At 28.1% G+C, this 115,343-nt stretch carries 121 protein-coding genes, 2 tRNA genes, 1 other RNA gene and 2 pseudogenes (1 of these 126 running past the window's edge); 91 read left to right on the top strand and 35 right to left on the bottom strand.

What is annotated here, in order from left to right; all coding sequences use genetic code 11:
• From N4A48_RS06740 to N4A48_RS06720, 5 genes are all read left to right on the top strand, one after another.
• A protein-coding gene (locus tag N4A48_RS06740; RefSeq protein WP_293665090.1) for a leucine-rich repeat protein crosses the window boundary here: on the top strand, positions 1 to 3,330 show its 3' portion. The gene continues 276 nt to the left of window position 1, outside the view; only the last 3,330 of its 3,606 coding nucleotides appear in the window; its start codon lies beyond the left edge, outside the window; it ends in the stop codon at positions 3,328 to 3,330.
• A 146-nt stretch (positions 3,331 to 3,476) separates the two neighbouring features.
• Positions 3,477 to 4,520, top strand: a complete 1,044-nt coding sequence (gene ytvI / locus N4A48_RS06735; RefSeq protein ID WP_293665089.1) for a sporulation integral membrane protein YtvI — start codon at positions 3,477 to 3,479, stop codon at positions 4,518 to 4,520.
• A 77-nt stretch (positions 4,521 to 4,597) separates the two neighbouring features.
• On the top strand, positions 4,598 to 5,827 hold the full coding sequence (pepT, locus tag N4A48_RS06730) for a peptidase T (RefSeq protein ID WP_293665088.1): 1,230 nt from the start codon (positions 4,598 to 4,600) through the stop codon (positions 5,825 to 5,827).
• A gap of 121 nt (positions 5,828 to 5,948) precedes the next feature.
• Positions 5,949 to 6,275: a DUF1294 domain-containing protein gene (locus tag N4A48_RS06725; RefSeq protein ID WP_293665087.1), complete on the top strand. Its 327-nt coding sequence runs from the start codon at positions 5,949 to 5,951 to the stop codon at positions 6,273 to 6,275.
• 15 nt (positions 6,276 to 6,290) lie between these two features.
• Complete coding sequence (locus N4A48_RS06720; protein ID WP_293665086.1) at positions 6,291 to 6,647, top strand: hypothetical protein; 357 nt, start codon at positions 6,291 to 6,293, stop codon at positions 6,645 to 6,647.
• A 67-nt stretch (positions 6,648 to 6,714) separates the two neighbouring features.
• Here N4A48_RS06720 and yfcE read toward each other — a convergent pair whose 3' ends face one another.
• Positions 6,715 to 7,260, bottom strand: coding sequence for a phosphodiesterase (gene yfcE / locus N4A48_RS06715; RefSeq protein WP_293665085.1), 546 nt, complete (start codon positions 7,258 to 7,260; stop codon positions 6,715 to 6,717).
• A 19-nt stretch (positions 7,261 to 7,279) separates the two neighbouring features.
• Positions 7,280 to 8,080: an NAD(+)/NADH kinase gene (locus N4A48_RS06710; protein WP_293665084.1), complete on the bottom strand. Its 801-nt coding sequence runs from the start codon at positions 8,078 to 8,080 to the stop codon at positions 7,280 to 7,282.
• 125 nt (positions 8,081 to 8,205) lie between these two features.
• Between N4A48_RS06710 and N4A48_RS06705 the strand changes: the two genes are divergently transcribed.
• Positions 8,206 to 9,117, top strand: a complete 912-nt coding sequence (locus N4A48_RS06705) for an RluA family pseudouridine synthase (protein ID WP_293665083.1) — start codon at positions 8,206 to 8,208, stop codon at positions 9,115 to 9,117.
• Entirely contained in the window at positions 9,117 to 10,130 is a 1,014-nt protein-coding gene (locus N4A48_RS06700; RefSeq protein ID WP_293665082.1) for a nucleoid-associated protein, read from the top strand. The genes N4A48_RS06705 and N4A48_RS06700 overlap by 1 nt, the downstream gene beginning before the upstream one ends.
• Positions 10,131 to 10,624: 494 nt before the next feature.
• On the opposite strand, the gene N4A48_RS06695 is transcribed toward N4A48_RS06700, so the two are convergent.
• Positions 10,625 to 11,080: a hypothetical protein gene (locus tag N4A48_RS06695; RefSeq protein ID WP_293665081.1), complete on the bottom strand. Its 456-nt coding sequence runs from the start codon at positions 11,078 to 11,080 to the stop codon at positions 10,625 to 10,627.
• A gap of 393 nt (positions 11,081 to 11,473) precedes the next feature.
• Here N4A48_RS06695 and N4A48_RS06690 point away from each other — a divergent pair, with 393 nt between their 5' ends.
• On the top strand, positions 11,474 to 11,659 hold the full coding sequence (locus N4A48_RS06690) for a hypothetical protein (protein WP_293665080.1): 186 nt from the start codon (positions 11,474 to 11,476) through the stop codon (positions 11,657 to 11,659).
• A 219-nt stretch (positions 11,660 to 11,878) separates the two neighbouring features.
• Here the strand turns inward: N4A48_RS06690 and acpP are convergent, their stop codons facing one another.
• A complete protein-coding gene (acpP, locus tag N4A48_RS06685) occupies positions 11,879 to 12,106 on the bottom strand; it encodes an acyl carrier protein (protein ID WP_293665079.1) in 228 nt (75 codons plus the stop codon).
• 164 nt (positions 12,107 to 12,270) lie between these two features.
• Between acpP and N4A48_RS06680 the strand changes: the two genes are divergently transcribed.
• The 10 genes from N4A48_RS06680 to N4A48_RS06635 all read left to right on the top strand — a co-directional run bounded on the left by N4A48_RS06680 (position 12,271) and on the right by N4A48_RS06635 (position 20,756).
• A complete protein-coding gene (locus N4A48_RS06680) occupies positions 12,271 to 12,705 on the top strand; it encodes a hypothetical protein (RefSeq protein ID WP_293665078.1) in 435 nt (144 codons plus the stop codon).
• Positions 12,706 to 12,756: 51 nt separating this feature from the next.
• A complete protein-coding gene (locus N4A48_RS06675) occupies positions 12,757 to 12,966 on the top strand; it encodes a chorion class high-cysteine HCB protein 13 (protein ID WP_293665077.1) in 210 nt (69 codons plus the stop codon).
• Positions 12,967 to 13,107: 141 nt separating this feature from the next.
• A complete protein-coding gene (locus N4A48_RS06670) occupies positions 13,108 to 13,269 on the top strand; it encodes a hypothetical protein (protein ID WP_293665076.1) in 162 nt (53 codons plus the stop codon).
• 53 nt (positions 13,270 to 13,322) lie between these two features.
• Positions 13,323 to 13,484, top strand: a complete 162-nt coding sequence (locus N4A48_RS06665; protein ID WP_293665075.1) for a hypothetical protein — start codon at positions 13,323 to 13,325, stop codon at positions 13,482 to 13,484.
• A gap of 89 nt (positions 13,485 to 13,573) precedes the next feature.
• Complete coding sequence (locus N4A48_RS06660) at positions 13,574 to 13,735, top strand: hypothetical protein (protein ID WP_293665074.1); 162 nt, start codon at positions 13,574 to 13,576, stop codon at positions 13,733 to 13,735.
• Between the two features lie 108 nt (positions 13,736 to 13,843).
• The gene (locus tag N4A48_RS06655; protein ID WP_293665073.1) at positions 13,844 to 14,845 is read left to right on the top strand and encodes a LacI family DNA-binding transcriptional regulator; all 1,002 of its coding nucleotides are present in this window, start codon (positions 13,844 to 13,846) and stop codon (positions 14,843 to 14,845) included.
• 111 nt (positions 14,846 to 14,956) lie between these two features.
• The gene (locus N4A48_RS06650) at positions 14,957 to 15,877 is read left to right on the top strand and encodes a cache domain-containing protein (protein WP_293665072.1); all 921 of its coding nucleotides are present in this window, start codon (positions 14,957 to 14,959) and stop codon (positions 15,875 to 15,877) included.
• 215 nt (positions 15,878 to 16,092) lie between these two features.
• Entirely contained in the window at positions 16,093 to 17,619 is a 1,527-nt protein-coding gene (hutH, locus tag N4A48_RS06645) for a histidine ammonia-lyase (RefSeq protein ID WP_293665070.1), read from the top strand.
• A 120-nt stretch (positions 17,620 to 17,739) separates the two neighbouring features.
• Positions 17,740 to 19,656: an AAA family ATPase gene (locus N4A48_RS06640; protein ID WP_293665069.1), complete on the top strand. Its 1,917-nt coding sequence runs from the start codon at positions 17,740 to 17,742 to the stop codon at positions 19,654 to 19,656.
• A gap of 149 nt (positions 19,657 to 19,805) precedes the next feature.
• On the top strand, positions 19,806 to 20,756 hold the full coding sequence (locus tag N4A48_RS06635; protein WP_293665068.1) for a DnaB-like helicase C-terminal domain-containing protein: 951 nt from the start codon (positions 19,806 to 19,808) through the stop codon (positions 20,754 to 20,756).
• A gap of 19 nt (positions 20,757 to 20,775) precedes the next feature.
• Here N4A48_RS06635 and cotE read toward each other — a convergent pair whose 3' ends face one another.
• Complete coding sequence (cotE, locus tag N4A48_RS06630) at positions 20,776 to 21,342, bottom strand: outer spore coat protein CotE (RefSeq protein WP_293665067.1); 567 nt, start codon at positions 21,340 to 21,342, stop codon at positions 20,776 to 20,778.
• A gap of 143 nt (positions 21,343 to 21,485) precedes the next feature.
• Here cotE and N4A48_RS06625 point away from each other — a divergent pair, with 143 nt between their 5' ends.
• The 7 genes from N4A48_RS06625 (at position 21,486) to N4A48_RS06595 (ending at position 27,940) form a co-directional block, all read left to right on the top strand.
• Positions 21,486 to 22,427 carry an NAD-dependent epimerase/dehydratase family protein gene (locus N4A48_RS06625; protein ID WP_293665066.1) on the top strand — a complete coding sequence of 314 codons (942 nt, stop codon included), beginning with the start codon at positions 21,486 to 21,488 and terminating at the stop codon, positions 22,425 to 22,427.
• A gap of 70 nt (positions 22,428 to 22,497) precedes the next feature.
• On the top strand, positions 22,498 to 22,746 hold the full coding sequence (locus N4A48_RS06620) for a transcription initiation factor IIE (RefSeq protein WP_293665065.1): 249 nt from the start codon (positions 22,498 to 22,500) through the stop codon (positions 22,744 to 22,746).
• Positions 22,747 to 22,832: 86 nt separating this feature from the next.
• On the top strand, positions 22,833 to 23,864 hold the full coding sequence (locus N4A48_RS06615) for a CotS family spore coat protein (protein ID WP_293665064.1): 1,032 nt from the start codon (positions 22,833 to 22,835) through the stop codon (positions 23,862 to 23,864).
• A gap of 11 nt (positions 23,865 to 23,875) precedes the next feature.
• On the top strand, positions 23,876 to 24,868 hold the full coding sequence (locus tag N4A48_RS06610; protein WP_293665063.1) for a CotS family spore coat protein: 993 nt from the start codon (positions 23,876 to 23,878) through the stop codon (positions 24,866 to 24,868).
• Between the two features lie 13 nt (positions 24,869 to 24,881).
• Positions 24,882 to 26,042 (top strand): glycosyltransferase family 4 protein, encoded by a 1,161-nt coding sequence (locus N4A48_RS06605; protein WP_293665062.1) that lies wholly within the window; start codon positions 24,882 to 24,884, stop codon positions 26,040 to 26,042.
• A gap of 222 nt (positions 26,043 to 26,264) precedes the next feature.
• On the top strand, positions 26,265 to 27,122 hold the full coding sequence (locus N4A48_RS06600; protein ID WP_293665060.1) for a SatD family protein: 858 nt from the start codon (positions 26,265 to 26,267) through the stop codon (positions 27,120 to 27,122).
• Positions 27,122 to 27,940, top strand: coding sequence for a DUF3307 domain-containing protein (locus N4A48_RS06595; RefSeq protein WP_293665059.1), 819 nt, complete (start codon positions 27,122 to 27,124; stop codon positions 27,938 to 27,940). Before N4A48_RS06600 ends, N4A48_RS06595 begins: the two co-directional genes overlap by 1 nt.
• Before the next feature lie 58 nt (positions 27,941 to 27,998).
• On the opposite strand, the gene N4A48_RS06590 is transcribed toward N4A48_RS06595, so the two are convergent.
• Positions 27,999 to 28,388: a SatD family protein gene (locus N4A48_RS06590; protein WP_293665058.1), complete on the bottom strand. Its 390-nt coding sequence runs from the start codon at positions 28,386 to 28,388 to the stop codon at positions 27,999 to 28,001.
• 912 nt (positions 28,389 to 29,300) lie between these two features.
• Between N4A48_RS06590 and N4A48_RS06580 the strand changes: the two are divergent.
• Together N4A48_RS06580 and N4A48_RS06575 are read left to right on the top strand one after the other, a co-directional pair.
• A pseudogene (locus N4A48_RS06580) lies at positions 29,301 to 29,642 on the top strand (transposase); the annotation flags it as partial.
• A 112-nt stretch (positions 29,643 to 29,754) separates the two neighbouring features.
• Positions 29,755 to 30,264, top strand: coding sequence for a hypothetical protein (locus N4A48_RS06575; protein WP_293665057.1), 510 nt, complete (start codon positions 29,755 to 29,757; stop codon positions 30,262 to 30,264).
• Between the two features lie 295 nt (positions 30,265 to 30,559).
• Here N4A48_RS06575 and N4A48_RS06570 read toward each other — a convergent pair whose 3' ends face one another.
• The gene (locus N4A48_RS06570; protein WP_293665056.1) at positions 30,560 to 31,861 is read right to left on the bottom strand and encodes a UDP-glucose dehydrogenase family protein; all 1,302 of its coding nucleotides are present in this window, start codon (positions 31,859 to 31,861) and stop codon (positions 30,560 to 30,562) included.
• A 180-nt stretch (positions 31,862 to 32,041) separates the two neighbouring features.
• Between N4A48_RS06570 and N4A48_RS06565 the strand changes: the two genes are divergently transcribed.
• Genes N4A48_RS06565 through N4A48_RS06550 form a run of 4 tightly spaced genes read left to right on the top strand, consistent with a single transcriptional unit; the run spans position 32,042 to position 36,910 of the window.
• Positions 32,042 to 34,066 carry a urocanate hydratase gene (locus N4A48_RS06565; protein ID WP_293665055.1) on the top strand — a complete coding sequence of 675 codons (2,025 nt, stop codon included), beginning with the start codon at positions 32,042 to 32,044 and terminating at the stop codon, positions 34,064 to 34,066.
• A 24-nt stretch (positions 34,067 to 34,090) separates the two neighbouring features.
• On the top strand, positions 34,091 to 34,987 hold the full coding sequence (ftcD, locus tag N4A48_RS06560) for a glutamate formimidoyltransferase (protein WP_293665054.1): 897 nt from the start codon (positions 34,091 to 34,093) through the stop codon (positions 34,985 to 34,987).
• 8 nt (positions 34,988 to 34,995) lie between these two features.
• Positions 34,996 to 36,252, top strand: a complete 1,257-nt coding sequence (gene hutI, locus N4A48_RS06555) for an imidazolonepropionase (RefSeq protein WP_293665053.1) — start codon at positions 34,996 to 34,998, stop codon at positions 36,250 to 36,252.
• A 16-nt stretch (positions 36,253 to 36,268) separates the two neighbouring features.
• Positions 36,269 to 36,910: a cyclodeaminase/cyclohydrolase family protein gene (locus N4A48_RS06550; protein WP_293665051.1), complete on the top strand. Its 642-nt coding sequence runs from the start codon at positions 36,269 to 36,271 to the stop codon at positions 36,908 to 36,910.
• A gap of 40 nt (positions 36,911 to 36,950) precedes the next feature.
• Here N4A48_RS06550 and N4A48_RS06545 read toward each other — a convergent pair whose 3' ends face one another.
• The gene (locus N4A48_RS06545) at positions 36,951 to 37,190 is read right to left on the bottom strand and encodes a hypothetical protein (protein WP_293665050.1); all 240 of its coding nucleotides are present in this window, start codon (positions 37,188 to 37,190) and stop codon (positions 36,951 to 36,953) included.
• A gap of 121 nt (positions 37,191 to 37,311) precedes the next feature.
• On the opposite strand from N4A48_RS06545, the gene N4A48_RS06540 reads away from it, so the two are divergent.
• The 3 genes from N4A48_RS06540 to N4A48_RS06530 all read left to right on the top strand — a co-directional run bounded on the left by N4A48_RS06540 (position 37,312) and on the right by N4A48_RS06530 (position 39,518).
• On the top strand, positions 37,312 to 37,800 hold the full coding sequence (locus tag N4A48_RS06540) for a hypothetical protein (protein ID WP_293665049.1): 489 nt from the start codon (positions 37,312 to 37,314) through the stop codon (positions 37,798 to 37,800).
• Between the two features lie 98 nt (positions 37,801 to 37,898).
• A non-coding RNA gene (gene ssrS, locus N4A48_RS06535) (6S RNA) lies at positions 37,899 to 38,080 on the top strand.
• Positions 38,081 to 38,201: 121 nt separating this feature from the next.
• Entirely contained in the window at positions 38,202 to 39,518 is a 1,317-nt protein-coding gene (locus N4A48_RS06530; protein WP_293665048.1) for a nucleotide sugar dehydrogenase, read from the top strand.
• Between the two features lie 160 nt (positions 39,519 to 39,678).
• On the opposite strand, the gene N4A48_RS06525 is transcribed toward N4A48_RS06530, so the two are convergent.
• On the bottom strand, positions 39,679 to 40,383 hold the full coding sequence (locus tag N4A48_RS06525) for a class I SAM-dependent methyltransferase (RefSeq protein ID WP_293665047.1): 705 nt from the start codon (positions 40,381 to 40,383) through the stop codon (positions 39,679 to 39,681).
• A gap of 174 nt (positions 40,384 to 40,557) precedes the next feature.
• On the opposite strand from N4A48_RS06525, the gene N4A48_RS06520 reads away from it, so the two are divergent.
• Together N4A48_RS06520 and N4A48_RS06515 are read left to right on the top strand one after the other, a co-directional pair.
• Complete coding sequence (locus tag N4A48_RS06520; protein WP_293665046.1) at positions 40,558 to 41,697, top strand: glycosyltransferase family 2 protein; 1,140 nt, start codon at positions 40,558 to 40,560, stop codon at positions 41,695 to 41,697.
• The gene (locus tag N4A48_RS06515) at positions 41,690 to 42,373 is read left to right on the top strand and encodes a glycosyltransferase domain-containing protein (protein WP_293665045.1); all 684 of its coding nucleotides are present in this window, start codon (positions 41,690 to 41,692) and stop codon (positions 42,371 to 42,373) included. The genes N4A48_RS06520 and N4A48_RS06515 overlap by 8 nt, the downstream gene beginning before the upstream one ends.
• 40 nt (positions 42,374 to 42,413) lie before the next feature.
• Here the strand turns inward: N4A48_RS06515 and rfbD are convergent, their stop codons facing one another.
• Genes rfbD through rfbA form a run of 4 tightly spaced genes read right to left on the bottom strand, consistent with a single transcriptional unit; the run spans position 42,414 to position 45,666 of the window.
• On the bottom strand, positions 42,414 to 43,250 hold the full coding sequence (rfbD, locus tag N4A48_RS06510; RefSeq protein WP_293665044.1) for a dTDP-4-dehydrorhamnose reductase: 837 nt from the start codon (positions 43,248 to 43,250) through the stop codon (positions 42,414 to 42,416).
• The gene (rfbB, locus tag N4A48_RS06505) at positions 43,247 to 44,209 is read right to left on the bottom strand and encodes a dTDP-glucose 4,6-dehydratase (protein WP_293665043.1); all 963 of its coding nucleotides are present in this window, start codon (positions 44,207 to 44,209) and stop codon (positions 43,247 to 43,249) included. The genes rfbD and rfbB overlap by 4 nt, the downstream gene beginning before the upstream one ends.
• An 18-nt stretch (positions 44,210 to 44,227) precedes the next feature.
• Entirely contained in the window at positions 44,228 to 44,785 is a 558-nt protein-coding gene (rfbC, locus tag N4A48_RS06500) for a dTDP-4-dehydrorhamnose 3,5-epimerase (RefSeq protein WP_293665041.1), read from the bottom strand.
• Positions 44,785 to 45,666, bottom strand: a complete 882-nt coding sequence (rfbA, locus tag N4A48_RS06495; RefSeq protein WP_293665040.1) for a glucose-1-phosphate thymidylyltransferase RfbA — start codon at positions 45,664 to 45,666, stop codon at positions 44,785 to 44,787. The genes rfbC and rfbA overlap by 1 nt, the downstream gene beginning before the upstream one ends.
• Before the next feature lie 121 nt (positions 45,667 to 45,787).
• Between rfbA and N4A48_RS06490 the strand changes: the two genes are divergently transcribed.
• Positions 45,788 to 46,621: a glycosyltransferase family 2 protein gene (locus tag N4A48_RS06490; protein ID WP_330665063.1), complete on the top strand. Its 834-nt coding sequence runs from the start codon at positions 45,788 to 45,790 to the stop codon at positions 46,619 to 46,621.
• Between the two features lie 111 nt (positions 46,622 to 46,732).
• Here the strand turns inward: N4A48_RS06490 and N4A48_RS06485 are convergent, their stop codons facing one another.
• Together N4A48_RS06485 and N4A48_RS06480 are read right to left on the bottom strand one after the other, a co-directional pair.
• Complete coding sequence (locus N4A48_RS06485) at positions 46,733 to 47,434, bottom strand: glycosyltransferase (protein ID WP_293665039.1); 702 nt, start codon at positions 47,432 to 47,434, stop codon at positions 46,733 to 46,735.
• Between the two features lie 248 nt (positions 47,435 to 47,682).
• On the bottom strand, positions 47,683 to 48,315 hold the full coding sequence (locus N4A48_RS06480; RefSeq protein WP_293665038.1) for a DUF3794 domain-containing protein: 633 nt from the start codon (positions 48,313 to 48,315) through the stop codon (positions 47,683 to 47,685).
• A gap of 154 nt (positions 48,316 to 48,469) precedes the next feature.
• Between N4A48_RS06480 and N4A48_RS06475 the strand changes: the two genes are divergently transcribed.
• The 6 genes from N4A48_RS06475 to N4A48_RS06450 all read left to right on the top strand — a co-directional run bounded on the left by N4A48_RS06475 (position 48,470) and on the right by N4A48_RS06450 (position 53,034).
• Positions 48,470 to 49,942 (top strand): hypothetical protein, encoded by a 1,473-nt coding sequence (locus tag N4A48_RS06475; protein ID WP_293665037.1) that lies wholly within the window; start codon positions 48,470 to 48,472, stop codon positions 49,940 to 49,942.
• 37 nt (positions 49,943 to 49,979) lie between these two features.
• Positions 49,980 to 50,504 (top strand): DUF3794 domain-containing protein, encoded by a 525-nt coding sequence (locus tag N4A48_RS06470; protein ID WP_293665036.1) that lies wholly within the window; start codon positions 49,980 to 49,982, stop codon positions 50,502 to 50,504.
• Between the two features lie 29 nt (positions 50,505 to 50,533).
• Positions 50,534 to 51,142: a DUF3794 domain-containing protein gene (locus N4A48_RS06465; protein ID WP_293665035.1), complete on the top strand. Its 609-nt coding sequence runs from the start codon at positions 50,534 to 50,536 to the stop codon at positions 51,140 to 51,142.
• A gap of 27 nt (positions 51,143 to 51,169) precedes the next feature.
• Entirely contained in the window at positions 51,170 to 51,760 is a 591-nt protein-coding gene (locus tag N4A48_RS06460; protein ID WP_293665034.1) for a DUF3794 domain-containing protein, read from the top strand.
• Positions 51,761 to 51,950: 190 nt separating this feature from the next.
• Positions 51,951 to 52,424: an SPOCS domain-containing protein gene (locus tag N4A48_RS06455; protein WP_293665033.1), complete on the top strand. Its 474-nt coding sequence runs from the start codon at positions 51,951 to 51,953 to the stop codon at positions 52,422 to 52,424.
• Between the two features lie 25 nt (positions 52,425 to 52,449).
• On the top strand, positions 52,450 to 53,034 hold the full coding sequence (locus N4A48_RS06450) for a hypothetical protein (protein ID WP_293665031.1): 585 nt from the start codon (positions 52,450 to 52,452) through the stop codon (positions 53,032 to 53,034).
• Positions 53,035 to 53,098: 64 nt separating this feature from the next.
• On the opposite strand, the gene N4A48_RS06445 is transcribed toward N4A48_RS06450, so the two are convergent.
• From N4A48_RS06445 to N4A48_RS06425, 5 genes are all read right to left on the bottom strand, one after another.
• Entirely contained in the window at positions 53,099 to 54,514 is a 1,416-nt protein-coding gene (locus N4A48_RS06445) for a TolB family protein (RefSeq protein ID WP_293665030.1), read from the bottom strand.
• Between the two features lie 17 nt (positions 54,515 to 54,531).
• Complete coding sequence (locus tag N4A48_RS06440; protein WP_293665029.1) at positions 54,532 to 55,008, bottom strand: SPOCS domain-containing protein; 477 nt, start codon at positions 55,006 to 55,008, stop codon at positions 54,532 to 54,534.
• Between the two features lie 105 nt (positions 55,009 to 55,113).
• Positions 55,114 to 55,788 (bottom strand): uracil-DNA glycosylase, encoded by a 675-nt coding sequence (locus tag N4A48_RS06435; RefSeq protein WP_293665028.1) that lies wholly within the window; start codon positions 55,786 to 55,788, stop codon positions 55,114 to 55,116.
• 54 nt (positions 55,789 to 55,842) lie between these two features.
• Positions 55,843 to 57,165 carry an oligosaccharide flippase family protein gene (locus N4A48_RS06430; RefSeq protein ID WP_293665027.1) on the bottom strand — a complete coding sequence of 441 codons (1,323 nt, stop codon included), beginning with the start codon at positions 57,163 to 57,165 and terminating at the stop codon, positions 55,843 to 55,845.
• Between the two features lie 115 nt (positions 57,166 to 57,280).
• On the bottom strand, positions 57,281 to 57,667 hold the full coding sequence (locus N4A48_RS06425) for a carboxypeptidase regulatory-like domain-containing protein (RefSeq protein ID WP_293665026.1): 387 nt from the start codon (positions 57,665 to 57,667) through the stop codon (positions 57,281 to 57,283).
• 113 nt (positions 57,668 to 57,780) lie between these two features.
• On the opposite strand from N4A48_RS06425, the gene N4A48_RS06420 reads away from it, so the two are divergent.
• The 4 genes from N4A48_RS06420 to N4A48_RS06405 all read left to right on the top strand — a co-directional run bounded on the left by N4A48_RS06420 (position 57,781) and on the right by N4A48_RS06405 (position 62,512).
• Positions 57,781 to 58,530, top strand: coding sequence for a hypothetical protein (locus N4A48_RS06420; RefSeq protein ID WP_293665025.1), 750 nt, complete (start codon positions 57,781 to 57,783; stop codon positions 58,528 to 58,530).
• 12 nt (positions 58,531 to 58,542) lie between these two features.
• Positions 58,543 to 59,667: a glycosyltransferase family 4 protein gene (locus N4A48_RS06415; protein ID WP_293665024.1), complete on the top strand. Its 1,125-nt coding sequence runs from the start codon at positions 58,543 to 58,545 to the stop codon at positions 59,665 to 59,667.
• A 113-nt stretch (positions 59,668 to 59,780) separates the two neighbouring features.
• The gene (locus N4A48_RS06410; RefSeq protein ID WP_293665023.1) at positions 59,781 to 61,196 is read left to right on the top strand and encodes a hypothetical protein; all 1,416 of its coding nucleotides are present in this window, start codon (positions 59,781 to 59,783) and stop codon (positions 61,194 to 61,196) included.
• 29 nt (positions 61,197 to 61,225) lie between these two features.
• Positions 61,226 to 62,512 carry a hypothetical protein gene (locus N4A48_RS06405; protein ID WP_293665021.1) on the top strand — a complete coding sequence of 429 codons (1,287 nt, stop codon included), beginning with the start codon at positions 61,226 to 61,228 and terminating at the stop codon, positions 62,510 to 62,512.
• A 15-nt stretch (positions 62,513 to 62,527) separates the two neighbouring features.
• On the opposite strand, the gene N4A48_RS06400 is transcribed toward N4A48_RS06405, so the two are convergent.
• Entirely contained in the window at positions 62,528 to 63,412 is an 885-nt protein-coding gene (locus N4A48_RS06400; protein WP_293665020.1) for a hypothetical protein, read from the bottom strand.
• Between the two features lie 222 nt (positions 63,413 to 63,634).
• Between N4A48_RS06400 and N4A48_RS06395 the strand changes: the two genes are divergently transcribed.
• Positions 63,635 to 64,669: a hypothetical protein gene (locus tag N4A48_RS06395; protein ID WP_293665019.1), complete on the top strand. Its 1,035-nt coding sequence runs from the start codon at positions 63,635 to 63,637 to the stop codon at positions 64,667 to 64,669.
• 27 nt (positions 64,670 to 64,696) lie between these two features.
• Here N4A48_RS06395 and N4A48_RS06390 read toward each other — a convergent pair whose 3' ends face one another.
• The 4 genes from N4A48_RS06390 to N4A48_RS06375 form a co-directional block, all read right to left on the bottom strand.
• Positions 64,697 to 65,215, bottom strand: a complete 519-nt coding sequence (locus N4A48_RS06390; protein WP_293665018.1) for a hypothetical protein — start codon at positions 65,213 to 65,215, stop codon at positions 64,697 to 64,699.
• Positions 65,216 to 65,323: 108 nt separating this feature from the next.
• Positions 65,324 to 66,871, bottom strand: a complete 1,548-nt coding sequence (locus N4A48_RS06385) for a DUF4489 domain-containing protein (RefSeq protein WP_293665017.1) — start codon at positions 66,869 to 66,871, stop codon at positions 65,324 to 65,326.
• A gap of 187 nt (positions 66,872 to 67,058) precedes the next feature.
• The gene (locus N4A48_RS06380) at positions 67,059 to 67,577 is read right to left on the bottom strand and encodes a DUF4489 domain-containing protein (protein ID WP_293665016.1); all 519 of its coding nucleotides are present in this window, start codon (positions 67,575 to 67,577) and stop codon (positions 67,059 to 67,061) included.
• A 164-nt stretch (positions 67,578 to 67,741) separates the two neighbouring features.
• Positions 67,742 to 68,404 (bottom strand): DUF4489 domain-containing protein, encoded by a 663-nt coding sequence (locus tag N4A48_RS06375; RefSeq protein ID WP_293665015.1) that lies wholly within the window; start codon positions 68,402 to 68,404, stop codon positions 67,742 to 67,744.
• A gap of 362 nt (positions 68,405 to 68,766) precedes the next feature.
• Here N4A48_RS06375 and N4A48_RS06370 point away from each other — a divergent pair, with 362 nt between their 5' ends.
• Complete coding sequence (locus tag N4A48_RS06370) at positions 68,767 to 68,931, top strand: hypothetical protein (RefSeq protein ID WP_293665014.1); 165 nt, start codon at positions 68,767 to 68,769, stop codon at positions 68,929 to 68,931.
• Positions 68,932 to 69,056: 125 nt separating this feature from the next.
• Positions 69,057 to 70,244, top strand: a complete 1,188-nt coding sequence (locus N4A48_RS06365; protein WP_293665013.1) for a clostripain-related cysteine peptidase — start codon at positions 69,057 to 69,059, stop codon at positions 70,242 to 70,244.
• Between the two features lie 134 nt (positions 70,245 to 70,378).
• Here the strand turns inward: N4A48_RS06365 and N4A48_RS06360 are convergent, their stop codons facing one another.
• The 3 genes from N4A48_RS06360 to N4A48_RS06350 all read right to left on the bottom strand — a co-directional run bounded on the left by N4A48_RS06360 (position 70,379) and on the right by N4A48_RS06350 (position 72,167).
• Positions 70,379 to 70,915 (bottom strand): hypothetical protein, encoded by a 537-nt coding sequence (locus N4A48_RS06360; protein WP_293665012.1) that lies wholly within the window; start codon positions 70,913 to 70,915, stop codon positions 70,379 to 70,381.
• A 77-nt stretch (positions 70,916 to 70,992) separates the two neighbouring features.
• The gene (locus tag N4A48_RS06355) at positions 70,993 to 71,562 is read right to left on the bottom strand and encodes a hypothetical protein (RefSeq protein WP_293665011.1); all 570 of its coding nucleotides are present in this window, start codon (positions 71,560 to 71,562) and stop codon (positions 70,993 to 70,995) included.
• A gap of 143 nt (positions 71,563 to 71,705) precedes the next feature.
• On the bottom strand, positions 71,706 to 72,167 hold the full coding sequence (locus N4A48_RS06350; protein ID WP_293665010.1) for a hypothetical protein: 462 nt from the start codon (positions 72,165 to 72,167) through the stop codon (positions 71,706 to 71,708).
• 229 nt (positions 72,168 to 72,396) lie between these two features.
• Here N4A48_RS06350 and pdxR point away from each other — a divergent pair, with 229 nt between their 5' ends.
• From pdxR to N4A48_RS06320, 6 genes are all read left to right on the top strand, one after another.
• Positions 72,397 to 73,821, top strand: a complete 1,425-nt coding sequence (pdxR, locus tag N4A48_RS06345; protein ID WP_293665009.1) for a MocR-like pyridoxine biosynthesis transcription factor PdxR — start codon at positions 72,397 to 72,399, stop codon at positions 73,819 to 73,821.
• Between the two features lie 15 nt (positions 73,822 to 73,836).
• Positions 73,837 to 74,007: a DUF896 domain-containing protein gene (locus N4A48_RS06340; RefSeq protein ID WP_293665008.1), complete on the top strand. Its 171-nt coding sequence runs from the start codon at positions 73,837 to 73,839 to the stop codon at positions 74,005 to 74,007.
• A gap of 20 nt (positions 74,008 to 74,027) precedes the next feature.
• Positions 74,028 to 74,486, top strand: coding sequence for a chemotaxis protein CheW (locus N4A48_RS06335; RefSeq protein ID WP_293665007.1), 459 nt, complete (start codon positions 74,028 to 74,030; stop codon positions 74,484 to 74,486).
• 197 nt (positions 74,487 to 74,683) lie between these two features.
• Positions 74,684 to 75,838, top strand: coding sequence for a sensor histidine kinase (locus tag N4A48_RS06330; RefSeq protein ID WP_293665006.1), 1,155 nt, complete (start codon positions 74,684 to 74,686; stop codon positions 75,836 to 75,838).
• Positions 75,828 to 76,484 carry a response regulator gene (locus N4A48_RS06325; protein ID WP_293665005.1) on the top strand — a complete coding sequence of 219 codons (657 nt, stop codon included), beginning with the start codon at positions 75,828 to 75,830 and terminating at the stop codon, positions 76,482 to 76,484. The genes N4A48_RS06330 and N4A48_RS06325 overlap by 11 nt, the downstream gene beginning before the upstream one ends.
• Before the next feature lie 207 nt (positions 76,485 to 76,691).
• Positions 76,692 to 78,074, top strand: a complete 1,383-nt coding sequence (locus N4A48_RS06320) for an aminopeptidase (RefSeq protein ID WP_293665004.1) — start codon at positions 76,692 to 76,694, stop codon at positions 78,072 to 78,074.
• 43 nt (positions 78,075 to 78,117) lie between these two features.
• Here the strand turns inward: N4A48_RS06320 and N4A48_RS06315 are convergent, their stop codons facing one another.
• Positions 78,118 to 79,014 (bottom strand): selenium metabolism-associated LysR family transcriptional regulator, encoded by an 897-nt coding sequence (locus tag N4A48_RS06315; protein ID WP_293665003.1) that lies wholly within the window; start codon positions 79,012 to 79,014, stop codon positions 78,118 to 78,120.
• 147 nt (positions 79,015 to 79,161) lie between these two features.
• Between N4A48_RS06315 and N4A48_RS06310 the strand changes: the two genes are divergently transcribed.
• Together N4A48_RS06310 and N4A48_RS06305 are read left to right on the top strand one after the other, a co-directional pair.
• A complete protein-coding gene (locus N4A48_RS06310) occupies positions 79,162 to 80,301 on the top strand; it encodes an AlbA family DNA-binding domain-containing protein (RefSeq protein WP_293665002.1) in 1,140 nt (379 codons plus the stop codon).
• Positions 80,302 to 80,384: 83 nt separating this feature from the next.
• Positions 80,385 to 80,957 (top strand): annotated as a pseudogene (locus tag N4A48_RS06305) (peptide-methionine (S)-S-oxide reductase); the annotation flags it as partial.
• 36 nt (positions 80,958 to 80,993) lie between these two features.
• Here N4A48_RS06305 and N4A48_RS06300 read toward each other — a convergent pair.
• Positions 80,994 to 81,070: transfer RNA gene (locus tag N4A48_RS06300), tRNA-Leu, on the bottom strand.
• A 180-nt stretch (positions 81,071 to 81,250) separates the two neighbouring features.
• Here N4A48_RS06300 and polA point away from each other — a divergent pair.
• From polA to N4A48_RS06275, 5 genes are all read left to right on the top strand, one after another.
• Positions 81,251 to 83,893: a DNA polymerase I gene (gene polA / locus N4A48_RS06295; protein WP_293665001.1), complete on the top strand. Its 2,643-nt coding sequence runs from the start codon at positions 81,251 to 81,253 to the stop codon at positions 83,891 to 83,893.
• A gap of 8 nt (positions 83,894 to 83,901) precedes the next feature.
• Positions 83,902 to 84,504 (top strand): dephospho-CoA kinase, encoded by a 603-nt coding sequence (gene coaE / locus N4A48_RS06290; protein ID WP_293665000.1) that lies wholly within the window; start codon positions 83,902 to 83,904, stop codon positions 84,502 to 84,504.
• Entirely contained in the window at positions 84,497 to 85,036 is a 540-nt protein-coding gene (locus N4A48_RS06285; RefSeq protein ID WP_293664999.1) for a lytic transglycosylase domain-containing protein, read from the top strand. The genes coaE and N4A48_RS06285 overlap by 8 nt, the downstream gene beginning before the upstream one ends.
• An 11-nt stretch (positions 85,037 to 85,047) precedes the next feature.
• Positions 85,048 to 86,589 (top strand): peptide ABC transporter substrate-binding protein, encoded by a 1,542-nt coding sequence (locus N4A48_RS06280; RefSeq protein WP_293664998.1) that lies wholly within the window; start codon positions 85,048 to 85,050, stop codon positions 86,587 to 86,589.
• Between the two features lie 107 nt (positions 86,590 to 86,696).
• A tRNA-Leu gene (locus N4A48_RS06275) sits at positions 86,697 to 86,782 on the top strand.
• A 40-nt stretch (positions 86,783 to 86,822) separates the two neighbouring features.
• On the opposite strand, the gene N4A48_RS06270 is transcribed toward N4A48_RS06275, so the two are convergent.
• The 3 genes from N4A48_RS06270 to splB form a co-directional block, all read right to left on the bottom strand.
• Positions 86,823 to 86,987 carry a DUF1540 domain-containing protein gene (locus N4A48_RS06270; RefSeq protein WP_293664997.1) on the bottom strand — a complete coding sequence of 55 codons (165 nt, stop codon included), beginning with the start codon at positions 86,985 to 86,987 and terminating at the stop codon, positions 86,823 to 86,825.
• A gap of 48 nt (positions 86,988 to 87,035) precedes the next feature.
• Positions 87,036 to 87,488, bottom strand: coding sequence for a YaiI/YqxD family protein (locus N4A48_RS06265; RefSeq protein WP_293664995.1), 453 nt, complete (start codon positions 87,486 to 87,488; stop codon positions 87,036 to 87,038).
• 242 nt (positions 87,489 to 87,730) lie between these two features.
• The gene (gene splB, locus N4A48_RS06260; RefSeq protein ID WP_293664994.1) at positions 87,731 to 88,738 is read right to left on the bottom strand and encodes a spore photoproduct lyase; all 1,008 of its coding nucleotides are present in this window, start codon (positions 88,736 to 88,738) and stop codon (positions 87,731 to 87,733) included.
• A 168-nt stretch (positions 88,739 to 88,906) separates the two neighbouring features.
• Here splB and N4A48_RS06255 point away from each other — a divergent pair, with 168 nt between their 5' ends.
• From N4A48_RS06255 to rd, 3 genes are all read left to right on the top strand, one after another.
• Entirely contained in the window at positions 88,907 to 89,608 is a 702-nt protein-coding gene (locus N4A48_RS06255; protein ID WP_293664993.1) for a hypothetical protein, read from the top strand.
• 137 nt (positions 89,609 to 89,745) lie between these two features.
• Positions 89,746 to 90,543, top strand: coding sequence for a hypothetical protein (locus N4A48_RS06250; protein ID WP_293664992.1), 798 nt, complete (start codon positions 89,746 to 89,748; stop codon positions 90,541 to 90,543).
• 116 nt (positions 90,544 to 90,659) lie between these two features.
• A complete protein-coding gene (rd, locus tag N4A48_RS06245) occupies positions 90,660 to 90,821 on the top strand; it encodes a rubredoxin (RefSeq protein ID WP_293664991.1) in 162 nt (53 codons plus the stop codon).
• A 37-nt stretch (positions 90,822 to 90,858) separates the two neighbouring features.
• Here rd and N4A48_RS06240 read toward each other — a convergent pair whose 3' ends face one another.
• Entirely contained in the window at positions 90,859 to 91,071 is a 213-nt protein-coding gene (locus N4A48_RS06240) for a hypothetical protein (protein ID WP_293664990.1), read from the bottom strand.
• 173 nt (positions 91,072 to 91,244) lie between these two features.
• On the opposite strand from N4A48_RS06240, the gene N4A48_RS06235 reads away from it, so the two are divergent.
• The 6 genes from N4A48_RS06235 to N4A48_RS06210 all read left to right on the top strand — a co-directional run bounded on the left by N4A48_RS06235 (position 91,245) and on the right by N4A48_RS06210 (position 97,199).
• Positions 91,245 to 93,005 carry a 5'-nucleotidase C-terminal domain-containing protein gene (locus N4A48_RS06235; protein ID WP_293664989.1) on the top strand — a complete coding sequence of 587 codons (1,761 nt, stop codon included), beginning with the start codon at positions 91,245 to 91,247 and terminating at the stop codon, positions 93,003 to 93,005.
• 144 nt (positions 93,006 to 93,149) lie between these two features.
• Entirely contained in the window at positions 93,150 to 93,665 is a 516-nt protein-coding gene (locus N4A48_RS06230; RefSeq protein ID WP_293664988.1) for a hypothetical protein, read from the top strand.
• Between the two features lie 50 nt (positions 93,666 to 93,715).
• On the top strand, positions 93,716 to 95,206 hold the full coding sequence (locus N4A48_RS06225; protein ID WP_293664987.1) for a flotillin family protein: 1,491 nt from the start codon (positions 93,716 to 93,718) through the stop codon (positions 95,204 to 95,206).
• A 116-nt stretch (positions 95,207 to 95,322) separates the two neighbouring features.
• Entirely contained in the window at positions 95,323 to 95,700 is a 378-nt protein-coding gene (locus N4A48_RS06220) for a VOC family protein (RefSeq protein WP_293664985.1), read from the top strand.
• Between the two features lie 26 nt (positions 95,701 to 95,726).
• Entirely contained in the window at positions 95,727 to 96,251 is a 525-nt protein-coding gene (locus tag N4A48_RS06215; RefSeq protein ID WP_293664984.1) for a DUF2284 domain-containing protein, read from the top strand.
• 72 nt (positions 96,252 to 96,323) lie between these two features.
• A complete protein-coding gene (locus tag N4A48_RS06210; protein WP_293664983.1) occupies positions 96,324 to 97,199 on the top strand; it encodes a C40 family peptidase in 876 nt (291 codons plus the stop codon).
• A 184-nt stretch (positions 97,200 to 97,383) separates the two neighbouring features.
• On the opposite strand, the gene N4A48_RS06205 is transcribed toward N4A48_RS06210, so the two are convergent.
• Complete coding sequence (locus N4A48_RS06205) at positions 97,384 to 97,971, bottom strand: lytic transglycosylase domain-containing protein (RefSeq protein WP_293664982.1); 588 nt, start codon at positions 97,969 to 97,971, stop codon at positions 97,384 to 97,386.
• Between the two features lie 85 nt (positions 97,972 to 98,056).
• Here N4A48_RS06205 and N4A48_RS06200 point away from each other — a divergent pair, with 85 nt between their 5' ends.
• From N4A48_RS06200 to N4A48_RS06110, 19 genes are all read left to right on the top strand, one after another.
• The gene (locus tag N4A48_RS06200; protein ID WP_293664981.1) at positions 98,057 to 98,869 is read left to right on the top strand and encodes a hypothetical protein; all 813 of its coding nucleotides are present in this window, start codon (positions 98,057 to 98,059) and stop codon (positions 98,867 to 98,869) included.
• Positions 98,870 to 99,076: 207 nt separating this feature from the next.
• Complete coding sequence (rsxC, locus tag N4A48_RS06195; RefSeq protein WP_293664980.1) at positions 99,077 to 100,402, top strand: electron transport complex subunit RsxC; 1,326 nt, start codon at positions 99,077 to 99,079, stop codon at positions 100,400 to 100,402.
• A 14-nt stretch (positions 100,403 to 100,416) separates the two neighbouring features.
• The gene (locus N4A48_RS06190; protein WP_293664979.1) at positions 100,417 to 101,361 is read left to right on the top strand and encodes an RnfABCDGE type electron transport complex subunit D; all 945 of its coding nucleotides are present in this window, start codon (positions 100,417 to 100,419) and stop codon (positions 101,359 to 101,361) included.
• Entirely contained in the window at positions 101,361 to 101,915 is a 555-nt protein-coding gene (locus N4A48_RS06185; RefSeq protein WP_293664978.1) for an RnfABCDGE type electron transport complex subunit G, read from the top strand. Before N4A48_RS06190 ends, N4A48_RS06185 begins: the two co-directional genes overlap by 1 nt.
• A gap of 15 nt (positions 101,916 to 101,930) precedes the next feature.
• Positions 101,931 to 102,527: an electron transport complex subunit RsxE gene (gene rsxE / locus N4A48_RS06180; RefSeq protein WP_293664977.1), complete on the top strand. Its 597-nt coding sequence runs from the start codon at positions 101,931 to 101,933 to the stop codon at positions 102,525 to 102,527.
• 12 nt (positions 102,528 to 102,539) lie between these two features.
• Complete coding sequence (gene rsxA / locus N4A48_RS06175; RefSeq protein ID WP_293664976.1) at positions 102,540 to 103,112, top strand: electron transport complex subunit RsxA; 573 nt, start codon at positions 102,540 to 102,542, stop codon at positions 103,110 to 103,112.
• Positions 103,113 to 103,128: 16 nt separating this feature from the next.
• A complete protein-coding gene (rnfB, locus tag N4A48_RS06170; RefSeq protein WP_293664975.1) occupies positions 103,129 to 104,103 on the top strand; it encodes an RnfABCDGE type electron transport complex subunit B in 975 nt (324 codons plus the stop codon).
• 103 nt (positions 104,104 to 104,206) lie between these two features.
• Positions 104,207 to 104,785: a Maf family protein gene (locus tag N4A48_RS06165; RefSeq protein ID WP_293664973.1), complete on the top strand. Its 579-nt coding sequence runs from the start codon at positions 104,207 to 104,209 to the stop codon at positions 104,783 to 104,785.
• A 16-nt stretch (positions 104,786 to 104,801) separates the two neighbouring features.
• On the top strand, positions 104,802 to 105,500 hold the full coding sequence (radC, locus tag N4A48_RS06160; protein WP_293664972.1) for a RadC family protein: 699 nt from the start codon (positions 104,802 to 104,804) through the stop codon (positions 105,498 to 105,500).
• Between the two features lie 66 nt (positions 105,501 to 105,566).
• Positions 105,567 to 106,601, top strand: coding sequence for a rod shape-determining protein (locus tag N4A48_RS06155; protein ID WP_293665119.1), 1,035 nt, complete (start codon positions 105,567 to 105,569; stop codon positions 106,599 to 106,601).
• A gap of 14 nt (positions 106,602 to 106,615) precedes the next feature.
• Positions 106,616 to 107,491, top strand: coding sequence for a rod shape-determining protein MreC (mreC, locus tag N4A48_RS06150; protein WP_293664971.1), 876 nt, complete (start codon positions 106,616 to 106,618; stop codon positions 107,489 to 107,491).
• 13 nt (positions 107,492 to 107,504) lie between these two features.
• The gene (gene mreD / locus N4A48_RS06145) at positions 107,505 to 107,993 is read left to right on the top strand and encodes a rod shape-determining protein MreD (RefSeq protein WP_293664970.1); all 489 of its coding nucleotides are present in this window, start codon (positions 107,505 to 107,507) and stop codon (positions 107,991 to 107,993) included.
• Positions 107,994 to 108,003: 10 nt separating this feature from the next.
• Positions 108,004 to 110,799 (top strand): penicillin-binding transpeptidase domain-containing protein, encoded by a 2,796-nt coding sequence (locus N4A48_RS06140; protein ID WP_293664969.1) that lies wholly within the window; start codon positions 108,004 to 108,006, stop codon positions 110,797 to 110,799.
• A gap of 59 nt (positions 110,800 to 110,858) precedes the next feature.
• Complete coding sequence (gene minC / locus N4A48_RS06135) at positions 110,859 to 111,503, top strand: septum site-determining protein MinC (protein ID WP_293664968.1); 645 nt, start codon at positions 110,859 to 110,861, stop codon at positions 111,501 to 111,503.
• Between the two features lie 27 nt (positions 111,504 to 111,530).
• Complete coding sequence (gene minD, locus N4A48_RS06130) at positions 111,531 to 112,328, top strand: septum site-determining protein MinD (protein WP_293664967.1); 798 nt, start codon at positions 111,531 to 111,533, stop codon at positions 112,326 to 112,328.
• 11 nt (positions 112,329 to 112,339) lie between these two features.
• Positions 112,340 to 112,624 carry a cell division topological specificity factor MinE gene (minE, locus tag N4A48_RS06125; RefSeq protein WP_293664966.1) on the top strand — a complete coding sequence of 95 codons (285 nt, stop codon included), beginning with the start codon at positions 112,340 to 112,342 and terminating at the stop codon, positions 112,622 to 112,624.
• Between the two features lie 63 nt (positions 112,625 to 112,687).
• Positions 112,688 to 113,800: a rod shape-determining protein RodA gene (rodA, locus tag N4A48_RS06120; RefSeq protein WP_293664964.1), complete on the top strand. Its 1,113-nt coding sequence runs from the start codon at positions 112,688 to 112,690 to the stop codon at positions 113,798 to 113,800.
• 15 nt (positions 113,801 to 113,815) lie between these two features.
• Positions 113,816 to 114,226, top strand: a complete 411-nt coding sequence (gene mgsA, locus N4A48_RS06115; protein WP_293664963.1) for a methylglyoxal synthase — start codon at positions 113,816 to 113,818, stop codon at positions 114,224 to 114,226.
• A gap of 109 nt (positions 114,227 to 114,335) precedes the next feature.
• Entirely contained in the window at positions 114,336 to 114,956 is a 621-nt protein-coding gene (locus N4A48_RS06110) for a hypothetical protein (RefSeq protein ID WP_293664962.1), read from the top strand.
• Positions 114,957 to 115,343: the final 387 nt, after the last annotated feature.

Below are 115,343 nucleotides of genomic sequence, written 5' to 3'. Positions count from 1 at the left end.
AAAGAGAATCAACTAACAAGTGTAAAAATGCCAGCAAATATGACATTAGGTGAAGATGTGATACATGATAATTTTAAGGGATTTTATGATACAGAAAAAAAAGCTGGAGAATATATATTCAGTGAAAATAAATGGTCATTAAAAGTAGACGATAAAGCACCAACAGTAAGCAAATATGCCCCAGCAGACAATGCTAAAGATGTAGCAATAGATGCAAACTTAGTATTAACATTTAGTGAAAATGTTAAAGCAGTAAGTGGAAAGAATATAGAAATATATGATGCATCAAATAATAGTAAAGTAGAAACAATAGCGGCAAATGATGCAAAAGTAACAGTAAGTAGCAATACAGTAACAATAAATCCACAAAATAACTTAGGAAATAGCAAAGACTATTATGTAAAGATAGATGCAGGAGCATTTACAGATACATCATCAAATAATAATGCATATGCAGGAATAACAGATAAGGCAAGATGGAACTTCACAACAGTAGCTCCATCAGACTATAAATATAAAGATATAGATGGGGGAGTGGAGATTACACATTATACAGGAACAAGCAAAGACATTAACATTCCAAAAACAATAGATGGAAAAATAGTAAAGAGTATAGGAAATTATGCATTTAATAGAAACCAACTAACAAGCATAACGATACCAGATAGTGTAACTAGTATAGGAAATTATGCATTTGAGGGTAACCAACTAACAAGCATAACGCTACCAGATATTATAACTAGTATAGGAAATTATGCATTTGAGGGTAACCAACTAACAAGCATAACGATACCAAATAGTGTAACTAGTATAGGAAATTTTGCATTTAAGGGTAACCAACTAACAAGCATAACGCTACCAGATAGTATAACTAGTATAGGAAATTCTGCATTTGAGGGTAACCAACTAACAAGCATAACGATACCAGATAGTGTAACTAGTATAGGAAATTCTGCATTTCAAAATAACCAACTAACAAGCATAACGATACCAAATAGTGTAACTAGTATAGGAACGGGTGCATTTTGTTTAAACCAACTAACAAACATAACGATACCAAATAGTGTAACTAGTATAGGAATTTGTGCATTTTACAGAAACCAACTAACAAGCATAACGATACCAAATAGTGTAACTAGTATAGGAAATTCTGCATTTCAGGGTAACCAACTAACAAGAGTTAAAATTCCAGAAGGTGTGACATTAGGAGATAAAATTATAGATGATAAATTTAATAATTTTTATGATACAGAAGACAAAGCAAAAGGTGAATATGTATACAGTGATGGAGCATGGAAAAAAATAGTACCAGATAATACAGCACCAACAGTAAGCAAATATGCACCATTAGACAATGCTACAGATGTAGCAATAGATGCAAATGCAGTAATAACATTTGATGAAAATATTAAAGCAGTAAGTGGAAAGAATATAGAAATATATGAAACAACAGGAGATAAATTAGTAGGAAAAGTAGCAGCAGATGATGAAAAAGTAACAGTAAGTGGTAATAAAGTAACAATAAACTCACAAAATATATTAGAGAATAGCAAAGACTATTATATAAAGATAGATGCAGGAGCATTCACAGATACATCATCAAATAATAATGAATATGCAGGAATAACAGATAATACAACATGGAATTTTACAACAGTAGCACCATCAGATAATACAGCACCAACAGTAACATTCTTACCAGCAGATAGTGCAACTGGTGTAGCAATAGATAAAAATATTACAATAACATTCAATGAAGCAGTGAGAAAAATAGATAATAGTGAACTAACAAATGCAGACTTAGCAGGAATAATTAAACTTAAGAAGACAGATGAAAATGGAACAGATGTAGCATTTATAGCGACAGTAGACTCACAGAAGAAAGTAATTACAATTAAGCCAAATGGAAATTTGGATAATAATCAAGTATATTATGTAGAGATAAAAAATCAAGTAGAAGATGAATCAGATAATGCAATTACAAAATCTACAGCTACATTCAAAACAGTAGCAAGAAGTTCAAGCTCAGGAAAATCAAAATCATCATATAAAAATAAGAAAGAAGATAGTACATCAGGATTTGTAAATGGTAAAAAGGTAGTAATAGGAAAACAGGAAGTAATAGGTAAAGGTGAAGATAAAGAGATAAAATTAATTGTTGATAATAATTTGGTAGAACAAAAAATTATAAAAGACAATAAAAACAAAGAAAATGTTTTTGAAGTTGAAATAGAATCTAAAGATAATAAAAAAGTGACTACCGTTTTGAGTGGTGATATCATAAAAAAAATGAATGAAAATGAATTTAAACTGTCAGTTAAAGCATCGGATGTTAGATATAATCTTCCAGCGAAGGAAATTGATATTGAAAAAGTTGCAAAAACATTAGAAGTAGATAAGAAAGACTTAAAAAATATTGTATTAGAAATAAAAGTTGATAAAGTAGATAATGAACTATCTCGTCAAATAAAAGAGAGTGCAAAAGAAAAAAAATATGATATTATTTTACAGCCTATTGAGTTTAAGGTTATAGCAAAGACCAACTCTTTGTTAAATAAGAAAGAAGTAGAAATTTCTAAATTCAAACAATCTGTTCAAAGAATAATAGAAATACCAGAAGGTGTAGACTTTAATAAGATTACAACAGGAATTAAGTACAATAAAGACAAAACATTCACTCATGTTCCAACTGAGGTATTTAAGGAAAATAATAAATATTTTGCAAAAATAAATTCATTTACAAACTCTACTTATTCTATTATTTTCAATCCAATTGAAGTTTCATCTGTAGAAAATCATTGGTCAAAAGAGTCTGTAAATGATATGGCATCAAGACTTGTAATAAAAAATCCAGAAAACTTTAAACCAGATGAAGAAATAACAAGAGGAGATTTTGCAGAATATATAACAAAAGCAATTGGACTATATAGAACTGATGCTACAAAAAAAGGACTATTTACAGATATTAAAGCTACAGATGAATTTGCAAATGCAATAACGATTGCGAATGAGTACGGTATAATAAAGGGCTATGAGGATAAAACATTTAAGCCAAATGAAAAAATTAGCAGAGAAGAAGCCATGACAATGTATGCTAGAGCTATGGACATTGTAAAACTTAGTGGAATTGATAATAAGAGAATTAGTAACTACAAAGATGAATCAGAAGTATCTAAATGGGCATATAAATCTGTTGAAAAAACTTTAAATGCGGGAGTATTTAATGGCAAAACAGAAGATACAATTGATCCAAAAGCTACATTTACCTATGCAGAAGCTACAACTGCAATTAGGAATTTGCTTATAGAAGCAAAATTAATAAATAAATAAAATGCCTAAGAAAGAAAGGTTGTCTCAAAATATATTGAGACGCCTTTTTTGTCTATTTGATTCTTTAGGAAGCTATATCATTTTTGCATAGAGATAACTATAAAGGCAGATAATAATATTAAAGTAATTTATAAAAGGTGATGAATATGTTTGATAAATGTTTTATTCAAAATATTAAGAAATCATTTGTTTTTACACTTATATATACATTAGTATTTATTGTGTTTTCATTAACAATACCGTATACATATCCATTCGTTTTGGCATTTATAATTGCTGTACTTATAAAGCCATGTACAGATTATTTATATAAAAAATTCCACTTAAAAAAAGGTATATCTGCTATATTGTTATCAGTATTAATATTTATAATTCTCTTACTAATTTGTACGTTTATAGTATTTAACGTGAAGATAGAGTCTAAGGACATACTGAGTTCTATAGATGATTTTAATGAATTATACCATACGCTAGTAAATCAAATGAATAAACTGAATATATTTTATGAAAAACTTGAGCCTGGTATTGTACAAGGAGTTCAAAAACAGCTTTCGTCTAATATTCATAATATATTTAATAGTTTATTAAATATTACAAATAAAGGCATCCAAATGATAATAGGGGTTCCTTTATTATTTATAGTTGCGTTTGTTGTATTATTTAGTTTGTATTTTTTTGATAAAGACATGGAAAAGATAAAAAACAAGTTCTTATCTTTTTTTTGTGATGATGGAAGAAAAAAAGCTTCTAATATGTTAAATGAAATTAAACATATGATGTTTGGATATTTAAAGGCATACATAATATTGGTAGGAATAACTTTTATATGTACTTTGATAGGGTTTTGGATATTAAAAATAAGGTATACATTGATTATAAGCCTTTTAGTTGCTATTTTAGATATTATACCAGTAATTGGAATTGGTTTTATATATATACCTATGTTTATCTTTTATATTATAAAAAAACAGTACTTTATAGCTGTAGGTATAATAGCTTTATTTGCTATAATAACTATTATGATAGAATTAATAGAGCCAAAGGTTATATCAAATTCAGTTGGAATACATCCATTAACAGCTCTAGGTATAATATTTATTGGCCTTGCATCATATGGGATATTAGGTATGGTTTATTTAATGTTTTATGTTGTATTCTACAAAATATTCAAAAAGGTAAATATAATATGAAAAAAATTATATATATTATTTTATTATTAAATAAGTAATGGTAAAATAAAGAAAAGGTTTTTGAGGAGGGTTTTGATATGAGCAAGGTTGTTGATAGATTTATAAAATATGTTAAGGAAGATACAAAGGCAGATCCAAGTTCTAGTTCTTGTCCTAGTTCAAATATTCAAATTGATTTTGCAAAAAAACTAGTTGAGGAATTAAAGGAAATTGGATTATCAGATGCAGCTGTTGATGAGAACGGTTATGTAATGGCAACTCTTGAATCTAATACAGATAAAGAAGTAGAAACTATAGGGTTTATAGCTCATATGGACACAGCTCCAGATATGAGTGGAAAAAATGTAAATCCTAAAATAGTTGAAAATTATGATGGAAAAGATATTGTATTAAGCGAAGACGGTAGTGTAGTATTATCTCCAAGTGATTCACCAGAGATTCTGAATTATGTAGGAAAAACTCTTATAACTACAGACGGTACAACTCTTTTAGGTGCTGATGATAAGGCTGGTATAGCTGAAATAGTTACAGCTATGGAGTACTTAATAAATAATCCTGAAATAAAGCATGGTAAAATAAGAATTGGATTTACACCTGATGAAGAAATTGGAAGAGGTGCTGACAAGTTCGATATTGAAAAGTTTGGAGCAAAATACGCTTATACTTTAGATGGTGGAGAAATAGGAGAATTAGAATATGAAAACTTTAATGCAGCAGGAGCTGTCATTAAAGTAAATGGGAAAAATGTTCATCCGGGATACGCTAAGAATAAGATGAAAAATGCTGTTTTAATAGCTATGGAGCTAGGTGGAATGCTTCCTAAAGAAGAAATACCATCAAAGACTGATGGATATGAAGGGTTCTATCATTTAGATGAATTAAATGGAAGTGTTGAAGAGGTTAAGATGGAGTACATAATAAGAGATTTTGATATGAATAGCTTTGAAAATAGAAAAAAGGTTATGGAAGATGTAGTAAACAAAATCAACGGAAAATATGGAAAAAATACTGCTGTATTAGATATGAATGATCAATATTATAATATGAAGGAAAAGGTAGAGCCTGTAAAATATATAGTTGATATAGTTGAGGAAGCTATGAAAGAAACAGGTATAACTCCTATGATAAAGCCTATAAGAGGAGGAACTGATGGAGCTAGACTTTCGTTTGAAGGTCTTCCAACACCTAATATATTTACTGGAGGACATAATTTCCACGGTAAATACGAATATATACCTACATTTGCTATGGAAAAAGCAGTAGAGCTTGTAGTTAAGATAGTTCAAAAATATGAATGTAAAAATTAATATAGGTATTAAAAATAAATCCAGTATATAGGTATATGCTGGATTTATTTTTTGTTAAATTACAAAATATAATAAAAAGTGATATAATATATATAAATAATAAAGAAGGGAGTATTTTAAAATGACCTATATTCAAAACATAATCAATACTAATGTAAGTCAATATTTAAATAATTTAGGAATATATTTGATTTATTATTATATAATCATAAATATATACGGATTTATAATGACTGGTCTAGATAAGAGAAAAGCTAGAAGAAGACAATTTAGAACTAAAGAACTTAGGTTTTTTGTGGTTTCACTTTTAGGAGGAGCTTTAGGTGTTGTTATGGGAATGACAGTTTTTAGGCATAAAACTCAAAAAGATAAATTTTATATAGGCATTCCTTCTATATTTTTATTAAATTTAGTCGTTTCATTTTTAATATATAGATATTTGATTTAAAGGGGGTTGTGCATTATGTATGCTTTATATTTAGTTTTAAATGAGGTAGATAAGTTGGATGATGTATTAGATATATTTTATCATCTGAATTTAGGTGCTACTGTTATAGACAGCGAGGGAATGGGGAAGGTTCTTCTAGACCATGATATAGATGTTCCTGTATTTTCAGGGATAAAGAAGTTGATAGAAGGTCACAAGCCTTACAACAAGACTATTATAAGTGTAATAAGAGATGAAGAATTATTAAGAAAAACTGTTGATAAAATAAAAGAAGAGCTAAATTATATGCAAGAGCCAGGAGTTGGATTTTTATTTGTACTTCCAGTCGTAGAGTGTCATGGTTTTGGAATAGACAAAATAGAAGCTAAATAATTAAATTTGTATACTTAATCCAAAGAAGCTTATTAAAATATTAAATATTTTAATAAGCTTCTTTGATTTAAAGTATATTAATCTCTTTCAAAATTTTACCTGTAATTATATTTATAAGCGTTATTGAGTTATCTTCTACTATAGCTATTGAGTGAGTACCATCTTTAGGAAGTGACGTACTACCTGGATTAAGTACTATTAAACTGCCATCCTTGTAAAGTTCTTTTACATGTGTGTGACCAGAAATTAATATATCTGCATTATAATCTTTTGCCATTTTTATTATATCTTCTTTAGATTTTCTATAGCCATGACAGATAAGAATATTTAAATCATTAAGTTTGCTAAATACAAAAGGTGTTTGAATTGGATGGTTTATAACCATTTGATCAACATCAGAATCACAATTTCCACTTGCAAATATTAAATTATTTAAAGAATTGATTTTAACTGCTAATTCTTTTGGATTATATCCATCAGGAAGTGGGTTCCTAGGACCGTGATATAATACATCTCCTGCATGAAGTATATATTCGCAGTCGTTTAAATAAGATAAAGCTTTATTAAAATAAGTTAAGCTTCCATGCGTATCGCTTATTATTCCTAATTTCATATGTATTTCCTCCTATAATTTATAAAAACTTTTCTGATACCTTGTTCCAAAATTCATAGTTTTTAAATCTAAGTAATTTTATTTTAATATCAGAAGATTTTATTATAATTTTAGTAGTTGCACTATATTTATGCTCAACACCATCATGTACTATCAAAACAGAATTTTCAAATCTACATTCTGGAGTTATATCAACTACAGAATGCTCAGATAATATAATACTAGATGTAAAAGATCTATAAGCATTAGTATTGATAGGAGATAGAGGTGTTATTTGAATCAATTTCAGACTAGGATCGACAATACTTCCACCAGATGAATAATTGTATGCAGTAGAACCTGTTGGAGTTGATACTATTATTCCATCTCCACTGAATTTCTCTATAAAATTATTGTTTACACTTAAATTCAAATGTATAGTTCTTGATAAATTGTTTTTTATAACTATCTCATTTATTGCAAGTGATTCAACACATCTATTTTTTGTATAGATGTAAGATTTTATAGGGTTTATTTCTTGTATATAATAATCATTTTTTATATAAGAATCTATAAAATCATCTATCTCAGATGGACGTATTTCTTGAAAAAATCCTAGATGTCCTGTATTGATACCTATAATAGGAATTGATGTAAAGTTATATTCGTGAACTGTTTTTAAAAAAGAACCATCCCCACCTATGCATACTATAAGATCTACTTTTGAAGTTAGTTTATCTGTAACTTCAAATCCCTTGGACTCTAATTTTGATTTTAACGTTTTGGCAGTTTCCTGAGAGATGACAGATAAATTAGCAGTTATATTTATAATTTTTTTCATATAAAATCTCCCTTTCATTAACCCTAAAGATATTATAACATAATTAGATTAATCTAATAACTTGCCTATTAAAAATATAAATAATATAATACCTATATTGACTATTATAATTAGGAGGAAATAATTTGCTGGATAAAAAAAATCAAAGATACAACTTGATATCATATCAAGTACAAGATAAAGGACTTACACTGAAAAAGATTTTGTTAGATAAATTGAATATGTCTGTTAGATTTATAAATAAAATGAAAAAAGATAGAAATATATTAGTTAATTCAAAATATCAAACTCTTTCTTATGAAACTAAAATAGGTGATTTAATACAAATTAAAATAGATGAAGAAAGTAATCATTTTGAACCTCAAGATTTAAATATACAAGTATTATATGAAGACTTTGATATTATGATGATAAGTAAGCCTCCATATATGGTTGTTCATCCAACAAAGAGTCACATAGATAAAACTATTGCAAATGGAATTATGTTTTATTTAAAGGATAAGAGCGAAGAACCTAGAATAAGATTTGTAAATAGATTAGATATGAATACATCTGGTCTATTAATAGTCGCAAAGAATGCATATGCACATCATTTATTATCTCAAGATATGAAGGAAAATAAGGTAACTAAAAAGTATATAGCTATAGTTAAAGGTGTAATAAAAGAAGACTCTGGAACTATAGATCAGCCTATATATAGAGAAGAAGATTCTATAAAAAGAGTAGTAGATGAAAGAGGGCAAAAATCTGTATCTCATTTTAAAGTTATAGAAAGATTAGAGAATTCTACAATAGTAGAGGTATTACTTGAAACTGGAAGAACACACCAAATAAGAGTTCACTTAAGTCACTTAGGATATCCAATAATAGGAGATGAAATTTATGGATATGTTGATGAAGAATTAATAAAAAGACAAGCTCTTCATGCTTATAAATTAGATTTTAATCAACCTAGAACTAAAGAAATTCTTAATTTAAAAGCAGAACTTCCAGATGATATGAAAGAATTAATAGAAAAGCTAAAGGGGGAGAAATAATGATAATACACAAGTTTATAATACATGTACTAGATAAGAATTCTGATATGCCAGTTTTAAATGACTTTGAAGGTATAATGACAAAGGAGATAGAAGAGCTTTTACAAAAACATACTAAAAAAGTATTAAGGAATGATGATTTAAAAAAGGCTACTTTTAATGAAAATGAGAATGTATTAAAAGACTTATGTGAAAAAATAATATATGACAATAATACATTTGTAGATAATTCAAAAGAAATTGCACAGAACATATTTGATAAGATGAAGGAGGATGCATCTGTAGAATCATGTGATTTAGCTATATGTCTATATTCTATAAAAGAGGATACTTATGTTGAAATACTTCCTCTTGAATATAAAAAATCGTATACTCACTCAATAGAGGTAGTAGAAGATAGATTAAAAATAAATTTAGTTCCCCATGAAGTAGGTCTTTTAAGCTCTTCTCAGAAAATAAAAACTGCTGCAATAGTAGGTCTTAGTGGAGTTAATGATGAATACCATTTAGAGATTTTAGATAAAAAAGCTGCAAAATCAGCTTATAAGGAGGAAAGCTTTTTTGTAAAAAAATTATTTGATTGCACGATTGTATTTGATGATAAGGATAAAACTAAAATATTTAGAGATTCAACTGAAAAATGGATAGCAAATAGCTTTTATGATGATATAGATACGGCTAGAGTTATGAGAGAAAATCTACTTTATACATTAAAGGAAAAAGAGGCAGTTGATATAGAAGAATTTATAGAAAAAACAGTAGAAGATGATGATTTGAAATATGGATTTAAAGAGCAGATGTTTGAAGATGGAATAGAAGAGAGTAATTTTACAATAGATAAGAAGTGGGTTGAGAAAAAGCTTAAAAAGAAGAGTATAAAAACAGATACTGGGTTTGAGATAAAGGGCAGTATGGATGAGTTTGAGGACTCTCTTAAATATCAAATGAAGAAGAATCCAGATGGAAGTGTTGATATAGTTATAAAGAATGTAAAGTTTTATGAAGAAAAATAGGGTGTAGATCAAAATGATGCTCATTGGAATACCGATACTTAGTCAATATTCCAATAAAACTAAAGATTGTGGCCTATTAAATATTCTAAAAGTTCTAAACTCCCGTTGGTCAGACAACGAACTTTTTTAACGAATATTCAAACGCCACAATCTAAGTTTTATAGTAGAATATTAACAAAAAAGTATCTAACATTCCAACGAGCATCATTTTTTAGTTTACCAACCTAAAAGTTTATATAGCTTTTTAAAGATATAAATAAGGTTAAGCGTGTTGAGTATCCAAAAAAGGTATGAAAAAGAGTACTTCTAGTGTAAAATGTTTGGTATACCACAACACAAATATTTTATTAATACAGTTTATAAGAAAATTATGTTCGGACAATCTTGACCCAGAAGCAAGTGTATCAGTCTATTTTTTTATACGTAAAATGAGGGTTTCTAAAGATATATCTATGGAAAATATTTTATAATTAACACACTTGACATGCGTTAAACTAATGTTTAATCCCATTTATATTTTTACTGTTTTCTAAATTCGACAAATCAATTATATCACATACTCTTCTAAAAATAGGAGTTAAATATATTCGATAATTCTTATTATTATAAAAAAAACCATTATTTAATACATTTTTACCTCTCAATAATTCTACATCAACAAGATACTCTTCATTGTTTAATATAATTTTGCTATCACCCCTTGGTTTTTCTACTGTGTGAATTTCAGATATTGTTCCTTTAATAGACGGCAATTTGTAAATATCTAATTTATATACTACAACAGCAATACAATCAAATACACACATAGATAAAAATATAATCGCCATCGAAAAAAATATCAGAGTTCTTTTCCTAAAATAATGAATATTCCAATTTTTATCTTTTAAGTGATTCCACAATGCAAATATAATAAGTGTTAACACCACTGGAGACATATAAATAAGACCCATAACAGAACCCCCTTTTTTTTTAAAGTATAGCACAAATATAATTAAAAAACGACTAATAGGGATAGTACTAGGGTTATTGTCATAGAGTGCAAACACAGTATTTCAACTTTAATTATAATATTGAAGTAAAGAAATCAATACCATCATATTAATCTCCAACTGCAATTATTTTTTTATTCCTCTCAATAGCTCTTTCGCTAAACTTAATAAATTTCTTTAAAAAATTCGTTAAATACTAATGTATCTTATCAAGTGGAATTCCTTTTCTTATATCATATATAATCAATTTTAATTCTTCAACTTCCATAAGTCTATCTCCATTATGGATCAAGTCTAACAAGAATTTCAATGCCTTCTCCAAATCCATTATTTTTATTTGAATAAAAATAATCTTTGACGTATACAAATAAAAAGCCTATAGCATTTAAATATAAAGGTAAAAAACTAATTGGAAATAAGTTTGATATAACAGTTAAAGGTGATGAGCTATCTCAGACTATGGGTAAGATTATAATTTCAACAGGTTTATTGGAGAAAAATGCTTTAGGATATGGATGTTGTTTATATAGGAGTATTTAGACTATATCTTCTTCTTTTTTTTTAGATAATATTTCAATTAAAATCCATATCAATCAAAATTTAAGAACTATACTCAAAAAATTAAGGGTATTAGAATGTTAACGAATCATTTAAAAATATTTAATGCATGAGTGGTATTTTAATACCCTTGATTTTGGACTAAGAACAGTTTTATACAAAAAAATAAGAGGAAAATTCCTCTTATTTTATTTTGAAGATTTATTTATTTTCTTCGATATATTTACATATATCTCCTATATTCTTGAAGTTCTCAGCTTTCTCATCTGGAATTTCAATATCAAACTCATCTTCAAGAGCCATCATTATCTCAACAGCGTCAAGTGAATCAGCCTCTAAGTCATTAACTAAAGAAGTTGTTGGTGTTATAGCATCTATATCGTCTACACCTAATTGATCTGCTATTATTTCTTTTACTTTTTCAAACATATTTGTTACCCTCCTAAAACTTAATAAACTAATATTTTTAATAGTAGTTTATTACATGTTTGAAAATTTTTCAATATATTTTTTTAGACTATATTTAAATAAGTGTAATAACTTGTACAAATTTGAATATAAATATAATGAAAGTAATACTAAGGAGGAGATATATGAGAAGATTTACTGTTGTATTTATATTGTATGTACTGTTTTTTTGCATGAACTTGAATATCTATCAGAACAAATTGATAAATGACGTTAAAAATATAAACCCATATATAAGAGAAACTAGTTTTATAGTTGAAGACTTTAATAATAATCGCATTAAAGAAGGGAATATAAATCAATATATAAAGAGAATAGATAATCTAAAGAGTGGTATATCAAGTATTGAAAATAATAAATATATTCAAGCGTACATTGATTATAAGGTTATTTCTTTAGAAAAATTGAAAATAGCTATAAATAATAAATTAAATGATAAAGAAAAACTAAAGAATAGTATAAGTGAGTATAATAGATACAATAAATTATCCCAAGATGAAATACAAAAAAAATTAAAAAAAACTCTTATAAGAGTAACAAAAATAGATGAAACCTCATAACATAAAGAAGAAGGCATTAACCTTTAATATTAATTTATGGGAGGTAATAGAATGAGTGAAAATAGTGGATTATTTAGAGGCGGATTCTTTGGTGGATGTGACGACGATAATGGATTTATATGGATACTATTATTATTAGTATTATTCTGCTGTTGTGATTTTGACTGGTTCGGTGGTTGTGGAGATGACAACAATTTCTTATTTATAATACTAATACTTGTTGTAGTATGCTGCTGTTGTGATGGTGGATTTGGATGCTAAAAAGCTAGTTTTTAACTAGCTTTTTTTCTTTTTTGATAAATAAAAATAAAATTTCTATCCATATGTATTAACCAAATTTACTCAAAGTACATAGTATATACAAGAAGGAATAACCTTCAAAAAAAACAAGGAGGTACTATTATGGGTTGTTTTAAAGATTTTGATTGTTGGTGGATTATAGCGTTATTTGTTTTATTCATATTCTTCCAAGACTGTATACAAGATATAGATATATGTGATTGGATTCCATTCTTGATATTAGTATTAATATTTGCTGCATGTGACGAGTTTGAATGTTGTTAATGAAGTTAGATAAAAATATTTAATCTCATTCTAACTTATAAGGAGGTAAGATTATGGGTTGTTTTAAAGACTTTGACTGTTGGTGGATTTTAGCTTTATTCTTTATATTCTTAATATTCCAAGATTGTATACATGATATAGATATATGTGATTGGATTCCATTCTTGATATTAGTATTAATATTCGCTGCATGTGATGAGTTTGATTGTGATTAATAGCAAAATCAGATATTAACAAATTGATAACTAAAATCATAGTATATATCAAGAAAGTAAATCTTTCAAAATTATAAGGAGGTAAGATTATGGGTTGTTTTAAGGATTGCGATTGTTGGTGGATTATAGCTTTATTCTTCTTATTTTTAATATTCCAAGATTGTTTAGAAGATATAGATATATGTGATTGGATCCCATTCTTAATATTGATATTAATATTCTGTGCATGTGACGAGTTTGATTGTCATTAATATTAAACAGTGAAAACAAAGAGCTAGATTAAAATCTAGCTCTTTGTTTTTTATATAAATAAGTGATATAATTAACAATTAATATAGAGTATGAGAGGAAGTGATACAATGATTACTATAAAGGATGTGGCTAAAAAAGCAGGCGTTTCTATATCGACCGTTTCTAGGGTAATTAATAATTCAAAGCCTGTAAGCAACGAAATAAGACAAAGAGTATTGAAAATAATAGAAGAAACAGGATATACTCCAAATCCATTAGCTAGAAGCTTAGTAACTAAGAAAAGTCAATTGATAGGAGTAATAGTACCTGATATATCTGATTTTTTTATGGGAGAGTTACTTAATGGAATAGAAGAAGTAGGTAAGATATATGATTATGACATTGTTTTATGTAATAGTTATGGGGAACCTGATGAAGAATTAAAATATATTAATCTTTTAAAATCAAAGCAAGTGGCAGGTATAATATTTGTATCATGGAAGATGGATCAAAAACATGTAGATGTAATAGAAAAAGCAAACATACCAGCTGTATACATAAGTAAGAATGCAACTGAATTTGACGTTTACTCTGTAAGTATTAACAATTTTGAAGCATCTTATGATATGACAAAATACTTGATAAAAAATGGAAATACAAAAATAGCATTTATGAAATCATCTGCACAAGATAATATAATGGATTCAGATAGATATAGAGGATTTAAAAAGGCACTAGAAGAATCAAATATTCAAATGGATGAGACTCTTGTAAAAGAAGGAGACGATACTAGTGAATCTGGATATTATCTTATGAGCCAAATTCTGGAGTCAAAGAATATACCAGATGCAGTGTTTGCATCTCGGGATGAAATAGCAGTAGGTGTTATAAACTGCATATTAGATGCTGGATATAAGGTACCAGAAGATATATCAGTATCTGGATATAATGACATTAAATTAGCATCTTTATACAGACCAGCTCTTACTACTATTAAACAGCCTATATATGATATGGGAGCTGTATCTATTAGGATGATAGTTAAGATGATAAATAATGAGGGGCTAGAAGATAAGAAAATACTTCTTCCTTATAGTCTTGTAGAAAGACAGAGTGTACAAAAAAAGTAGGTTAATATTAACCTACTTTTTTTGTACACTTTTTTATAACGAATAGGAAACTATATTAAAGAAGAACTTTTTTATTTTTAAGGTAATAGAATAAATCAAGAGGTGTTATATATGTCTAAAAAAGTTACTAAATATACAAACATTATTCTTTTACTTTTAATTTCTATATTACCAACAATAATAATATGTATATGGTTTTTTCATGTAGATAAAGAAACTACAGTGGATTTAACTGTTACGTCTTTATATACAGTAGGAAAAGAGCAGGAAAAAGAAATAGAGCTATGGTTTGATAAAATAATTTATGATATGAATTTTTTAAAAGAAATAGATTGTGTTAAAAATTTTGAACAAGAAAAGCTAGATTCAATTATAGAATATACAAAATTAAATAGAGACATATATAAAGAAATAATTATATTAGACAAAGAAGCTAATATAGTATATGGATACAATTATAATAATCAAAATTTTAAAGATAAGAAAGGTGTTAAAGAAGCTTTAGCTGGTAATATACACGTTTCGGATGTGATGTTTATTTCAAATGATACTTTTATAGAAGCTGTCTTTCCTATATACAATAATAATCTAGTAGTAGGAGTTATTTATTCAAAAATAAATGCATCATCATTAAATGAAATAATGGAATTTTCTAGATTAATGGATGAGTCTACAGAAAGTTATATAGTAGATGAGGAAGGTAGATTTATAACAAATTCAAGATTTATACCTGATGCAGTTGGGAAAAAAGAAATTGATATAAAAAATATCAAGTTGAATATTGATTATTCAAATAAAGTTCCTTATATAGATTATAGAGGGGTTTTAGTATATGGGATATATTTTGATCTTCCCTATAATAACTGGACTTTAATAATAGAAGAAGGTGCAGATAGTGTTAATAAAAATAATAGTAAAATAATTAGAATGGGGGAGATGTTATCTGCACTAGAAGTTATTTTAGTAGGAATTTTTCAAATGGTATTAAGAAACAAATCAAAAATAATAAAAAATGAAGATAGCGAAGATTAGATTTTAATAGATCTTTAAATATTAAAGTTTGCAAGCCTGAGTTAGTATACTTGCGAACTTTTTTCTATTATATATATTAAAATATTTTATAAGAAAGTGAAAAGTTATAAGATTCTATAAAAATATATAACAAAAGATAAAGGGAAAATGATTATGAATATAGAATAAATTATAAATAAATCGAATTTTTAGACAATTCCAAAGGGGGTATAGTTTTGAATAAGGTATACATAGATGGAAAGAGTTTAACTATTGAAGATGTTGTTAATGTAGCTAGAAATGGATATAAAGTAGAGCTTACTGAAGAGTCAGAGAAAAAGGTTATAAAAGCTAGAAACATAGTCGATAAGTTCGTTGATGAGGAAAAGATAGTTTATGGAATAACTACGGGATTTGGTAAATTTTCTGATGTTGTTATAAGTAAAGAAGAAACGAAGATACTACAAAGAAATCTAATAATAAGCCATTCTTGTGGAGTAGGAGAATGTTTTAATGAAGAGGTTTCAAGAAGTATAATGCTTCTTAGAATAAATAATCTAGCAAAAGGAAATTCAGGAATAAGATTAAATACTTTAAATATTCTTATAAAAATGTTAAATGAGGGAATCCATCCATTAATACCACAAAAAGGATCACTTGGTGCGTCTGGGGATTTAGCACCACTTTCTCATATGGTTTTAGTTATGATTGGTGAAGGAGAAGCAATCTATAAAGGAGAAAAAATGAGTGGTATAGATGCTTTAAAGAAAGCCAGTATAGAACCTGTTACTCTTACATCAAAGGAAGGTCTTGCACTTATAAATGGAACTCAGGTAATGACTGCAGTTGGGGCACTAACTGTATATGATGCAGTTAATTTATTAAAGACTGCAGATATTGCAGCGGCACTTACTATGGAGGCTCTTAATGGAATAGTTACAGCTTTTGATAAAAAGGTTCATGAAGTTAGAGGACATCAAGGTCAAATAGATGCTGCTAAAAATATTTTAAATATATTAAATAATAGTAATATGACTACTACTCAAGGAGAAGTTAAAGTTCAAGATGCATATACTCTAAGATGCACTCCTCAGATTCATGGAGCTAGTAAGGATGCTATTGACTATATAAAGAAAAAAGTAGAGATTGAGATAAATGCTGCAACTGATAACCCACTTATATTTCCAGATGTAGAGGAAGTTATATCAGGAGGAAACTTCCACGGACAACCTATGGCTTTAAGTTTTGACTTTTTAGCAATAGCACTAGCTGAAATTGCTAATGTATCAGAGAGAAGACTTGAAAGACTTGTAAATCCTGCATTAGGAGGACTTCCAGCATTTTTAACTAAAAAGGGAGGGCTAAATTCTGGATTTATGATAGTTCAATATTCTGCCGCTGCACTTGTTTCTGAAAACAAGGTTTTAGCACATCCAGCAAGTGTTGATTCGATACCATCATCAGCTAATCAAGAGGATCATGTATCTATGGGTACTATAGCTGCTAGAAAAGCTAGAGAAGTAATGGAAAATGTAAGAAAGGTACTTGCTATGGAAATGCTAGGAGCAACACAAGGAATAGACCTTAATGAAAACAAAGGTCTTGGAGATGGAACTAGTATAGCATACAATCTTATAAGAGAGAAAACTAAGACAATAGAAGAAGATATTATAATGTATAAAGAAATAAACAAATGTGAAGACTTAATAATCTCAAATATAATAGTTAATAAAATAGAAGAAAAGGTAGGAAAACTTAATTAAGTGAATTTATATAAGAAACAACAAATGGTATAGTTTAAAAACTATACCATTTATTGTAATGATAATTAAAATTTCTAAAATACAATTAGGCGTATGCCTTAATAAAAAGAGGTTGTAGTTATGGATATTATAAATATAAAATTTTTTAATAATCATAGTGTATATAAAAAAAATGATATCATCTGTTTTCCTTATAAAAAAACTGAGGCACTCTTTTATTATTTAGTAATAAACAAAGAAGCTAGCCGAGATGAACTTGTCAATCTTTTATGGGAGGATTCAAAGGAGAGTACTGCAAAGAAGAATCTTAGAAATGCAATGTATCAAATAAGAAAAGTATTTGATATGGATATAATAATATCTCCTAAAAAAAGTACTGTTAGTATAAATCCAAGCATACATATAAAAACAGATTTAAATGATTTTTTAAGTAAAGAAGATGTATATTTTGAAAATGGAAAGTGTGAGTTTTTAAAAGGACTTATATTGAAAAATAATGAAAATTTCAATTGGTGGATAAATAATGAAAGACAAAAGTACAAGGATATAAATATAGATAAGTTATATAATAAAAGCAAATTATTAATGAAAAAAAGAAAATATGAAGAAGCTTTAGTATGTGCAAAAGCATTTATGAATGAGGATGAGTTTGATGAAAGAGCATATAGAGCTTTGATGAATATATATTATGAGCAAGGAGCTTTTTATAAGGCTATACACTTATATTATAAGCTAGAAAAAATGTTAGATGTAGAACTTGGAATAAAGCCAGATAATACTACTTATCAGTTGTATAAAAAAATATTAAATGAAAAAAATATAAGCCAGATAGAATTAAAAAATCAAAGCTTATTTTACTATAGAGATGAAGAAATAAAATATATACTTGATAATTATAATAAATTTATAAGAGGAAAAAATTCAAAATCAGTACTTATAACAGGTGAATTTGGGATAGGAAAAACAAAGCTTAAAAATGAGTTTGTAAATAATATTAATAAAAAAGAATCTTATTTAATAGATATAGATTGTTATGCGGTAGATAGAGAAAGCTTATTAAAGCCTTGGCATGATATACTTATAAGCTTGAATAAAATAATAAAAAAAAATAATATAAATATACAAAAGTCTTGGAAACAAAATATAGATACTATATTCCCAGTGTTTGACATGAACTATGATAATTGTGAAAAACTAGATACATTGAAACTTGAATTAATAAAAAACACTATTATAAACATAGTTGACAAGGTATCATTACATAAAAAAATTATTATATTAATAGATGATATACATTGGATGGATAAAACGAGTATAAGCTTGTTAAAAAGTTTACTTATAAGACAAGATAATATAAATTTGATAGCGACTGCTAGAACTTCTGATGAATACAATATAGATAGCTTTAAAAACTTTATGCTACAACATGATAAATTAATAAAAATAAAACTAACAAGATTTGATCAAAGACAAGTATATGAGATATCTAAATCAAAAATTAATAAATATAAATTTAATAAAAAAATATCAGATAAGATATACAGAGAAAGTGAAGGAAATATATTCTTTGTAAATGAAGCTATAGATAATATAAACAATCAAAACAAAGATAAAATCTCAGATAAGTCTAATCAAAAGATAAAAAGTATTTTAATTGATTTATCTCTTGAGTCAATTAAAATACTAGATATAGCCTCTGTATTTTTAGAAGGATTTAATATAGATATATTAAAGATGATAACTGGAAGACCAGGACTAGAATTAGTAGACCTGTTAGAAGAATTAGAAAGAAAAAACATTATTAAAGAAGATGTATATAACGGTAAAAATAAATATGTATTTACTCATAATAAACTTAGAAAATATATATTTAATAATCAGAGTAACACTAAAAAAAGAATTATTTATGAAAAAATAGAATATATATTTAATAAGAATTCGGATAATATTAAGCACGATATATTATTCTCTAAGCTAAAAGGATTTAATTTTAATATAAAACATATAAAAGAAAATAATATAGCTTTAAAGAATTAGAGTTTATCCGAAAGCTAAGAGTTCTAAGACTCCATCTTCTTCAGGTTGGAGATGAGAACTCTACAGCTTCTGGATAAGTTCAACTAACCTTCAGATGGAGTTACAAACTCCACCTGAAGATAAGTTTCACTTGATTTAAGGAGGGTTATATGGGTAGATGTTCTAAGATTAATTATGAAAGTATAAATTCTTATCTAGATAAAATTTTAAATAACACTAATGAATATAGAGGTAAATTTAAAGTATCAACAGGATTTAATAATATAGATAGATTGATAGGAGGAGGAATAACCAGTCAGCTTTATGTATTAGGTGCCATGAGTAATTTTGGAAAGACAGACTTTTTAAATCAAATAGGAGATAATATATGTAAGCAAGGGCATGATGTTATATTTTTCTCATACCAAATGAAGCAAAGAGAACTTATAGATAAAAGCTTATGCAGAAATCTATTTTTATTAAATCCTAAAAGATATAAAAAAATTGATTCCTTTAATTTAGACTATGGTGATATAGATAGAGAATCGTTAAAATTAGTAGTAGATAGATATAAAGAAGAAGTATCTCAAAGAATGCACATTATTGAGTGCGACTACAAATTTTCAATAAAACATATAAAAGATGCAATAGAGAATCATAGAAAAACAAAAAAAACAAAGCCTATTGTAATAATAGACTATATACAAGCAATTAAATCTTTGGATATTAAAATTGATGATAAACAAAGAAATGACTATAATTTAACTCAATTAAGGGATATGGTAAAGAATCTAGATATACCTATTATATGTATATCATCTCAAAGTAGAGCTTCATATTTTAAACACTTAAGCTATGATAGCTTTAAGGATACATATGATATAGAGGATATAGCAGATGTAGTTGGATATTTGCAATTAAAAAATATGTCAGAGCAGTTTAAAAATGGAACTGATATTGAAAAAATAAGAAAATATCATGAATTTAAGAATCAATATCCTAGAAAAATAGATTTTGTACTGCTAAAAAATAGAAGTGGATTAGATTATAAAATAGAAACTTTATACTATTATTATAAGAATAATTATTTTTGTAGTGAAAGAATAAAAGAGAGCATGTAATTACATGCTCTCTTAATTTTTAATCATCATGATCGTCATCATCATCATCAAAGTAAAAATCTAATTTTTTCTTGTCGCATGTATGTTCTTTTTCGTCTACATAGCATAAAACGTTAATACGAGCCTCGCCTGTTATTTCAACTTTAATTTCATATTCTGCTTCTACAGAAATAGTAGGGCATCCACTCTTATTTATAATCATTGCTCCTAATGATACTGGTTTTTTAGAAAGATTACACAGTATTTTTTTTCCGTAATAATCTACACCTTCAAATACTGGTATAGATATGTTTTGTGAGAACTTTTCGTAAGTTTTTACTACATTTGTACTGTCATTTTCTTCATACCAAACGTGCACTTCAAATTCTCCCATAACTTTTACTAACATAAAATCATTTGATATATCAACGATTTTACTCTCTTCAATACTAGCATTTCTAATAGCAGAACCTAGAATTTGAGTAGGTAGTACAATATCATCAACGTCTAAGCTTATAGTATTTTGACATAATTGCGTTTTTTTACCGCAAACTGTATTAGTGATAATAGTTGTTATACGCTTTTCTTGTTTATACTTATTATCCATAATACCCCCTCCTTCTCTATACTTATATATATTATTCAGGTTCAAATAAAAATGTGATATTAAAATCAATATTTTTTTTGAACTAAGATTTAAATAAAAGCATATAAGTATATTAAATATTTAATTTAAGGGGGATTGATATCTTGAAAGCTCTTGTAACTGGATGTGCAGGATTTATAGGATCTACTTTAAGTGAGAGATTATTAGATGAAGGATTTGATATTATAGGGATAGATTCTTTTACTGATTATTATTCTAAAGATATAAAAGAATTTAATTTAAAAAAATTAATGTTAAATGATAAATTCAATTTGGTAAATGAAAATCTAGTAACCTGTAATTTGAAAAAGTATATAGATGTAGATTATGTATTCCATCAAGCAGGTCAGCCTGGAGTAAGAGGCAGCTGGGGGTATGATTTTGAAGAATATATATACAATAATATATCTGCAACCCAAAAACTTTTAGAAGTATCTAAAAATTTTAATATAAAGAAGATAATATATGCTTCATCATCTTCAGTATATGGAAATACAGATACTATACCTATGAAAGAAACACAAATAACAAGACCATATTCTCCATATGGAGTTACTAAGCTTGCAGCAGAAAATTTGTGCGATCTTTATAGTAAAAACTATGGATTACCAGTTATATCTCTTAGATATTTTACAGTTTATGGTCCAAGACAAAGACCAGAAATGGCTATAAGTAGATTTATAAAAAATATATTATATGATAAGGAAATATATATATACGGAGATGGTAAGCAGGGAAGAGACTTCACATATGTAGATGATATAGTAGATGCAAATATAAAAGCTGCGTATTCAAATGTTAAATCAGATATATTCAATGTTGGAAGTCAAAGCCCAATAAAGCTTATAGATGTAGTAAAAATAATAGAAGATATTATAGATAAAAAAGCTAATATAAACTATTTAGATTCTGAAAAGGGAGATGTAAAGGATACGTATTCTGATATAAGTAAGATAAAGGAATGCTTAGGATATAAATGCAAATTTGATCTAGAAAAAGGTATATATGAGCAAATAAAATATATGAAAAATCTTCATTTAAAGTAACACAATTTGATATAGAACATATAATATAGAGTAAATAAGTTACAAATCAATCTAAAGGGGGAATTATAAAATGAAATATCAAGAAAAATATATAGGAAGTAAACATGACTTATATACATTTTTAAAGGAAAATTATACAAAACTAATGAAAGAAATTCTTGAAATAGAGGGAGAAAAAGTAGAAATTCCTGATGATAAAGAATTAGTATATAAGGTAAAATATGAAAATGATGAATTAGAAGGATCTTATGCTGTTAAAATAACTTGGGCAAATCAAGAGGAATTTGAAGAAGAAGAGGAAGAAGAAGTTGAATTTTAAAAACTAAGTTTAACTCTATATAGGGGGGCGAAAGCCCCCATTAATTTTATCTATTATAAATTCATTATATTTAAGGAGGAGAACATATGCCAGTTAAAGGTGAGGATATAACTCCTGTTTTAAAGGAATATGATATTACTGTTAAGGGTATTAAATTAGAATCTTATAAAGGAAAAAAAGGTGTTTGGTGGATAAATACAGATAATGGTTATAAGATACTTAAAAAGCAGTCTTTTCCATACAAAACATTAGATTTTATTATAGATGCAGTTAATCATTTAAATAGCAATGGAGTTTATATACCTAATATAATAAAGACTAAATCAGGAAATGATTATGTTATAAAGGATGGAGTATGCTTTGTGCTTAGTGAAGCAATTGACGGATCTACTCTAAATTATTCAAGTGATGAAAATGTTAGAAGAATAATACATGAACTTGCTAGATTCCATAAGGCATCTAGAGGATTTAGCCCAAGAGAAGATTATAAAGTTAGAACACATCTTGGACTTTGGATAGAAAAGTATGAAAAAGATATGAATAAATTAAAAAAATACTATAATATGGAACTTAATAAAGATGAACATTCTGAGTTTGGAAAGATTATACTTAAAGAATATCCTCATTTTTATGAGAGAATAAAAAATTCAATAGAAGCATTCTATAAAGAAGCTTATAGTGATTGGGTTAAGGAAGTAGAGGAAAATGGAGGTCTTTGCCATCAAGATTTTACAGCTGGAAACTGCATATTAGAAAATTCAGGAAGATTATATATATTAGATACGGATTCATTGACTATTGATATACCTCTTAGAGATATTAGGAAGATATTAAATAAGATAATGAAGAGAAAAAATGATGGATGGGACTTAGAGCTCACAAGTAAGATACTAAAATGCTACAATGAGCAAAATCCTTTGAAAAAGTATCAGTGGGAGCTATTAAAACCTACATTGACATTCCCTCATTTATTCGTAGGAATAATGAGTAAATATTATGAAAGAAGAGAAAAAACTTGGACAGAGCAAAAATACATCAAGAGATTAAAGGAAATGATATCTATTGAAAAATCAGTAGAACCTATTATAAATAATTTTGAAGATATTATTCCAATGTAGGGGGGAGAGAAATGTCAACTTTAAACCAACTAGCTAAGGATGTTTTACTAAAGTATGATATGGAAGTAGAAGAGTTTAAATTAATTCAAAATAGTGGGCTTAAAACTATATGGAAGTTTGACTATAATGGAAAAACAGCTTGTCTTAAAAGACTTAGACACAGTAAGGAGAGAGCTCTATTTTCTGTAAATGCACAAGTATATATCCGAAATAAAGGCGGACATGTTCCAAGTATATATTTAAACAATGATAGTGAACCTTTAACAGAATATAATGAGCAGTTGTTCGTAGTATATGAATGGATAGAATCAAAGGACTTACATTTTGGAAAAGCAGAGGATTTCAAAATTGCAATGGAGGCTCTTGCTCAGTTTCATGTAGATTCTATAGGTTATATATCTCCTGAAGATGCTAAAATATCATCAAAGATAGGAAAATGGCAGAGCCAATATGAATCTATGAAAAAAAGAATGCTAAAGTGGAAAGATCAGGCTTCTAATAATTTAAATAATAATTCTCATAAAGCTTATTTTGAAAATATAGATTCTATAATAGAGATTACTGATATGAGTATAGGAATGCTTGAAAAATCAGCTTATTTTGATATTTGTAATAATGAACTTCATAAATTCAGTTTATGTCATCAGGATTATGGAGTTGGAAATGTTATTTATTCAAAAGATGGTCCTTATGTTATAGACCTTGATGGAGTAACATATGATTTAGTTATAAGAGATCTTAGAAAAATAATAGGAAAGAAGATGCAAAAGGGAGGCGGATGGAAGGAGAATGTAATAAAGACGACTTTATCTTATTATGAAAAGTACAATAAGCTATCTCCCCAAATGCTTGAATTATTAAAGATAGATTTACTATATCCTCATTGGTTCTTTGGAGATGTTAAGAACTTGTATAAAAAGAATAAGAGTGTTAGTGCTAACAAGATAGAATTAATTACGAAATTAGAGCTTAGTAAGGTAAATTTATTAAAAGATTTATTCTAGGAAGGAGATATGTATGAAAATTGCATTTGTGTGTACGGAAAAGCTACCAGTACCACCTATACTTAGTGGAGCTATTCAAATATATATAACTAATTTACTTCCTATTTTATCAAAGTATCATGATATAACTGTGTTTAGCCTTAGAAATGATAAATTAAAAGATGAAGAGCAAAATGGGAATATAACTCACATAAGGGTTGCTGGAAGAACAAAAGCTGAATATGTAAATAATATAAAAGAAAGGCTTACAGATGAATTTGATCTTGTTCATGTATTTAATAGACCTAAGTGGATAAAAATACTCAGTAGCAATTTACCTAATACACCTTTTAGCTTAAGTCTTCATAATGAAATGTTCTTACCCAAAAAAATAGATGCTAAAAGAGCTAAGGAATGTATAGATAGAGTGGAATTTATATGTACTGTAAGTGAATTTATAGCAAATGGTGTTCAAAATCCATATCCAAATGCTAGAGGAAAGATGAATGCAGTTTATTCTGCGGTTGATTTAAATCTTATAAAGCCATTTTGGAGTGAGGGTGTTTTAAAAGATAGAATTGATATGAGGAAAAAATACGGTGTAGCAGATAATGCAAAGGTTATAATATATGTTGGAAGGTTATCTAAGAAAAAGGGTCCAGATGTTTTGATAAAGGCTATGAAGAGTGTACTTGAGGATTATCCAGATACTAAACTTATATTTGTTGGAAGTAAATGGTATGGAAATAATGCGACTGATGATTATGTGAAAAATCTTCAAGCTGAGGCTAAAGAGCTTAAGGATAATATAGCATTCACAGGATTTTTAACTCCTGATGAAATACCTAAGTATTATAATATGGGGGATATGTTCGTGTGTACATCTCAATGGCAAGAACCTCTTGCGAGAGTTCATTATGAAGCTATGGCAAGTGCTCTTCCTATGATAACTACTAACAGAGGAGGAAATGCAGAGGTAATAAATCAAGGAGTTAATGGATTTGCAATTGATGATTATACTAATCCAGATGAGTTTAGTAAGTATATAAAATATTTTATAGAAAATGAAGAAAAGGCTATTGAGATGGGGAAGAAAGGAAGAAAATTTGTTGAGGAGCATCATAATTGGAATGTGATTGCTAATAGGTTGCTGAGGTTATTTGGTGGGGTTGCTAAGAAGTATAATAAAAAATAGTTTCTAAGCGAAAAATGATACTCATTGAAATACCGATACTTGGTTGATATTAACAAAAAGTATCTAATATTTCAACGAGCATCATTTTTTTATTTGAATTAAATTTTAATATCTAGACTCGGGTTAAAACACGGAAAAACCTTGTATCGGGTTAAAACCCGGAAAACCTTGTGAGAAAAATAAAATTATGATACTATACTCGTAGAAAGGATGTGAGAAATATTGAGTGATATTAAGAAGTTACATATTGATGAACTAAAAAAAAGGTTTGATTCATATGATACAATTAGTGTTGATGATTTTAATGATTTTTATAAAGATGTTTATGGAGAAATAAAAAGAAATACTGTAAGTTGGCTTATATATAAATTAAAAAAAAGTAGAGTCATTAGAAATGTATCAAGAGGACAATATGTTTTGGAAGAAGATGGGGAAGATCTTGCAACAGAATATGTTGTTATTACAATGGATATTATAAAATCTTCTGAAATGAATTATAAGAAGTTTAATTTAGAACTAAGTAAAAAAGTAAAAGAGTTAAATTTGGCAATTAAGCATAGCTATAACTATGAAAGAGAATTTTTTATTTCACAAGGTGATGAAATTCAAATTATATATCCATTTGGAAACGAAATAGTATATTTATTTATAATTACATTGTCTTATTTACGTCCATTTAAAGTCAGATATGGAGTTAGTTTTGGTATGAGTGAAGGGGAATTGAAAAGAAATTCATGGGAAATGAATGGACCGATTTTTTGGAATGCAAGAGACTGTTTAACCAAACTAAAAAATAGTAAAGATTATGATGGATTAGTTGTAAGTGAACATAATTATCCAGATAAACTTTGTAACAATATATTATCTTTAATTAATAAAACTATAAGAAGGATTACAGATAAACAATGGGATGCAATTAGATTTGAATTATCAAAAAAGCATATGGAGACTGCTTTAGAAGAACTTAAAATTAGCAAAACTAGCTATTATGATAGATTATATGTGTCGAATCTGGAAGAAATAATAAAATCTCTTGAAACAATAGTTCAGATTATGAAGAAAAGGAGATTGATTATATAATGTTTACAATATTAATGCTAATTTCACATACCATATCAGATTTTGTTATTCAAACAAATGAGGTTGTAAAACTTAAATCTCAAATGAAGTTAAAAGGATACTTATATCATGGTGTTGGAATTTTTATTACATCTACAATAATGATAATATTTACAAAATTAAAAAATGTTTCAGAATTAATATCAATAATTCTTGGAATTGTAGTGATTCATATAGTTATAGACTTTTTAAAGGAATTGGGTCAAAATCATATATTGAATCAAAGTAATTCAGAGATAAATGCTAAAAAAGAGATAGTACTATTTTTATCTGATCAATTAATTCATATAATCACTATTCTGTTAATAGGGAATAAAGTAACATTAGAATATAATATGCTAAATGAAATGTTTCTGAATGCAATTAATAGTGACAACCCCTTCACCAAATCTGATTTTAAAATAATATTTATTATACTATATATAGCTCTTTCGGGTGCATATTTAATTCCATTAATATTTAATCTAATATATGCTAAAGTGGGCAATTATAATAATATTTTGGATAAAAAGTTAAAAGAAAATCTTAATGAAATCGAAAAGAAGTTTGTTGATGAAGTGAAAACAGGTAAATGGATTGGAATATTAGAAAGAATATTAATGACAGTTTTTATATATAAGCATCAATTCACGGCAATAAGTTATATTATTGCTATAAAATCCTTGGCAAGATTTAAAATGTTGGATAGTAAGATATTTTCAGAATACTATCTTCTAGGGACTTTATTTAGTATAGTGTATACATTCTTTATATATTATACATTTAACAAAATAATTTAGAGTTATAATACATATATAGTAGTGTTTATAATAATATGATTTTTATTATTTAAGATTTTTAAACCCAATCTTTCAATATTACAAGTGATAAATTTTTTTGTTTAGCATATGTTATAGCTTCTCTAGCTAGATAAAATGCAGGACCATCTAACTGATTAACTGTTAATTCAAAATTATGAATGCTAATGTTACCTATCCCTATGCCACAATAAATATCCAGATTATTCAGTTTTTTTTCAAAAAAATCAATAACTTTTTGGTAATGGCATGGATATTTTAATAGTCCTTGCCATTCATCACCAAGAGTAATAATAAAATTACTAACAATTATGTTACTGTGCTCTTCATTTACTTCCTTTATGGCATCAATTAACTTATATTGTATATATTCTCTATCATGTAATTGCTTAGAATTTTTTATATCAAAAACCATTACTTGGTATATCATTACAAGCACCACCTGATTCTAGTATATTTAAAATATATTATATAAAGAGTATATGCAAAAAAAAATTATTTAGACGTGGGATTAGTATACTATTCAAAATGAGTAGAGAATACCAACTCATTATTGAATAATACTTTATATTTCTTCCATCTATTATAAAAGCCTCTCTCATATTATCCTTAACAAAATCTAAACCTTTAAATTCTTCCAAATGTGTTGCTAATAAGTATAATAAATAATAGTGTCTAAGCGAAAAATGATACTCATTGAAATACCGATACTTGGTCAATATTCTAATAAAACTAAAGATTGTGGCTTATTGAATATTCTAAAAGTTCTAAACTCCCTTTGGTCAGACAACGAACTTTCTTAACGAATATTCAAACACCACAATCTAAGTTTTATAGTAGAATATTAACAAAAAGTATCTAACATTTCAACGAGCATCATTTTTTAAATTTAAATGTTCGCTAAGTATTGCACCGAGTAAAATAGTACAGTATCTGAAAGGAAGATCGTCTAGGTTAGTGCAAGCGCAATTTTCAGAACTAAAGAAATGATATTGGGGTCAGCATTTATGGGTAAGAGGATATTTTTGTGCTACAGTAGGAAGTGTTACGGAATAAACAATAAAAAGATATATAGAAAGTCAAGGATTAAATAATAATGATGACATACTTAAGATAGAAGAATGAATTTAAGTCATATCCTTTTAGATTGCTTTAGCAGGGAAGTAGTTTAATATATCATTAACAGCATGATTGGCTATAGGATTATTACTAAATAATATTAATGAGCAAAAGTTATTTTAAAATTATTCCATATATTATTTTATGGAACTTGCTTTAAATTTCTGATACATTGAATTTTTATAATTAGTTCGATTAAATGTGTTTATAATATTATACTAACATCAATAATGCCTATAAGTTGCAAAGGCCTAATAAAGGATTAGTATTTCACTCTGACTTAGGATCTCAGTATACAAGCCTAGAGTTTAGTAAGTATGCAAAAAATAAAGGAATAATTCAATCATTCAGTAAAAAAGGTTGCCCTTATGATAATGCCTGTATAGAATCTTTTCATGCTATATTAAAGAAAGAAGAAGTTTATAGATTTAAATATTTTGACTACAATTCAGCAAGAATAAGATTGTTTGAATATATTGAAAGTTGGTACAATAGAAAAAGAATTCATGGGAGTATATGTTTTATGACTCCTGATAAGTTCGAAAAAATATCTAGAGTAAGTTAAAATTTCGATTTTTTGTGTCTAATATATTGACATAGATCCAGACAGTATAGAAAAAGGAATAGAACACCTTGAGGTTATAAAAATAAAGGTTAATGACGAAGAAGACTTAAATATGAATGTTGAACATTTAAGTAAGACCTCTGCTATAATTGTTTTAAGACGAGTGCTACAAAATTTTTATAAACATATTAAAGAGATGTATCAAGAAAAAACGCATAGAAATGGAACGATAAGAAAAGAAGATTTAGATAGAATAACAATAGGAAATGAATATGATGTACAAAGAATATTATTTTCTTTAATACGAGCAATATTTCCAACTGCAAGAGTAGAAATAGCAGATGATGCTGGTTATAATTCGACAAGGTACGATATAATTATTGATGAATATAGTGTAGTTATAGAGGTTAAGTGTACAAGGAAAAATATGAATAAACGTAATTTAACAGAAGAACTAGGTTCGGATGCTTTTCATTATAAAGCTGACTACTTATTTTTCTTTATATATGATAAAGAAAATATAATAAAAAATGTTGATGCATTTACCAAAGGATATAGTAGAAAAAAATCAGAGTATGGAAAAGATATAGAAGCAATAGTGAATCAGTCTATAAAAATTTGACCTAAATTAAGTTCTACTTTATAATCAATGTATTGAAAATTCTATGGTTTACTCGATAATAAAAATGGCGGGCATTGAAATGTTAGCTATTTTTGGTTAATATTTTACTATAAAACTTAGATTATGCTGTTAAAATATACGTTAAGAAACTTCTTTGTTTGACCAAAGGGAGTTTAAGAAGTTTTAGGATATTTTATAAAGCATAATCTATTAGTTTTATAAAAATATTGACTAAATAGCGTTATTTTAATAATCTTCATTTTGGCTAAACCACTAAAATACTTTATTAAGGAACTTAATTAGTATATCCTTTCCCTATTGAATAATACTTTATATTTCTCTTCTTAGCTTCATCCAGACTCAACATATTTCGTCCATCTATTATAAAAGCCTCTTTCATATTATCCTTAACAAAATCTAAATCTAAATCTTTAAATTCTTCCCAATCTGTACATATAACAACACACTCTGATTCTAATATAGATTCATTCATATTATCAAAATATTTTATATTTGGAAACATTTCTCTTATTTCATCTGAAACCATAGGGTCGTATGCATTTATTTTTGCCCCCTTTTTTAAAAGCTCTTCTATTATATACAAAGATGGTGCCTCTCTTATATCGTCTGTTCCGCTTTTGAATGTAAGTCCTAAGAGGGTTATAGTCTTATTTTTTATATCATCGTATTCACTTAATAATAAATCAACTGGAATAACTCTTTGTTTATTGTTTACACTAACTGCACTTTTTACTATTTCAAATGGGCAGTCATATTTTTGGCCTATTGAAATAAGTCCTAAAGTATCCTTTGGAAAACAAGATCCACCATATCCTATTCCAGGTCTTAAGAACTCAGGGGATATTCTTTTATCAAGACCTAGTGCTAGGGCTACTGTATCTATATCAGCACCTATTTTATTACACAAATTGGCAATTTCATTTATAAATGATATTTTAGTAGATAAAAAGGCATTTGAGGTATATTTTATTAGCTCGGCGGTTTCTGGATTTGTGAATATAATTGGAATATTAAAGGGTTTGTATAATAAATTCATTACATTTCTAGCTCTTTGAGATTCATGTCCTATTACTATTTTATCTCCATAAAAGAAATCGTATAAAGCCTTTCCTTCTCTTAAAAATTCTGGATTAGATACAACATCAAAATTATCAGAAGATACACCGTTTTTAATTAATAAATTTTTAACAAATTTTTGGCTACCAACGGGAACTGTACTTTTGTTAACTATTATGGTGTATTTATTTATATATTTAGATATTTCATTTATAGATTCATGGACTTGACTCATATCTACCTCTCCATTTTCAAGAGATGGAGTACCGACAGCTATGAATACAACATCTGAATTTCTTACACTATATTCTAATTTATTTGTAAAACTTATGGTTTTCTTTTCTAGACACTCAAGTAACAACTCATCTAAATTTTCTTCATATATAGTTGGAATTGAATTATTTAAACTATCAACTTTTTTTACATTTTTTTCAACACAGATTACGTTATTTCCAATTTTAGCAAATGCTAAAGATGTTATAAGGCCTACATAACCTGCACCTATTACGCAAATATTCATTAAGATCACCTTCTTGGTCGGAATTTATTTTTTGACTATTACACTAACAGTATATGGAATTTTAGAGTTGATGTGCTAAATTAGACGTTTTATAGACGATAAATAAATATAATTTAATTTGAAGATGTTGATAAAGAATAGGGAGTATATATGTAAAAAAATTATAAGGGGGAGTTTTTTATGATATCTAATATTGATATTTCTAATGGAATGACTATAAAACTTGATGATGTACTTTATGATATGCCTGAATTTGAGGCTAATATAAGAAGGGCACCTAAGAGAGAATTTACTTTAAATAAAGCAGAAACTAAGCTTGCACTAAAAAATGCTCTTCGTTATATACCAGAAAATTTACATGAAAAATTAGCTCCTGAATTTTTGGACGAGCTTTTAACTATGGGAAGAATATATGGATACAGATTTAGACCTAGTGGAAATATAAAGGCTAAATCAATAGAAGAATATAAGGGAAAGTGCATTGAAGGTAGGGCATTTCAAGTAATGATAGATAATAATTTAGATTTTGACATAGCGTTATATCCTTATGAGCTTGTTACTTATGGAGAAACAGGACAGGTTTGCCAAAACTGGATGCAATACAGACTTATAATGAAGTATCTTGAAGAACTTACGGTTGATCAAACTCTTGTTATTCAATCTGGACATCCTGTAGGTCTTTTTAGATCAAATCCTAAAGCACCAAGAGTTATAATTACTAATGCTCTTATGATTGGTATGTTTGATGATCAGCAAAACTGGCATAGAGCAATGGCACTTGGTGTTGCTAATTATGGACAAATGACAGCAGGAGGATGGATGTATATTGGACCTCAAGGTATAGTTCATGGAACTTACTCAACTTTATTAAATGCTGGAAGATTAATATTAGGACTTGATGAGAAGAGTGATTTAAGAGGAAAATTATTCGTAACATCAGGTCTTGGTGGAATGAGTGGAGCACAAGGTAAGGCTGTTGAAATTGCAAATGGAGTAGGTATTATAGCAGAGGTTGATTATTCAAGAATTCAAACTAGACATGAACAAGGTTGGGTAAGCAAGGTTACAAATACAGCTAAAGAAGCCTTTGATGTAGCTAAGGAATACATGGATAAAAATGAAAAATGTGCAATTGCGTATCATGGAAATATAGTAGATCTTTTAGAATATGCAGTTGATAATAATGTGAAAATAGATTTACTTTCAGACCAAACATCGTGCCATGCGGTATATGATGGAGGATATTGCCCTCAAGGACTTACATTTGAAGAAAGAACTGAGCTTTTAGGTAAGGACAAGGGTAAATTTATAGAGCTTGTAGATAATACTTTAAAGCATCATTTTGAACTTATTAAAAAGCTACATAAAAATGGAACATACTTCTTCGATTATGGAAATAGTTTTATGAAGGCAGTGTATGATGCTGGAGCTACTGAAATATCTAAGAATGGATTAGATGAAAAAGATGGATTCATATTCCCTTCATATGTAGAGGATATATTAGGACCTCAATTATTTGACTTTGGATATGGACCATTTAGATGGGTATGCTTAAGTGGTAAAGAAGAAGATTTATTAAAAACTGATAAAGCAGCTATGGAGTGCATAGATCCAGAGAGAAGATATCAAGATAGAGACAACTATATATGGATTAAGGATGCACATGATAATAAATTAGTAGTTGGAACACAGGCAAGAATATTATACCAAGATGCTATGGGAAGAACTAGAATAGCTCTTAAATTTAATGAAATGGTTAGAAATGGTGAAATAGGACCTGTAATGCTAGGTAGAGATCACCATGATGTATCAGGAACTGATTCTCCATTTAGAGAAACGTCTAATATAAAAGATGGAAGTAATATAATGGCTGATATGGCAACTCATTGTTTTGCAGGAAATGCTGCAAGAGGTATGAGCCTTATAGCTCTACATAATGGTGGAGGAGTTGGTATTGGTAAGTCTATAAATGGTGGATTTGGAATGGTACTTGATGGAAGTAAAAGAGTAGATGATATATTAAATGCTGCTATGCCTTGGGATGTTATGGGTGGAGTTGCAAGAAGATCATGGGCAAGAAATCAAAATTCTATAACTACAAGTATTGAATACAACCAAAATAATAAGGGTACAGATCATATAACACTTCCTTATATAGCTAGTGATGAGCTTGTAAGAAGTTTAGTTGATAAAGAATTTGAGTAATTTTAATAATAGGAGGAAATAGATATGGCTAAAATAGTTCAATGTGTTCCAAACTTTAGTGAAGGTAGAGATTTAGAAAAGATAGAAAAGATTGTAGATCCTCTTAGAGGAAAAGAAGGTGTTAAGCTATTAAATTATGAAGCTGATAAAGATTATAATAGAGTAGTTGTTACTGTAATTGGAGAACCTGAGGCTGTAAAAAATGCAGTTGTAGAGGCTATAGGTGTAGCAGCTAAAGAAATAGATATGACAAAGCATGAAGGGCAACATTCTAGAATGGGAGCAACTGATGTAGTACCATTCATTCCTATAAAGGAAATGGGCATGGATGAGGCAGTTGAGCTTGCCAACTCTTGTGCAAAAGAAGTTTGGGAAAAACACAATGTACCAGTGTTTTTATATGAAAAAGCAGCTACTAAGCCAGATAGAGAAAACCTTGCAACGGTTAGAAAAGGTCAATTTGAGGGAATGAGTGAGAAATTAAAAGATCCTAATTGGCATCCGGATTTTGGTGAAAACAAGATACATCCAACTGCTGGAATTACTGCTGTTGGAGCTAGAATGCCACTTATAGCGTATAATATAAATCTTGATACTACAAATATAGAAATAGCTAATAAAATAGCAAGATGCATAAGACACTCAAATGGAGGATTTAGATTCTGTAAGGCAGGACCTGTTGAAATTCCAGAAAGAAATATAGTTCAGGTTACTATGAATTTAACAGATTATACTAAAACTAGTATGTACAGAGTATTCGAAACAGTTAGAATGGAAGCTAAAAGATATGGTGTAAATGTTATGGGAAGTGAAGTTGTAGGATTAGTTCCTATGGAAGCTATAGCAGATACTGCAGCTTACTATCTAGGACTTGAAAACTTTGGTATGGATAAGATATTAGAAACTGGACTTATGGAGTAGGTGATAAAATGATAGCTGATTTAATTATAAAAAATATAGGTCATTTAGCTACTATGAGAGGAGCAAATAGACCTAGAATAAAAGAAGAAATGAAGGACATTGAGATACTTGAAAATGCATATGTAGCTATAAATGATGGGAAAATAAGTTATATAGGTCAAGGTCATATAATAGATGGATTAATAGATGAAAGTACAAAGACACATGATGCAAATGGACTTACAGTAACTCCAGGAATTATAGACCCTCATACTCATTTAGTTCATGGAGGGTCGCGTGAGAATGAATTTAGCTTAAAAATAAGTGGAGTTCCATATATAGATATATTAAAACAAGGTGGAGGAATACTTAGCACTGTTAAATCTACTAAGAAAGCGTCCTTCAATCAGCTTTACGATAAAGCTAAAAAGAGCCTTGATATAATGCTTGGATACGGTGTAACTACTGTTGAATCAAAGAGTGGATACGGTCTTGAGTTTGATACAGAAAAAAAACAGCTTGAAGTAAACAAAAAATTAAATGAAACTCATCCTGTTGATATAGTATCTACATTTTTAGGAGCTCATGCAGTACCTAAAGAGTACAAAGAGAATCCAGATGAATTTGTAGATATAGTAATAGATATGCTTCCAAAGGTTAAAGATCTAGCTGAGTTTTGTGATGTATTTTGTGAAGAGGGAGTTTTCTCAGTAGAACAAACTAGAAAAATACTAAATAAAGCCAAAGAATTTGGTTACAAGGTTAAGCTTCACGCAGATGAGATAGTATCTATAGGAGGAGCTGAACTTGCAGCTGAAATAGGAGCAATATCAGCAGACCATTTAATGGCAGCTAGTGAAGATGGAATGAAATTAATGGCTAAAAATAAAGTTATAGCAAATATTCTTCCTGGAACATCGTTTAGTTTAATGAAGAATTATGCAGATGCTAGAAAGATGATAGAGTATGGAGTACCTGTTGCCTTATCTACTGATTACAACCCAGGAAGTTGTCCAACTGAAAATATACAGCTTATAATGCAATTAGGATCTTTAGCACTTAAAATGACTCCAAATGAAGTTTTAACTGCTGTAACTATAAATGCAGCTTGTCTAGTTGATAAAGCAGATGAAATAGGATCAATAGAGGTAGGTAAAAAAGCAGATTTAGTTATATTTGATGCCCCTAATGTAGATTATATAATGTATCATTTTGGAATTAATCATACTCATAGTGTATATAAAGAAGGAAAATTAGTTGTAGATAATAAAAAAATTGTGTATTAACAAAGGGGGGACTACATTGAAGCTTATAGATATGAAGGTTGTTGATTTTTCTAATGAAGTAGATTCTAATTCTCCTGCTCCTGGCGGTGGATCTGTTGCAGCTCTTGCTTCTAATATAGGAATAAGTCTTGGAAGAATGATGGGGAATCTAAGCTTTGGAAAGAAAAAATTTGAAGCCTTAGATGAAGATATAAAAAAAGAATTTAAAGAAAAATTTGAAAAGCTAGGAGTAATAAGAGATAATCTTTTAGAACTTGTAGATAAGGACACAGAGTCTTTTAATGAAGTTATGAAGGCATTTAAGCTTCCAAAGGAAACTGATGAACAAAAGAGTATAAGAAAAAAAGCTATACAAGATGCTACTATAGGTAGTATAGATGTTCCTTTTGAAACAGCTAAAAATTCACTGGATGCACTTGAACTTATGGAGTATTTTGTTGATTATGGAAATCAAAATGCTATAACTGACTTGGGAGTTGGAAATCTCCTTTTATATACTGGACTTGAAGGTGCAATGCTAAATGTTAAGGTTAATTTATGCGGACTTGATGATGAACAATTTATAAAACAGAAAAAATCTGAGTGTGAAGAAATGATGACAAAGGGTTGTAAAATAAAGGATTGTGTATTAAAAAGAATACATGAAAAATTAGTTTAATAAATTATAGAATTAAATAAATAAAGAGCCTAAAGGCTCTTTATTTATTTAATTCTTTCATCACTTTATCTAATTTTTGTTGTTGTTTTTTATTTAAGAAAGGTTTTAATTTTTTTAATACCTTATCCTTATTATCTAGTTTTTTGGATACCTTTTTTAATTCTTCCATAAGTTCATCTTCAGTTTTACCTTCGTAATCTTTCTTAACCTTATTCTTAATTTTTTTTAGTTTTTCCTTATCTAAATTAGCATCCTTTAGTTTTTTTTCATCTATCTTCATGTTAAATCCCCCCTTTATAAATAATATATGCAAATTTGGTATAAATAAGTAACATATTTTAACTAATATACATAGTATATAAAGTGAAGAGTACTATTTGTTTATATAGGAGGGAATTATATTGGATAATAAGATGATAATAGCTGCTATGGCTGTACTTGCGTTTAACAAAGATAAACTATTAAATAATGAAAATGATATTTTGGGTAACTTTAGAATGGGAGAATTAAATGAAAAAAGTTTAGAACGAGGAATAGAGATGTTAACGAGAAGTAAAAAATATATGAAATCAGATGAAAAGTTCATGGTAAACAAGGCAGAAAGTACGCTTGATTTAATAAGAGGCATAAAAAAATTAAGCAATGCAAGTGAAGCTGTAGAAATGGATGAAAGTGATTTTTTCAGAAGTATGGACACTAAAGATAGAAGAAATATGATGATAAAGGAAGTTATAGAAGTTTTTCCAGAAAATAAAAAAGAAAGTATAGAAAAAATTATGGATATGAAAAAGAAAATTGAGTTGTTCAAAGACCTAGTTCAGTCTGAAGCTATGGGTGATATGAAAAATATGAATTTACTACAAAATTTGATAAGTTCAGATGAGGAGTAGATAAAAATTATTAAAAAAATCAAAATTTGGAATACAAAAATGCTTTTAAAAATGTGAAGATTGGTATATAATAATATCAAGAACAAAGTACTGTTTGGGAATTTCTGAGGCGTGCGTGATAGCCTAATAAATTCAACCTACATGAAGTATACGGGAGTTCGTGTTTGACTGAGGATAACAAGCCTTGAAAGATAGAGGACGTTAGAGGCAATATGCAGAACACCCACCTGGGTGAAGCTCGGGTGTGAATTTAATAGGCAGACGGCGCAATGGATTAAAGAGGCTCATTTATGAGCCTCTTTTCTAATTGTATAGAAATTGAATATCTTTTATTTATATATGTTTAAAAAGGTAACTCAAGAGTTAGTACAAACATATATTTAATGGAGGGGGTATTCGTTATGAATGAAGTATTAAAAGATAGATTTATAAAAAAAAATGCACAAATTGCAATAATAGGATTAGGATATGTGGGGTTACCCTTAGCTATTGAACTAGCTAATGTAGGCTTTAAAGTCTTTGGAATTGATACTTGTGAGAATAAAATAAATAATATAGAAAATGGAAAATCATATATTGAAAGTATAAAAGATGAATCTATAAAAGCAGTTATTAATAAAAATTTATTTATTGGAAATGATTATTCAGTTATATCTAAGGCTGATTCAATTATTATTTGTGTTCCTACACCTTTGAATAAAGCAAAAGAGCCAGATATGTCATATATAATAGATGCTACGGAAGAAATATCTAGATATTTAAAAGAAAAAACTTTAGTTGTTTTAGAAAGTACCACATATCCTGGAACAACTGAAGAATTAATTATAGATACTATTGAGAAGAAAAGAAATTATAAAGTGGGTAAAGATTTTTTCGCATGTTATTCACCTGAAAGGATAGACCCTGGAAATACAAAGTTTAATATTCAAAATACACCAAAGATAATAGCAGGAAGTACACCTATATGTTTAGAATTAGGTGTAGCATTATATGATTCATTTGTAGAGAGAATAGTTTCAGTTAGTTCACTCAAAGTAGCTGAAGTTATAAAGTTGTTTGAAAATTCTTTTAGAAGTGTAAATATAGCTTTAGTTAATGAATTAACTCAAATATTAGAAAGAATGAATATTGATGTATGGGAAGTTATTGAGGCTGCTTCAACAAAGCCATTTGGATTTATGTCTTTTTATCCAGGACCAGGAATAGGAGGTCACTGTATACCCTTAGATCCAATGTATCTATCATGGAGAGCTAAAAAGGAGAACTATTATAGTAGATTTATTGAATTATCTAGTGATTTAAATGTAAATATGACACGATATATTGTAAAACAAATTTCAAATATATTAAATAAGAAAGAAAAAGCTTTAAAAAATTCAAAAATTTTAATTATTGGGATAGCTTATAAAAAAGATATTGATGATTTAAGAGAATCTCCTGCCATAAAAATATATGAATTACTAGAGGAACAAGAATCGAAAGTAAAATATTATGATCCATATATTGATTGCTTTGAATATAAAGATAAAGTTGTATATTCCCAAAAAATAGAAAAGAAAATTTTACAAGAATCTGATTTGGTAGTTATAATTACAGATCATACTCATATAGATTATCAGTACATTATTGATAACTCTAGAATAGTTTATGATACTAGAAATATTACAAAAAAATATGAAGGAAATAATATTATTTTATTAGGTGAGAATATCAAGTGAAACTTATCTTCAGGTGGAGTTTGTAACTCCATCTGAAGGTTAGTTGAACTTATCCAAAAGTTTTAGAGTTCTCATCTTCAACCTGAGGAGGGTGGAGTGTTAGAACTCTTAGCTTTCGGATAAAATAATATTAAAATATATGATTTTTGGGTCTGATTTTTTAACCCAGGTTATTAGCAAAATCTAAAAGTAATTTGTCAATAATTTGGTCTAAATTTTTATTACTATGATATATAATTCCTAATCCATTTGATTTATCAGTCATTTTAAAAGTAAGGCTCATATTAGTTTCTTTAAAAAAATCCTCAACAGCAGTCAAAACACCATTTTTAGAACCATCTTCATAAATAGCATTATTTAAACTCCAATTAATACCACCTTTTTCAACTAAATCACTTTGATTAGGTACCATGCCTAATTTCTTATAAGGATGTAAATAGGAATTTGGGATATTGTTTGGATTATAATAAACATCTCTTCTAGCATAAGGCCAAGCAACATCATGTAATAAAACTATCGGAAAAACGTTATTAATATTAAATTTTTCTATTATTTTAAGTTCGTTATATACTGTATACCAGTTGTGGTCTCCATCAATAAGTACAATATCATAGTCTTTTATTAAGGGTAGAGCATTTAAGCTGGTATCTTTATGGAAACTAAAATTATTTTTATAGATTCTATTCCATTGTGCAATATTAAATGCAGGTTTGGGATCTATAGCTGAAAGCTTTGCATTATTCTTTGTACAATATTTTAATATGTTTTTTGTATTTTCGCCTGTAAAACAACCTATTTCAACTATGTGTTTAGCATTAATGTCTTTAATAATAGGTAATATAACTTTATTCCAAAATCTGTTCATTACTTAATCCCCCCAAAAAATATAAATCTTTAACAATTATTAGTGAACTTAATTAACCGTAATATATAAATATGATTATAAAAAGAATATGTGAAATTGATAGTATTTATATAACATTATTTTAATGGTTTGAATAAAATAGATAGAAGTTAATATGTAGGAGGTTTATTATATATGAAAACTAGCATTATAATACTAACTTATAACAATTTATATTATTCAAAACTTTGTATAAAAAGTATAAGAGAATATACTAAAAAAGGAACTTATGAAATTATTGTAGTAGATAATAACTCAACAGATGGAACTGTTGAATGGCTTAAAAATCAAGATGATTTAGAAGTTATATTTAATAATGAAAATAAAGGTTTTCCAAAAGGATGTAATCAAGGGATTGATATAGCAAAAGGGGATAATATTCTACTTTTAAATAATGATGTAGTTGTTACTTATAACTGGTTAGGTAACTTGATTAAATGTCTATACAGTGCTGACGATATTGGAGCTGTTGGTGCTATTACGAATTTTTGTACAAATCATCAAAGTATACCTGTAAAATATGAAAATTTAGATCAAATGAGTGAGTTTGCAAAAGAGTTTAATATTAGTAATGATAAAAAATGGGAAGAAAGAATAAGATTAATTGGATTTTGTTTTCTTGTTAAGAAAAAAGTTGTTGAGCAAGTGGGATTACTAGACGAAATTTTTACACCAGGTACAAATGAAGATAATGATTATAGTTTAAGAATTAGAAAAGAAGGTTATAGACTTATGCTATGTAATGATACATTTATACATCACTTTGGAAGCATGTCTTTTAAAAAAGATATGAAAAAAACTAAAAATATATTGCGTGATAATACTATAAAATTCAGAAATAAATGGGGAATAGATGCTTCTTACTTTAGGGTTCTTAGAAAAGATATAACAGCCATTATAAAAAAATCAAAAAAAAGAGATTTGAATATTTTGCATATAGGATGTGGAGCTGGGGCAACATTATGTGATATAAAGAATGAAATACCAGAATCTAATTTATATGGAATAGAAGAAAATAAAAAAGCTGTAGTAAACACACAGCACTTTGCAAAAATAGATATTGGAAATGAAGGTATAATAAAAAAATATACGAAAGATTTTTTTGATTATATAATTATCACTAATCACAATAAAAATATTAAATACAGTCCAAATATTGTACAAAGGGTAAATTATTATTTAAAGGACTCAGGATATTGTATATTAGCTTTTGAAAATCAAAATATAAAAGTCTTAAATAAACAAAAAAGTTTAAGAGGTGTGTATTGTGATTAAAAATAAAATTGTAGTTTATACAGCTATTATTGGAGGATATGATAAACTAAATGAACCAAAATTTATTTCTGAAGGTTGTGATTATATTTGCTTTACAGATAATGAAAATTTAAAATCGGATATATGGAAAGTGATAAAAATAAACAGTACCTCTTGTAATAATATAAGAACTGCTAGAAAATATAAAATCTTGCCACACAAATATTTATCAGAATATGAGTATAGTATATGGGTGGATGGAAGCATGAATATTATTGGAGATATTAGCGATTTAGTTAAAAATAAGATGGGGCATTCAAATATGATTTACTTCAAACATCCTTGGAGAAATTGTATATATGATGAAGTTAAAGCTTGTATAAAATTAAATAAAGATAATCCCGAAGTAATTAAAAATCAAATTAGAAGATACCAAATAGATGGTTTTAAAAGAAAACAAGGTTTGATTGCAAGTGGTATTATTGTAAGAAAGCATAATGAAAAAGAAGTAATTGATTTGATGGAGGCTTGGTGGAAAGAAGTATCACAGTTTAGCATAAGAGATCAATTGAGTTTTAATTATGTTGCATGGAAGAAGAAGAGTAAATATAAATTAATCAATAAATATATAAATAATAATGAATATATTAAAAATAATAAACATCTTAAGACATATGAAAAAAATAAATCTAAATAAAGTGAAAGTTAATTCAGATGGACTATAACTTTCATCTGAATTAACTAAAATATTTTTTTAAAGATTTATCCCATGATTTTAATGTATAATTAAAATTCAATTTTAACATATAGTTTTTCATAACAGAATACTTAGGTCTTTTTGCTGGTCTATTTAATTCTTCTGTAGTTATTGTTAGAATTTCAATATCTGTTATATTTGCTAATTCAAATATCTTTCTAGCAAATTCAAACCACGTACATTCCCCTTCATTTGAAGTATGGTAAGTCCCATAAGCATCTGTTTTTATAATCATATTTATAGTATTCACTAAATCTTTAGTATATGTAGGAGTTCCTATTTGATCGTTAACTATTTTTAAAGTTTTATTTTCTTTACCTAGCTTCAACAATGTTTTCACAAAATTATTTCCATTTTCACCATACAACCAAGAGGTTCTTAGTATATAATGCTTAGGATTTATTTGTTTTATAAACTCTTCTCCTAATAGTTTGGATTTACCATAAATACTTAAAGGATTAGGGATGTCGAATTCTATATAGGGTTCATTTTTTTGTCCATCAAATACAAAATCGGTAGATATGTGGACTAATCTAGAGTTGTTTTCTAAAGAGGCTATAGCTAAATTTCTAGCCCCTAATCCATTTATTTTATAAGATAAATCTATATTTTTTTCACATTCATCTACATTTGTATATGCAGCTGAATTTATTATTATATGGGGTTTTATAGCTTTTACTATATTTACAACATAATCTAAATTTGTTATATCCAACTTTTCTTTATCTAAACCTATAACATAATATTCATTAGATAATATATTTACTAAATCAACTCCTAATTGTCCTTTTGAACCTGTAACTAGAATTTTTTTCATATATTTTTCCACCAATCTTTATTATTTAAATACCACCTAATTGTTTCTTTTATTCCAGTTTCAAAGGTATATTTAGGTTTCCAGCCAAGTTCATTTTGTATTTTACTTGAATCTATTGCATATCTTTTGTCGTGTCCTGGTCTATCTTTTACATATTCTATTAATGACTCTTGTCTACCTAGATTTTTAAGTATTAATTTAACTATTTCTATATTTCTTTTCTCGTTATTTCCACCTATATTATATATTTTTCCTATTTTTCCTTTGTGAAGAACCAAATCTATAGCAGAGCAGTGGTCTTTTACATGAAGCCAATCTCGTATATTTAGTCCATCTCCATATACAGGAAGTTGTTTGTTTTTATAAGAATTGGTTATCATTAAAGGTATTAATTTTTCAGGGAATTGATAAGGGCCGTAATTATTTGAACATCGTGTAATATTAACTGGCAAATTGAATGTTTCATTATACGATCTAACTAACAAATCTGCACCTGCTTTACTAGCTGAATATGGACTATTTGGAGCAAGGGGAGTTTCTTCTGTGAAATATCCAGTTTCTTTAAGCGAGCCATATACTTCATCAGTGGATATTTGAATATATTTTTTTATACTATATTTTTTAGATGCATCTAAAAGTACTTGTGTTCCTATTATATTTGTTTTTATAAATATGCTGGGATTTTCTATACTATTATCTACATGAGATTCTGCTGCAAAATTAATAATATAGTCTATATCATTAGATACTATGTTATTTACTAATTCTATATCCGCTATATTTCCTTTTATAAATTCATAGTTAGGATCATCTTCAATATCTTTTAAATTTTCTAGATTTCCTGCATATGTTAATAAATCTAAATTTACTATTTTATAATGTTCATATTTATTAAGTATATATCTTATAAAATTGCTTCCTATAAATCCAGCTCCGCCAGTAACTAATATTTTTTTCATAATAAACCTCCAAAAGTACTAAAAAATAATATTTGTTTCTTTTAAAATATTCCAGCTTTTATCTTTATCAGAGAGTATTACTTCATTTACATAATCTATAGGCCAGTTTATATTTATATCAGGATCATTCCATATTATACCTGATTCATCTTCAGAATTATAATAATTTGTACATTTATATACGAATTCAGCTTCATCAGATAAAACCAAGAAGCCATGACCAAATCCTTCAGGTATATAAAACTGTCTTTTGTTTTCTTCTGATAATATTAGCCCCAACCAATCTCCGTATGTTTTAGAGTTTTTTCTAAGATCAACTGCAACATCAAATATTATACCTTTTGTAACTCTTACTAACTTTCCTTGAGGGAATTTATTTTGAAAGTGAATACCCCTAAGTACACTTTTTTTAGATTTAGAATGATTATCTTGAACAAATACCATATTAAGTCCATTTTCTTTAAATTCTTTATAATTGTATGTTTCCATAAAAAAACCTCTATTATCTTTAAAAATAGTAGGTTCTATTATATATAAATCGTCCATATCTGTTTTTATAAATTCAAATTTACTCATTATTTCACCTCAATTATTCCGTTTAAAATATATTCTAAATACTTTCCGTAGTCTGTTTTTAAAAGTGGATGTGCTAATTTCAATAAGGTTTCTTTATTTATATAACCAAGCCTATAAGCTATTTCTTCTAAACAAGAAATATAAAGTCCTTGTCCTTTCTGAATAGAGTGTATAAAATTACTTGCCTCTAAAAGTCCGCTATGAGTTCCTGTATCAAACCAAGCCATTCCTCTACCAAATAAATCTACCTTGAGCTTTTCTTTTTTTAAATATTCATTATTAACGCTTGTTATCTCGAGTTCTCCTCTAGCTGATGGCTTAATATTTTTAGCTATTTCAACCACTTCATTATCATAAAAATAAAGGCCTGGAACTGCATAGTTAGACTTAGGATGTTCTGGTTTTTCTTCAATAGAAAGTACATTTTTGTTTTTATCAAATTCAACTACACCAAATTCATTTGGATTCTTTACGTAATATCCAAATATAAGAGCTCCTTCTTTTAATAAAGATGCTCTTTTTAGCATATTACTAAAGTTTTGTCCGTAGAAAATATTATCGCCTAAAATTAAAGCAACACTACTATTATCTATAAATTTTTCTCCTAGAATAAAAGCTTCTGCTAGTCCTCTAGGTTCTTCTTGAACTGTATAAATAAAAGAAAGTCCTAAATTACTTCCATCTCCCAATAAATCTTTATATAAAGGCAAGTCTTTAAGAGTTGAAATTATTAATATTTCTCTTATTCCTGCAAGCATTAAAACAGATATTGGATAATATATCATAGGCTTATCATATACTGGAAGCAATTGTTTTGATATTGATTTGGTTAAAGGATAAAGTCTTGTACCAGCTCCTCCTGCTAATATCATACCTTTCATATTTAAGATCACCTTCTTTTCTAATCTCAATATACAGAGCAATTTCCATATATAATATGATTTTAGGAAGGTATTGGTTAATTAATTTTCACATAAAGTAACACATATTAAAAAAATATAAATATTATGTAATAGAGAATATAAAGAGGAGGGGTGTAAAATTCAAAATAAAATAAAAAATATTCAGAGTTTAGCAAGCATCATTATTGTTACATTCAATAATTTAAACTACACAAAAGAATGTATACAAAGTATTATTGAAAAAACATCATATACAAATTATGAAATAATTATTGTAGATAATAAATCTCAAGATAATACTCCTATTTATCTAAAAGAATTAGAAAAACAATATTCTAATATAACTATAGTTTTAAATGAACATAATTATGGATTTGCAAAAGGGAATAATATAGGAATTAAAAAAGCTAAAGGGGATTATATTATACTACTCAATAATGATACTGTAGTTACTAGAGGGTGGATTAGTGGCTTTATTAAACATTTAGAAAGAGATAAGAAATTAGGATTAGTAGGTCCTGTGACAAATTATGCAGGGAATGAAGCTATGATTAGCGTTCCGTATAGAAACATTAAAGATATGGATAAATTTTCCGAGATATATACACTAGCTAATTCTAACAAGCTATATACTAATATAAATATGTTGATTATGTTTTGTGTAGCTATGAGAAAAGAAATAATAAATCAAGTAGGTTATTTAGATGAAAGTTTTGGTATAGGAATGTTTGAAGACGATGATTTTTCATATAGAGTAAAAAAAGCAGGTTATGAGATAGCTTATACAAAAGATATTTTTATTCATCATTATGGTAGTGCTTCTTTTAAAAAATTAGGAAGACAAAAATTTATAGAAATTTTTAATGAAAATAAAAAGAAATTTGAGAAAAAATGGAATATCAAATGGACTCGGAATAAATATCAAAACAAGTAGAACCTTATCAAGTGAAACTTATCCAGAAGTTGTAGAGTTCTCATCTCCAACCTGAAGAGGATGGAGTGTTAGAACTCTTAGCTTTCGGATAAAAATAAGAAGGTTCTATAATTATGTGCGAGTAGACGAATTTTTGATTTCTTTGAAGCATTTTATTTTTACTGAATTATTAACTCGTGTACTATAATTTTTATAATGTGATCGTGTTTTTACTAGAGGTTGGTCTAGGTGAAGATATTCATGATTTTTACCTAATTTTACCCATAAATCATAATCTTCTAGATATTTATATTTTTCATTGAATAAACCGACTTCAAGTAAATAATCTTTTACTATCATTACTGTAGAAGTATTAATATAGTTAAGTTTCATTAAATATTTAAATGCTTCATTGTGAGAAATAAATTTCTGGCATTTGTAATGCTTTATAACTAAACTTAAGCTTTGATTAACAACAAGAAAATCTGAGTATAAAAGTCCTATATTTTTATTTGAGTTATTATCTAATAATTTTACTTGAGTCTCTAGCTTGTTTTGAATAAAAATATCATCTGCATCTAAAAAACATATATAATCACCAGTTGATTTTTTTATTCCTAAATTTCGTGCACTAGCAGGACCTTGATTAGATTGATAATAATAAGATATTTTATCATTATATTTTTTTATTATATTTTTTGTATTATCTATAGAACCATCATCAATAATTATAATCTCATAGTCTTTAAAAGTTTGCTTCAATATACTATCTATTGCATCACATATAAATTCTCCGTAATTGTATGTAGGTATAATTACACTTACCTTAGACATTGCACTCTCTCCTTGTATTTGTAATTAATATATATATCATAAATATGCACTAAGGATAATAATGGTGTGAATATTTATAAAAACTCATGAATGTATATATAGAATACAAAAAATAAAGTCTTATATTCATATCAAGTGAAACTTATCCTCAGGTGGAGTTTGTAACTCCATCTGAAGGTTAGTTGAACTTATCCAGAAGCTGTAGAGTTCTCATCTCCAACCTAAAAATGTTCTTTAATTTTTATCTATTATTTTGTACAGTAATAACTTGGATAACTATTGCATGAATTAGAATAGCAATTATCTTTACATATAGCCTTATTTTTATCTAGACGATAATCCACATTACAATTTTGATCAGGATTACAATGTATTTGAATATTATAGTTTATATTTTGTTTACAATTTTCATCTGAATGACAATGCTTATGTTTATCTTTATCTTCAAATATAGGGCAAGCAAATATAATCATTGATAGAGTAAAAGATCTACAATCTAATTGACATATAGATATATGTTCTATTCCAGTAAATACATCTATTACTTCGCAGTCTATATCTTTTAATAATATAAACATACAAAATGGAATATCAAAATGAGCTGAATGTACATTTTGACATGGGTCATCTGCCACATAAAGGATTTTGATATGTTTTGTACCGTCTATTACTAATTTTTTTCCTAAAGGAGTACAAATAACTTTAAAAGAACATACAGATACATCCGCTATAACCTGTAAGATATTATGGATATTAGGTTTTTGTTTAGGAATAAAAAATCTATCTGTTTCGCATATTTGTGAGCAAGGATGGTTTTTTAGACAATTAGGAAAATGATCATATGGGGTTACACCTGTAATTTGAATGCAGTCATTTTTCATTTAATAATCCTCCTTAATATATAATTTTTCTATATATAGTATGTTTTATTATTATTTTTGTAACTTTAAAAATAAAATTATTTTCTTTTATATAGGAACAAAGAAATAATGATTAACATAGGATATTTGTAGGGAAGGAGGGGGGAGCGAATAAATGGCAGGTTATATATATACAGATAAACAAATAGAAGAGAATAAAAAGAATAAATCAGAATTGTATTATGGAGGGACTACATCATGTATATCACCAGGCCCTCCGGGACATCCTGGCCCTCCTGGGTATCCTGGACCTCAAGGTCCGCAGGGAGCAAAAGGTGATTTAGGATGTCATGGATATCCTGGACCATCAGGTCCTCAAGGTCCAAAAGGAGATTCAGGATCACCAGGGTGTCCAGGTCAAATAGGTTCACAAGGATATCCAGGGCCAGTAGGAGCACAAGGACCAAAAGGAGATTCAGGAGTACCGGGATATCCAGGACCACCAGGACCACAAGGCTGTCCAGGACCACCAGGACCACCAGGGTCAGTAGGAGCGCAGGGACCAAAAGGAGATCAAGGGCCTTGTGGACCGATGGGACCTCAAGGACCAAAAGGTGATGGAGGATGCATGGGACCACCAGGAATAGTAGGACCACCAGGACCAAGAGGGGATACAGGACCACAAGGATGCCCAGGGCCTCCAGGACAATGTGGTCCGATAGGACCGTGTGGACCACCAGGACCAAAATGTGATTGTTGCTGCCCACCAGGGCCTCCAGGTCCCCCAGGACCAGAAGGACCACAAGGATGCCCAGGTCCCCCAGGACCAGAAGGACCACAAGGGCCAGAAGGTCCCCCAGGACCAGAAGGACCGCAAGGACCAGAGGGACCTCAAGGAGATTTATGCCCAAAATGCAATCTGGTTAGAAATGGTGGGTTTGAATGTGGAGAAATTACAAATTGTTGGAGAGTTACAAATAGTGTAACAAAATCAGATTCTCCTGAAAATCAAGCTAAAATAGTTCCAGGTACAATAGGGTTAATTGCTCATTCAGGAAGGGTATCAGCATGTCTTCAGACTCAAGCAAATGATGATTTGACTGGTTGGGAACCAGCAATTTTATCTCAAGTAGTCCCAATAAATCAGTGTGCCTCTGAGCTTAGATTTTGGGGAGCAAGACTTGATAGAAAAAATGGATTTTTACCAAATACACCTTGGAGCCTAAGAACTACTGCGCTTGTATTTTGGAACAGTGTAATAGAAATAGATGCTATTATAGATAGAATAATTGATCAAGGAGTAGATTCAGTAATAAATGATGCTGCATTAGTGGTGAGGATATTTGAAGGTTCACCTGATCAAATAGAAACAATTGGTTGCCCTTGTCCTACACCAATTCCTACACCAATACCATTACCTACAGAAGATTTTATTGTTGGATATGATTTTGAATCTTATGAAGATTTATTGAATTGTGATTGCACAGACCCTTGTATTTCTGGTGATTGTACTTGCAATTCTTTAATACCACCAGGAACTACACAAGCAACAATAGTATTTGTAGCAGAAGAAGTGAATGCAAATCCCCCAACAATAGCCAATGAAAAGGGAGGAATTTGGTATATTGATGATGTTATATTTGGATAGATTTATATAAAAATGGAATAGAGGAGGATATTATAATATGAGTCAAAGTTATATTAATAAAGATCTTATTGATATTGTAGGTCTGTGTGATACAGATGCAATAGATTTATCATCTCCTAATAATTTATGGACACAAATATCAGTACCAGAGAGCTTAACTATACCTGAACAAAAGCCTGATATAGAGCAAATAAATTCAGTAAAAATAAAAGTAAATATAATTAAGAAAAAAATAATAGTTACACCAGACTCTAATGGAGAGAATGAAGAAGGTAAAAAAGTAACTGGAAGAAAACTTATTATTGAAGGAGAGCTTGTTCAAGCTGTAACATATACGGCTGATGTTCCAGAACAAACTTTGCACACAGCACATTTTATAGTTCCTTTTTCAGCATTCATAGTAATTCCTAGAGATACTCCTCTAGATACAAACTATGAAATAAATGCATGTATAGAGGATGTATTTATTAAAAGTTTATGTAGTAGACGAATATTTAAAAATGTTACTTTATTATTACAAGCAATACCAACTTTAAGAACCCAATGCCCAAGCGAATGCTAATTATATATTGAAAAGGAGGATAATAATTTATGAATTGTAAATGTAACAATAAAGTAGAAAAAAAAATTGGAACTATATCTTGTAGTTCTACAGGTCAATTAGACGAAAATAGTGTTTATAGTTCTTGTGGTTGTGAAGAGGATATGCTTATAGAAATTAAGGGTTTATGCTCAGCAGAAAAATTAGAAAACATGGATACTGGTACAACTTGGACTCAAGTGTTTATACCAGAAGTGCTATGTATTCCAGAGCAAAAACCTGATGTAGAACAAGTTGCAAGCATTGTTGCAAGAGTAGAAATAATATCACAAAGAGTAGTTAAAACACCTATATTTAAATTAGAGGACGGTACTATATTAGAGAATAATGAAGGAACAAAGGTGACTGGAAGAAAGCTTGTTATTGAAGGAATATTAAGACAAAAAATAATATATACAGCAGATGTAAAGGAGCAATCTATGCATTCAGCTCATTTTGATGTTCCGTTTTCAGCCTTTATTATATTAGAAGAGGATGCATCTCTTGTAGATAGATATAGCATACAACCATGTATAGAAGATATATTTGTGTGTAGAGTTTCAAAGAGACAGATATTTAAGAATGTAACGTTATTTATTAAAGCAACTAAGTGTTCGTAAGTATTAAATGAGGGAGGAGATTAATATATGAGTTGTAACTGTTCAAATAATAATGAAGTAGTTGATGTTGTAGGACTATGCAATACTGATAATATTAGTGAAACATTTGAGACAATAGTGGATGCAGAGCCTAAGCTATTAAGTTGGACTGAAATATCAATACCAGAGGTTTTAACTATTCCGCATCAAAAACCAGATATAGAGAGTATAGATAAGGTATTAATTGATGTAAAAATCATATCAAAGAGAGTAGTTAAAACACCAGGATCAGATTTTGTTGCATGTACACCAATACCTACACCGCTTCCTGATGATGAAAATGAAGAAGGAACAAAATTAACAGGAAGAAAGTTAATTGTTGAAGGAATCTTAAATCAAAAAATAGTTTATACAGCAGATGTACCACAGCAAAATGTTCACTCAGCACATTTTAATATTCCATTTTCAGCATTTATAATAGTGCCACAGTGTATAGACGGTGTTGACTCATTAGATATAACTTTCTGTATTCAAAAGTGTGTGGAAGATGTATTTGTTAAAGCGTTTAATAAAAGAGAAATATTTAAAAATGTAACATTATTCCTTAGAGCTCTTCCGTTAGAAAATAGTTGTGTATAGGATAAATTAGATAATAATTATTTATAAAAAGGCTTAGAATAAAAACTTTTTATTCTAAGCCTTTTTAACTATTAGGAAAATATATATTTTGCATATATATTTTTTTCTTGAATACTTATTACTAAAAGAAGTACATCTAAAACTATTTTTAGTTATAAGGTAGTACAAATCTAATTTTGAGGAGGATAAAATGAATAGTATTGTTGAAAATTTAATAAGTGTATCAGGAATATCTGATAATTTACCAAAGAATACTTCAATATTCAAGCAATTCTGTATAGAACAAAATCTAGTATTATCTGAAAATAAACCCGAAATACACCAAATTATAAGTGTCATATTGGACATTTCTATAACCAATAAAAAATTAATAGATACTCCAATAAAAACATCTATAGAAGGTCAAAATCTAACTGGAAAAGGATTAATAGTTGAAGGAAAAATAAAACAGAAAATTGAATATGCATCTGATACTCCAACAAAAATTGTACATGGTACATATTTTAATACTCCATTCAGTACTTTTATTATTCTTTCTAATGATTATAAAATAGATAATTCACTTATCGTTACAGGGTATATAGAAGATAATTATTTGTCTTTGCTAGATAAAAAGACAATATTTGAAAATATAACTGTATTGATAGATGTAACGCGTGAATAATAATATAATAATTAAGGGAGGTAGCATGGAAATTGTTAGAAATTTTATAAATATAATAGGAGTAAGTCCTGAGGATGAATTGCCAAATAAAATAAATGGACAAATAGTACAGCATTCAGAAATAGAAACTATAATTATACCTGATAATAAGCCAGAGGCAAAGAGCATATATGAAATTATGGTTGATGTAAAAGTTAAATCCATTAGAACTATTAATGCTCCTTTAGGAAAAACCATTTTAGTTGATGGAGAGAAACAATATAAAATTATTTATACTGAAAATGGAGATTGTGAAAAAGCAAATATTTTATATATAAATATTCCATATAATACTTTTTTTGAAGTATCTAAGGATAAGGTTGATATTGGAATTAATAATATTAAAGTTTATATTTTAGATGCATATTTTGATTTAATATCTTCTAGAACGATATATTGCCATAGTGTATATTTATTAGATGCAAAATATAGTTGTGAAAATATTAATATTGAACTTAATGAAGAATTTGATTATAATAAAGAAATTTTAAGTGAGATATCAATATGTAAGGATAAATATAGTAAAGATAAAATTAATAAATTAATTGATATTGATGCTGAGTATTTATAGGGAGTTGAAAAAATGAAAATATGCATAATAATGTATATGAGTCAATTGAATTAATTCAATTGACTCATACTATTTTGGGCCTATAGTTTAGTTCTATATCACAAGCAGTAGTATTTGTAAGTGTATATTTTGAATAATCACTTAAAGATATAGAGCAAATGTTGAAATATTTAAATTCTTTTGCAGAATAATAAATGCTTGACGAATCTATCTTCCAAATAAAATCATTTATTTTAATATTAAAAATATTATTTGTTAAATTCACAAAACAATCTTTTGGAATATTGTATATATATATATTATCTGTAATTAAATCAGAACCAATAAATGCTATAAAATTATTACAATTAGAATATTGGATATTTTTTATTTTTATAATTTGTTTTGGGATTTTTAATAGTTTAGTTTCAAAATTTATTAAGTTTAATGTATAGATTTTATCACAAATATCACTTTTCCCATAAATATATGAAATAAAATTACCATCTTTAGACCAATTAAAATCTTTTATATAACCTGATGAAGTAATTTTATTTATATTCATTTTGCCTATATTCATAATACATAAATTTGAAATACCTGATATGGACTGTAAAAAAGCTACTTTTTTTTCTGTTGGGCAAACTTTGGGTTTATAATTTTTTATAGTATTACTACCAAATGTTAATTGTTTACACTTAGATGTATTAATATCAATATAGAATAAGTTTTTTTGATTTCTATAAGAACCAGAAAAAATAAGGTTTTGTCCATCTGTAGTCCAACAGAAACTGGTAATAGATGGAATTTCATCTGGAGTAATTAATTTTCTTATAATAGAGTCTTTAATATAGTGAATATATAGCATGTATTTTAGGTTATTATTCTCTTTATTAGAAAGAAATGCGATTTTATCTCCGTTAGGAGACCATGTAGGTCTTATATTTTTACTATTATTATAAGATACTATTTTTTTATCTTTAGAACAATCAGAATAAGATATAAATATATTACTTTCAGTGGATTTATTATGTAAAGAGTAGATCAATTCATATGATGGAATAAAATGTGTATGTATATATAAAAATACATTTTTATATATACATCGATTATTAATCAATTTTATTGTGAAATCTTGTATTTTAATATTATTCTTTAAGTAGTTAAATTTAAGTAAATCCTCTATAGACGAACCCTCTATAGAAGGAGGAATTACAATATATGTACTTTGTAAATATTCATTTTCAATTGTATGTATAGAATAGTCCTGAGTATCTGATAGATATAGTAGTTTTTGCTTTAATTTAATATGAAGTACCATTTTTTTACCATACAAGTGTTGTCCCTCATCAGAAATGCCACTAATAGTATTTATGATTTTTGAATGTATAATATTAGGCTCTATAATAATAGATATAAATTCTTTTATATCGGGCATATTTTCTGCTAAATTAATCGTTTCTTGAGAAGAAACTAGTGAGAAAAAATCGCGTTTATCCATTGTGAACCTCCAAATTATTATAATAAGTAATTAACATTTATAATTGACATAATACTTATAAAAAACTTTCTTTTAGAAATCTGGTTTATGTAGATATCTTCAATATAAGGTACTATTTTTAATTTTGAATCATATAAGAATTGCTTGTTTAAAATTATGTAAGTTGAGAATGGTATAATAAACTCTGTTGCTTGAATAGATTTATCTATGTCATTTGCTATATACTCAAGAGTTTGATTAATATTACCATTAACTATTAACTGATTACCTGTTAAAATCTGTCCTTCACTTGAAATTCCTTTAGAACTACTAATTATTTTTGAATTTAATATTTCTAAGGATGCAGAGGTTCTTAAAAATTTGTATATATCGGGTAAAGAATCATCTATATAAGATATTTTTTGTGTATGAAGCTGCTTAAATGTATTTGAGTATGAGGGGAAAGTTTGTGAAATACCGAAAGTTTGTACAATATTATCTAGTTCTGAATTCATATATATCTCCTTTCAAATTTAATTATTATATAAATATATATTCAATATTAATTAAAATTAGAATACCCCAAGTAGAATTCTACTTGGGGGTATTTGATAGAAGTTTTATAGATTTTCAATTTGCCAGTCTACAGGTTCTTTTCCTATCGAAATTAGAAATTCGTTAGCTTTAGAAAAAGGTTTGCTTCCAAAGAAGCCTCTATGTGCAGAGAGTGGACTTGGATGAACTGACTTTATTATAAAGTGTTGTGGATTTTTTATTATTTTAATTTTCGATTGAGCATTTTTTCCCCATAGTATGAAAACAATAGGATCGTCTCTATCGTTTAATAGATTGATTATCTTATCGGTAAAATGTTCCCATCCAATGTTTTTGTGAGAGTTAGCTTGTGAAGCTCTAACTGTAAGTACAGTGTTAAGAAGCATAACTCCTTGATCTGCCCATTTCTTTAAATATCCATTATTAGGAATATAACATCCTAAATCACTATTAAGTTCCTTGTATATGTTTTTAAGTGAAGGGGGAATAGCTACATTTGGCTTTACGGAAAAGCTTAAACCGTGTGCTTGATCAGGGCCATGATATGGGTCTTGACCTAGTATAATAACTTTTACATCTTTATACTGAGTATAGTGTAATGCGTTAAATATATCGTACATATCTGGATATATAGTTTTTGTTTTATATTCATCTACTAAAAAACTTCTAAGTTTTAAATAATAATCTTGTTCAAACTCATCTTTTAATAGATTCTGCCAATCGTTTTTCAATATTTGCATATAAATCACCTCAATAAATTATAACATAATAATATACATTTAAAGAAGGTGGTTTTAACGCCACCTTCTTTGAGTGTTATAAAGTGTAATTATATGAAGTGTGAATATTATAACTCCAGACAAAGTAAATCCATATATAAATCCATATATGTTTATAGAGCTAATAGGCAATAAGAAATATATGCAAAATAGTTGAACTGATAATCCGATTATATTATTGATTGTTGCATTATATTCTTTTTCAATAGAATGAAGTATACCTGATAGAGTGTGATTTAACACCATAAAGAAAGTACTTATAGAAATTGCTTTTAGGTATATTCCAGCAAGCTTATTATTGAATACTAACATACATATTTTTTCGCCAAAGAAAAAATATATTAAACTAGAAGAAAATCCTATACATGAAGTTAAGAAGATAGCGAAAAATATTTTTTTATTTATTAAGCTGTAGTTTTTATGAGGTATTTCCTGAGAAATGCTTGGAATTAAATTTACAACTAGTGCAGATGTTAAAGTAAATGGTAAAAATAAAAATGGAAATACCATACCTGTAACAGTTCCATAAAGTGATAAAGATTGTGAATGAGAGAGCCCACTAAGTTCAAGTCTGCTAGGTATTAATATAGAACTAATAGATTGAATTGCTACTGTGAAAACTCTATTAAATGTTATAGGAACAGCCATTTTAGTTATTTTATTAATACTATTTTTAAAATCATCAAGTGTAATAGAATAATTATTAGATAGAGTAGGCTCAAAGAATAAGTTTATAATTATAAATATGATATTTACTATTTCTCCGATTGATATACCGATTAGTGCTATTAGAGGATATATAGATTTATTCTTTGTAAATGAAAATAATAAAACTACAAATAGTATTCTACTTAGCTGTTCTAATATTTGGCCTATTGCTGGAATTTGAACTTTTTTTATGCCGTAATAGTAATTTCTTAGTATGTTTGATACTGTAATTAACGATATTGCTGGTAGTATGCAGATTATTAGCATTTGAGAATCAGCAGAGTGCAGTAATTTAAATCCAATAAATTTTGAATTTAAAAATACTATTAATGATATTAATATAGATATGAAGAAAGATAAATACAGTGTAGAAATAAAAAGCGAATTCATATTATGCTTATTATTCATTTTCTTTTCTTTTGAAACCATACTGTTTAGTGCAACGGGTATACCTGTTGTTGTTAAGCATACACAAAGCATTAAAAAATGAAAAATCATATGGAAAATACCAAGTCCATTTGCACCTATATGTTTTGATAAAAATATTTTATATAAAAAGCCTATTATTCTAACTATAAAGTTTGATAAAAAAAGTATAGTTGTTGAATATATGAGATTTGGAACTTTCAATTTATCACCTCCTCTTCAAATATATTCTTTAGACTAGAGTTTTATAACCTATCTAAATCAAAATAAAATGAGGAGGCACTTTTTTAGTACCCCCTCATTCTATTCTATAAGAAACTTATAATTTTTCTTCTTCTTCAAAATCATCTAAAAATTTATCATCTTTTTTATGATTACAAGAGTCATCACAATCAGGTTCAATAATTAATTCTCTGATTTTCACATCATTAAACCATACTTTGACTACATAATTTTTATTAGGGCAAAGAGGACCGAATATAAATTGTCCGCACTCATCTGTAAAAGCATGAGTTATAGGTTTTAATCCGCAAGGTGGATAAACTACTTCGAATAATTTAACAACAGCATCTTTTACTACTTTACCTTTATAATCCTTTACTATTCCATGAATTACACTTCTTTTTTCTTCTCCTACTTTTACTACAGCTTCTATTTGCTCATTTTCTCTTGGTTTAAATCCAAATTTAACTAATCTAGCTCCCATATAATATAAAACCTCCTTAAAGTAAACTCAAAATAATAATATTATTACTTTTTTAAAAATATGAATAAAAGTCAAATAAAAAATAATATATTAATTAAAGGGGAGATGATGATATGGGTATTGTTAGAAACTTTATTAATATTAAGGGAATAACACAAGAAGATAAATTACCAAGTAAAGTAAATGGACAAATAATACAGTATTCTGATACGGAAACTATATTTATACCAAGAGATAAGTCAGGAGTAAAGAATATATATGAAATTATGATTGATATAGATATTAGTTCAACTAGAACTATTAATACTCCTTTAGGAAAAACCATTGTGATTGATGGAGTAAAAAAATATAAGATTATGTATACTGAAAATGGAGATGTTGAAAAAGCAAATATTATATATATAAATACACCATATAATACATTTGTTGAATTACCTAATAATGCTAATCTTAATAATATAAATATTCATATTATGGATGCGTATTTTGATTTAATATCGATTAGGAAGATACATAGTTATACAGTATATTTACTAGATGTAGATTATACAGTAGAAGGTAGAAATATAAATAATAATACAGAGTATATACTAGAAGGTAGAAATACTAACAGTAATAAAGAAATTAGTGTTTGTGGATTTAAAGAAAATATTAAAGTTGATGTTGACGAAAGGTTTAATATTGAATTTAAAGAAAATTTTAATTATAAACCGGATCAAGAAATTTTAAAGGAAATGTCAATATCAAAAGAAGAATATGAAGAAGATGAATCAATTGACACTGATGAAGAATTAATTGAAATTGAAACTGATAAAGAAGATGAAGATTATAAATCAATTGACATTGATGAAGAATATTTATAGAGAGGTGAAAAAATGAAAATATGTATAGACTCATTAGCTGTTAATCATTTACATGGAACAGGACTATATTCTTATAACTTTGAATTGTTAAATAATCTGTTTGAAATATACCCTCAACCTAAATATGAGCTTATTTGGGAGAACAATGAAATCATATCAAGGTGGGAAAAGTATAAAAATATTAATTATGCTAATTTGAATTTGAATAGGATAAAAAATAATTATAGCAATATTGAAGAATATATAAAAAATAATAATATAAATATATACCATTCTCCTAATAATGGTTTTAGCATACCTTTTAATAAAAACTGTAAGCAGGTTATTACAGTTCATGATCTTATAGCATTAACGGACTCAGAATATGTGGATAAAAAATATTTAATGAAATTTAACGATATATTTCCTAATTCAGTAGAAAAATCAGATAAGATTATTGCTGTTTCAGATTTTGTAAAGAAGGAACTTACAAATCATTTTAAAAATTGTGAATCTAAAATTGAAGTAATATATCCTGGTTGTTCAAATATATTTAGGCCTATTGAAAAAGAAAAAAGTAAATCATTTTTAAAAGATAAATACAATATAAAAGATGATTTTTTGCTTTACTCAGGAAGTATTCACAAAAGAAAAAACTTGGATAAATTAATTAAAGCATTTAAAAAAGTTAAAAAATACAATAAAGATTTAAAGCTTTTAATTGTTGGAAAGAATAATGAAAAGAGAGAAGAATATTATTTAAACCTTAAAAAGTTAGTTAAAGATTTATTTATCGAGGATTCTGTTATTTTTACTGGACTTGTAGACTATAAAGATATGCCTTATTTTTATAATTCATCTGCTGCTGTTTTAAATTTATCTGATTATGAAGGATTTCCTTTATCTTCTATTGAAGCCATGTCATGCAAGAAAGCAGTGATATGTAGCAAAACGTCTTCTTTTGAAGAAGTATTAGGAAAAGACTCAATACTTATAAACAAAAATGACATATCAATTATAAAGGATGTTATATTAGAAACTGTTAATAATGAAGAATATAGAAACGATATAGAGAATAAAGGAAAAATACAATCTCAAAAATATAAATGGGATACTTCTAATAAAAAGCTTGTTAATGTATATGAGTCAATTGCATAATGCAATTGACTCATATTATTTTGGAACTATAACATTTACAAAAACTATTAGTATTTATAAAACTTTGTGAATATAAATATAATAATATTGAGTAGTTATGGGGGGGATAAAATGTGACTACACAAAAAAATAAATATTTAATAAATATAAACCAAAATAAATATATTTTTTATTTAGATAGTAATGTATTATATGTAGAAATTATAAAAAGTGATAATAAAAATAATAGAAAAGTTTTAGTAGATAATATAAAAGACTTTTCTGTAGCATTTGATAGCTTAGGTGTAATTCATATAGTATGTATTGATTTTTGGGGAAAACTAATTCATTTTATAAATAAAAAGAATAGTTTCAAAAAAGAAGTAGTAGCTAATTTAAATACAAAATTAAATGAATTTGAAGATATGAAATTATATGTTAATAAAGATATTTTAAATATATTAATATCTAATAGAGTTGAAAATAAAATGTATAATTTAATTCATTATTCAATAAGAAAAAATATACTTAAAAGCTATAAAATATGTGAATCAAATGATAAATATATATCTTTTAAAACTGAATGTGATAAAAAAGGAAATATTCATTTGATTTATAGCTTGAATAATAATGATAAAAATAATATTTTTTATAGAATGCTTAATTTTGAATACAATAGATGGAGTATTCGTGAAAGATTAAGCCCTAGAAACATAGATGTTACTCATATGAGTATTTTATATGATACAAATGATTTTATTAATATAATATTTTCTAGTAAACAAAAACAAGATATTAGATTTAGTTATTATAGAAAAAAAATAAATGAACATTTAATTTCAAATTGGGAAGAATTAAAAATCTCTCAAGAAGCAAAAGGATATTTTAGTGATCAATTTTTAATTCAGTTAGACGATTACATTAAGTTGTTTTGGAAAGAAAATAATAAATTCTATTTTACTTCTACTAAAATTGGAGAAAGTTCATGGAGTGATGTAGACTTAATTCAAATAAAAAAAGAACATAATTTAAATTCTATTGTATATATTGGAGATGAATACAATAATTATAGTATTTTGAAAATGCCCTTTGGGTACTCAGTGGATAAATATAAGAATTATCTAATAGGAGTAGATGAAATAATATATGAAAAAACAAAAATAAATAAAAATAATTATGTAAAGCCGTATGAAAACATTAATTTAGAAAGTGCTGCAAGTTTAGAAGAGATAAGCATAAAAACTAGTTTAAAAAGCTACAGTGAGGATATAAAAGTGTACTTTGAAAGAAAAACTGAAATATCAGAGCTATTAGAAGAAAATAAAAAAGAAATTAAAGATGAAATTTTAGACTTACATTATGAAATCAAAAATTTAAGGGAAAAAGAAATGAGGATGTTAAAAGGATTTTCAGAAATTAGAGATAGTTATAGTGATTTAAATAAAAAAATTAATGATTTATTAGATAGTAGTGATATTGAAGTTAATTTTAATAAAAAAAATAAACCAAAGATATTTGAAAAAATAATAGACTATTTTAAGAAAAAATAATTTAAAAAATGTATCATTGGGGGGTATTTATGAAGATAAATAAAAATGAGTATAAACTTATAGATAGAAAAAATGAAGGTATATGGAATTTTTATATAAAAGATAATTCCATTTATTATAAAATAATTAATTGCGATATATGTGAAGAAGAAACAAAGCTTATAGATGATGTAAAAAATTATGATATTAATATAGACAGTGAAAATCATATACACTTAATATGCGTAACATACAATGGTGAATTCTATTATTTTGTTTATTCAAATGATAAATGGAAAAAAACTATTATAGAAGAATACGACCCTGAACTAAATAGTATTGATTATTTAGATATAATAATTATAGAGAAAGTAATTCATGTATTCTATTCTTTTAGAAATGTTATAAATAAAAATTTAGCAAACGTAGTTCATTATATATATGACGATAAATGGAAAGTTAATTATTTAGAAACAGTTGAGCTCTTAGATACCGAAATTAAGGCATACTTTGTTGATTATCATCCGCATGGAGATATATTTTTATTATTTAAAGAAGAGAAAGAAGTGTATTTAAGAATTTTTGAGTTATCATCTAAAACGTGGAAAGAACTAAAAATAATTGAATGCAGTGTGAATGATATAGATATAATAAACTTTTATATAGATAATAATTATAATATAAACTTAATTTATAAAAATAATACAACAACAACACATACAGTCAATAATTCAGGAGATATATCAAATTACGATAAATGGAGTAAAAATATAATAGTTAAAGAAATAGAAGATATTAATTCGCTTATATTTGAAGTAGATACAAAATTATATATCATATGGAAAAATGAAGAATATTTATATTGTAAATATTCTGATGATTTTGGGATGAGTTGGATAGAAGATAAAAAATTTAAGTACGATAGTATGTGTAATATTCATTATATAGGAAAAGAATATAAAAATACAAAACTTTTAAAATATATTAATACTTTTGGCAATGTTAAATATAATGAAATATCTTTAGCAGGTATAGATGATAATCTATTATTTTGTACAAAAATAGAAGAGAATAATTCATATGATGAAGAATTAGTAGATGAAAACAATGAGAGTGAAGAAAAAGAAAGCCTTGAATTTGATGAAAATAATTCATATGATAAAGAAATTATAGATGAAAGTAATAATAATGAAGAAGATATTGATGAAGATTTAGAAAAAATTATAGATGATGTTAATTTTTTTAGATGTGATATAGAAGAACCAATTAGTCCAAAAAATAATGAAACACTTTTACAAAAAATAGGTAAATATTTCAATGATAAAAAAGAAGGCTAAATGCCTCCTTTTTTATTAACAATCACAACCATGTGAATCGCACATTTCCTTTCTATCTATTTGTCTAGGGAATAAATCTGGAAAATCTACGCCACATAATCCAGATTGTTCTTCTGGCTCACAGAATCCTGTAGATAATACGCATAGTTGAACAGGAAGTTTAACTTTCTTTTCACATTTTATACATATAACTAAAGCAGCATATACTTGTATATCGCCATCAACTACTGATAAGCTTCTTGTTCCAGCTGGAAGAATAACTTTACATAATGCAGCACAAAATTCTGCTAAAGATGGTGGGAAAGCTGCTTCTGTTGAAGGTATGCATAATTGTGCAAATCCAGTTAGAGAATTATCTACTGGAACATCAAATGTAGAAGTGAATTCTCTACATTTTCCATTTGTGAATAATGCTTTACCGGAAATTGTTATTCTAGCAAATCCACAAACTTCTATGTCTTGTTCTATAATTATTGGAGTACCTACGTGACGTCTACGTTCATCGCATTCAGAAGTATCTATAAAAGATAAATCAAGCTGTTCTATTCCACCGGGTCCAGGTATAGGTGGTGGAAACTCTGTTATTCCATTTACAGATATCGTCTTAGGTATAACTTTAAGTCCTTTACTAGAGCAAGATACAGATACATCATCAAAGCCTACTATTCCTTCAGTTGGAAAACCTGGGTCAAATCTTTCTGATATTACTAAGTCCAATTCTTTTTTGATTATCTTTGAATCATATACTTTTTCTACAAATATACATTCTGCAGTTATTTTTTTTGGATCATATCTTTCTGGAGTACAGCATGATGAATTAGCTTTACAACAAGGGCCTGTAGGTCTTGTATTAACATCATTATTATATATTTTCTTGTCCTCGTGAGTTCCACATGTCATAATGTTTTTACCTCCTTTATATTAACTAAAAAACCTGAATAAGTACTATTCTAATTTCAGTATATGCTTTTAAATTTAGATGGTTACATTATTTACTAGAGCAGTTCTTATCTCTGTATTAGTATATGAAAATTAAAAAGGAACCGTTCTATATGTGCTATATATTATATTAAAATCATATATTTTAATATAATATATAGAATTAACTAAGGTGGGGTGAATATGGGATTTGTAAATTATAGTGAAACATTAATAAGGAACGCAGATGGTGATATACTAAATTTTTATGTTAAAAACAAAAAATTATTTCTAAGGAAATTTAAATCTGAAAGTGGATGGGACACTTCAAATGAAATAATAGATAATGTGATTTATGATAAATTGAGTATTGAAATTGATAAAGAAGATAAAATATACGGAGTTGCTATTACGGAAAGTGGAAACGTATTATATATTCATACAGATAAAGATAATAATATTAAATTAAGTGAATTATTTGACTATGATTATCAAAAATACTTACTAATATATCCTTATATAAATAAATCAGGTTCAAATCTACATATAATTTATTATTTACAAGATATTAGAAACAATAAAACTTGGGCAATATACAGTCATTATTTCGATGGAAAAGAATGGATACAAAATAATGTTGACTTTGTTTTGTCATATCCTATGCTAAATACTTTTGAAGTTGTATCGAATGAAAATGATTTGAATATTTTTTATATAAATACTATCAATGGAGTTGAGCAAATATTTTTAAGTGAGTTTAATAATGTTAATAAATCATGGGATAAGCCTATTCAAATAACTAATACAAATAATAAAAAATTATACTTAAATGTTTTAAATGAAAAAAATGACTATCATATTACATGGTCTGAGTTTGTCAATAATAATTTATTAATAAAATATACTAAGGGTTATTTTGATGAAGATATATTTAGTATATCTAATATAATAAATATATCAGAATTATCTAACTGCTCTTTTCCTACATTTATAAAAACAGGGGATGTATTATGGAATGTATGGACTCAAATGAATAATATATACAGCTCATATTCTTTTGATAATGGAAAGACTTGGAGTGACCCTAGAATGGATTCTGAGAGTATAAAAAATAAATTTATTATATATAAATTTAGAACAAATAATATTGAAGATTTGAATCAATTTAAATTAAACACTACTTTTGGAACGAATAAAATGTCTTTCATTGGGTTTAAAAACATAAAAAAGATGGGCTGATTATTAACCCATCTTTTTTATATTTAATTAAATACAATCACAGTCTTTTTTACAAGGATCGCATTTTTCTCTTTTTATTTCTCTTTCTTTTCCTATAGCTGGCTTACTAATTATAACTTTAAATTTCTCTTCTTTTTTTGGTGTGCAGATATCAAATTGGTAAAATCCCATACAGTCAGTTACGGTATGAGCTACTCCCTCGATTTCTACTTTACCGTGTTTATAGGTTACTTTAACTAATTTAACTAATGCACATTTTACAGGTTTTCTATCACAATCTTTTACTTGACCCCATAATCTTACAGTTCTTCTTCTATCTACCTTTACATCTGCTCTTATTTCACAATCATCTTTTTTAACATCTACTTCAATTACATTTCCCTCTATATGTTCACAGTCTTTTTTAAAACCGTGGCAACCATCATAATCTGTAGATTGCATAGATCTACTCATAGATACGTCTACATCTGCTCTTATAGAATCATCATTATTAGTTACATCAATATCAACCATATTTTCATCTAAATACTCATAATTATTTATCATATTATTTATACCCCTTCCAAAATTGTTTTCATGTAAAATTAATTACATGCAATATTATTATATTAAATTCATGAAAATGAGTTACATATTTTAGGAGAAAATTTACAACTAGTGAGGTTTACAAGTTACTATTGCTGAAATATTTTTATTGGTAATGTTATATAACATTCCAAGGCTACCATCATCAAGAATAGAAGGAGCAGCTTTAATTAATTCCATAGTATATGTGCAACAATCACTGTCCAAGCAACCTAAACATTCGCAAAAGGTTATTGTGAATGATTCTTTAGATTCTCTTTCATTATCAGTATCTTCATGGTTAGATTCAATATATTCCCATTCTTGTAATATTTCTGTTTCTTTATTTTTGCACTCCCTAATCAACCTGAATCTTAGTTCTATATCAACATTTGGAGAACTGGAAACAACAGCAGCTATAGCATTAATAATAGAAGAATATTCAATATTCACACACGGATTACATAAAGATCGAGTATCAACTTTAACACAAGCTAGCTTTACTGGTGGCATTGTTGAATTATCGGGGTCATCATTAAGTCTAGGCGGTAAAGAACGATTAAATTCTTTTCCACATTGTATATGATTTTCAGAAGAAATAACTGCTGAAATATTTTTATTATTAATATTATATAAAACTCCAACACTACCATCATCAAGAAGGGAAGGATTAGCTTTAACTAGTTGAATAGTATATATACAACAATCACTATCTAAACAATCTAAACACTCGCAAAAATTAATTGTAAAGGAATCTTTATATTCTCTTTCACCGATATTGTCCTCAATATCAGACTCCATATACTCCCATTCTTGCAATACTTTTGTTTTTTTATTCTTACACTCTCTAATTAATCTAAATCTTAGAAGTATACTAACATTTGGAGAAGAGTCATCGCCTGGAGCATTATTAGCTAAAAGATTAATAATAGAAGAATACTTAATATTTACACAAGCATTACGTAAAGCTCTAGTATCTACAGCAACACAAGCTAATTTTACTGGTGACATATTAGGATTATTGGAGTCGTCAAGTATAGGAGGTAAACTTCTATTAAATGACTTTCCACATTGTAAGGAATTATTACAAGATGAAATTGCTAAAATGTTTTTGTTAGTAATACTATATAAAATTGTAGGAGTATCATTATTAACATCGAGGAAAGGAGTGGCTCTAACTAGTTGCATAGTATAGGTACAAAAATCACTATCTAAGTAATCTAAACATTCGCAAAAAGTTACTGTAAAGGACTCTTTGGATCTTTTTTCATTAGCAATTTGTTCTTCAATATTAGATTCTGTATATTCCCATTCCTGTAATATTTCTGTTTTTTTGTTTTTGAACTCTTTAATTAACCTAAAGTTTAGAGTTATAGATTCACCCTCGTTATCACTCTCACCAACACCTACAAGATTAATAATAGAAGAATATTCAATACTTACTACACATTGTTTGCGTAAAGATTGAGTATCAATAGTAACGGAAGCAAGTTTAATAGGTTGCATTATTGGATTATTTGGATCAGCATCAAATATAGGTGGTAAATCTGGATCAAATATTTCTCCACACTTTAAAGTTAGGTTGCAATCTTTTTTTTTCTTTTTATCACAAGTATCTTTTTTATAATATGTTGACATATATATATCATTCTCCTTAAATTATATTAACCTCTAAGTAGATTAGAAGCTTAATATAATTTATGAGATATGTAGACTAGTTGTGATGTTCTAATTAAATATCAAAAACATATTGTACATATTTGTGCTATATATTATTTAATAAAAAATAAAAAGCTGATAGCAAAACTATCAGCTTAAACCATAACTAATGTCCTTTACAAACTCCTAATGCTAAGATATCCTTATCGTTAATCTTATATGTTACTTCATTAGCATTACTAGGAATAACTTCAACTAGTTGCATTATATAAGTGAAGCACTCTTTATCAAGGCAATCAAGACATTCGCAAAAGATAACGGTAAATGATTTTATATCTTCTTCACCTGAATCCATACTAGACTTTTTAAAATCCCATTCTTTTAATGTGATTTCTTCTTCATCTTTACATTTTTTTGACAATCTAAATTTTAAACTTAATGTATTGCTAGATCCTGAAAGAGCTAGTGTGGTTATAATGGAAGAATATTCGATCTTTACACAGGGCTTAGATAAGCATCTTGTATCAATAGTAACCTCAGCTAGTTTTACTGGAGTATTGTTAGTACTAAGTGTAGAAGGTAGATTTGGATCGAATATTTTTCCGCATTCTAAAATTGGAATGCAATTTGTGTTTTTATCATAAGTGTCACATTTAAATTTATATTGATTATAATATTCTGCCATCAGAAATAGCCTCCTTCTTATGATTTGATAATTTTTAATAAAAAGAAGGTATTAATTTATATTTATACTTTCTTTTAATTACAATATATTCTAGTGATTATATATCGTGATTATATATTTTAATCACAAATAAAAAAAGTTGATGGCTTAGCCATCAACTTTTTTTATTGTCTACAAGCAGAGTAACCTGCTATTGCTGAGATATCTTTTTCAGTAATATTGTATGAAGTAGGTGCAGAAGGGCTAGCAAGATTATTATTACTAGCTCTAACTAATTGTAAAGTATAGGTACAACATTTTCCTTTATCACAACAGTCTAAGCATTCACAGTGTGTAACTGTAAAAGTATCTATAGTAGAAAGTTCAACATTACCACTAGTAACAGCGCTTAATCTTCTAAAGTTCCATGTACGTAATATTTCTTCACTATCTTCTCCTTTACACTTTCTAACTAACCTAAATGTAAGAAATAGATCTGCATTTGTAAGATCGCCAGGGTCAGATTCTATGATAGATGAATATTCTATTTTCACACAAGGAACACACAAACATCTTGCATCTACAGTAACTTCAGCTAGTCTTATTGGTTGATCACCTGTAGTAGTATCTAGTGCATTAAAGGCCGTTGTTGGTAAGCTCGGATCGAATGTTCTTCCACACTCTAAAATTGCGTTACAGTTTTTACCTTTCTTTTTATCGTGATAATCACAAGGATCACAATCTAATTTTTTATCATAATAATCATGCTTCTTTTTATCGTAACCATCATATTTCTTATCGTAACAATCACAATTATCTTTTTTATAGTTATTACAGTAAGTTGACATAAATAAAAATCCCCCTTTTATTTTTACTGATTTCTAAGTCGTATTAGAAACCTAATATATTTTATGATAGAAGAAGGTATGGTGTGATAAACTATTATCTTCTTCTTTTAGTAAAAGATACTATAGTAATAATATCTTTTACTTTTCCTATAACAATATATTCCAATTCGCAAATAAGGTTACATATAATATAAAAAAACTTATTTTTGAAATGTATACAATGATACTTGCAAAATTACACTTAATAAGCAGGGTGTATATGATGAAAATGAATAAAAAGAAATGGAGAATTCAATTGACAAACAAATGAATTGATGATATAATAAAATTGCAAAAGGGATAGAGAAAAAGGAGGGGTATTAATGAATGAATTAACTAATGCTACAAATACCAACATTGTTGACATAGATAAATTTGAAAAAGAAAATAGAAAGTGTAGAGTAATGACTTGTATACATTGCGTAGGAGATAGATGTACAAATGATACTTGTGAAATATATGAAAGGTCATTTATTCAAGAGGGATAATAAAAGATTAGTATGAAGAGCCTTTATTTCTGAAATTATAACAGAAATAAAGGCTTTTTGTATTCTTTTTATGCAATATGAATAGTATATATAAGAGATTTTTTATAGATAAAGGAGTATATACTATGAAAAAACGTATTCAAAAAGGTTGGACTGTCCTAATTTATATAAATGGAAATAATGATATTGAGCCTGAAATACGACAAGCTATGTTAGATATTAATAGTATGAATATAAGTGAGAATATAAATGTATTAGTTCAGATTGGAAGAGAAGAATGGGAAATTGTTAAACTCCTGAGACCAACGGATATTTTACATGAATCAGAGGATAAATGGGTGGGAGTAAGACGTTATTTTTTCTCAAAAGAAAATAATACATTAATTGCAGAGCTAGGAAAAATAAATATGGCAGATCCTATGTGTTTATATGATTTTATAAAATGGGGTATTAATAATTGTTCATCTGAAAAATATATGCTAGTGATTGGAGGTCATGGCTCTGTACTAAAGGGTGCATTAGCAGATTATAGTCAAGAGTTCCCTTATATGATGGGGATTCCTGAAATAAATATTGTAATTGATAAAGCATGTAAAGAAGTAAATAAAAAAATAGATATTTTAGTTATAGATATGTGCTATTTTAATCTACTTGAAATAATATATGAATTTGGGAAAGATAAAGATTACTCTGTACAAAGCATATTAACATATATAGGAGAAGGTCCTATTCAAGGACTTCCTTATGATAGCATGATACATTTGTTAGAAGATAATAATACAGATTATATAATAAAGAAAATTATTAATAATTTAAATTACAATTTAGTAGCTTTTGAAGTTAATAATACTAAGTTTGAAAAAATAAAGAATTTATTTAATGAATTAGCTAATTGTTATTTAGATAATAAAAATAAGGAGTTAAAGCCTTATGAAATATTCTTTTATTTAGATACTGAGTATCCGTGGTACAGTATTATAAAAGATATACGAGATAGTATGAAATCTATTGTTATTCACTCTAAAACAATTAACAATAATTTAGGATTAATAAATCTTATGACTCAAGTTTCAAAAGATTTTAATGAATTATACTCTTATTATAAATTAAGCTTTAATCAAAATAACAAATGGTCGTATTTAGTAAGTAATAAAAAAAGTATTGATAACATAAATTTAGAGTTAAAGTCTATAAAGATATCTTATAAAGCTATATATGAAATCATTTCAATGATGAATCCATCACTAAATGAAGATGATAAAGAACTAATATTAATTAATTTAATTAAGAATAAAAACTGGAAGTTAGAATAAGAAATATGGAATAATTGTGTAATATAACATATAGATTTTTCTATCGAAATTATTCATTCTTTATAATTTTAAAATAGTTTTTCAATGTAAAAAGGTGATTTATGTAATTTACATAAATCACCTTTTTATTATTTTTAATAAATAGCAGTTATTTTTTCTTCCTTAGAAAATGGAGTTCCTCTAGATGGCTTTTGTGTTTGCAATGGTAAACAACTAGGTCCTGTTATTAAACCATATAAACAGGTGGTTGGACTGGCAGAGCCACCGCCTGTTTTTACAGCAACACTTATATCTGTTTGTTCAAAACAGTCACTAAGGGTAAATGTATAAGTTCCTGAAAAATTATTATTATTAACTCCATCCCATTTAATTGCATTAATAGTCGGGTCAGGAGGTCCCGGTGGAAAGTCGAAACAAGATATAAAACTACCTGTTTCTACTGGGCCTACACCATCAGGTTGAGAATAAGAAATAACCTCATGCCTAGGATCTGAGCATAATCTAAAAACAAAGTTACTTATTTCTGACCCAGATGTAGGAGGAACACCTGTAATTGATGTCTCATATGTCCAAGTTTGAGTGCCATCAGGGTTACAAACAGCACTTATAAAGGCTATAGTATACCCTCCTGTAGCAGGTGGTACAGGAGGAAGTGTAACGCTATTTGCCATAGTAAATCTCCTTTCTGATTAATATATTTAGATATCATAATAAAGTATGATTTATATCAACAGCATTTTAGTACTCCTTATGTTGGATTAATAGTAACTCTTCCGCCTGTGTTTGAGCATAGTTGAACTAGCAACTGCACTTCTTGATTAATTTTTATTGTTAATTGGATATTTGATATTGTCTGAGTAATCGTAATTTCATTGTTTCCAGTTCCTGAGAGTGTTGCTGTTGCTGCATTTTCTGCAGTTATAGAGAATAATTGACACTGTAGATTTTCTTTACATGCATCACTTATTTTACACTTGCCTAACGTAAATGTGTGTTGCTCGCATATACGTGCTATAGGTATATCAACCTCTTGAGTTAGACCCATATCATCTCCTGTCCCTACTAAAGTAAGTTTTTCATCTAATAAAAATCCTTTAACTGTGACTGTAATCACACAACCGTTTACTTCTAAATCGCATCCTGTACATAAAATATTACTAGTTCCTTCAACATCAGGATCTACTGTAAATTGATCAGTAGTATCATCAGGGTCATTAGCAACTGTAATAGGGCATAATGGAAATGAACCAGGAAAAGTAACTTCCTCTTCACACATAACTCTTTTTGTTTTTATTAATTCACAACATCCACAACTCATAATTAGATATCTCCTTTCGTAATAAAATATATATCACAATCTTTTTAAGAAAAATCTTATTTTTAACTATTATCTTTTGTTATATAGTATATGTTTGTTCAATAAAATTTGATATATATGAGATGAAAAGTAAAAAAGGTATCTTATGTACAGCTAGGAAACTTTGGACATTGTAGATCCAGAATTATTTTGTTATCCTTAAAAATCTTAATCTTTAAACAAATCTTAAGTTTTTGAGTAATTGTGTGATTATCCGAATTTAAATGCATGTCATTTTCACCACAAATGCATACAACTTCACATTTTAGACTATTAAAGCAGTGAATGTTATGAAGTTCACACTTATTAAATGTAAATCTCTCATTTATTCTAAAAAGATATTCTAAAGGTATTTTTAAATCGGATCCTTCACTTATAGTAAGATCCTCTCTTACTAAAAACTCAGCATCAACTTGCAATTTATTATTTTGTGGAGGATTTACAATACAACATTTTAAAGTATGAATATAAATGTTACCATCAATATTAGCAGAGGAGCTAAATGGACTGTTAACTTTAACATCTTTGCTCTCATGCTCAAATTTAAAAACTTCCCCACAAAGCATATATTCAGTTTTTAATAATTCATAAGGATTAATAGTACCCTCCTCCTTTCTTTAATATAAATTTTAAAAATTATACACAATAATAGAGTATGATTTTTATTTTATATATGATAAATATAGTTATATAATATGCTCATTGAATTATTTTTGTTATTTAAATAGGGATTAGGTTACTTTAATGTAGTATTCAGATATAATAAATTTTGATATAATAAAATTGGTGATATATATGACAAAATACAAGTTTGATATAGTTACAAATAATATTTCTAAGTATGTTCAGATATATAAAAATATTAAAAATATGATAGAAAATGAAGAGATTACAAAGAATGAGAAATTACCACCAATAAGGAAAATTTCAAGCTTATTGGGTGTCAATACATCTACTATAGTAAAAGCATATGAACTGTTAGAGAATGAAGGATATATATATAAGATAGTAGGAAGTGGAAGCTATGTAGCAGAGATTAAAAAATATAGCCAATCATCTTCTATTACAGATGATAAAATAATAGGATTTGATGTAGGTAATCCATCTACAGATATATTCCCTATTGAGAATTTTAAGAAAGCTATAAATATGGCTCTTCAAAATGAAGGACCATCTTTATTTGAATATGATGAAGGTCTTGGGTATCTAGGTCTTAGAAATTCTATATGTGATTATTTAAAAAATCTAAATATATGTACAGATTCATCTACAATACAGATAATATCTGGTGCGCAGCAAGGGATAGATGTTATTTGTAAAACACTTATTAACTATGGAGATGTTATATTTTGTGAAGAACCTACGTATAGTGGAGCTTTAGAAATATTTAAAAATAAGGGAGCTAAAATAATGCAGGTCCCATTATTAAGCGATGGAATGGATATTGGTATTCTAAAGTTAAAGTTAGAAAAAATAAGGCCTAAATTATTATATGTTATGCCAAATTATCAAAATCCAACAGGAATATCATATTCTAAGCAGAAAAAGAAGAAGCTTATAGAACTTGCTAATGAATATGATTTTTATATATTAGAAGATGATTTTTTAAGTGATTTTAAGTTTTATTCAGAAGACAATAATACATTAAGATCATATGATCATTCTAATAGAGTTATATATATAAAGAGTTTTTCTAAAATATTGATGCCAGGTCTTAGAGTGGGTTTTATGGATATACCTATAGGAATCTTAAATAAGGTGATTTTGGCTAAATATTCAAGTGATATAGTTACATCAAGTTTGGTTCAAAAATCATTGTACTATTATATAAAGTATTATGATTTCAAAAATCATTTGAAAAATGTAGAGCAAACGTATAAAATAAGATTTGATAGAACTATTGATTTAATAGAAACTAAGTTATCTTTTAGAATAGAATGTAATAAGCCAACTGGAGGGATTAACTTTTTTATGTCTCTTCCAAAAGGATACTCTTCAATTGATTTTAGGAATTATTTGATACCATATGGTGTTTCTATTATGCCTGGTAACTATTTTTTTGATAATCCTATAGAGGATAGATTTTTTAGAATCAATATAGCGTCTACAAATTGTGAACAAATAGAAAAAGGAATAGGTATAATAGATGAAAAATTAGATGATTTTTTGTTGAAGTATAAAAACAATATTGATTTCAAAAATAGTAGGATATTTTCATAAGAAAGAGGTGCTAAAATGTTATCTAAGGAAAAAATAGACAGAATAAATTATTTAGCAAAAAAAGCTAAAGCAGAAGGTTTAAATGACGAAGAAAAAAGAGAACAACAAAATTTAAGAAAAGAATATATAGAAAACTTTAGAAAAGATTTCAGAGAAAAACTAGAGTGTATAGAAGTTGTAGATTAGTATATTAGAGGGGGATATTTATGGCTGAGAAAAAATATGTTATTTTCAAACTTAATGATGAAGAGTATGGAGTAGACATAATGAAAGTTAAAGAGGTCAGTGAAGTTAAGGAAATTACTAAAGTTCCAAACACTCCTGATTTTGTAGATGGGATTATAAATATAAGGGGAGATGTAACTCCTATAATAAACTTAAAGAAGAGATTCCATTTAGCAGAAGGTATAGAATTTGGTGAAATATCTAGAATAATTGTAGCTAATATAGAGGGTAGAATGATTGGATTTTTAGTAGATGATGCTTCTCAGGTGATATCTATTGAGGATACGAATATAGAACCAGCTCCAGAAATAATAGCAGGATCTGATAAAGAATATATTGAAGGTATTGGAAAAGTTGATTCAAGAATGATAATAATATTAAATTTTGAAGATGTTCTAGATGAGGATGAAAAGAATAGTATAAACAGTATAGAATTTTAGACGACAAATAAAAGGTTGCCATCTGGTAATCTTTTATTTTTTGTATATGTAAAGTGAAACTTAATTTAAATGAAGTCTTAGAACTTTTAGCTTTCGGATAAAAAATGATAAATATAATAGGGATAGGTGTTATATTTATTTAAAATATAGTATAATATATTGTAATGTCGAAAAATGAAAAAAAGAGGTAGATTGTTGTGAGTGGAGAAGAAATATTTGTGAATTTTAATGAAATATTCTATAACGTCATAGACACTATAAAGAATAGTCAGGATGAAGTTTTGTTTATGTATGAAAGTGTACATAACGAATGTCAAAAAATGAGAATAGAGTTAGAAAACTTGAGAGTAAGAGCTAAGTTTTTGATAGATGAAGTTGAATATTTGGAAAAAGAGGAAAAAAAGAGTAGACAAAGACTAGCATCTATAAGTAAAAATTTCCACAATCAAACAGAAGATAAAATAAAACAGGCATATGAAGAAGCTAAGCGTATACAGGTAAAGCTTACATTAAAGAGAGAAGAAGAAAAGAATATAATAAGAAGTAGAAATGACCTTGAGATAAGACTTAAAAAAATGAATGGTATACTAGAAAAAGGCGAATCATATATGTCAAAAATGAAATCTGTTGTTGATTTTTTAATGGGAGACTTAGAAAATGTATCTCAGAAGATGACGTCATTAGAAGGTAAAGCACAGATTGGAATGAAGATAATAAAATCACAAGAGGAAGAGAGAAGAAGAATAGTTAGAGATATTCATGATGGACCTGCACAGAGTATGGCTTCTTTAGTTATAAAGTCTGAAATAATAAATAGACTCTTAGATAAAGATATAGAATTGTCTAGAGAAGAACTTGAAAATACAAAGAAAATTCTTAGAACTACACTTAGGGATTTAAGAAGAATTATGTATGATTTAAGCCCGACATCACTAGATGATTTAGGATTGATACCTACAATAGAAAGGGCTATATCAGATATTGAGTATGAGCAGGATATAAACATAGATTTGATTGTACTTAATGATACTAAAATAATACATCCTTTAGTTAGAATAACTACATTTAGAGTTATACAGGAATCTTTGAACAATGTATGTAAGCACTCTAGTGCGTCTAATGTCAAAATTAAATTGGATATAAATATGGAAAAAGTAATTGGTGTTGTTGAAGATGATGGTATCGGGTTTAATATAGAGTGTGATAATATAATAGAAGGATCATTAGGAGTAGGATTTATGAGGGAAAGAGCATCTTTGCTAGGTGGTCAATTAAAAATAGACAGTAAAATAGGGGAAGGAACTAGAGTTAAATTTGCTTTTCCTAATAAGGAGGTAAGTGATGAAGGATAATATAAAGGTTATGATAGTGGATGATCATTCTCTTATGAGGGAAGGTCTTGCAAAAATATTGGAGCTTGAAGATGAAATAACTATTGAAGCTAAGGCATGCGATGGATATGAAGCTATAGAGTACTATAGAAAAAAAGACATAGATGTAGTTTTATTGGATATTAATATGCCTAATATGAATGGCATAGAAACTTTAAGAAATTTAAAAAACATGGATTCATCTAGTAAGGTTATAATGCTAACTATATATGATGAAAGAGAATATCTTATAGAAACTTTGAATTTGGGAGCTGATGGATATATGCTTAAAGACTCAGAATCATCAAGCTTAGTTTCTGCGATAATAAATGTATATAATGGTGGCAGTTATGTTCATCCTAACCTTGCAGGAGCATTGTTAAGAGAGATAAATAAAAGAAAAGATAGAAATTCAGCTAAAGAGGGCTTAGATAGCTTAACTAAGAGAGAATATGAAGTTTTATCTCTTATTGCGGATGGGCTTAGTAATAAGGAAATTTCAGAAAAGCTGTACATAAGTGAAAAGACTGTAAAAAATCATGTTTCTAGCATATTAAGAAAGCTTGATGTATCAGATAGAACTCAAGCAGCTATATATGCATATAAAAACAACATAAAAAAATTATAAAATCGTATCATAGATACGATTTTTTTGAATAGTTATTCTATTAATAAAATGAAGCGAATTTTTAGTGGTCAGTAGGAAACACTAAGAATATATAAAATAATAAATAAAAGTAATAAAGAAATGATTGATATTTCTGAAAATTAACTTATAAAATATGATATAATAAAATTAATATGTTAAAATAATACAATATGGAAGGTGGAAAATATGAATCTAACTCATGAATTTAAAAATGCATGGAAAAATTTAAAAGATGAAGATATAAATGCTGTAATGTCTTACTCTAAAGAATATATGGATTTTTTAGACAATGGAAAAACTGAGAGAAGATGTGTTGATGAGATAATTAAGAAAGCAAAAGAACAAGGATATATTTCGTTAGAAGAAGCTTTAAAAAGCAACGATATAAAGGCTGGTTCTAAGATATATGCGAATAACAAGGGTAAAGGGGTAGCATTATTTGTAATAGGGCAAAAAGAAATAGAAAAAGGTATGAAGATAGTTGGATCTCATATAGATTCACCAAGGCTAGACTTAAAACCATTTCCACTTTATGAAGATGGTAACTTAGCTCTTTTAAAGACTCATTATTATGGAGGAATTAAAAAGTATCAATGGACATCTATTCCTTTGAGTATGCATGGTGTTGTTTATACTAAGGATGGAAATAAGGTTGATATTAACATAGGTGATGATGAAAATGATCCTGTATTATACATAAGTGATCTTTTAATACATTTAGCTAAGGATCAAATGGGTAAAAAACTTTCTGAAGGTATTACTGGTGAGGGACTTAATGTTTTAATCGGACATATACCTTTAAAGGATGAAGAAAAGGATTCTGTTAAGAAGAGTGTATTAAAATTATTAAATGAGAAATACAATATGACAGAAGAAGATTTCTTAACTGCTGAGATTGAAATAGTTCCTGCTGGAAAGGCAAGAGAAGTGGGTCTTGATAGATCTATGATTGCAGCTTATGGACATGATGATAGAGTTTGCACATTTGCAGGACTTAAAGGTATTTTTGAAGTTGAAAATCCTGAGTATACAGCGGTTGGATTATTTGTAGATAAAGAAGAAGTTGGTTCTATGGGGAATACAGGAATGCAATCTAGATTTTTTGAAAATATAGTTGGCGAGATTATAAATTCTCAAGGAGACTATAATGATTTAAAATTAAGAAGATCATTAGCTAATTCAAAGGTATTATCTGCAGATGTTACTTGTGGATTTGATCCAAATTTCCCAGATGTTGTTGATAAGAGAAATGCGGCATTTATAGGTCATGGTGTAGTTGTAGCTAAATATACAGGAGCTAGAGGAAAATCTGGTTGCAATGATGCAAATGCAGAATTTTTATCTGAAATAAGAACGACTTTTGATGGAAATGATGTTACATGGCAAGTAGGAGAGCTTGGAAAGGTAGACCAAGGTGGTGGTGGAACTATAGCCTATATACTAGCAAATTATGGAGCAGAAGTTGTAGATTGTGGAGTTGCTCTTTTAAGTATGCATGCACCTATGGAACTTGCAAGTAAAGTAGACTGCTATGAAACCTTCAAGGCTTATAGAGGATTTTTAAAATAGAATAAAAATGCACTCATAAATTGAGTGCATTTTTTAAATATACTTAATTAAAAAAATTCTTTATATGATTTATGAATTTTTCTTCTAAAGGCGTGTTTATTCTTTTTTTGGAATATATGAAGTAAAATTTTCTTTGAAGGTTTAATTCTTTTATTTTATAGGCTTTTAATGATTTAGAACTAATATCGTCTATTATAGATTTATTAGATACAATAGAAAGTCCAATTCCTTTCTTTACCATTTCCTTAGTTGCTTCATTGCTTTCAACGTGAGCTAGTATATTAAAATGATCTGGTGGTAAACCGTTCTTTTTAAGTTCGTTTACGATAACTCTTCTAGTTCCTGATCCTTCTTTTCTCATTATAAAATTTTCTTTTTTAAGATAAGAAATACTTACATATGAATCATCAGATATAATATTATAATCATAAGGAGTTATTAAAACCAATTCATCTTTTATTAAATCTACATATTGTATTTGTGAGTTTGGAATTTTTGAACCTACAAATCCAAAGTTTACTTTTTCATTTAATATTTCATCTATTGCATCCTGTGAATCGTGATGAGTTATAGTAAACTTAACGTCTGGAAAGTCATTTATAAAAGACTTTAAAATATCTGGTAATATATATGTTTCAGGGATAGAACTTGAGGTTATATCTATAATACCTTCTATTTTTCCCTCATATTCTTTTAAATTGAATAATGCTTTTTTTCTAGAATTTAATATTTCAAGAGCATGAGAATAAAGAATTTCTCCAGGTTTAGTTAAAGAAATATTTTTGTTATTTCTATTTATTAGAATAGTCCCAAGTTCTTTTTCGAGATTTTGAATATGAGTAGTTATAGTGGGTTGTGTTAAAAACAGTTCTTTTGCAGCTTTTGAGAAACTTTTATGCTTTGCTATTTCTATAAATGTTTCAAGTTGTTTAAAATCCATATTATCTGCTCCCTTTTGGTAAATTATAAGTAAATTATAACATATAATAGTTATAATATGATGATATATAACATATACATTTTCAAACTTTAAAATATTAATATAATATCTAGATTAGAATGAAGTGAATTTTGGAGAGGTGATTAGATGGACAAAAATAAGATATCTAAGCTTTTAAAAAAACCTGAGGGTGCTAAACTTGATTATAAATTAAAGATAAACTTAAAGACTCAAGCAGAAAAGAAAGAATTAGCTAAAGATATACTAGCAATAGCTAATACATATGGAGGAAGAGGGTATATAATATTTGGAATTGAGGATAAAACAAAGAATATAGTAGGCATTCAAAAGGATTCATATGTAGAGGAAAAAATACAGCAAATATTATCAAACAGAATAGAACCGCCTGTTAGTATAAAAATGGAGTATGAAGAATATGAGGGAAAAATATTAGGAATACTTACAATATTTAAAAGTAATCAAAAACCTCATCAGTTAAGACAAAATGGAAGCTTCTATATAAGGAGAGGATCTACTACTGACATAGCTAGAAGATATGAAGTTGCAAGTATGTTTGAGGAAAGTGGGATTATAAATACTGAAATTATGCCTGTTATTGAAAGTGATATAAGTGAAATAGATGAAAAAATAGTCCGTATATATTGCAAAAAAATAAATATAAATGAAGATATATCAATAGCTTTATTGGAAAATTTGGGAATATGTATAAAGAAGGAAGATGGAAAGTATGTACCTACATTAGGTGGATTATTAGTATTTGGAAATCATCCTCAAAAATATATAACTAGTTCGTCTATAAGAGTTATAGATAATCTAGATAAAGAAAGCTATACAAAGATATTTCATGGAAATATAATCTATATGCTGGATGAGGTTGAGTATTATCTTAAGAATATTTTAAAAAATTATAATTACTCTATAGATGGTCTGTATGAATGTATTAGAAATAGCTTAGTTCATAGAGATTATTATGATTTAACAAGGGAGATAGTTATATATTTAGGAAAAGATAAAGTAGAGGTAAATAATCCTGGAGTGCTTATTAGAGGAGATAATATAAATACTATAATAAAAGAAAAAAACCCATCAAGAAGAAATGATTGGATATATCAGAGGTTATTAGTACTAGATGATAAGATGAGATTTTTAGGAAGTGGAATGGGTTTTAATAGAATAAAGAAATGTTTTGAGAAAAAGGGCAGTGTTAAATTTATAAATGTGATTAAAAGAAATCTATTTAGAGTTATACTTCCTGGAGTAGAGTAAATTAAAATGGGTATAATCATATCAAAGGAGTTGATAATATGATTAAAAAAGCTACTTTTGGTATGGGGTGATTCTGGGGACCTGATGCCCAGTATGGGTTAATAGACGGAGTTATAAGAACTAGAGTTGGATATAGTGGAGGAAATAGTCAAAATCCAACTTATACTAATATGATGGATCATACTGAGGTTGTTCAAATAGATTATGACGAAGACATTATAACTTATGATGAACTTTTAGATATATTTTGGAAAAATAACATATGTAAGATGAAATCTTTAAAAGTACAGTATAAATCGTTGATATTATATCATGATGAAGAACAAAGGATAAAGGGTTTAAAGAGTAAAGATGAAAAAGAAAAAAATGAAGATGTGTATGTATATACTGATATAGAACCTATAGATAAGTTTTATATTGCTGAAAATTATCATCAGAAATACTATCTTCAAAGTCTAAAAACTGTAAGTGATGATATCAAAAAGTCCTGCAAAAATTTTAATGATTTTGTAGATTCTAAAATTGCAGCAAGATTAAATGGATATATAAAAGGATACGGAGACATTAATATGTTAAGACATGACTTGAAAACAGATTTGTTATCAGATAAATCAAAGAAAAGACTTATTTCAATAGTGGATGGATACGGAGATTAAAAAAAAAGATAGGCATATGCCTATCTTTTTTTTGACTGGTGCCCGAGGCGAGACTCGAACTCGCAAAACCACGATTTTGAGTCGCGTACGTATGCCAATTCCATCACTCGGGCAAAAAATCCTACAAACAGATATTAACATATAATAGAATAAAATTCAATATATATTTTTGATTAAGAGTATTTATTAAGTTTTACTTTATATAATTTCTTTGTGATTAAAACATATAATAATGATATAATAAGGAGAAACTTAGTTCAGGTGGTTATAAATGAATACGGAGTGTGATAAATTTGAATAAAAGACTTGTTATAATAGATGGAAACTCTTTAATGAATAGAGCCTTTTATGCTCTACCAGATCTTATGAATAAAGAAGGATTACATACTAATGCAATATATGGATTTACTACTATGCTATTTAAGATAATAGATGAATATAAACCAACTCATATGAGTGTAGCATTTGATCTTAAAGCCCCTACATTTAGACATAAGCAGTATGAAAATTATAAAGCAGGAAGAAAGAAGATGCCAGATGAATTAAGAGTACAGGTGGAGCCTTTAAAAGAACTATTAGATGCGTTTAAGATACATAGGCTTGAAATAGAAGGATTTGAAGCTGATGATATAATTGGAACAGTATCTAAAGTTGCCGAGGAGGATGATTTTGAGGTAGTTATAGTTACTGGAGATAAGGACGCTATACAACTTGCATCCAATAATACTAAGATACTTATAACTAAAAAAGGAATAACAGAGCTTGAAATCTATGACTATGATGAAGTTTTAAAAAGATATGAGTTAACACCAACTCAATTTATAGATCTTAAAGGACTTATGGGAGATAAGTCTGATAATATACCAGGAGTACCTGGAATAGGAGAAAAAACAGGTATTAAGCTTTTAAAAGAATTTGAGACAATTGAAAATCTAGTCCAAAATACAGACAAGCTAAAGGGAAGTGTAAAGAAAAAAATGGAGGAGAATATAGATACAGCCCTTATGAGCAAACGTCTTGCGACAATAGTAAGAGATATGCCTATTGATATTAATGTAGATGAATTAAAGCTTGAAAGTTATGATGAACAAAATATAATAAAGCTGTTTAATTTGTACGGATTTAATAGCTTAATTAAAAGAATAAGTATGGATAAAGAGGTGACAGAAGATACTAATATAGAGTCTGTATTAGTAAATGAACACAATATAGATTCAATCATAGATGAAATAAATGATAAAAAACATATGTTTTTAAAAGCTGTTACAAAACAAGGGAATATATTAGATAAAAATATTATATATATGTTCATAAGTTTTGATGCAAGTAAAATATATTATATAAATGATGAAAAATTCATATTAAGATTAAAAGATGTATTAGAATCAGAAGATATACAAAAATACGGTTATAAACTAAAAGAAGAGTATATAGCCCTAAGAAGTTATAATATAGAAATTAAAAATATGAAATTCGATATTGTAATAGGAGAGTATTTAATAGATGCTACAAGCTCTAATTATTTACACGATAACTTAGCAGCAAAGTATATGGGTAAAAAAGTACAAAGTGAAGAAGAACTTTTAGGTAAGGGTAAGAAGGCTAAAAAGTTTGAGGACTTAGAAAAAGAAGTTTTAATTAGCTATTTTAATAGTCTAATTGAAGTTGCTATAGGAATAAAGAATGAAATGGAAAAAACAATAGATGAATATGAGATGCATGAACTTTTTTATAATATAGAAATGCCTCTTGTTGAAGTTTTAGGTTATATGGAATATGAAGGATTTAAGGTTGATATTGAAAAGTTAGAACAGCTTAAAGAAGAATACTTGGGTATTATTAAAAACTTAGAAAAAACTATATATAATATGGCTGGAGAAGAGTTTAATATAAATTCACCTAAACAGCTAGGAGTAATACTGTTTGAAAAGTTAGAGCTTCCTATAATTAAAAAGACTAAGACTGGGTATTCAACTAATGCTGAGGTTCTTGAAAAATTAAGACCAGAACATGATATAATAGATAAAATATCTGAATATAGACAAATAGTAAAGCTACAATCTACTTATGTAGATGGTCTTTTAAATATAATAAATCAAAATAGCAAGAGGATTCATTCATCTTTTAATCAAACTATAACTACTACAGGAAGAATATCATCTACTGAGCCTAATCTTCAAAATATTCCTGTAAGGCTTGAGATGGGGAGGAACTTAAGAAAGGTATTTATACCAAAAGAAGGATATAGTTTAGTTGATGCAGATTATTCTCAAATAGAACTTAGAGTACTTGCTCATATAAGTGAGGATGAGAATTTAATACATGCTTTTGAAAGTGGAGAAGACATTCATACAAGTACTGCATCAAAGGTATTTGATGTGGATATAAAAGATGTTGATAGCCAAATGAGAAGTGCTGCAAAGGCTGTTAACTTTGGTATAGTATATGGAATTAGTGATTTTGGACTATCCAAAAACTTAAATATACCTGCTAAAAAAGCTAAAGAGTATATAGATAATTATTTTGATAAATATCCTAACATAAAAAAATATATGGATGATATAGTAGAAAAGGCCAAAAATGACGGATATGTAGGCACTATACTTAACAGAAGAAGATATATTCCTGAGATAAACTCTAAGAACTTCATAGTCAGGAATTTAGGGAAAAGGCTGGCTATGAACACACCTATACAGGGAAGTGCGGCTGATGTTATAAAGATTGCTATGGTGAATGTATATAAAAAACTTAAAGAAGAAAATTTAAAATCAAAGCTTATTTTACAAGTACACGATGAGCTTATAATAGAAGCGTGTGAAGATGAAATAGATAAAGTTGAGGAAATTTTAAGAAACGAAATGGAAAATTCTGTAAAAATGAAGGTGAAACTTAATATAGATCTTAATACAGGTAAATCGTGGTATGAAACAAAGTAGGTGAGAATATGATAATAATAGGTCTTACAGGGTCAATAGGAAGTGGAAAAAGTACAGTCTCTAATATTTTAAAGAAACAGAATATAAACATAATAGATGCAGATAAAATTTCAAGAAAAATATTTGATGATAAAAAAGCTCTTGATGCAGTTGTTGAATGTTTTGGAAGTGAAATACTTAATTCTGACAAAGTTTTAGATAGAAAAAAACTAGGAAGTATTGTTTTCTCCGATAAAGATAAGCTTAAAAAACTAAATTCTATAACTCATCCAATAATAATCAATAAGATAAAAGTAAGTATAGATAAATTAAAAAAACAAGGAAAAAAGATTGTTGTATTAGATGTGCCTCTTTTAATAGAGGCCAATCTAATAGATCTAGTTGATATACTGCTTCTTATTATTTGTAATGAGAAAATACAAGTTGAAAGAATAGTAAAAAGAGATAACATAAAAAAAGAAGATGCTATTTTAAGGATTAGATCACAGATGAGTTTAGATGATAAGAAAAAATATGCTGATTATATAATAGATAATTCTTATAATCAGAATAAACTTAAATTAGAAGTAGAAAAATTTTGTAATTATGTGGAGGAAATGTATTTTGACTAAAAAGAAATATTTTATTATTTACGCTATTATACTTATTGTGGGTTTGGTATTTGGAGTTAATAGGTGTTTGAAAATAGTATATCCAATACATTATGAAGAGTATGTAATGAAATATTCTAAAGAATATGACATAGATCCATACTTAGTATTTTCTATAATAAAGGCGGAAAGTAAATTTTTTCCTTATGCTGAATCAAATAGAGAAGCTAAAGGTCTTATGCAAATATCTAATATTACCAAGGAGTGGGCACAAGATGAACTTAAGATGGGTGATATAAATATATTTAATCCAGATACTAATATTCAAATAGGGTGTTGGTATATAAGTAAGCTTTTTAAGCAATTTGATGATAAAGACTTAGTGATAGCTGCATACAATGGTGGATCTGGCAATGTAGATAAGTGGTTGAAAGATCAAAGGTATAGTTCAAATGGAATAAATCTACAAAAAATACCTTTTAAAGAAACTAGTGATTATGCGAATAAGGTTAATAAATATTATAAAAGATATAGAGCTATTTACGAGAAATGAGGAGAAAACAAATGAAAAAAATTAAGATTATTTTTCTTTTAATTATAGCTGTATTTTTATTTGGATGTAGTAAAGAAGATACTAATATAAATGAAGAACTGAAAAAAGCCATATTACAAGAGGAAGACTTAACTCCTAAAAAAGGTGGGAATGTAAATATTTCTGTTGTTGAATTTAAAACATTAAATCCACTTTTAAATAATGAAAGATCTTTAGATCAAGCACTTAAATTGGTATATGATAGTCTATTTGCTGTAGATGAAAATTATAATATAAAGCCAAAGCTTGTTAATGATTATACTCTATCTCAAGATGGAATGAGTTTGAATATAAAGTTAAAAGATAATATACGTTGGCATGATGGAATTAATTTAACGAGTGAAGATGTCCAATTTACAATAAATCTATTAAAAACATTAGATAAGAGTAATTATAAATTTCTAGTAGATAATGTATCTAGAGTAGAAATTTTGTCTGATACTAGCTTTAATATTGTATTTAATGGTATATATTCGTTTTCTTTAGAAAATTTCATATTTCCAATACTTCCAAAGCATAAACTTTCAGGACTTAGTATGAATGATATAAATGTTTATTCAAACAATTTGATAGGATCTGGGATGTATAAAATAGATAGATATGAAAAAAGAAAATATGTAGATTTAGTAAGAAATGAAGATTATTATGATAAAAAACCATATATAGATAAGGTTAGATTGGTTATAGTACCTGATAAAGAAGCACAAGAGAGTATGATTATATCTCTTGAAACAGATATTTGTAAAATAGATAAAATAATAAGTGGAAAGTTCCCCGCTAAAAGATTTGATATTAGAGAATATACAGGAAATGAGTATGAATTTATAGCTCTAAACTTTGATAATCAGTATATACAAGATATAAACTTTAGAAAAGCCTTATTGTATGGTATAGATAGAAGAAAAATATTAAAGGATGTTTATTTGGATAATGGAGATATAGTTGATTTTCCATTGAATAAAAAAGCAAAGTACTATAATAAAGAATTAGAAACTTTAAGGTACGATATAGATAAGGCGAAAAGATATTTGAGTAAAATAAATCTAGATGGAGTTATGTTTAAAGTTGTTGTAAATCAAGAAAATCTTGAAAGAGTAAAAGAAGCTTATTTAATAAAAACGTCATTATATGATGTAGGGATTGATGTAGATATAGTAGAAGTTTCTGGAGAAGAAATTACAAATACTATTGCCAACAAGGACTATGATCTAGCACTTTTAGGATGGACACTTCCTGTTGTTCCAGACCCTAGGTTTAATTTCTATAATAGTTTTACAAACTATAATGATGACAATGTTAATATATGGATTCAAAAGCTTATAAGTTCTAGTAGTGAGCTTGATAAAATTAAAAATTATAATGAATTAGAGAAATATGTTAGAAATAATATTCCTTTTATAAGCCTTTTAATTAAGGATAAGAGCTTGGTTTTGAATAACAAAATCAGGGGAAGGTTAGATTCTAGTGAATTTAATATATACAATGGATTTGAAAAAATATATATAGAAGAATAAGAATGAATAAGTCATTAAGGGTAGGGTGCTTTTAATGACTTATTTATGAAAAAAATGTATTGACTTATATATTTAGAACAATTAGAATATTACTAAAGATTAAATATGCGGATGTGGTGGAATCGGCAGACACGCTATCTTGAGGGGGTAGTGAGCTACGCTCGTATGGGTTCAAGTCCCGTCATCCGCACCAATAATAAAAAGACTCTACTTTTTAAAGTAGAGCCTTTTTATTATTCGTCTTTTTCAAAACTTCCACAGTCGGTACATTCTAGACATGTAGCTTTAGCCTTATGCTTAACAACTTCTATATGAGTTAAAGTACAGTTATTAAGAGTTTTTGCATGATGTCTACATTCAGTAACAGTACATCCTATATTAAGGTTTCCTTTATCCATTATAACACCTCCTAAAAGTCTAATAATAGTATTAGCATTTTTAAGAGATTAATAGCAAGAAGTATTTACTAATGACTCACAAAGCTTAGTAAAGCTTTCTTCAAATAAATAATTGTCTGATTGGGTTCTTTTTTTAGCATTTTTAACTTTTTTTCTAGCTTTTCTAGCCTTTTGAGATAAATGTCTTTGGAGAAGTAGCATATCTATATTATCATTAGTATAAATAAGTCCGTTTTGATTTATAACATGAGCTTTTTTTGCAAGAACCATAGCAGCTAACCCATAATCTTGTGTAATAATTATATCTCCCTTTTCAACTGAATTTATTAAAGCCATATCTACCGAATCTTTTCCTTGACTAACTATAATAACCTTTGAATAATCATCACTTAGAACATGACTAGTGTCTATAAACATCATAACAGATATATTAAAGCTCTTAGCAACGTTAACTATTATATCCTTAACAGGACAAGCATCTGCATCAACAAGAATTCTCATAAGTTACTCCTTTGTATATTGATTTATTGTACTAGTTAATATATATATTAGCAAAAAATGAGAATAATTGAAATAACGATACTTAATCAATCTTTTAATACAACTAAAGATTGTATAGTAAAAGATTAATCAAAAGTATCTAACATTTAAATTATCCTCATTTTTAAAATTAATTAGCATAACGAGTTATATTTTCATAATAAATATTATAGTGTGCAGATAGATTAATTTATATACTAAAATTAAGTAAAGTATTCTATAGTGCTATTTTCAAAATTATCATATATAAGATTTGAGATATATTCTTTTATTTCAGTGCTTTTTTCTTTTGGATATACGTATTTGAATTTTCCATAAGGTCCCCATTTTAACTGTCTGTTTTCCTCGTTCAGATCAAGTTTTGTATTTGGAAAGCGAGTTAGTATTAATTCTTTTGCAGTACTTGTAAATCTATGCTGTATAAGCTCAAAGGTTATAGGAGCGTTGTAGTTTTTAAGCTCTTCTTTGAGTTTTAATATGAGTTCTTTGTATTCATTTTTCCAATCATCATAAATCATTATCGGAGCTATTATGAAACCTAGGGGATAATTGCTTGAGGCTATTTTTTTGGATGCTTGCATTCTTTCTTCAAAGCTTGAAGTGCTGTGTTCAAAGTTATTTATAACGTATCTTGTATTTATACTGAATCTAAATTTAGTATGATTGTTATGATCTATATTTAAAAAAGAGTCTATATTGTCGTATTTAGTTATGATTCTTAGTCTTCCATTTTCAGATTTTGAAAAAAATTCTATGCACTTTTTTAGGTTTCCAGTTAAGTATTCAAGTGCAACAGGATCTGTTATACTTCCGCATTCAAAGGTTGTAATGTTTGAATTTGTATCTATATGATTATTAATTACATCTAATATCTCATCTATATTTACAAATAATTTCATAAATGGTTTTTCTCCTTGAGTAGTTTGAAGATAACAGTATTCACAGTGGCCTGGACAAGAACTTGATAGAGAAAACTGATAGTCAGCAGAAGGTTTACAAGGTTTCAACTTTTTTTGTTTGTTAACTGTAAGATATATAGTTTTTTTAGATTTTGAATAGTTCTCTAATGGATTTTTACCTTCTATTACAACTTTTCTAGATTTTTCTATAGGAACATCTAACTCTTTTAGATGATTAATAGCAATCTTACCTACATCGTAGTTCAGTACTCTAGGATCTATAAATGCTTTATTTGGTATAAAATGTTTCATATATTCACCTCTTAGTTAGTATTTCAGAGTAGTGCTAGATTTATTCAATATTAAAATAGGTATAAGTTCTTTGTATTCATATATATTAAGTTATACATATAATAGTTACTTTAATATAATATAACATAATGTTTTATCTCAAAGTTCTAATTATAGGAGGAAATATATATGTCTAAAAAAATTATAATTTTATTAATTGGGATTTTAGTTTTAAATTTTTTCAGTTTGTATATTTATAATACGAATAAAAATACCAACAAAATTAGTACAGATGATAAAAACATTATTGCAGAGATACCTGAAGCAAATATAAGACTTTATTATAAAAAAGAAGAGAATGGAATGTATAAGAATCTTGCTTTAGAGATTGATAAAATGAAATATTTATTTTGTTGGAAGAATACAAATAATCCAGTATATAATCCTAAACTTATACTTTCAGATTTAAATCAAGATGGACATGAGGAAGTTATTGTTATTTTAACAAAAGATATTGGAAAGGAAGTTAACCTACAAGAAGTTCATGTGATTGAAACTAATAAAATGGTTGAAAGAGAAATTGAAAATCCAATTCACATTATATATAAAAATGTAAAAACTAAACTCTCGTCTGAATATGCTGAAATTACTATAAATAACAATACGCAAGTACTTGATAAAAAATATATAGATACCGAATCTCAAAACTTATTAAAAGATATAGCTTTCGATAACTTTATTAATTTTGAAGTAGAAGAAAATAAATTATATGCTGTAATTCCTGCTCAGGTTGGTTCTAGTTCTTTTGTTGGTAACATTAAGATTTCATATATTTTCCAAGGGAAGATGTATGTAATGGAAACAATAGATTTTATACCTATAGAACGGTAATTACAATTTTCAATGAGAGAATCATATTAAGTTTTGCATATAAATAAAATTTGTGAAATAAATATATACCATATAAAGAGAAACTTAATTCAGATGAACTGTTACTCTAACTGAATTTTAGGATATGGGGGGGTAATGTGGTATATAAGAACTGTAGAAAAAAGAAAAGAAACAAAATTGAAGCTTCTATTAAGGACTTAATTTCTATACAGAATATACTACAGGAAAAAATAGATCAATTAAAAAAAATTATAGACTTTGAAGATGTGAATGAAATTTTAAAAATTAATTTGAGTGAAATAAATACCGAAAGAATATTGTTAGATAATCAAAAAAGTATGGATTCAGTTAAATGCAAGGATTTTAAAAAGGGAAAATGCAAATCATGTATAGATGAGTCTATCAAGCAAAGTAATTATTTAAATGAAAAGGTACAAGAATGTATAAATAAACACAATCAATATATAAATACATTTAAAGATATACTTTATTTGAAGAATGAAAAAAATGTAGAGGATATGTTTATTAAATTTGGATTTGATAAAAACTACGATCTAATATGTTTAGTTTGCGACAAAATAAAATATTATTATAATGATGAAAAAGGAAAAGTATATATTGTGTATGGAGACGTGCATAAAACTAAGAGTGAGTATAAAAGCTTTTTAAAAATGGAATTTAAGTATAAAGGTGATTATATATTTATAGATAGAATAAATGCATCTACTGATAAATTGAGATGTGGTCATGCTACATTTGTTTTTTCTAATTTCAATGCATTAATACAAAATATAGAATTTCCTGAAAAGGTACATTATATAAAAGGATATGTAAATGAAAATAAAAAATATATAAAAAGAAAGGATTTAATTAAGTTTTATAAGAAAAATGGATTTTTTGTATATCAAGATTTAGCCTTTGAAAAAAGCATATAAAATTTATCTACAAATTTAAAATTATATGTTTAATACTAATGTTGTAGGGTAAATATTAAGTATAAATAAGATAACAATAATTTAAAATAAATATAAATGATATGGAGGAATTGAAAATGAAAAAATATGTATGTGTAGTGTGTGGTTATGTATATGATCCAGCGGAGGGAGATCCAGACAACGGAGTAGTAGCAGGAACTAAGTGGGAAGATGTAGCAGAGGATTGGTTATGTCCATTATGTGCAGTAGGTAAAGATCAATTTGAAGAAGAAGCTTAAAATTAATGCCGTAGATTAATAATCTACGGCATTTTGATTATAATTTTTTGTACTGAACTCTATCATCTGATTCTCTAAAAATTGCTACATTTTCATATTTACCATGCTCAACTTCTGACTTGAATCTTCTTCCATATACGCCATGAGAATCTTTTGGAAAATCATCACTTACAACGTCTCTGTATTCAAATGGATGATTTGATGGAACTTTATTTAACTTATCTAAATCTATATGGCTTCTATTTAGCATATTAAAACCTCCTTAACAAATATAATGTTAGTATTTACATATTATAAAAAACTATGTTTATAAAAAAATGAAATTCCGATAAATTATACAAATATTGAAAAAATAACTCATATTTAGTATAATAATAAAGTGTTAACGTACAAATAAAAAAGATGAAGGGAGATTTACTTGAAATGAGAAAACGTTTTACAGCTTTTATAGTATCATTTTTAATGGTTTTAACTATGTTTGGACAAGTTCCAGTGGCTAAAGCTACAGAAGAAGTAAAGATAGACATTTTACAAATTAATGATTTTCACGGTGCACTTAATGAAAATGGAAAAAATGTAGGTGCAGCAAAACTAGCAAACGAGTTAAAGAAAGCAAAAAAAAATAATCCGAATACGATAATATTATCAGCAGGAGATAACTACAACGGTTCACCAGAATCAAATCTTTTATATGGAGAGCCTGTTGCTAGATTTATGAAAGAAGCTGGAATAATGTATTCAGCAGTTGGTAATCATGAGTTTGACTGGGGAATAGATAAGATAACTAAGTGGGAAGAAACTTCAGGAATACCATTCTTATCAGCTAATGTTTATGATAAAAAAACTAATAAGCCAGTTGAGTGGGCTGATCCTTATAAAATAGTTGAGTTAGATGGAATAAAAGTAGGAATTTTAGGTCTTACAACTCAAGAAACAGCTTATAAGACAAATCCTGAAAATGTTGCTGATATAGAATTCAAAAATCCAGCAGAAGTTGCAAAAGAAATGGTTTCAAAGGTTAAAGAAGATGGAGCAGATATAGTTATAATACTTGCTCATATAGGAGCATTCCAAAATTCAGAAACAAAAGAAATAAAGATGGAAGTTCCAGGACTTGCTGATGTAGAAAATGTTGATGGAATTATATTAGGTCATTCTCATCAAAGAGTATCAGGACTTGTAAATGATATACCTGTAGTTCAAGGATACAAGCAAGGTAGAGCTTTAGGAAAGATATCATTTGTAGTAGATAAAGAAACAAAGAAAATAGCTAAAAAAGAAGCTTCGATAGATTTATTATACAAAAGACCAGATACTTTAGCAGAAGATGCTGCTGTAAAAGAAATGATAGCTAAAGATAGAGAACAAGTAGCACCTATATTAGATGAAGTTATAGGTAAAACAGTTAATGAATTAGATCATGACCGTAATGATTTTACAACTAGTTCTTTAGGACAATGGACTGCAGATGTTATGAAGAAATTAGCAGATGCAGATATTGCAATGACTAATGGTGGTGGACTTAGAGTTAATGTTCCTGCTGGGGATATAACTGTTGGAAAAATGTATGAAGTAATGCCTTTTGACAATGTATTATCATCTTTTGAAATGACAGGAGCTCAAATAAAAGAAGCTTTTGAAAATGGAATTGAGAATAAAGAAATAGGATCAATCCAGTTCTCAGGAGTTACAGTTGAGTACATAAAAGGTGCCGAAAAAGGAAGTAAAGTAGTAAAAATGACTTTAGGCAATGGAGAAGAAGTTGATTTAAACAAAACATACAAAGTTGTAACTAATGACTTTATGGCAGCTGGTGGAGATGGTTATACATCATTTAAAGATGCTAAAGCATTAGGTGAAACTATAGCTATAAGAGATGCTTTAATTGATGAAATCAAAAATGTTAAAGTTATAGATTATAAAAAACAAGATAGACTAGTGGCAAAAGAAGTTAAGCCAGAAGTTAAACCAGAGGTTAAGCCAGAAGTTAAACCAGAAGTTAAACCAGAGGTTAAACCAGAGGTTAAACCAGCAGGTGTAACTTATGTAGTTATAAAGGGAGATGCTCTTTATAAAATAGGAAAGAAATATAATGTTGACTGGAAAGTAATAGCTGAGTTTAATTCGCTAAAAAATCCAAATGTGATATATCCTGGACAAAAATTATCTATTCCAGTTAAGTAAAAAAAGAGGACTTTAGTCCTCTTTTTTTTTATGTTATGTAAAGATATAATAATTTTAATAAATATTTCCATATCGAACATATACATTATAGCTAAAATGTGGTAAAATTTATAATGTTAATATTGCTTTTAAGGGGTGATATTTATGTTGAAAATATATTATTTTTTGTTTTGGATTGGAGTTTTATATAGCTTAGCGAGTTTTTTATTAGGTAGTATTATGGATATGGATTTTGATACAGATATAGATTTTGGATATCTGAATATAATACCAATTAAACCTGCTCTTATAGCTATATTCATAACTGTATTTGGTGGAATGGGAATTATACAAACTAGAGCTAATCAAAAATCTTTGTACATAGTTTGTACTTCTTTCATTGTAGCATTTATAACTTCATATTTGATAAATAAATATATATTTTCTTTTTTGAAAAAAGCTGAAAATACATCAGCTGAATCTCAAAAGAAAGTAATAGGGCAATATGCTAAAGTTATATCTACTATTGTTCAAGGTGGATTTGGGCAGATAAAGTATAGCATGAATGGAAATACGTATAATTCACCAGCTAAGCATATAGAAGGTAAAAGGGTTGAATTTAATACTAAGGTTGTAATAGTACTCATAGAAAACGATGTATTCTATGTAGACACTATATAAAATTCGTCTACATTATTCAAATAAAATTAAAATTTAAGGGGGAGTATTGAATGGGCTTAGAAACATTAATTTATCCAGTTATAATAGTACTAGTCATACTTATTCTTGTAGGTGGATTTTTATCTATGTGGAAAAAAGTTCCTCAAGATAAAGCTAGAGTAGTAACAGGACTTAAAAAGAGAGTTATATCTGGTGGAGGGGGACTTGTTATACCTCTACTTGAAAGAACTGATATTATTTCCTTGGAAAACATGAAGATTGAGCTTAGAACAGATGGAGCTCTTACAGAAGAAGGTGTTGAATTAACTGTAGATGGAGTTACTGTTGTTAAAGTAAAATCAGATGAAGAATCTATATATTCAGCTATGGAGCAGTTCAATACTGGTAAAGAAGCAGATACAATATATAGAATAAAAGAAACATCTAAAGATGTTCTTGAAGGAAAATTGCGTGAGATTATATCTACGATGACAGTAGAAGAAATATATAAAAATAGAGAAAAATTTGCATCTCAAGTTCAAGAAGTAGCTGCAGTTGATCTTGCCCAAATGGGTCTTGAAATAAAGGCATTTACAATAAGAGATATATCTGATGAAAATGGATACTTAAAAGCTTTAGGTAAAAAGAGAATATCTGAAGTTAAAAGAGATGCTGAAATAGCTGAAGCTAAGGCAAAATCAGAAACTGAGATCAAGAAATCAGAGGCTCAAAGAGACTCTAAGATTCAAACTGCAATAGCTTACAAAGAAGGAGAAAAAGCAAGACTTGAATCTGAAACTGAGATATCTGAATTTAATAAAAATAAAGAGTTAAAAGTTCAAGTATACAGACAAGAACAACAAGTTCAAACAGCACAAGCTGACCTTGCTTATGAAATCGAGCAGAATAAGGTTAAAAAAGAAGTTGTAGAAACTGAAATGCAGGTTAAATTACTAGAACAAGATAAGCAAATTGAAATAGCTGAAAAAGAAGCTGTAAGAGTTGAAAGAGAACTTGATGCAAAAGTTAAAAAGCAAGCAGATGCTAATAAATATGAAGCTGAAAAACGTGCAGATGCAGAAAAGTACAAACAAATACAAGATGCTCAAGCAAGAGCTGAATCTATAAAGCTTGAAGGTCAAGCAAAAGCTGAAGCTAGAAGACTTGAAGGACTTGCAGAAGTTGATATCATAAAAGAAAGAGGTAAGGCAGAAGCAGAGGCTATGCAAGCTAAAGCTGAAGCATTTAAGCAATATAATGAAGCGGCTATTACTCAAATGCTAGTTGAAAAATTACCTGAGATAGCAAAATCAATAGCAGAACCTTTAACTAAAACTGAAAAAATAGTTATAATAGATAACGGAAATACAGAGGGTAAAGGTGGAGCATCAAAGGTTACAGGATATGTAACTGATATAATGAGCCAACTTCCAGAATCGGTAGAGGCATTAACGGGTGTTAATATAATGGATATTGTAAAGAGTAAATTTCAAGCTGAAGAGATAAACAAAATAGAAGTATCAGATGTTGTAGAGATTAATGAAATAGAAGGCAATAAATAGAAAAAAGCTATCTATATAGATAGCTTTTTTCTTTTAGAGGTAAAAACTCCATCTGAATTAAGTTTCACTTTATGATATAATTATAATAGTAAATTAATAAACTGAGGAGGATTAAAATGAAGTTTACATTTAATCATAATAATTTTAATGTATTAGATCTTGAAAAAAGTTTGGAATTTTATAAAAAAGCTCTGGGAATTGTGGAAACTAGAAGAAAAGTAGCTAGTGATGAGAGTTTTATATTAGTATTTTTAGGTGATGGAGAAAATAAACATAGGCTTGAACTTACTTGGCTTAGAGATAGAAAAGAAACTTATAATTTAGGAGAGAATGAATTTCATTTAGCATTTGAAACTGATGATTTTGAAAAAGCGTATGAACATCATAAAAATATGGGATGTATATGTTATGAGAATAAAGGAATGGGAATATATTTCATATCAGATCCAGATAATTATTGGATAGAGATAATTCCTCCTAAAAATAGGGAATAAAAAATTCACTTTACCAGGGGGTATATATGAATGGTATTGTAGACTTTTCAAGAAATCATAATATAAAAGCATATAGTATAGGAGCAAAAGACATTATAGTTGAGGAAAGGGTTTATTTAAAATGCGCTTACGGATGCAAGGATTTTGGTAAAAGACTTAACTGTCCACCTAATTGCATTAGTATAGATAAGTTTAAGAAAATATTGAGTGAATATGATAAGGCACTTATACTTTTACAAGAGTATAAGGTTTCTTCAAAAGAAAATATGGCAGATATATGGGAAGATGCAAGGCGAGAAGTTTTTAGAAAAATGATGGAAATAGAACAGTTTGCTTTTAATAGTGGTTATACTTTTGCTCATCTTCTTAGGCCTGGATCTTGTAATGAATGTTTAAAATGTGAAGAAAAATGTTCAAAACCAAATCTTAGAAGGTTTTCTCCTGAAGCTGTGGGTATAAATTTAGATAAGACTCTAAAAAATGTGAATATAATAATAGATTATTCAGACTATAGTGTAATTAATTTAATTGGAATTTTACTAGTAGAATAAAAAAAATAAAGGAAAACTTAAAAAAATGTCGAATAACTATAATAATGGACTATATAACTAAGGAGGAAATGTATGATAAGTATGAAAAAAATAGTAGCACCAGCACTAGCTATGATTATATCGTTAACTTTTAATATATCTAAACCATTGGCAAGTACATATGAAGAAGCTCAAATAAATACTAATAGCTTGAATGTAAGAAGTGAAAATAATCTGAATTCTAATATTATAACTAAGGTAAATTCAGGTCAAAGGTATTTAATTCTTGAAGAGCAAGAAGGTTGGTATAAAATCAAATTAAACTCTTCTCAAGAAGGATGGGTTAGTTCACAATATTCTACTAAAAAACAAGCTATAGGAGTTGTAAAAGGAAATAATGTAAACGTAAGAAACTCTAATACAACTATAAGTGAATCTATAGCTATCTTAAATACAGGAAATGAAGTTACAATATTAGAAAAAAATGAAGATTGGTATAAGGTTAAAATGAGTGATGAGCAAATAGGATACATATATCATTCTTTAATAGATATTAAAAGAGATAATATGAGTGTGACAAGAGGGTCTAGTGACAAATTAACTAAGCTATACGAGGTAGCTAATAGTAAATTGGGAAGTAGATATGTATGGGCGGCTAGCGGTCCTGATACGTTTGATTGTTCTGGATTTACTAGGTATGTTTATAAAGCTGGGGCTGGAATTGAACTACCTCATAGTTCAAGATCTCAAAGTGGTTTAGGAACTGCTGTTTCAAAAGATGAATTAATATTAGGTGATTTAGTATTTTTCCATACTGGTGGAAGTTCTAGAATAAATCATGTTGGTATGTACATAGGAAAAGGTAATTTCATACACGCATCTTCTGCTAAAGCGAATGTTATGGTATCTAACTTGAGTGAAGGATATTATCAAAAGACATATGTTTGTGGAAGAAGAGTAATAAAATAAGGTGGTCTATAGACCACCTTATTTTATTATATAGGAAACTATATCATTTTTTGTTTTGTAGATAGCTTGTTGAAAGAGCTACATATTCAACTATTTTTGAGCAACGGAGCCTGTAAGGGTCGTTGGCGACATGAGTCACCGCGTTAGCGAGTAGACGAATTTTTTATTAGCGAGTAGATGAATTTTAGGTTTGATTTTTTAGCTTATTATATGTGTTCATAACCTTTTTAACATATCCTTGAGTTTCTTTAAATGGAGGGATTCCCTTGTATTTAGCTACATTACCAGGACCTGCATTATAAGAAGCCAAAGCTAAAGGTATATCATTATGCTTGTCTAAAAGTGAGTCTAGATATTTTGTACCACCTAGCACGTTTTCTTTTGCATTGTAAGGATTTTTTACATTCAATGATTTTGCAGTACCTGGCATTAATTGCATAAGACCCATAGCACCCTTATGTGAAGTTGCATTTGGATTGAAGTTTGATTCAGCCTGTATAACAGCTTTTATTAAATTCTCATCGACATTATATTTTGAAGAAGCTTCTTTTATTGCACTATCAATATAAGCTTTATTATTATTTATAGGTTTATTGTCTAGTGAAATTTTATTAGTTGAGTTATTATTAGTTAATTTACTAATATCTGTAGTTTTTTCATTTAATATTTCTTTAAAATTACCTGAATTCTTGTCAGGTATTATTTTTACTGGTATTCTACTTTGGATTTCGTTTAATTTATTTAAATAAATTTGACTTATAAAATTATTCATAGATACTAACTCCTTATTTAGTAATATTTTATATAAAACTATTATATAAATAATATATAGAATAGTAAATAGGGAGGAATAACTAATGAATAAAAGATATGGAAAACAAAGAAAATCTTTACTTATATTTTTTCTGATAATACCACTCATAGCATCTTGGGCGACTTCTAAATATATATTTAATAAAATATCTAATAAAAAAACGATAAATGCTGTAAAAATAGAAGTAAAGGATCAAGAAAAAGAGAATATAGAAGTTAAAGGTAAAACTAAAAAACATATAGATGGGTTTGAAATATATTCTTTACAAGTAGGATCATTAAATGATTATAAAGAAGTAGAGAGTGTAGTAAATAATCTTAAAAGCTTAGGTATACCTAATTATGTATATAAAAAAGAAGATGCTTATAAAATATATACATATGTATCTTTAGACGAATCTAGTGTAAGAAAAAATTTAGAAAATATTAAATCTATTTATTCTGATGCGTTCATATCTAAAATACAAGTAGGATATATAGATTTAGAATATACAAAAAAATATGAATATATGAATGAGGTATGTAGTAACTTAGAACTTATAATTGAAAGTATGAAACAGGAGTCTAAGTTTTGGAATGAATATAAAATTGGTAAATCAAATTATGATGATTATATAAAAATAATTAATAATAAAAGTAAAATAGTAGATTCATTAACAAAGAGTTCGGAGAAATTCAGAGGAAAATATGCAGAAAATTTTGAAGAAAAAATGTCGAAATTTTGCGAAATACAGAAAAAGAATGTAGAAGGTATAAATAAAAATTTAGGGGATGGGAATGTTAAATCGTGCCAAAAGCTCTTTATATCAAGCTTATTGCAGTATTATGAATTCATAAATGAAATTAAAAATATATAGATTTAATTAAAACCAGATGATAATCATCTGGTTTTAATTTGCAAATTAATTCAAAATACAGCATCAAAAGTATGTTAAAAAAAAAACTTGTAGGACTTTATAAAAAAAATATAGTATACTATATGTTGGAATGTTTTTCATAGAATATAAATATTTATGCTTGGAAATTCAAGTTGATTTATAATTTATTGTAAGGAGGTAATATGAATGAAGCTCTTAAGTTTTAGAGGTGGTGTTCATCCGCCACACAGAAAGAAAAGTACTGAGAGTATAAAAGTAGAAAGAGCTAAAGATCCAGCTACTTTATATATACCTCTTCAACAACATATAGGAGCACCATCTAAGGCTATTGTTAATGTTGGAGATACGGTTAAAGTAGGGCAAAAGATAGGAGAGGCACAAGGTTTTGTTTCTTCACCTGTACATTCTTCTGTTTCTGGAAAGGTAAAGGCGATTAAGGAATGTCCAATACCAGGAGGAAAGGGATTATGTGTAGTTATTGAAAATGATTTCGAAAACGAAGCTCATGAAAGTGTTGTTCCTAAAGGAAGCATAGAATCTCTAAAGGGAGAAGAAATACTAGAAATAATAAAAGAAGCTGGTATAGTTGGTATGGGTGGAGCAGCATTCCCAACTCATGTTAAATTATCACCACCAAAAGAGAAAAAAATAGATACAGTTATATTAAATGGAGCTGAGTGTGAGCCATATCTTACAGCGGATCATAGACTTATGCTTGAAAATCCAGAATCTGTAGTTTATGGACTTAAAGCTATAATGAAGGTTTTAAATGTCGAAAAAGGATATATAGGGATAGAAGACAATAAGCCTGATGCTATAGAAGCTATGACTAAGGCAGCTCAAAAAGAAAGTAATATAGAAGTTGTAGGACTTAAAACTAAGTATCCTCAAGGAGCAGAAAAGCAACTTATATATGCTTGTATAAAGAAAGAAGTACCATCTGGCGGATTACCTATGGACGTTGGAGTTGTAGTAAATAACGTTGCAACAGCAGCTCAAATATATGAAACTATAACGACAGGTATGCCTCTTATAGAAAGAATAACTACTGTTACAGGCAGTGCAATAACAAATCCTACTAACCTACTTATTAAGATAGGAACTACATTTGAAGAAATAATAAATCAATGTGGTGGATTTAAAGAAGAAGCAGGAAAGGTTATAATGGGAGGACCTATGATGGGACTTGCTCAATATACGCTTGAGGTACCTGTTACTAAAGGTGGATCTGGTATACTATGTCTTAATAGAGAAGAAGCTACTTTACCAAATCCAGCCAATTGTATAAGATGTGGTAAATGTGTAGATATATGTCCTGCATTTTTACAACCGATTTATATAAGTGCTCATTCACTAAAATATAACTTTGATAGAGCGGAAGATTATAGAGCTCTTGACTGTATAGAGTGTGGATCATGTTCATTTATATGTCCATCAAAGAGACCTCTTCTTCAGTCAATAAGAGTTGCAAAAAAAGAAATAATAGCACAAAAAAGAAAACAAAGTAAGTAAAAGGAGGTAAAGGAATGGATAGTAAATTTATAATATCTTCTTCTCCTCATTTAAGATCAAAAGAAGATACTTCTACTATAATGAGGGATGTTGTAATAGCGTTAGTTCCAGCAACTATAGCTGCTGTTTATTATTTTGGAATGCCAGCTTTAGGAGTAATTATATCTGCATTAATAGGTGCGGTTGCATCAGAAGCACTATGTCAAAAACTTATGAGAAAGCCAGTAACTATAAACGATTGGTCGGCAGTGGTTACAGGATTATTAGTAGCATTTAATATACCAGCAAGTGCTCCTTTATGGATACCATTTGTAGGATCAGTATTTGCAATTGTAATAGTAAAGCAATTATTTGGAGGAATAGGACACAACTTTATGAACCCTGCTCTTGCAGCTCGTGCAATGTTACTTGCTTCTTGGCCAGTAGAAATGACAAGTTGGGTAACTCCAGGACCAGATGCTGTATCTACAGCTACTCCTCTTGCGATAATTAAAGGTGCAGAGGCAATAGATATGGCAAAACCAAGTTTCTTCGATCTTTTAGTTGGTAATATAGGAGGATGTATTGGAGAAACATCTGCAATACTTTTAATATTAGGTGGAGTATATCTTCTATATAGAGGAGTAATCACTTATGTAATACCTACTTACTATATAGGAACAGTATTTGTATTAACATTCTTATTTGGTGGATTTGATATAGCAAATTCAATGTACCACTTATTTGCTGGGGGATTAATGATTGGTGCTTTTTATATGGCAACAGATTATTCATCATCACCTATGACTCAAAAAGGTCAAATAATATATGCAATTGGATGTGGAGCTTTAACTACGATAATAAGATTATGGGGAGGATACCCAGAAGGAGTTTCTTACTCAATATTATTAATGAACGTAGCAGCACCACTTATAGATAAATATGTAAACCCTAAAGTATTTGGGGAGGTGGCTAAGTAATGAAAGAAATATTAAAGCTTGGAGTAATACTTTTAATAATAACATCTATATCGGCTGTTGTTTTAGGATTTACTAACGAAGTTACATTACCTGCAATACAAGAACAAAATGAAATAGCTAATACTAAAGCTCGTAATGATGTTTTAAAAGCTAAAGAATTTAAGCTTGTTGAAAAAGAAGTAGAATCAACTATGCTTAAAGAAATATATCAAGGATTAAATGGATCTGAGGTAGTAGGATATACTATAAAAACTGCTCCTAAAGGATATGCAGGAGAGGTTGAAGTAATGGTAGGAATAGGTACAGATGGTACTGTTCACGGTATTTCTATAGGAAATCATGCAGAAACTCCAGGACTTGGAGCAAAAGCTGCTGATGAGCCATTTAAGAGTCAATATAAAGGAAAAGGTATAGATAAGAACCTTGAAGTTATTAAAAATCCAGGACCTAAGGAAAATGAAATTGTTTCAATAGCTGGAGCAACTATAACTTCAAAAGCAGTAACTGATGGTGTTAATGAAGCGATAAGAATATATAATGAAGCTTTAAAATAGGTTGGAGGTGAAATTATGAAATTAGGTAAATTATTAAAAAATGGTATTATAAAGGACAATCCTGTATTTGTACAGGTTTTAGGTATGTGTCCAACTCTTGGAGTTACAACTTCTGCTGAAAATGGATTAGGTATGGGACTTGCAACGACTGCAGTTTTAATATGTGCAAACTTAGTTATATCACTTGTTAGAAAGCTTATACCTTCTAAGATAAGAATACCTGCATTCATAGTAGTAATAGCGACATTCGTTACATTAGTAGGAATGCTTTTAAAGGCTTATTTACCAGCACTTGATAAAAAACTTGGATTATTTATCCCTCTTATAGTTGTTAACTGCTTAATATTAGCAAGAGCAGAGAGTTTTGCGTCTAAAAATGGACCAGTAGCATCAATAGTAGATGGAATTGGAATGGGACTTGGATTCACAGCTTCTTTAACATTACTTGGTATTGTTAGAGAATTATTTGGAAATGGAACTATATTCAATCAATTAATATTAGGTAGTGCATATAAGCCAGCGCTTATAATGATATTACCTCCAGGTGCATTTTTAGCGTTAGGATTACTTCTTGCAGCTATTAATAAAATTGCTGACAAAAAAGCTAGTTAGGAGGGGAATTGGATGGAAATATTTTTAATATTAGTAAGTTCTATATTAGTAAATAACTTTGTATTATCTAGATTCTTAGGTATATGTCCGTTCCTTGGAGTTTCTAAAAAAGTTGAAACTGCAGTAGGTATGGGTATGGCTGTTACTTTCGTTATGACTTTAGCATCTATAATAACTTATTTTGTTCAATATTATGTGCTTGAGCCACTTGGAATACAGTTTTTACAAACAATCGCGTTTATACTTGTAATAGCATCTCTTGTTCAGTTCGTTGAGATGGTAATTCAAAAAATGAGTCCTACGCTTTATCAAGCACTAGGAGTTTTCTTACCACTTATAACTACAAACTGTGCGGTTTTAGGGGTTGCTATAATAAACATAGACAGTAATTACAACTTAATTCAAACAATAGTAAACGGTATAGGTGCTGCTATCGGATTTACACTTGCAATAGTTTTATTTGCAGGAATAAGAGAAAGACTTGAACTTGCAGATGTACCAGAAAGTTTTAAAGGATTTCCTATTGCCTTAATTACAGCAAGTCTTATGGCAATAGCATTCTTAGGATTTACAGGATTAGTTTAGGTAGGGGGTGAAAAATATGTCTTTAATATTAAATTCAGTAGTAAGTCTAGGTGCTATGGGACTTTTATTTGGTTCTGGTCTTGCATATGCTTCTAAAAAGTTTGCAGTAGAGGTTGACCCAAGAGTAGAAGCTATAAATGAAGCTTTACCAGGAGCTAACTGTGGAGGTTGTGGTTATCCTGGTTGTGGAGGATTAGCAAATGCAATTGTTGCTGGAGATGCTCCAGTAAATGCATGTCCAGTAGGAGGATCAGATACTACAGCTAAAATAGCTGAAATAATGGGGCAAACTGCACAAGAGGGAGAAAAAACAGTAGCAAAGGTTATATGTAATGGTACATGTAACAATGCTAAAGAAAAAAGTGAATACTATGGAATAAATGACTGTAGAGCAGCAGCCTTAGTATCTGGTGGATCTAAATCTTGTCAGTATGGATGTTTAGGTCTTGGAACTTGTGTTAATGTATGTCAATTTGGTGCTATTGTAATAAAAGACGGAATAGCTAGCATAGATAGAGATAAATGTGTATCTTGTGGTAAATGTTTAGAAGTTTGTCCAAAATCTGTAATAGACTGGGTTCCTTATTCTCAAGAAGTAGTTGTTGAGTGTAATAGTGAAGAATTCGGAAAAGATGTTAAATCTAAGTGTGCAGTTGGATGTATAGGATGCGGAATGTGTGCAAGAGCTTGTCCATTCGAAGCTATAACTATGGAAGGCAAATTAGCTAAGATAGATTATTCAAAGTGTACACAATGTATGGTTTGTACACAAAAGTGTCCAACAAAAGCTATATCAGGAGAGCTAAGCAAGAGAAAAAAAGCTGTTATAGAAGAAGAAAAATGTGTTGGATGTACTATATGTAAGCGAAAGTGTCCTGTTGAAGCAATCGAAGGAGAGCTTAAGCAAAAACATACTATTATAGAAGAAAAGTGTATAGGATGTGGCGAGTGTTCGAAAAAATGTCCTAAAGATGCTATAAAAATGAAATAAAAAGGTAAAAATATAAGGTGTGGTATTTACCACACCTTATTGTTTTTTTTTGACCGAAATGATAAACTATTTAGGGATAATGTATTATTGTAGAGGTGATTGTATGAATATTGTATTAGCGTCAGCTTCCCCTAGAAGAAAAGAGATTCTTTTTAATTTGAATTTAGATTTCGAAATTATGAAGAGTGATATAGACGAGTTTATAAATGATAGAGATACACCAGAAGCTATTGCTATGAGTCTATCATTTCAAAAGGCAATGGATATTGCAAATAAAACATCCAGAAACAGTGTAGTAATTGGGGCTGATACAATAGTAGTTCTTGACGAAGAAATATTAGGAAAGCCCAAAAATGAACAAGAGGCTTTTGATACGTTAAATAGGCTCTCTGGTAAATACCATAAAGTTATTACAGGTATTTCTATACTAAACATTGAAGACAATAAAAAAATTGTCGATTACGAAGTGACAAAAGTAAAAATGAGAGAATTTAGTGAAGATGAAATAAAAAGATATATAAAAACAACAGAGCCTATGGACAAAGCAGGTTCGTATGGTATACAGGGGTATGGTTCTTTATTTATAGAAAAAATAGATGGGGATTATTTTAATGTAGTAGGACTTCCTGTTTCAAAGTTAGGACAAATTTTATATAGACATTTCAATGTAAATATTATATAAATTAGGAGGAAGGTGTATGGGTCATATAAATAAAGTATCTATAAAGGATATGGCTAAAAACCAAAGACCCAGAGAAAAAATAATATTAAGTGGAGTTAATAGCTTGTCTGATACAGAACTTTTAGCTATTTTACTTAGAACAGGCAATAAAAATATGTCGTCAATAGAGCTTGCAAACTATATAATAAATATGGATAAGTCGTTAGGAATAAGAAAATTAGCTTATACTAATATAGAAGAACTCAAAGAAGTAAAGGGAGTAGGAACAGCAAAAGCTTGTCAGATAATGGCTGCGATAGAGCTGGGCAGGAGAATTTCTAAATTTATTCCAGAAAAAAAACCAAAAATTACAGGCCCAGATGACATAGTAAGTATGTATATGGAAGATATTAGATACCTAAAAAAGGAAGTGTTTAAAGCTATTTTATTAAACACGAAGAATGAGGTTATAAGTGATGTTGAAATTTCGGTGGGAACTTTGAATTCATCATTAGTACATCCAAGAGAAGTTTTTATTGAAGCTATAAAAAGGAGTACAAATAAAATTATTCTTATGCATAACCATCCTTCAGGTAATCCTGATCCTAGTAGAGAAGATAAGAATATAACTAAAAGGCTTATTGAGGGAGGAAAAATATTAGGTATAGATATAATAGATCATATAATAGTTGGAGATGGAATGTATTTTAGCTTTAAAGAGAGAGGTTTAATCTAGAGAGGAGAAGTCAAAATGAAAAAGAGTAAGAATAAAAATAAGAGTGAAAAAAAGACTAAACAAAAAATGAGTTTTTTTAATACAAGATCAAATGATATGGGGATAGATTTAGGAACAGCAAATACATTAGTTTATGTAAGAGGAAATGGAATTTTAGTAAGAGAGCCATCTGTTGTTGCTATAAGAGATGATAACAAAGAGGTTTTAGCTGTTGGAGAAGATGCAAAGAAAATGATAGGAAGAACTCCTGGTAATATTATAGCTATAAGACCTATGAAAGATGGAGTAATTGCTGATTTTGATGTTACTCAAAGTATGCTTAGATATTTTATAAAAAAAGCTTATCCTAAAAAATCATTATTTAGCAGTCCGAGGATTGCAGTATGTGTTCCATATGGAGTTACAGAAGTAGAAAAAAGAGCAATAGAAGAAGCTGCTAGACAAGCTGGGGCTAAAGATGCTTACTTAATAGAAGAGCCTATGGCTGCCGCTATTGGAGCTGGTCTTAAAGTAGAAGAACCAGATGGAAATATGGTAGTAGATATAGGTGGAGGTACTAGTGAGATAGCAGTTATATCATTAGGAGGTATAGTTACAGCCAAGTCGATTAGAATTGGTGGAGATGAATTTGATGAATCAATAGTAAACTATGTTAAAAAAGAGTACAACCTTATGATTGGGGAAAGAACTGCAGAAGAAGTTAAAATGCAGATAGGATCTGCATTTAAGGAAAATGAAGAAGAAGAAAGTATGGATATAAGAGGAAGAGATTTAGTAACTGGTCTTCCAAAGACTATGAATATAACATCTAGTGAGGTAAGAGAAGCATTAAAAGAACCTATAACTAGTATATTAGAGGGAATAAAGGCAACACTTGAAAGAACACCACCAGAGCTTGCATCTGATATTATGGAAAATGGTATAATGCTTACAGGTGGAGGAGCTCTTTTAAAAGGACTTGATAAATTAGTTAGAGAAGAAACTGGAATGCCTGTACATATAGCAGAAGATCCACTTGATTGTGTAGCAAAAGGAACAGGTAAATCTGTTGAGGATAAGGAAATCTTTGATAAAATTCTTATGTATGGAAGAAAAGAATAAAAGATGGTGATTGCGTGAGAAGTAAAAAGAAAAATAAAAACAAAAACAAGCTAAATAAAGAAGTGATAGTGATTAGTTTAATCACTATCACTCTACTTGTAATTATAGGGATATCAATAGAAGGAAGATATAATAAGTATTTGCCAAGTGCTGTACTTGACATTATTACCCCTGCACAAAGAGGCTTGAATAAGGTTTCTAGTGTAACTAGCGAAAATGTTTTAGGGATAATCAATTATAAAAAGAATTTGAACAAGATAGAACAACTTTCAAAAGAGAATGATGATTTGAAAAAGAAAGTAATAGAAATAGATTTAAGCAAAGATGAATTAAATGAACTTCAAAGTCTTAGAAAGTCCTTAAACTACATACCAGAAGGATATGATCAAAATTACATAAGTGCATCTGTTATAAGCAAAAATGATGGAAATTGGTATGATTCATTTACCATATCTGCTGGCAAAAAAGATGGTGTGATGAGAGATAGTATAGTGGTATCTGGAACCGGTCTTGTTGGAAAAGTATATGAAGTATCTAATAACTATTGTAAAGCAATTTCTCTTTTAAACAATAAATCAGCTGTTAGCTTTGAAGTTTTAAGAAAAGGAGAATACACAGGGGTTATAAGTCAAAATATATCTATGGATTCTAATGAAAACTTTACTGGATACCTTAAAGGATATTTATTTGATATTAAATATGAGGTTGTTCCAGGTGATATACTAATAACTTCTGGAATTGGAATATATCCAAAAGGTATACCTCTAGGTGAGGTAGAAAAGGTTGTAGAGGATAAAAATAATTTATTAAAATATGTAAAGGTAAAACCTTATGTAGACTTCAAACATATAGACAAAGTATTAATAACAAGACCTAGAATAGTAGAATAAAGAGGTAATAATTATGAGAAATATAATATTGATTTTAATAGGAATATTCATAATAATTATAGAAAATAGTATTGTGAATTATATAGATATATTTAATATAAGCTTAAATTTATGTATTATATATATAAGTATTATCTCTTTATTTATTAAAAGAAATGATGGAGCTTTAATAGGGTTAATACTTGGTATCTTAAAGGACATATTAATTGGAAGATTTATAGGTGTAAATGCTCTTGTATTCTTTATTATAGGATATTTATATGGGATATTAAAGGACAAAATATTCAAAGAGAGTGTTACAAGTATATTAATATTAACATTTTTTTCTTCCTTATTTGATTCTCTTATAAATTGCCTTTTATTAAAAAGCTCATTTGCAAGTGAAAAGATACTATTTTCTTTGATTAAAGGATTTGTCTTTATACCTGCATTAAATATGCTATTTGCTTTAATTGTATATAAAGCATTAATAGATTTTGTAAAAAAATTAGATAATATTTAGTGGTGATTATATGATAAATAAAAAAATTAAGGATAGATATGATGTTTTAAGGGTTGCTTTTGCTGTTATATTTTCTATTATTATATTAAAGTTAGGATATATGACTATTATAAAAGGTGATTATTATTTTGAGCAGGCTCAAAATAAAGTGTATAAGAAAATACTAGTAGAGAGCCCTAGAGGAGAAATAAGGGATAGATATGGAAGATTGCTTGCCGGAAATAGGGCATCTTTTACTGTTCAACTTCTAAAAAATGAAATAGAAAAAGCTAGTGCAAACGAAGTTGGTAAAAAAGTTATAAATGTATTAGAGAAAAACGGAGAAAAGTATATAGATGAATTCCCTATAATAAAGGAAAATGGAAAGTTTATTTATACTTATGATAAAAATATTGAAGATTGGAAAATTAAAAATGAAATTCCTTTAAGTTATAATGCACAAAAAAGTTTTTATGTTTTAGTGAATAGATTAGCAGATGAAGGTGTTATTAGTATTGATGATACTACAAGTAAATTTGATTTGCAGAAGATGCTAAATCAAAATGGATATTATCCTCCTATATACGTATCTGAATGGAAGTTTGCAGAAAATGTAAAAAAAAGCCAATGGTTATATAAATATAGAATAAAAGAAGAGACTATAAGTGCAAAAGATACTTTTGATAAGTTAAAAGAGTATTTTGATATTTCTGATGATTTAAATGATGATGAAGCTAGAAAAATAATTTTATTTAGAAACTTACTCAAATCTCAAGGATATTTACAGTATCAGCCTATAAAGCTTGCTATTGATGTAAAAAAAGAAACAGTTGCAGAGATAGAAGAACTTGCAATAGAACTTACAGGAATTAGTATAGAGACTGAGCCTATTAGATATTATCCAAATAAAAATCTAGCATCTCATATACTTGGACAAATAGGTAAAATATCTCAACAAGCAGAAATTGATACTTATACTATAGACAAAGGATATAGTATAAGTGATATGATAGGAAAAACAGGCATTGAAAAGAAGTTTGAAGATAAGCTTCACGGAGAAAAAGGATTTAAAAAGGTTATAGTCGACTCGGCTGGAAGATTAATAAAGAATATAGATATACAGTCTCCTAAAGCTGGAGATACTGTTTATTTAACAATAGATAAGGATTTACAAAAAGTTGCAGAAGCTTCTTTGGAAAAAGTATTAAAAACAATACAAGTTGGAGGAACCTATGAAAGTCCTTGGGGAAATTATAGATTAAGAGATAGTAAAAAAATATATAATAATGCTACTTCAGGTGCTGTTGTTGCACTTGATGTTAAAACTGGAGAAGTTTTAGCTATGGCTAGTTATCCAGATTATGATCCTAATTTATTTGCAACTGGTATAACAAGTGAGGATATGAATAAACTTCTTCCTCGAAATAAAAATAATCCACTAGAAGCCAAACCTCTTTATAATATAGCTACAATGACATCGGTTCAGCCAGGATCTGTATTTAAGATGATAACTGGGCTTGCTGTTATAGACAATGGATTAGATCCAACATATCAAATATATGATAAGGGACGTATAATGCTTGGAAATAAGTCGTTTGGATGTTGGATATGGAATGACCATAGAGGAAGTCATGGACCTACAAATTTATATAAAGCAATAGAGCAGTCTTGTAACTATTATTTTTACTGTGTAAGTGTTGGATATGATTATGCAAAAGAAAAACCATTACCTGTAAAAATGAACATAGATGAGGTACTTAGATATTCAAGGCTGTTCGGACTTGATGAAAGAACTGGAATTGAAATAGAAGAAATTCCTGGTAAGGTTCCAAATCCAGAATCTAAGTTTAAATCAACTAAAAGATCTCTTAAATATGATCTTGATAGAAAACTGAAAACTTATTTTGATGATATAAATGGTGAAAATAAAGGTGAGTATGAAAAACGAATAGATGAAATACTTAGTTGGATGAATGAAAATCCAAGTAGAGGAACTTTATTAAAGAGATTAGAGGATTTAAAGATAAAAGAAGATAAAGTAGGAGAAGTTGCTGATTTGATTAAGTATAGTTATTTTAATCAAGCTAAATGGACTACAGGAGATACGTTTAATATATCTATAGGTCAAGGAGCTAATGCATATACACCACTTCAAATAGCAAATTATATATCTGGACTTGTTAATGGGGGCTATAAAAATAAAGTTACGGTAGTTGATAAAATAGAGTCTTATGATAAAATGGATATATATAAAGATGATATAAAAAGAGAAAGAATACCTTTAAATGATGATTTAAATTTAGAAGAGATAAAAAAGGGTATGCTAAGAGTTACTCAGCAGGGAACTGCAAGAAGCGTTTTTGGGCAATTTCCTGTTAAAGTTGGAGCAAAAACTGGTACTGCACAAAAAAGTGGTAGGATTCCAACTGCTGATGAAGTTGAATATTTACTTTCTCATATGAAAGACTATAGAGTTGATACTCAACAAGCTCTAAATCTTGCCGATAAATATCAAAAGGAAGATAACAAAAAATATAGCTATGACTATTATATAAGGAAAGCTTTGTATAAGCTTAATCCGCGTCTTACTTATGATGAGATAAATAGGTTTAAGGATACTTATGATAATTTTGCTTGGTTTGTATCGTTTGCACCTTATGATGACCCTGAAATAGCAGTTGTATCACTTATATTCCAGGGAGGACACGGAGGTTATGCAGCTCCTATAGCTAGGGATATAATGGTTGAATATTTTGGACTTACAAAGAATGAAGAAGATTATGAGGTTAAAGAAAAATTAAACATAAAGGAAGAATTAAAAAGATAAAAAAGGATTTATATAGTTTTTGAAGAATAATAAATATATAATCTTTTGGAGGAAATTATATGGCTTTAGGAGATGTAATAGAATTTAAAGGAAACAAAAAAAATTCTAAAAAAGATAATGTAGAATTTAAAGGAAGCAAAAAAGGATTGGTCATAAATATAAAAAATTGTGATGATTTTGAACAAGTCAAACAAGAAATAATACAAAAAATTGAATGTGCTGGCAAATTTTTCATAGGAGCAAAAATAGCTGCAATTAACAGTGACACAATTACAGATTTTCAACAAATAGAGCTTAAAGAAATTATAAGTAGTAAATTTCAAATAGAGTTTGTAAAAGAAGAATTAGTATTTGATGGAATATATGAAGGACAAACTAAATTTGTAAAAACAACTTTAAGGTCTGGGATGAAGATTGAATTTAAAGGAAATGTAGTTGTTATAGGAGATGTGAATCCAGGAGCTCAAATAGTAGCTTATGGTAATGTCATTATAATGGGATGCCTAAGAGGAGTTGTTCATGCAGGAGCTAATGGGAATAAGGATGCCTTTGTTGTTGCATATGATTTGAACCCTATGCAGCTTAGGATTCAAAATTTAATATCTATAGCACCTGATGAAGAATTTCAAAAACCTAATTATCCTGAAATAGCCTTTATAAAGGATAATTGTATAGTAATAGAGCCATATTTGAATAGAAGATAGTTAATATGCACGAATGGGGGTAGTATTGTGGGTGAAGTTATTGTAATTACATCGGGTAAAGGTGGAGTTGGTAAAACTACCACTAGTGCCAACTTAGGAACGGCTCTTAGTCTTTCTGGTAAAAAAACCGTAGTAGTTGATGCTGATATTGGTCTTAGAAATTTAGATGTTGTAATGGGTCTTGAAAATAGAATAGTTTATGATATTGTTGATGTAGTTGAAGGTACTTGTAGATTAAAGCAAGCACTTATAAAGGATAAGAGATTCGAAAACTTATATCTGTTACCTGCTGCTCAAACTAGGGATAAAAATGCTATAACTCCAGAGCAGATGAAGAAGCTGTGTGATTCATTAAAAGAGTCATTTGACTATGCATTAATTGATTGTCCAGCGGGAATTGAGCAAGGATTTAAAAATGCTATAGCTGGAGCAGATAGAGCATTGGTAGTTACAACTCCTGAAGTTTCTGCTGTTAGAGATGCAGACAGAATAATAGGGCTTTTAGAGGCTAATGAAATACATGATCCAGAGTTAATAATCAATAGAATAAGACTTGAGATGGTTAAGCGTGGAGATATGATGGATATGGAAGATATAATAGATATATTAGCTATAGATTTATTAGGAGTTATTCCTGATGATGAAAGTGTTATAATATCTACTAACAAGGGAGAACCTGCTGTTACTGATCCTAAATCATTAGCCGGACAAGCTTATAGAAATGTTTGTCAAAGAATAATGGGAGAGCAAGTTCCATTTTTAAGTATGGAAACACAAGGTTCTTTTATGGATAAAGTAAAAAAAATATTTGGTATTGCTAGATAGGGGGGGAAGCTTTGTTAGATTTATTTAAGATGTTTGGAAATGAATCTAAGACTAGCAAGAATGTAGCCAAAGAAAGGCTTAAATTAGTTCTTGTTCATGATAGAGTAGATTGTTCTTCCAAATTTCTAGATATGATAAAAGGAGACATCATAAATGTTATATCTGAATATATAGAAATCGACGAAAGCGGATTAGATGTTCGAGTTGCAAAAACTAGAAGCTCAGATGATGATGCTCCTATGTCTGCGCTTGTTGCAAACATACCTATAAGAAAAGTAAAAGAAGGAATAAGATAAAAATATTATTGGGAAATCCTTATAGGATTTCCCAATAATATTTTAATTTTGAAGTAGGTGATGATGTTGAAGATAGAATTAAAGATGTTTAAGGATATTGATTGGATATTGGTTACAACTGTAATAGCGATATTTTCAATAGGAATGGTTATTATAAGTAGTGCAACACATGTTAATGATTCTGGAAGTTTTAAACAGTTTACTGTTCAAATTATATCGTTTGCTATAGGCTTGATAATAATAGCTATTATGCTATTATTTGACTATAATAAGATAGGAAAATATCATAAATATATATATGGATTAAATGTATTTTTGTTATTGGCGGTTTATATTCCTGGTTTAGGAGTAAAAATTGCAGGGGCTAATTCGTGGATTAAATTAGGACCAATAAATATTCAAACATCAGAAATAGTTAAGCTAGGATTTATAATAAGCTTTGCTAAGTTTATGGAAAATAAAAAAGATAAGCTAAATACATTTAAGGATTTGTTGCCTATAGTGGCATACGCTGCACCACTACTTTTATTGATTTTAATACAGCCAGATCTAGGAACTTCAATAGTTTTCATATCTATAATATTTGGTATGGCATTTATTTGTGGGATTAATTATAAAATAATAGGGTATACCTTTATTACTGCTATAATATCTGTACCTATAATATATAATTTTTTGAAACCACATCAAAGACTTAGAATAGATGCTTTTCTGCATCCTGGTGATCCTAAATTTCCTGGTAATTATCAGGTTATTCAATCTATGGTAGCTATAGGGTCTGGAAAGATATTTGGAAAAGGACTTTTTAAAGGAACTCAAAATCAATATAATTTCCTTCCTGTACAGGAAACAGATTTTATATTTGCTGTATTGGGAGAAGAACTAGGCTTGATTGGTGGAGTAATATTAGCATTGCTATTTTGCTTATTTTTAAATAGAATACTTAAGATAGCACAAAATGCAAAGGATTTTTATGGAACTTTAATAACAATAGGTGTATTATTTATGTTCTTGTATCAAATTGTTCAAAATATAGGAATGGCTATAGGGCTTATGCCTGTTACTGGGGTTACACTTCCCTTTGTTAGTTATGGTGGAAGTTCTTTGGTTACTAGTATGATGGCTCTTGGCATAGTATTAAATGTATCTATGAGAAGAAAAAAGATAAACTTTTAAGGGAAGTGTATATATATGAATATAGCTTTAATAGCTCATGATAGAAAAAAAGAAACTATGGTTAATTTTACAATAGCATATAAACATATATTAGAAAAACACAATTTATATGCTACAGGAACTACAGGACTTAGAATCAAAGAAGGATCTGGACTTAATGTAAATAGGTTTTTGTCTGGTCCTCTAGGGGGAGATCAACAAATAGGTGCAAAAATTGCAGAAGAAGATATGGATTTAGTTATATTCTTAAGAGATGCACTGGAATCTCAACCTCATGAGCCAGATATACAAGCTTTAATAAGACTGTGTGATGTACATTATGTCCCTGTCGCTACTAATTTGGCAAGTGCTGAGATATTTATAAAGGCTATTGAAAGAGGAGACTTGGACTGGAGAAGTGTAAGAAAAACAAATATGTTTAAATAATCAAAAAAGATATGCTATCTATATTTATAGATGGCATATCTTTTTTGCATATAAATAGCCATTTAATCATATTTATTAATGAATAAAGACTTTTTGAGGGGGATGAACTGTGAAGTTATATAAAAATGAAACAAATAGAGCAGTTGAGTCTAAAAGAATATATAATGATATTGAGGAAACTTTAGCTCTTGCTGCACTTGATGTTGGCGGAGCAGCTACACAAACTAGAAAATTAGCTAAAAAGAAAGAGACAGTACTTATATTAGGTGCTGCTGGAAAATCCGGATTACTTTGTTGCTACGAAGCTAAAAAAGCTGTTGGTCAAGATGGAAAGGTTATAGGACTTGTAAGAAATAAAAAAAGTAAAGATATTCTTAAGTATACTGGTTTTTGTAATGAAATAATAGTTGCAGATGCGAAGAACTCAAATCAGGTTTTAAATGAAGTATTAAGAGTTAACGATGGAAAAGAAGTTGATATATGTATTAATTGTGTAAATGCAGAGAGTACAGAAGTATCTAGTATATTACCAGTTAGAGATGAGGGTATAGTTTACTTTTTCTCAATGGAAACAAGCTTTGCAAAAGCAGCACTTGGAGCAAAAGGTGCAGGTAAAGATGTTACGATGATAATAGGTAATGGATACACAAAAAAACATGATGATATAATTTTAGAGGACTTAAGAGAGTGTGATACACTTAGAACAATATTTAAAAATTTAGTTGATTAAATGTATAAGGAGATTCTACTTATGGGCTTGCTACTTTGTGCATTAGTGGTGGAATGGATACTGCTGTTGTAGTTAAAAGGTAATTTTAGTTTGGGGCTTTGGTGTGTTATGCATCAAGGTCCTTTTTTATAGAAAATTATATGGAATAATCTAGGATTATTTGATATATTGTGTATATAGTGGGAATATATACTCAGGGTTTGTGCTTAGGCACAAAATAATACACATTAAAATAACGCTACTTTGTCAACGTTTTAATAAAACTATAGATTCTGCCTTATAAAATATCCTAAAAGTTCTAAACTCCCTACGGTCAGACAACGAACTTTCTTAACGGATATTTTAACAGCATAATCTAAGTTTTATGGTAAAACGTTAACTAAAAGT

This window comes from Tepidibacter sp. (genome assembly GCF_025210165.1).
In the GTDB taxonomy this organism is placed as follows: Bacteria; Bacillota; Clostridia; order Peptostreptococcales; family Peptostreptococcaceae; genus Tepidibacter_A.
Note: the sequence above shows the minus strand (reverse complement) of the source record. Positions and strands in the feature narration are given on the sequence as shown.

Coding starts and splice junctions, on each gene's coding strand:
- ytvI (WP_293665089.1), top strand. CDS start 3,477: ATGTTTGATAAATGTTTTATTCAAAATATTAAGAAATCATTTGTTTTT.
- pepT (WP_293665088.1), top strand. CDS start 4,598: ATGAGCAAGGTTGTTGATAGATTTATAAAATATGTTAAGGAAGATACA.
- N4A48_RS06725 (WP_293665087.1), top strand. CDS start 5,949: ATGACCTATATTCAAAACATAATCAATACTAATGTAAGTCAATATTTA.
- N4A48_RS06720 (WP_293665086.1), top strand. CDS start 6,291: ATGTATGCTTTATATTTAGTTTTAAATGAGGTAGATAAGTTGGATGAT.
- yfcE (WP_293665085.1), bottom strand. CDS start 7,260: ATGAAATTAGGAATAATAAGCGATACGCATGGAAGCTTAACTTATTTT.
- N4A48_RS06710 (WP_293665084.1), bottom strand. CDS start 8,080: ATGAAAAAAATTATAAATATAACTGCTAATTTATCTGTCATCTCTCAG.
- N4A48_RS06700 (WP_293665082.1), top strand. CDS start 9,117: ATGATAATACACAAGTTTATAATACATGTACTAGATAAGAATTCTGAT.
- N4A48_RS06695 (WP_293665081.1), bottom strand. CDS start 11,080: ATGGGTCTTATTTATATGTCTCCAGTGGTGTTAACACTTATTATATTT.
- acpP (WP_293665079.1), bottom strand. CDS start 12,106: ATGTTTGAAAAAGTAAAAGAAATAATAGCAGATCAATTAGGTGTAGAC.
- N4A48_RS06680 (WP_293665078.1), top strand. CDS start 12,271: ATGAGAAGATTTACTGTTGTATTTATATTGTATGTACTGTTTTTTTGC.
- N4A48_RS06675 (WP_293665077.1), top strand. CDS start 12,757: ATGAGTGAAAATAGTGGATTATTTAGAGGCGGATTCTTTGGTGGATGT.
- N4A48_RS06670 (WP_293665076.1), top strand. CDS start 13,108: ATGGGTTGTTTTAAAGATTTTGATTGTTGGTGGATTATAGCGTTATTT.
- N4A48_RS06665 (WP_293665075.1), top strand. CDS start 13,323: ATGGGTTGTTTTAAAGACTTTGACTGTTGGTGGATTTTAGCTTTATTC.
- N4A48_RS06660 (WP_293665074.1), top strand. CDS start 13,574: ATGGGTTGTTTTAAGGATTGCGATTGTTGGTGGATTATAGCTTTATTC.
- N4A48_RS06655 (WP_293665073.1), top strand. CDS start 13,844: ATGATTACTATAAAGGATGTGGCTAAAAAAGCAGGCGTTTCTATATCG.
- N4A48_RS06650 (WP_293665072.1), top strand. CDS start 14,957: ATGTCTAAAAAAGTTACTAAATATACAAACATTATTCTTTTACTTTTA.
- N4A48_RS06640 (WP_293665069.1), top strand. CDS start 17,740: ATGGATATTATAAATATAAAATTTTTTAATAATCATAGTGTATATAAA.
- N4A48_RS06635 (WP_293665068.1), top strand. CDS start 19,806: ATGGGTAGATGTTCTAAGATTAATTATGAAAGTATAAATTCTTATCTA.
- cotE (WP_293665067.1), bottom strand. CDS start 21,342: ATGGATAATAAGTATAAACAAGAAAAGCGTATAACAACTATTATCACT.
- N4A48_RS06620 (WP_293665065.1), top strand. CDS start 22,498: ATGAAATATCAAGAAAAATATATAGGAAGTAAACATGACTTATATACA.
- N4A48_RS06615 (WP_293665064.1), top strand. CDS start 22,833: ATGCCAGTTAAAGGTGAGGATATAACTCCTGTTTTAAAGGAATATGAT.
- N4A48_RS06610 (WP_293665063.1), top strand. CDS start 23,876: ATGTCAACTTTAAACCAACTAGCTAAGGATGTTTTACTAAAGTATGAT.
- N4A48_RS06605 (WP_293665062.1), top strand. CDS start 24,882: ATGAAAATTGCATTTGTGTGTACGGAAAAGCTACCAGTACCACCTATA.
- N4A48_RS06595 (WP_293665059.1), top strand. CDS start 27,122: ATGTTTACAATATTAATGCTAATTTCACATACCATATCAGATTTTGTT.
- N4A48_RS06590 (WP_293665058.1), bottom strand. CDS start 28,388: ATGATATACCAAGTAATGGTTTTTGATATAAAAAATTCTAAGCAATTA.
- N4A48_RS06575 (WP_293665057.1), top strand. CDS start 29,755: ATGAATGTTGAACATTTAAGTAAGACCTCTGCTATAATTGTTTTAAGA.
- N4A48_RS06570 (WP_293665056.1), bottom strand. CDS start 31,861: ATGAATATTTGCGTAATAGGTGCAGGTTATGTAGGCCTTATAACATCT.
- N4A48_RS06565 (WP_293665055.1), top strand. CDS start 32,042: ATGATATCTAATATTGATATTTCTAATGGAATGACTATAAAACTTGAT.
- ftcD (WP_293665054.1), top strand. CDS start 34,091: ATGGCTAAAATAGTTCAATGTGTTCCAAACTTTAGTGAAGGTAGAGAT.
- hutI (WP_293665053.1), top strand. CDS start 34,996: ATGATAGCTGATTTAATTATAAAAAATATAGGTCATTTAGCTACTATG.
- N4A48_RS06545 (WP_293665050.1), bottom strand. CDS start 37,190: ATGAAGATAGATGAAAAAAAACTAAAGGATGCTAATTTAGATAAGGAA.
- N4A48_RS06530 (WP_293665048.1), top strand. CDS start 38,202: ATGAATGAAGTATTAAAAGATAGATTTATAAAAAAAAATGCACAAATT.
- N4A48_RS06525 (WP_293665047.1), bottom strand. CDS start 40,383: ATGAACAGATTTTGGAATAAAGTTATATTACCTATTATTAAAGACATT.
- N4A48_RS06520 (WP_293665046.1), top strand. CDS start 40,558: ATGAAAACTAGCATTATAATACTAACTTATAACAATTTATATTATTCA.
- rfbD (WP_293665044.1), bottom strand. CDS start 43,250: ATGAAAAAAATTCTAGTTACAGGTTCAAAAGGACAATTAGGAGTTGAT.
- rfbB (WP_293665043.1), bottom strand. CDS start 44,209: ATGAAAAAAATATTAGTTACTGGCGGAGCTGGATTTATAGGAAGCAAT.
- rfbC (WP_293665041.1), bottom strand. CDS start 44,785: ATGAGTAAATTTGAATTTATAAAAACAGATATGGACGATTTATATATA.
- rfbA (WP_293665040.1), bottom strand. CDS start 45,666: ATGAAAGGTATGATATTAGCAGGAGGAGCTGGTACAAGACTTTATCCT.
- N4A48_RS06485 (WP_293665039.1), bottom strand. CDS start 47,434: ATGTCTAAGGTAAGTGTAATTATACCTACATACAATTACGGAGAATTT.
- N4A48_RS06480 (WP_293665038.1), bottom strand. CDS start 48,315: ATGAAAAATGACTGCATTCAAATTACAGGTGTAACCCCATATGATCAT.
- N4A48_RS06475 (WP_293665037.1), top strand. CDS start 48,470: ATGGCAGGTTATATATATACAGATAAACAAATAGAAGAGAATAAAAAG.
- N4A48_RS06470 (WP_293665036.1), top strand. CDS start 49,980: ATGAGTCAAAGTTATATTAATAAAGATCTTATTGATATTGTAGGTCTG.
- N4A48_RS06465 (WP_293665035.1), top strand. CDS start 50,534: ATGAATTGTAAATGTAACAATAAAGTAGAAAAAAAAATTGGAACTATA.
- N4A48_RS06460 (WP_293665034.1), top strand. CDS start 51,170: ATGAGTTGTAACTGTTCAAATAATAATGAAGTAGTTGATGTTGTAGGA.
- N4A48_RS06455 (WP_293665033.1), top strand. CDS start 51,951: ATGAATAGTATTGTTGAAAATTTAATAAGTGTATCAGGAATATCTGAT.
- N4A48_RS06450 (WP_293665031.1), top strand. CDS start 52,450: ATGGAAATTGTTAGAAATTTTATAAATATAATAGGAGTAAGTCCTGAG.
- N4A48_RS06445 (WP_293665030.1), bottom strand. CDS start 54,514: ATGGATAAACGCGATTTTTTCTCACTAGTTTCTTCTCAAGAAACGATT.
- N4A48_RS06440 (WP_293665029.1), bottom strand. CDS start 55,008: ATGAATTCAGAACTAGATAATATTGTACAAACTTTCGGTATTTCACAA.
- N4A48_RS06435 (WP_293665028.1), bottom strand. CDS start 55,788: ATGCAAATATTGAAAAACGATTGGCAGAATCTATTAAAAGATGAGTTT.
- N4A48_RS06425 (WP_293665026.1), bottom strand. CDS start 57,667: ATGGGAGCTAGATTAGTTAAATTTGGATTTAAACCAAGAGAAAATGAG.
- N4A48_RS06420 (WP_293665025.1), top strand. CDS start 57,781: ATGGGTATTGTTAGAAACTTTATTAATATTAAGGGAATAACACAAGAA.
- N4A48_RS06415 (WP_293665024.1), top strand. CDS start 58,543: ATGAAAATATGTATAGACTCATTAGCTGTTAATCATTTACATGGAACA.
- N4A48_RS06405 (WP_293665021.1), top strand. CDS start 61,226: ATGAAGATAAATAAAAATGAGTATAAACTTATAGATAGAAAAAATGAA.
- N4A48_RS06400 (WP_293665020.1), bottom strand. CDS start 63,412: ATGACATGTGGAACTCACGAGGACAAGAAAATATATAATAATGATGTT.
- N4A48_RS06395 (WP_293665019.1), top strand. CDS start 63,635: ATGGGATTTGTAAATTATAGTGAAACATTAATAAGGAACGCAGATGGT.
- N4A48_RS06390 (WP_293665018.1), bottom strand. CDS start 65,215: ATGATAAATAATTATGAGTATTTAGATGAAAATATGGTTGATATTGAT.
- N4A48_RS06385 (WP_293665017.1), bottom strand. CDS start 66,871: ATGTCAACATATTATAAAAAAGATACTTGTGATAAAAAGAAAAAAAAA.
- N4A48_RS06380 (WP_293665016.1), bottom strand. CDS start 67,577: ATGGCAGAATATTATAATCAATATAAATTTAAATGTGACACTTATGAT.
- N4A48_RS06375 (WP_293665015.1), bottom strand. CDS start 68,404: ATGTCAACTTACTGTAATAACTATAAAAAAGATAATTGTGATTGTTAC.
- N4A48_RS06370 (WP_293665014.1), top strand. CDS start 68,767: ATGAATGAATTAACTAATGCTACAAATACCAACATTGTTGACATAGAT.
- N4A48_RS06365 (WP_293665013.1), top strand. CDS start 69,057: ATGAAAAAACGTATTCAAAAAGGTTGGACTGTCCTAATTTATATAAAT.
- N4A48_RS06360 (WP_293665012.1), bottom strand. CDS start 70,915: ATGGCAAATAGCGTTACACTTCCTCCTGTACCACCTGCTACAGGAGGG.
- N4A48_RS06355 (WP_293665011.1), bottom strand. CDS start 71,562: ATGAGTTGTGGATGTTGTGAATTAATAAAAACAAAAAGAGTTATGTGT.
- N4A48_RS06350 (WP_293665010.1), bottom strand. CDS start 72,167: ATGCTTTGTGGGGAAGTTTTTAAATTTGAGCATGAGAGCAAAGATGTT.
- pdxR (WP_293665009.1), top strand. CDS start 72,397: ATGACAAAATACAAGTTTGATATAGTTACAAATAATATTTCTAAGTAT.
- N4A48_RS06340 (WP_293665008.1), top strand. CDS start 73,837: ATGTTATCTAAGGAAAAAATAGACAGAATAAATTATTTAGCAAAAAAA.
- N4A48_RS06335 (WP_293665007.1), top strand. CDS start 74,028: ATGGCTGAGAAAAAATATGTTATTTTCAAACTTAATGATGAAGAGTAT.
- N4A48_RS06325 (WP_293665005.1), top strand. CDS start 75,828: ATGAAGGATAATATAAAGGTTATGATAGTGGATGATCATTCTCTTATG.
- N4A48_RS06320 (WP_293665004.1), top strand. CDS start 76,692: ATGAATCTAACTCATGAATTTAAAAATGCATGGAAAAATTTAAAAGAT.
- N4A48_RS06315 (WP_293665003.1), bottom strand. CDS start 79,014: ATGGATTTTAAACAACTTGAAACATTTATAGAAATAGCAAAGCATAAA.
- N4A48_RS06310 (WP_293665002.1), top strand. CDS start 79,162: ATGGACAAAAATAAGATATCTAAGCTTTTAAAAAAACCTGAGGGTGCT.
- coaE (WP_293665000.1), top strand. CDS start 83,902: ATGATAATAATAGGTCTTACAGGGTCAATAGGAAGTGGAAAAAGTACA.
- N4A48_RS06280 (WP_293664998.1), top strand. CDS start 85,048: ATGAAAAAAATTAAGATTATTTTTCTTTTAATTATAGCTGTATTTTTA.
- N4A48_RS06270 (WP_293664997.1), bottom strand. CDS start 86,987: ATGGATAAAGGAAACCTTAATATAGGATGTACTGTTACTGAATGTAGA.
- N4A48_RS06265 (WP_293664995.1), bottom strand. CDS start 87,488: ATGAGAATTCTTGTTGATGCAGATGCTTGTCCTGTTAAGGATATAATA.
- splB (WP_293664994.1), bottom strand. CDS start 88,738: ATGAAACATTTTATACCAAATAAAGCATTTATAGATCCTAGAGTACTG.
- N4A48_RS06255 (WP_293664993.1), top strand. CDS start 88,907: ATGTCTAAAAAAATTATAATTTTATTAATTGGGATTTTAGTTTTAAAT.
- rd (WP_293664991.1), top strand. CDS start 90,660: ATGAAAAAATATGTATGTGTAGTGTGTGGTTATGTATATGATCCAGCG.
- N4A48_RS06240 (WP_293664990.1), bottom strand. CDS start 91,071: ATGCTAAATAGAAGCCATATAGATTTAGATAAGTTAAATAAAGTTCCA.
- N4A48_RS06235 (WP_293664989.1), top strand. CDS start 91,245: ATGAGAAAACGTTTTACAGCTTTTATAGTATCATTTTTAATGGTTTTA.
- N4A48_RS06230 (WP_293664988.1), top strand. CDS start 93,150: ATGTTGAAAATATATTATTTTTTGTTTTGGATTGGAGTTTTATATAGC.
- N4A48_RS06225 (WP_293664987.1), top strand. CDS start 93,716: ATGGGCTTAGAAACATTAATTTATCCAGTTATAATAGTACTAGTCATA.
- N4A48_RS06220 (WP_293664985.1), top strand. CDS start 95,323: ATGAAGTTTACATTTAATCATAATAATTTTAATGTATTAGATCTTGAA.
- N4A48_RS06215 (WP_293664984.1), top strand. CDS start 95,727: ATGAATGGTATTGTAGACTTTTCAAGAAATCATAATATAAAAGCATAT.
- N4A48_RS06210 (WP_293664983.1), top strand. CDS start 96,324: ATGATAAGTATGAAAAAAATAGTAGCACCAGCACTAGCTATGATTATA.
- N4A48_RS06205 (WP_293664982.1), bottom strand. CDS start 97,971: ATGAATAATTTTATAAGTCAAATTTATTTAAATAAATTAAACGAAATC.
- N4A48_RS06200 (WP_293664981.1), top strand. CDS start 98,057: ATGAATAAAAGATATGGAAAACAAAGAAAATCTTTACTTATATTTTTT.
- rsxC (WP_293664980.1), top strand. CDS start 99,077: ATGAAGCTCTTAAGTTTTAGAGGTGGTGTTCATCCGCCACACAGAAAG.
- N4A48_RS06190 (WP_293664979.1), top strand. CDS start 100,417: ATGGATAGTAAATTTATAATATCTTCTTCTCCTCATTTAAGATCAAAA.
- N4A48_RS06185 (WP_293664978.1), top strand. CDS start 101,361: ATGAAAGAAATATTAAAGCTTGGAGTAATACTTTTAATAATAACATCT.
- rsxE (WP_293664977.1), top strand. CDS start 101,931: ATGAAATTAGGTAAATTATTAAAAAATGGTATTATAAAGGACAATCCT.
- rsxA (WP_293664976.1), top strand. CDS start 102,540: ATGGAAATATTTTTAATATTAGTAAGTTCTATATTAGTAAATAACTTT.
- rnfB (WP_293664975.1), top strand. CDS start 103,129: ATGTCTTTAATATTAAATTCAGTAGTAAGTCTAGGTGCTATGGGACTT.
- N4A48_RS06165 (WP_293664973.1), top strand. CDS start 104,207: ATGAATATTGTATTAGCGTCAGCTTCCCCTAGAAGAAAAGAGATTCTT.
- radC (WP_293664972.1), top strand. CDS start 104,802: ATGGGTCATATAAATAAAGTATCTATAAAGGATATGGCTAAAAACCAA.
- N4A48_RS06155 (WP_293665119.1), top strand. CDS start 105,567: ATGAGTTTTTTTAATACAAGATCAAATGATATGGGGATAGATTTAGGA.
- mreD (WP_293664970.1), top strand. CDS start 107,505: ATGAGAAATATAATATTGATTTTAATAGGAATATTCATAATAATTATA.
- N4A48_RS06140 (WP_293664969.1), top strand. CDS start 108,004: ATGATAAATAAAAAAATTAAGGATAGATATGATGTTTTAAGGGTTGCT.
- minC (WP_293664968.1), top strand. CDS start 110,859: ATGGCTTTAGGAGATGTAATAGAATTTAAAGGAAACAAAAAAAATTCT.
- rodA (WP_293664964.1), top strand. CDS start 112,688: ATGTTGAAGATAGAATTAAAGATGTTTAAGGATATTGATTGGATATTG.
- mgsA (WP_293664963.1), top strand. CDS start 113,816: ATGAATATAGCTTTAATAGCTCATGATAGAAAAAAAGAAACTATGGTT.